Origin of the sequence: Cellvibrio polysaccharolyticus (genome assembly GCF_015182315.1) — a bacterium.
In the GTDB taxonomy this organism is placed as follows: Bacteria; Pseudomonadota; Gammaproteobacteria; order Pseudomonadales; family Cellvibrionaceae; genus Cellvibrio; species Cellvibrio polysaccharolyticus.
Map to the genome: position 1 here is coordinate 2,994,086 of NZ_PRDL01000001.1, position 115,343 is coordinate 3,109,428.

Below are 115,343 nucleotides of genomic sequence, written 5' to 3' on the forward strand. Positions count from 1 at the left end.
CACCAGGGCATCAAAACACAAATTTTCTTCAATAAGGCATTGGATGGCGGGCTGCTGTTGCGGTTTCATTATCCAGCCGTCGTCTGCCATGGACTGCAACATGGGCCGCACGCTACGAAATTTCGGGTTGGCTGCCAGCTTGCGAATTCGCTGCTGCGCGCGGGCATTCCCCAGATCCACCCACCCTACCACCGCCTTGATAAATTGACTGCGTGATGCCATGGCAAGCAAGTAGTCGGTGTCTGCATCACTTTCCTGGGACTGTACCAGTACGGTGCCGGTAACACCTTTTTTTCTGGCGAGATGTTTCGCTTCCGTCAAATCAAAATCCCGATAAATTGCGTTCAGATCCGGTGTAGGCCAGACGCAACCATGCGAACCGATTTTCCATAAGTGCTGATGTGCATCAATCATATTGTTATTCTCGTTGTATTACGCTTTTTCGCGGCGCAAGCTGACCCGCGCAAAAATAGCTACCACCATAAAGCAGCACAAAGGCACAATCACAGCCGTGTGAATGTTGGCAACATCCGAAATCAGCCCCATCAGCGCTGTTAACAAAGCGCCGCCGATAATTGCCATCACCAGTAAGGAGGAGCCGGCTTTGGACAGCGGGCCGAGATTTTTTATCCCCAGCGCAAAAATAGTGGGGAACATTAACGACATAAAAAAGGTAGTGGCGGTAAAGGCAATCATGCCGGTTTTAGTGGGGAAACAGATAGCAATTACACACAACACCACATTGATGCAGGCGAATAGCCACAACAGCCAGGTTGCGCGAATTTTTCCCATCAACGCCGTCGCCACAAACCGCCCGACCATAAAGGCGATTAACGAACAAAAAACCCAAAAGGCGAGATGTTTTTCGCCGACGCCAGGCAAGGCCTGTTGACCATAGCGGATCATAAAACTGAAGATGCAAACCTGCGCGCCCACATAAAAAAACTGCGCCATCACGCTGGTCATAAAATAGCGCTGTTTAAGCAGCATTTTAAAGTCTTGCAACCGACCCGTGCCCGACTCGGCCGCCGCCTGCTTTAAGGCAATAGCCGGAAACGACACCCGCCATACCACCAGCGCCCAGACAATAACAAAACAACCCAACAGCAAATAAGGCGTTTGCACCGCTTGCACTTCCATCTCGTAAAGCGCCAGTAACGCCTCCGGAGAAAGTGCCGCCAGGTCCTCCCCGGTGTGCTCGATGCCAGACAGAATAAATTCCTTGCCGATCCAGATACCGGTCAGTGCGCCCAGCGGATTAAAAGATTGCGCAAAATTCAAACGCCGTTCGGCGGTTGCCGGGTCGCCCATGGCAACGATGAGCGGATTGGCAGAGGTTTCAAGAAAGGCGAGCCCGCTGGCAATAACAAAGAGCGCCAGCAGAAAAATGTAGTATTGGTGCGCTTGTGCCGCAGGGTAAAACAACAAGGCACCCACCCCGTACAGCAACAACCCGAACACAACGCCGGATTGATAACCGAAGCGGCGCAAGTAAAGCGCCGCAGGAATGGCAAACACAAAATAGCCAAAATAAAACGCCATTTGCACCAGACTGGATTTGAAATCCGTCAGTACAAAAGCCTTTTTAAATTGCGTAATGAGAATATCGTTTAAGTGGTTGGCCATCCCCCATAAAAAAAAGAGGCTGATGATTAAAAACAATGGCCATAGCACACGGGCGCTTTTCGCGGTTGCAGGCATAACATCTCCGGAATTATTTATTTTTATGGTAGCCAGAAGGTAAACAGGTACAGATAATTCTTATTGGTTTATATTTAAAATAGCATTTACAGATAAAATAGTACAGACCACAGAACCAGCCCGGTCAGGCAGCCTGAAGACCGGGATAAGTGTTCTTTTTCAAACAAAACCAATCATAAAAAATCACTTTCAGTCAGTTTTGGCAAAATTTCGATAGTTTTTCGTCTTTCGAAGGCATAGAATCTGTCAAAACATAACATCCGGACACTATTCGACGATGATTCCTGCCAACTACACTGACTACCGCGAACTGGCCCGTAAACGCTTGCCACACTTTTTATTTGAATATATTGATGGCGGCGCCTTCAGCGAAACCACCTTAAGGCATAACGAACAGGATCTGCAATCTATTGGCGTGCGCCAACGGGTATTACGCGATATTTCCAACGTTTCCACCAACACGCATTTATTCGGTCAGGATTTTGCCCTGCCGATTATTCTCGCCCCGGTGGGCATTGCCGGCCTTAACGCCCGGCGCGGTGAAGTGCAGGCAGCACAAGCGGCCGAGCACAAAGGTATTCCGTTTTGTTTATCCACCGTGTCGGCCTGCGCCATTGATGAAGTGCGCAGTGGTGTAAACCAGCCTATCTGGTTTCAGCTTTATATGATGCGCGATCGCGGCTTCCTTCGCGAAATGCTGGCGCGCGCCAGAGAAGCCGGTTCCCGCACGCTGTTGTTTACCGTAGACATGCCGGTGCCAGCTACCCGCTATCGCGATATTCGCTCCGGGCTGTCGGGCGGGAGTTTGATCAGACGTAAACTGACACGGGTAACCCAGGTAATGCGCCGCCCGGGCTGGGCGTGGGACGTGGGTTTATTCGGCCGTCCGCATACGCTTGGCAATATTGCCCCGGTGCTCGGCGATAAGGCCGGTATTGATGAATTCTGGTCATGGCTGGGCAATAATTTTGACCCCACCGTCACCTGGAAAGATATCGACCGCATTCGTGAAGAGTGGTCCGGCGAGCTGATTATTAAAGGTATTCTCGACCCGGATGATGCACGCCAGGCTGCAGCACTGGGGGCGGATGGTTTGATTGTTTCCAACCACGGTGGTCGCCAGCTGGATGGTGCCAGCTCGTCCATTCGCGCCTTACCGGCCATTGCCGATGCAGTGGGCGATGACATTACCGTGTTGATGGACAGCGGCATTCGTAGCGGGCTGGATGTGGTAAGAGCGCTGGCGCTGGGTGCCAAAGCGGTGATGATTGGTCGCCCCTGGGTGTACGCCCTGGCGGCACGTCAACGTGCCGGCGTAGAAGATTTACTGGATCGTTTTGCCAGTGAGATGCGCGTGGTGATGGCGCTTTCCGGCTGTAATAGCCTGTCTGATATTACGCCGGACATTCTCGATTTATCGCCGTCCGACATCAAAGCACAGCTGCGCGAATTGCAGCAAAAATAAACGTCTTAATTCAACCTGCTGACAAACTCCGGATCAGTAGATGCGAGTTTAGCGTCAGGATGTTTATTCCAAAACTGTCGAGTCAGGGACGCCCGCCATGGATGGCGAAAGTTAGAGCAACGCGGTTGGCGCAACGCAGGAGCAGTTGCCGTTGACTCGTCAGAGCTACAGGGGTGTAAGGCGCATGAAGCAAAACATGTTTTGCGCGCACGGAACGACCATCATCTGCGATGATGGGCCGGCTCCGCTTGCGGATATCCATGCGCTTTTAGAGCAAACATCCTGATGATAAACGGACAGAACGGCACCCATTGCATAGTTTGGTTAACCGGCACTCATAGACCGCGCGATCAACTGAAAATCAAAGGCCATTTCCGGCCAGCCCCGATCGCGGGTTTGTTCCAGCATTCGCACCACATAATCGGCAGCGACCCGCGCGGCTTCCTCCAACGGTTTTTCCTGCAACAATTGTTGCACCAACAGCGCGCTGAACAAATCACCGGTTCCTTTCGGGTTGCTATCAATCCGCTGGTGACTGATATGACCGCTGGTTGCTGCGGTTACCCAGGTCATCCCGATTTCGCTGTCCAGCCCCGACAGCGGCGGCGTGCTGGTGACCAACACCCACCCACGGCCACCACCGCGACATTGCTGTAACAAACAACGCGCTGCCGATTCAATTTCCTCGTGCGTACGCACAGGGCGGCCAGTCAGTTTTTCCAATTCAAAAAGATTGGGCACCAGACCATCGGCCAGGGGTAGCAACCAGGTTTTATAAGCGTCAACCAGCCGCTCATCAACAAACACGCCCTGCGCATAATCGCCAATCACCGGATCAATTTGCACACGCAATTGCGGCCAGCGAGCACAAGACGCGGCAATCCATTCCGCCAGCGCGCGAGCTTGCGCCGGATCACCGAGAAAACCGGTGAGAATCACTTTTGCCTGCGCCGTTACACCGCGACGATCAAGGTCAGCAAGAATACCCTCAAACCAGCTTTGCGGAATCACACCACCGTGAATGGAATCATAATGGGGTGTATTGCTGAACATCACCGTGGGCACCATGGATACCCGCAATCCCGCTGCCTGCATGGCTGGCCAGGCAATACTGTTGCCCACATAACCGTAGGCCACCAGCGATTGCACTGAAATTACATCAATAGCCGCAGGCCCCGTTTCTATCGCGCAGGAATTTGTCATAGCTGTGTTCATCGTTGGGAAAATCAGTTGGCAGGAATGCCAGGCCAGTAATGAGCGTCCGGTAGCGCGCGGGCACCAAAAATTGCCTGGCCGATACGAACAACCGTCGCACCTTCTTCGATGGCCATTTCAAAATCGCCCGACATGCCCATGGATAATTGGTCCATTGCTATTGAGGGGTCAACACTGTCGCGCAAGCGATCGCGTAACTGGCGCAGGCGAATAAAGCATTCACGCACCCGCACCTTGTCTTCCGAGAACAATGCCAGCGTCATAAAACCTTTTACACGCAGCGAAGAAAAAGCCGGCAGCTCCCGCATAAACGCTTCCACTGCCTCGGGCGCCAAACCGTATTTGGAAGGCTCTGCCGAGGTGTTCACTTGCACCAGCACATTCAATGAGCGCCCTTCGGCCTGTAACCGACGGTCCAGCTCTTCCGCCAGACGCAAGCTGTCCAGCGCCTGAAATTCGTGAGCGAAACGGGCAACAACCCGCGCTTTGTTGGTTTGCAAATGACCGATAACAGACCAGCGAAGATCGGTAAGATCTGCCATCTCAACGGACTTATTCCAGGCTTCCTGTACCTTGTTTTCCCCCAGATCGCGACAACCCGCCGCATAAACCAGGCGCAAACGCTCCGCGTCTACCGTTTTTGAAACCGGCAACAAACGCACCTCGGAAAGTGAGCGGCCACTGCGCTCGCAAGCGGCGGCAATGCGCCCCTGAATGGATTCAAGGTTGCCACGAATCTCTTCCAGACTGGACGCCTGGGCGTAGGCAGGACGTACCCTTGAAGATAAATCAGAATCGCTCACACCACAGCCCTCAACACGGAAAACACACAGGATGCATTATTAATCAGCAGCCGTTAAGATTGTCATGGGTCAAATTATACATTGGCATAGGACAAAATGAGAATAGCAGGCAAAAGCGCGGCCGATATATTTGAAAGTATCCGTGCACTGGTACAAAACGGACAGCTGCCCCCCGGCGCGGCTTTGCCTACGGTGCGTGATCTGGCGCTGCAACTGACCGTTAATCGCAATACCGTTGCCGCGGCCTATCAACGGCTGGTTACCGCTGGCATTGCAGTAACCCGCGGCCGCCACGGTACCTTTATTCGCGAACGCCAGGCGCCCGGCGAGCAGGAAGGCAGCCCGTTTGATTCACCGCTCACCGATGTTGCCAGCGGTAACCCGGCACCTGACCTACTGCCTGATCCGCTGCAGTATTTGAACCGGGAAGCTTATTCAACCCGCCTTTATGGCGAAGCGGTGATCAATCCTGAACTTGAAGCATTGGCTATCGACTGGTTTCGTGAAGACTGTGCCAACCCTTACGAAGTTAATATCACCCACGGTGCGGTGGACGCTATCGAGCGTCTGTTGATTACCCACCTGGTCACTGGTGATAAAGTCGCTATCGAAGACCCCTGCTTTCTCGGCAGTATCAACACACTGCGCTTGAAAGGTTTTCAAATATTACCGGTCGCGGTGGATGAACGTGGCATGCGACCGGAAGCACTGGCACAAGCACTGGCAGAAGGCGCTCGCGCTGTTATTTGCACACCGCGAGCCCACAACCCGACCGGTTGCAGCGTGGATGCTGCAAGAGCAAAAGTTTTAAAAAAGCTGCTGGCGCAACATCCCAACCTGCTCATTATTGAAGACGATCACTTTGCCTTGCTCGCCAATACACCCTGCCATTCGCTGGTATCACCAACCAATCGCTGCTGGGCGATGGTACGCTCGGTTTCCAAATGTTATGGCCCGGATTTGCGCATTGCCTTTGTTGCCAGTGATCCGGAAACTTCACAGCGTTTACGTATGCGCCTGGCTTCCGGCACCACATGGGTGAGCCATATCTTGCAAAATATTGTTTTCAATTTATTGCGCAGCAAGGACGTAAAAAAAATTGTTGCCGCCGCGAGAAACAGTTACACGGAAAAAAGAACACGGCTTATCCATGCACTGGAGAAAAAGGGTATTGCCGTGCAATCACAGGCTGATGGTCTTAACGTGTGGGTTTCACTCACGGCGTCTACTGCCAGTGTCACCGAGCGGATGGCGCAATGTGGATGGCTGGTGAGAAACGGGGAAGGTTTTTATGTCAGCAACTCGCAACCGGCATTGCGCCTTACGATTGCAACCTTGTCACTTTCACAAATAGAAAATCTGGCTGATGATTTGTTGCAGTGCCTGGACTGATATTACAAAAAATGAAGGCCTATTCGGTAAACCCTCAGTTTATTGACAAGGCCAATGCCATCCTGTCCGTTTTTCATTAGGCGGTTTGCTCCAAAAAACGCATGATAAATTGGCAGGATCGCCAATTTGCACAGGGAAGCTGACCGCAGGGTTAGCCACATGGATGTGGCGAATGAATCATTCCCTGTAGCTCCGACCAGTCAACGGCAACTGCTCCGTGTTGCTCCAACTTCCGCCATCCATGGCGGGCGTCCGTAACTCGACGGTTTTGGAAAAAACCGCCTGACACCAAACTTGCTTTGTACCGAACCTGCGCCTGTTAGAGCCTGAAGGCCGATTTTGCCGGCCTTCCTTAAAAATCAGTTTTGTTTTTCAATCAACACGTTGGAAAAGGTCAGATCCAAAGCACCACTGGTGACCAACCCGAAAGGCGCCAGCACCAGATTGAAAAACTCCGCTGGCGGTAACACCAGACCGAAGTTGGAGCCAACATCCGGGAATGCCGACAAAGGCACCCGCAAAGTTTGCCAGCCTTTGCCTTCAAGATCGCGAATTTGTGCCGTAATATCCAGATCCGAATTACAGGAAGGGCCACAGCCGACACGCAAGAAAACTTCTGCGGCCTCAACCTGATCGACTTTAATATCTACCACCAATTCGCCTTGCTCACGCAGATAATCAATCAGCACCTGACGGTCACGGGTAGCCAGTGCAACATAACCTTCACCCTGCCCGTTCCAGCGCACCCGGCGGGCATCCTCCTGCACGTTGCGATCCACAGAGCTGATACTGACGGTAGAAGCGCTGGCAATATTATCGTTAACGATCAAACGATCATTTTTATTGCCTTCAATCTCAATGTGCCAGGGTTCCAACGGACGCTGGCGGAAAATCTCAAGTACCCGCCCGGTTTGCTGCACAGCAATGCCTTCTTCTGACAAATTATCGGCCAACGTATCGTCATCCTGGTAACTCAAACCGTAGCCGTAGGCGAACAGCGGATCGTAATTTTCATCGCCAATATTCAGCGGTCCCTGATCCGGACGGTGCGGCCAGGAAAAGGTTAAACGTCCCTTGAAATCGTGGCGGGCTTTGCCATCGATATCGGCAAAAATAACGTCCGTAATACCATTGGCTTCAGTGCCTGGTTGCCAGATAACAGCAAAAGCATCCGATGCATTCAACTCGCGGTTAACCCATAAAGGCCGGCCGGTAACAAATAATGAAACCACCGGAATACCCTGTGCACGCAACGATTTCAGCAATTCCCAATCGCGAGCGTTGGATGGTTTGTACAACAGGTTTTGCACATCACCTTGCATTTCTGCGTAAGGGTCTTCACCGAATACAACAATGGCAACATCCGGCTTTTCTGTAAATTCACCCTCTGGACTCAAAACCGCTTTACCGCCCGCCGCCGCAACGGTTTGCGAAATAGCTGACCATACGGTGGTCGCACCGGGGAAATCCTGCATGGTATTGCCGGTGCCCTGCCAGGTCACTGACCAACCGCCGGTTTGCTTGGAAATATTATCGGCACCATCACCCGCCACCAGAATATGGCTGCGCGGCGACAAAGGTAATAAATGATTTTTATTTTTTAATAACACCAGCGACTCACGCACTGCCTGACGGGCAATAGCGCGGTGCTCAGCCGAGCCTACTCTTTCCTGCTTGCCTGCCAGCGGGCGAGTGGATGGCGCGCCGCGTTCAAACATACCGGCACGCAGTTTTACCCGCAGAATACGACGCACGGCATCGTCAATACGCGCCATGGGAATAACGCCATTACGCGCTTGCTCCAGGGTGTTGTTGTATAAAATTTTCCAGTCGGCATCGGCGACCATAAACATGTCAAGCCCGGCGTTAATTGCCTGCGGACAATCCAGCACGCTGGCACCTTTGATAAACCCATGACCATTCCAGTCACCCACCACAAAACCATCAAAACCCATTTGCTCTTTAAGTACATGGGTCAACAAATAATGATGGCCGTGCAGGCGCTCGCCATGCCAGCTGTTAAACGATGCCATTACCGTTTGCACACCAACTTCCAGCGCACTCATATAACCAGCAGCTTGCACATCGCGCAGGGTTGTTTCATCGTCAAGGTTATCACCCCGGTCAATACCATTGACCGTACCACCGTCACCGAGGAAGTGTTTGGCGGTAGCGATAATATGATGTTGATCGAGAAATTGATCAGCGGAGCCCTGCAAGCCTTCTACCATTTTGCCGGCGTATTCACGCACACGAGCCGGATCTTCTGACCAGGATTCGTAAGTTCTTCCCCAGCGATCATCACGCACCACCGCTACGGTGGGCGAAAAATCCCAATCCAGCCCCATGGCGGCAATTTCGTAGGCCGTCACTTCGCCAATTTGACGAATCAGCTCCGCGTTGTTCATCGCACCCAGCGCAATATTGTGCGGAAACAGGGTTGCCCCGACCAGATTGCCCACGCCGTGCACCGCATCCGTTCCCCAGATAACCGGGATTGCCGCACAACCATCGCTGGTGTCCATAGAAGCATGGTAGTAACCATCTGCCATAGCAACCCAGTCAGCCAGCTTCGAATAGCGATTGCCATTCGGCACAGATCCACCGCCATTCAACACCGAACCCAGGTGGTAATCCCTGATGTCCTGCGGTGTGGTGTAGCGAATTTCCGGCTGCATCATCTGGCCAATTTTTTCTTCCAGTGACATATTTTGCAAAAGATCAGCAATTTTTTGCTCGATAGCAGGATCTTTTTTTACAGCGGATTCAATAGCGGGCCATGTAACCTTGGATTGTGTTGTGGACATGAAAAGTCTCCGGGGCGACATACTCTGTCAGAAAAAAATCTTGAAAATCACCAATTCGCGACAAAAAAAAGCCACACAGTAATCTGCGTGGCTTCCTGCTCTGCCTGTTCAGACAGAGCTTATCGTTTTACTGGCATTGACCGGTTGCAGCACCACGCTCCAGACGTACGCGCGCAAAGGTAATATCCAATTCACCACTGGTCAGCAGCGAGAAAGGTTGCAGCACTTGCGTAAGGAATTCTTCCGGCGGCTGGGTTACACCGAAATTGGCACCGGCGTTAGGAAAGCAGGTCAGGTCAATGCTGATGGTTTGCCATTCCTTGCCTGCCAATGCGGTCAATTTTTCAGTGAAGTCCAGATCGGATGCACAGTAAGAACCACAACCCAAACGGAACAGGGTTTTGTCAGTCGGTGCACGATTAACTTTGATATCAAAAATCAGTGCCGACTTTTCCTGAGCGTAAGAGAGGAAATCCTGGCGGTTGGCAGTACCCAGCGCAACCTGACCAACGCCTTTACCATTCCAGACCACACGGCGAGCATCTTGCTGTTCGTTGCGATCTACCGCTTCAATGCTTAACGACGACAGGCTGAGCGTGTTGCTGGACATCACTTCACGGTCATTCTGGAAGCCGATGATTTCAATATCCCAGGGCGCAATCGGACGACGATTGAAAATTTCCAGAACTTCTACCGTCTCACCCAATGCGATACCTTCTTCCGACAGATCATCACCCAGGGTGTCTTTGTCCTGATAGCTCAAACCGAAACCGTAAGGGAACAACGGCTGGTAGTCGGCATCGCCACGGTTCAACAAAAATTGATCCGGACGGGTCGGCCAGGAGAATGTCAGGCGGCCTTTCATGTCGTGATTAACTTCACCCTCGGCATTACGGAAGATCACATCAGCAATACCCTGACCTTCAGTGCCTGGCTGCCAAATGCTGACAAATGCATCTGACGCGTTGATTTCACGATTCACCCACAAAGGACGGCCGGTGATGAACAGGGAAACCACCGGAATGCCCTGGGCTTGCAGCGACTTCAGTAATTCCCAATCACGTTGATCGCGCGGTTTGTACGCAAGATTGGCAACATCACCCTGCATTTCAGCGTAAGGATCTTCACCAAATACTACGATGGCAACATCAGGTTTGTTTTTGAAACTGCCGTCTTCGCTCAGCTCAACCTGACCACCGGCTTCGCTGACCACCTTGTTAATACCGGCATAAATGGAAGTACCACCGGGGAAGTCGGTATTGGTGTTGCCGGTACCCTGCCAGGAGACAGACCAGCCACCGGCCTGCTTGCCGATATTGTCGGCGCCGTCACCGGTTACCAGCACGTTGCTGTTACGGGACAAAGGCAATAAACCGTTTTTATTTTTCAACAATACCAGGGATTCACGCACCGCCTGCAAGGCAACCGCACGGTGTTCTGCTGAGCCCAGCACGTCTTCACGGCCAGCCAGAGAACGGGTAGATGGCGCACCGCGCTCAAACAATCCGGCACGAATTTTTACGCGCAAAATACGACGTACGGCATCGTCCAGACGCTGCGCAGAAATCACACCGGAATTGACTTGCTCAACGGTGTTGTGGAACAGGGTTTTCCATTCCGGTTCCGGCACCATGAAAATATCCAGGCCGGCATTAATCGCTTGCGGACAATCCAGCGCGGTACAGCCTGGAATAAAGCCGTGACCACTCCAGTCGCCAACGACAAATCCGTCAAAGCCCATGCGCTCTTTCAATACATTGGTCAGCAAATATTCGTGACCGTGCATGCGGGTGCCCTGCCAGCTGGTGAAGGAGGCCATCACCACCTGAACACCGGCTTCAATACCGGTGAAATAACCGGCACCGTGAATATCACGCAGCACTTTTTCATCGCCCTGGGTTTCACCGCGGTCTACACCGTCGAGTGTACCGCCGTCGCCAATAAAGTGTTTGGCGGTAGCAATCACATGGCGGTCGGTAAAGTATTCATCGGTACCGTAAACGCCTTGCAACCCTTTCACCATCTCACCGGCGTAGGCGCCCACCACTTCCGGATCTTCTGACCAGGCTTCGTAAGTGCGGCCCCAGCGGTCGTCACGTGCAACCGCAACGGTGGGCGAGAAGTTCCAGTCCAGACCGGTGGCAGCAATTTCGCGTGCCGTCACTTCGCCGATTTTTTTCAACAACTCCGGGTTATGCGTGGCACCCAGGGCAATGTTATGCGGGAACAAGGTTGCCCCGACCACATTACCCAAACCGTGTACTGCATCGGTTCCCCAGATAATAGGAATACCGGCACGACCATCGGTTTTGTCTACCGAGGCATGCCAATAACTGTCTGCCAGAGCAACCCAGTCAGAAAGCTTGGCGTACTTGTCATTGTTGGGCGTAGTGCCACCACCGTTGAGGACCGACCCCAGGTGATATTTTTTTACATCTTCAGCCGTTGCCTGTTTGATTTCAGGCTGAATCATCTGGCCGACTTTTTCTTCCACCGTCATGCGCGCCAGCAACTCATCAATACGTGCTTCAACCGCGGCATCTTGCGGAATAGCACTTTTGATAACGGGCCACTCGACTTTGCTGCTCTCAACTGCAGAAGAAGCCTGGTCAGCTGACGAGGTGTTGTTTGCCGCATCTTTCGGGGAGGAATCACAGCCAGCCAGAATAGCGAATACCGTACATGCCAATAGTGAACGTCGGAAAATTGAATTTTCTCTCATATGGATCAACCTGTTTGAAAACACAAAAATAAAACCGGAAATTAATGCCTGAAATAGCGATGATTACCCGCATCAACAGCTCGCAATGAGCACAGATTTGATGAAGGAGAGCAGCAGCCTCTTTAAAGGGAGGGCAGTTCAGCCGCACAATTGCAGGCAAGCTACTATTTATTGACAGCGCTGTCAATCATATCTAGACTCGCGCGCGCTTTGCTTGCGGAGTCAGCTAGCCCTCAAGACGGATTCCCTGATATATCAGGCAGTTATCGCACTGCCCGCTAATTATGCAAAACCCGGGGCTGGCGCGCTATCACGCCTATGGCGACGGCTGACCTGGAATGTGCGCAAGCAGGCAGTTTTTAGCCCAAGGTAGCCATGGCTTTACGGAATCCCGTAGAATTCGCTCCACTTCGTTTTTAATTAAAAAATCCATCACTCAGGCACGGTATTCGGAAAGCATTCTTATGAGTCAGTTTCAATTATTGGTAGCCGACATCGGCGGCACCAATGCCCGGTTTGGCCTTGTTGAATTAGGTCTGGGCGCAGAACAATCCAACCCCGCATCCGGTTTTTTGGCCACTCGTCAGATTACCCTGAAATGCGCAGAACACACCGGCATTGCTGCTATGGCTAAAGCCTATTGCGCACAACTGGGTATCAATGTACCCAAATACGCCTGTCTGGCAGTGGCCGGCCCGATCGAAAATGGTCAGGTAAAAATGACCAATCTCGACTGGAGCATTTCTATTGAAGAGATGCGTGCCGAACTGGACATGAAGTCGCTGTTTGTTATCAATGACTTCGCAGCGCTGGCTTATGCAACGCCCTTCCTGAAACCTCACGAACTGCTGCCCTTGCATCAAGGTACTGCAGACCCGGAAGCCGTTATTGCGGTGTTTGGCCCGGGCACCGGTTTTGGCATGGCGGCGCTGGTGCCGGATAACAATGACTGGAAAATTTTGCCGACCGAGGGTGGCCATTGCAGCTTTGCCGCTACCAACGAGAAGGAGCAGGCGATTCGTGCGTTCGCTGCCCGTCAATTTGACCACGTATCGATTGAAGACCTGATTTCCGGTCGCGGCCTGGTCACAATTTATAAGGCACTGGGCGATCTGGCCAGCCAGGCGGTAGAAGATTTTACGCCGGCTGACGTCAGCACTCGCGCTATCAACAACGAAGATGCTCTCTGCCGGGATGCACTGGAAACTTTCTGCCTGATGCTGGGTAGCGTGGCGGGCGATAAAGCACTGTCACTGGGAGCCAAAGGCGGGGTATTTTTGGGCGGGGGAATTATTCCGAAAATTGCCAATTTTATTAATCCGGAAACTTTTGCCGAGCGCTTTATCAATAAGCGCCCCATGTCGGGCTATCTGGAAGACATTCCTGTCAGCATGATCATTAATGACAAGGCAGCGCTGGTGGGAACCGCCGCATGGCTGGTCAACCACACCCCGGAACTGCACCAGGCTTATCACAGCTGATGCAGCCACTGGCCGGGATTCAATGAAAAGATACGCCGGCCAGTACCGCTAAACGCCCGGATTTCCGGGCGCTTTTTCTCATTCTTCCACTATCGTCAACTTCCCGCAACGCCTGATAAAGGGCCGGTTGAATCACGCAGAATCAAGCTGGAACTCAGCACGCCCACCGGCAGCGGCACATCTTTCCCTTTCAAACGTTTTAATAACAATTCTGCTGCCTTGCGTGCCATCTGCTGAACCGGTTGTCGAACCGTTGTCAGCGCTGGCCACAATTGATAAGCGACCGGCGTATCATCAAAACCGGCTACCGATAATTCATCCGGGATGCGTATGCCCTGTTGATGCGCCACCATCATCACGGCGGCGGCCATGTCATCGTTGGCGGCAAAAATGGCGGTAGGACGCGGTTGACGCCCCAGCAGCCTGCGAGCGCAGACTTCACCGGAAGCGAAAGAATTCAGACCATTTTCAACCAGGTCAGGGCGAAAAGGAATGCCGCGATCTTTTAACGCTGCCTGATAACCGTCAAAGCGTTTTGCCACAGCGCGGTGGTCAGGGTGACCGGTAATGAAGGCAATATCGCGGTGCCCCATCGCAATCAATTGCCCGGTCATATCGTAGGCCGCTTCCTGATCATTGGTTTCAACGTAGGGTGATAATTCCTTATTCAGCGTGGGGGCGATGCGAACAAACGGAACTTCAAGACGTTCCAGCTCCGAAAGCACTTCCATATGGTCAGTCAATGGCGGGGTCAGAATAACGCCGTCGATGCGCTTTTGTCGCACCAGCTCAACAATATCCTCCACCAGATTTTCGTCGCGGTACACACAGGGGTGAATCAGCAAATCGTACCCCTGCGGGCGGCACAGGTTCAGCACCCCGACTTGCACATCGAGAATGTAGTTTGCGCTGGGCGTACCGTATAAAAGCCCCAGAACATAAGAGCGGTTGCCCGCGAGACTTCGAGCAGAAGCGTTGGGGCGATAGTCCAATTGCGCTACAGCAGCCAGTACTTTTTCACGGGTTACTTGCCTGACATTAGGCTCTTTATTAACAACACGCGAAACCGTTTTAATCGAGACGCCAGCCAGTGCGGCCACATCATCAATGGTTGCCTTCGACAATTTTCACTCACCCCATAAGTTATTAAAGTTATCCGTAACCGCTCTCCTTTGCGCGCCTGCTGTCAAAATCAACCGGGCGTAGTGCGCAAGAGAATACCTAATTATTGTGCGGACTTCGAGCCGAACTATAGAGTAAAAATGACTATTAGAACAAACAGATTACAAAAATTGATGACTATCAGCATCCGTTTAAACGGCGATAGGATTCAGAAACCGGGAGAAAGTAGAGCACAAAAGATCAATTTTTATTAGGCAATCAAACAAAGTGGGCGGCAAAACAATGACTCCACCGCTTTTCAGCCGCGCAACCAAAACAGCGGGCCGCTACTGAAAATTACCGGCACCTGCCACAGCAAGCACCGGTTTTTTCATAGATTAAAAACTGTAAACCAGATTCACGTAGCTGGTGGTATCGGTTTTCTTTTTACCGGGAGCAACATCGCTATCATTGGAAACGTTAAAGCCCACTTTCAACTGCATGGAATTGTTGATGCGGGTACTGACCGATGATTCTGCAATAGTGCGAGTATTTTCCTGGGCAGATTCAACACTCACGGTTTGGTTAAATTCTGCGGTTTCCGTGAATTGCCAATTAAAACTGGCCGCACCACGCAGCAAAAACCCATCTTCTCTTTCCGTGGTTTCATCATTAAGCACTTGCTTGGCCCGGAAATAACCGGGACCCACTTCAGCATCGAGTTTCATGGTGTCGGTTTCAAAAACACGAGCGCCATAACCAACTGCCACCGTGGAATACTCACTGTATGAACCGAATTTATCGTCGGTATGCGAACCAAACAGGAACAGGTTGCTGGTGTCGTTATCCAGCTGATAAGCAGTTTTTGCAGAAGCAAAATATTTTTCAGCGGTATCTTCTTTTGTTTTGGTGCCATCATCACGTGTTACCTGATCGCGCTTGAACAGACCGTTCAACACATAATGATTATGCCAGCGAGGCGTATACTGTTTTGCATCAAGCTTGGCTTGTATGCTGGTAGTTTCAGTATTACCGGATGTTGCAATAACACCAAGCTCGGCTTTAACTTCCCAGGGCTGCTCCGGTTCGGCCGATGCAAAAGCGCAAAAACCCAATGCCGACAGAGCCACAACCAATTTACTTTTCATTACTACATCCTTAAACACTAAAATTTATTCACAATCGCTAGCGAGAGAACAGCTATGCGATCTGCTACACCAGCACATAGCTTAAAGCCCGCGCGTGCATCTGGACGACACCTGATACGCGGATCGATACATGATAGAATGATCTCTTTGCCAGCGCCTCCCTTATCAGACAGAAATATGACCGACTCCGCTACTTTACCCGCCATTAACCGCCGTTTTTGCGCCGCTCCGATGATGTCCTGGTCTGATACCCATTGTCGCAATTTTTGGCGCATGTTGAGCAAAGAGACTGTTTTATACACCGAAATGGTCACTTCAGGCGCTCTTTTACAGGGCGATCGGCAGCGTTTTTTAAGGTTCAAGACCGCAGAGCATCCGGTTGCACTGCAACTGGGCGGAAGCAACCCGGCTGATCTGGCGGAATGTGCCCGTATCGCAGAAGATTTTGGTTACGATGAAATCAACCTCAATTGCGGTTGTCCCAGTGATAAGGTGCAGAGCGGAAAAATTGGTGCCTGCCTGATGGCAGAGCCGGCGTTGGTAGCCGACTGCATGGATGCCATGCGCCAGGCCACTCGCCTGCCGGTGACGATCAAGCACCGCATTGGAATTGATGAGATGAACGACTATGACGACATGGCCGCCTTCGTCAAAACCATCTCCGACACCGGCTGCAAGACATTTATCGTGCATGCCCGCAAAGCCTGGCTTAAAGGTCTCAACCCCAAGGAAAACCGCGATATTCCTCCACTGCAATATGAACGGGTATTTCAGCTGAAAGCCGAGTTTCCCGAACTGGAGATTATTATCAATGGGGGCATTACTTCGCTGGAGCAAAGCAAGGTGCTGCTGGAAAAAGTGGACGGCGTTATGCTGGGTCGCGAAATCTACAGCAACCCCTGGTTACTCAGTGAAGTAGACCGGGAGATTTACGGCACTGGTGCACAAAAGTTGACCAGACAAACGGTAATGGAGCAGTTTATCGCCTATTGTGAGGAACAATTGGCCGAGGGAACACGTCTTCATCACCTGACCCGGCATATCACCGGGCTTTACCAGGGCTTGCCAGGTGCCCGTCAGTTTCGCCGCACGCTCAGCGAGCAAGCGCACCCGCGCACAGCCGGCATTGATGTTTTGAAACGGGCACTGGAACATGTCTACGCCGTCGATAACAACCCGACTGCCAGCCTGTTATAGTGCACGTCCAACCAGAGTAGCCGCCAACTTTCGAGCTGGCGTAATAAGTATTACAATACCGGAACACTATCCGGATGGGAGAAACCTGGCGCTGAATAGATAGACAGGTTTTTGTATTTTTGAATTGCTAACCGCTCAGACAGGAATGATAACGTGACCAGCAAACTTGAACAGTTAAAACAATTTACCGATGTGGTTGCCGATACCGGTGACATTGAAGCCATCCGCTTGTACAAGCCGCTCGATGCAACCACCAACCCGTCACTGCTTTATAAAGCAGCTCAACTGCCGCAATACCATGAGCTGGTAGCCAAATCCATCGCCGCCGCCAAAGACGTGCAAGGCAGCGCTGCTCAATTGTCTGCTGCAGCTGACCACCTGGCCGTTGCCATTGGCCTTGAGATTCTCAAAATTGTTCCAGGCCGCATCTCTACTGAAGTAGATGCCCGCCTGTCTTTCGACACCAAAGCCAGCGTTGAAAAAGCGCATCAGCTGATTGACCTCTACGCCAAAGGTGGTGCTGATAAATCCCGCGTGCTGATCAAACTGGCCTCTACCTGGGAAGGCATCCGTGCCGCCGAGATTCTGGAAAAAGAAGGCATCAACTGTAACCTGACGCTGTTGTTCGGTTTCAACCAGGCAGCAGCCTGTGCCGACGCCGGTGCATTCCTGATTTCTCCGTTCGTAGGCCGTATTCTGGATTGGTACAAATCCAACACCGACAAAAAAGAATACACCGCGGAAGAAGATCCAGGTGTGCTGTCTGTTCGCCACATCTACAACTACTACAAACAACACGGTTACAAAACAGTGGTAATGGGCGCAAGCTTCCGCAACCTGGGTGAAATTGAAGCCTTGGCCGGTTGCGACCGTTTGACCATCAGCCCGCAATTGCTGCAGGAACTGGAAAACGATACCGGCAAACTGGAACGTCGTCTGTCTCCGGATCATGTAGGCGAGAAAATTGAGAAGCTGATCGACACCGAGTCTTCCTTCCGCCTGGCAGTGAACAATGATGCCATGGCAACTGACAAACTGGCTGACGGTATCCGTAACTTCGTTAAGGATCAGATCAACCTGGAAAACTTACTGAAAGACCGTGCTCAATAAGTTATCCCGCTTTTTCGAACGTCATCTGTCCCCGACAGGTGACGTTTCGTCATCTCCCGAGGCTGCTTTTTCGCGCAAGCAATTAGCGGTGGCTGCGTTACTGGTGGAAGTTGCCCGTGCCGATCATCATATTGGCCAGCAGGAACTTGATCACCTGCCCTTGTTGCTGCAAGCCAAATTTCAGCTGACAGCCGAACAGCTGGACGACCTGATAGAGATCGCCAAAGAACAATCTTCCGACGCAACCTCGCTGCACCAGTTTACGCAGTGGATCAATCGGGAGTGCAACGATGAAGAGAAATTACAGCTGTTAGCCGCGATGTGGCAGCTGGCTTATATTGACGGTGAACTGGATAAATACGAAGAGTATGTCATTCGAAAAGTGGCAGATCTTATCTATGTTCCGCACAGCGAATTTCTACGCGCACGACTGCGAGCGAAAAACACGCTTTCAGTAGATTAATACGAACTGCCAATAATTTCAGACAGGTAGTCACAGAAGAGCTAAATTGCCGTTAGCAATTAACCGGCAGGCGGGGTTTCCAGCATTTTCACCAAATTGCAAAAATTATCAAAGTTACTAGTGTTCAATCCCATCAAAACCTTGTGCGCATCCAGGACTTTTTGCTTCACCAGACTTTCCGGCTCCACTTGCTGATCCAGTGATTGTTCAGGCACCAGCGGTATATTGGCCTGGTTGACGATACAGAAAATATCCTGAAACCCCATACTTTCCAGCACACGATTAATGCTCGGGTTATCGGAAAATACCACAGGCCTTACCTGATAGCGCTCATTGACCTGAATACCAATCCGCGCCATTAATCCGAGCGTAGTACTATCAATACCGGATGCCTGGGAGAGATCAAACAGCACCATGGAAAAATCCGGCTGTCCCAGCATTTTTTCAATGAAACGATCAAAAGAAATACAAAGCGTTAATCGCACGTCACCAATCATCTTGATGACATAAACGCCTTGTTGGTCAGCAACCAGAATCTGGCCGGGCTGCATATCATTTACCTCGGGTAATGGTCAAAATTGCGATGTCATCCGGCGCATCATTAATGGAGCGGATGGACAAGGCATCACATACACTTTCCAGACTGGCTGCATTTCCGGCAACCTGATCCAGTAAACAGGCTTCTTTCTCCTGCAAATCTTTCGGCGGCATAATTTCCAGCACGCCATCAGAAAAGCAAATCAATGAAAAGTTCTCCGGCAAGGCCACTTTGTGCACTTTCCAGTGCGCATCCTTGAAGATACCTACCGGGCGCCCCTGCCCTTGCAAATACTCGGCCTTGTCGCCTTGCACCAGAATGGGCATGGGCAAATGGCCGGCCACGACATAACGCATTTGATGGGTGTGGGTATCAATCACACCGACAAAAAAAGTCAGATGGTGATTGAGGCGGGTTTCGTGCAATTCACGGTTCACCGTTTGCAACATGAGATCGGCACCGGTCTCGAACGAATCACCATCGCCGAACAGCCCTTCTTCCCGCACCATGCGACTGACCAGATGCTTCAGCCAGATAGTTACAAACGCGGAAGATGCGCCGTGCCCGGAAACATCCGCCAAATAGAAGGCCAAGTAACGTTTGCGAATATGTGCATAATCGACAAAGTCGCCGCTCAGATAGAGCGAAGGTACAATGTGGTGGGCGATTTCATAGCCTTCTGCAGTCAGCAGCCGCGAAGGCATAAGGCGTCGCTGCACCTGACGGCCGGCCAGTTGGTCGCGTTCCAGCACTCGCAAATTTTCCCGCAGGCCGCGGTTGGCCTGTTCGAGCTTTTCCCGATAGCGCTGGTTTTCCATCAACAAGTCACGGTTTTCCAGAGCTTTGGCAACCGAGTGCACCAGCACTTCCATATCAAGAATAGGCTTGATCAGATAATCACGCGCGCCCAAGCGTAAAGCCGACACCACATCACCGATAACACCGGCGCCGGAAATAACAATAACAGGCAAATCGGGGGAGTGTTCATGAAGTTGTTGTAGAACATGCAGGCCATCAATACCCGGCATACGCAAATCGGTAATTACCAGATCAGGGCATTGTTGCTGCACCAGAGCCAGTCCTTCTGCGCCATTGGCGGCTTCAAGAACATGGTAATTACTGTCATGCAAGTACGCGGCGATACTTTGACGAACGGGTGCATCGTCATCAATGATCAGTAGCCTTCTGCTCAGGTCTGACATTCCTAGCCCTATAAAGCCGGTGGAATTGTGAAAGGTAGCGAGGCGCAAACAGTACCTGCTTATCAGAGAGCACGCAACAAATTCATCTACGCGCCAACCGCTGCCTTGGCAGACGGCTATGCTACACTTAAATTCCCGCCAATTCGAGTTCGGGAAACAGTTTTTGACCCCATAAAAACAGCAGGAGAACCTGGCATGAGCCGCGAGGACCAATCATACAGTGAAAAACGGAATTTCATCAGAATGAACATCCCGGCAGGAACTGAAGTCACACTGAAACTTGACGAAAAAACCTTGAAGGGAGAGTGCATCAACCTGAGCGGTAGCGGCTTGCTGGTGGCAACCCGTGAAAAACTGCCAGAAGATGTCACCCTGCTGGCAGAGGTCAGCTCTCATTATGGCCATGCCCCGACATTGAGCGCCAGGGCACGGGTGGTGCGAAGCGAAACGACGAATCAGCAGACCTGGGAGTCAGGCCTGGAAATTCTGGAGATTATTGACTGACACAAACCCGCGAGACTACTCAAAGTCGATGTCATCGGCGAAATCGTCGTCCATACCAAAATCGTCGGTGACTGCACCATCAAGGATGAGATAGTTTCGATGTTGCAGATAAGCATCGCGCACAAAGGTGTACTGATCGCCGGTGATGTGCTGCTCCAGTTCAAAGAGATTGGCCCGCACATTCACCAGATTCAAACCGGTAAGGGTATTGCGAACCCTTACATTGTCAACATAGGTGCGAGGATCGGTGTACCAGTCAGCCGGCAAGGCAAAAGAATCGCGCAAGGTGCTCGGGCCTAAAAACGGAAGTACAACATAAGGCCCCTGCCCCACGCCCCAAACCGCAAGCGTTTGGCCGAAGTCTTCATGCCCGCTGGAAGGTATGCCCATCCGGCTGGCGACATCAAAAATACCCAATAAGCCAACCGTACTGTTGATTAAAAACCGTCCGGTATCCCGCGCCGCGCTGCCGGGCTTGCCTTGCAACAGGCCGTTAAGTGCGCTGGGCACTTCGCGAATATTAAAGAAGACATTGCTGACCCCTTTTCTAACCACCGAAGGCGTCACGTAAACATAGCCTTTGGCCAGCGGTTTTAACGTGTATTTATCCACCGTGGTATTAAAGGAATACATTGCCCGGTTGTAACCCTGCCAGCGATCCTGCTCCTCATTAGCCATGACCGGCAAACACACTGACAACATCAGCGTAGCGCCGAGGGTTGAGGGCAATATACTTTTCAAAATAGCCATAATTATCCACAATCTGCGAAAAAATCGGGTAGCTGTTAATCCACGGGGGAATTCCGAAACGAATTATACACGCGCTCTTCGCGGTAAGCCGGGGGTTTCTGCAAGTTTCGTGTTAAACCGCCGATCTCCCGAAAACACTCATAGTAGCCGGGGAAGCGCAGCGGGGTAATTTTGCCCATAAAAATTACCTGACCTAATGATGAATAAACCGTTCGTCAAATAGCGTTCACTACAGATAGTGGCGCGGTTATCATCAAACCCACCAAAATTTACCGCCTAACATTTAACGCCCCTGTTATGCTTCAGAAACCTGATCGTGGAAAGGCGATACCCCGCATGCGGATGTGTTGCACAGTAAACAGGCACTAACCCGCATCTGGATTTTTATTGCGGCAACTATTAAAGTAAAGCGCAATTTGGGGGGCCGGCAGTGTTGAGGCTGGAAGATCGAGACGTCATATAAAATTTCCATAGCGCAGGTTAGCACCCAGAAATACAGGGACTCAGTTAGCAAATCCTGATAGCCGACGTTTGCAGAACAAGTGGATAGGATTAATGGGCAAGTCGCTTAACGTACTATTTATTGAAGATTCGGAAGAAGACGCAGAACTGACCACCACCGAGTTGATACGCGGCGGATTCTCTCCCTATGCAGAACGGGTCGAAACGCGCCCCGGCATGCTTGCAGCGCTGGATAAAACCACGTGGGATATTATCCTGTGCGATTTCCGCATGCCCAATTTCAGCGCAGAAGATGCGCTTATGACCCTGAAAGCCAGTGGTCAGGATATTCCTTTCATTATTACTTCCGGTGCTGTTGACGCGGAAGATACCGTCAGCCTGCTAAAGCAAGGCGCCCATGATTTCATGAACAAAGAGGCGCTGGCGCGTCTGGTGCCTGCCATTGAGCGGGAGATTCGCGAAGCCGATGTGCGCCGGCAACGACGCCTGGCCGAAGACAAGGTCCGCATCCTGTCCAGCGCCGTACAACAAAGCCCTGTTTCTGTTCTTATTACTGACCCCCGTGGCGTTATTGAATACGTCAATCGCAAATTCGAGCAAATCACCGGCTACGATGCCGCTGATGCGATTGGTCGTGACCTCGGCTTTACCATTTTGGAACAGGGTGGCACCGAAGCCATGCGCACCCTGAGAGAACACATTGATGCCGGCACTGACTGGCGTGGTGAGTTTTGCAGTATCCGACGTGACGGCCAGGTTTTCTGGGAATACGTCACCATCTCGCCGCTACGCAATGACTCCGCTGACATTACCCACTTTATTATCATCAAGGAAGACATCACCGTAAGACGCAACTACGAAGAACAATTGTTGCATCAGGCACGCCACGATGACCTGACCGGGCTTGCCAACCGCGTGTTGATGCGCGAACGCTTGCATCAGGCGCTCGGCAAAGCTGGCCGCGAAGGCCACCAGACGGCCGTAATCTGTATTGACCTTGATCGTTTCAAAAATGTAAACGACACCCAGGGTCATGCCAGTGGCGACGAAGTTCTAAAAGAAGCTGCTGCTCGTTTGAGCGGTTGCATTTATCACCGTGACACGCTCGCACGCATGGGCGGCGATGAATTTGTCATTGTGATTCCCAAGGTCACCGAAAAACACAATGGCACCACCATTGCCAACCGGATCATCGAGCTTTTCTCCCGCCCCTTTATGGTTCAGGGCAAGGAATTTGCGGTAACGGCCAGTATTGGCATTGCCCTCTTTCCGCAAGACGGTAGCACGGCGGACGTATTGCAACGCAATGCTGACCTCGCGATGTATCAGGCCAAGGAGCGCGGGCGCAACCGCTACCAGTACTACTCTGAAGAAATCAATATTCGCCTGATGGCACAACTGGATTTGGAGGCACGGCTCAGAAGCCCGCTGTTAACCCAAAGTCTGGTATTGCAATATCAACCCATCTACAACATGCAAACAGAAACCATCAGCGGTTATGAAGCACTGGTTCGCTGGCATCAACCGGATGGCTCACTGATGTTGCCGGGCGACTTTATTCCGGTCGCTGAGGAAATCGGGGTCATACAGGATATCGATAAGTGGGTCATGATTACCGCGTGTAGCGAGCTGGCCATGCGCATGCAGGATCATCAACGCCCGTTGCGTTTATCGCTCAATGTATCGCCCAAGCAACTTCGGCTGCCCGACTATGCCGATTTTGTTGCGCAACAATTGCAGCTCAACCAACTGCCGGCCAATTTGCTGGAGCTGGAAATTACCGAGCGGGTGATTATGCAAAACGATGACCAGACACTGGCCAACATTCGCGCGCTCGGCGAATTGGGTGTAAGGCTGTCTATAGACGATTTCGGAACCGGCTATTCGTCACTGTCCTATTTGCAGAAATTCCCGTTTAAAACGCTGAAAATTGATCGCAGCTTTGTCGACAATGTTTGCCACAATGAGCCAACCCAAAGAGTGGTAGACACCATAATTTCCATGGCGCGCAGTTTGAATATGCAAGTTGTCGCGGAAGGAATTGAAACCGAAGAACAGTATCTTTATTTGAAGAGCCACGGTTGCGATCTCGCACAGGGTTTCTATCTCAGCCGCCCTATTCATGGGGTGGACATTCCCGCCCAGCTCACTGCCTGAAACAAACAGCTCCTGCCACTGGCAGGAGCTGGAGAAATGGCCGAAGACCATTGAACCATTTATTACCTGACACAATCACTCACTACATTCGTACCTCCGGTTACACCGGAGAAATAATTTTCCAACCCACATCCAAAGCGTGGTGCTCCAACTTTCTGCCGCCTTTAACAACGATAGGGTTTCCTACCGATTCCAACATCGGCAAGTCTGAAATATCGTCACCATAGGCATAGCAGTTAAGTGCGTCACCTCCGGTTGCATTCAAAAACAGCTGAATAGCCTCAACCTTACCTTCACCGATAGTTTGCGGTGCAAGAATATCCCCGGTGTAAATACCTCCTTTAATCTCCAGGGTTGTAGCCAGAATATGTCGCACGCGTAAAAAATCGGCGATAGGTCGTAGCAACGCAGGAAATGAACCGGAAACAAAAACGATTTCATGACCGTGATACTGGTGATAACGCAACTCCGCCAGTGGTACCGGATTAAAAAAGGCCGCGCAGCTACTGTGCATAAACTGAAACCAGGCTTCGCCGCATTGTTTGACATCTGCCACCTTCCTTCCTTTGAAATGCTGATAGTAAAGTCGGTTCATAAACTCCCATGAAGCATCCGCATGCATGTGTTGACGAATATCGGCGTAGTAACGCAACTGCGCTTCGACATCATTAAAGCGTTCATACCAGAACTCCTGAAAGCTCAACATGCTCTTTACGGAAATCAGCGTATCGTCAACATCAAAAAAAGCATAAATCTGATCGTTATGCATTAACTTTCCTGCAGTATTCATAACATTCTCCTTTTGTGATGGGTCGGATTAAAGATTTTCCACATGACCGAGAGATTCCTCGGCATAGTGCTGCATATTGGCCGCTACATAAGCGAGGTATTCAGACTGGGTTTTCACCGCCTGCATATTTTCCCGCTTGCTAATACGCAGCTTTTCCATCGCACCGAAGGACACCGTAAAGGTGGAAACCACCTGCCCGCACTGCTCAACAAACAGCTCTGCCGAGAATGACAACCGACGGGGATTTTCCATTGAGGCTTCGTTAATAACGCAACGCAACACAGCACCCACCGGAAAGGTGTAATGGCTGTAACTGACTGATAACGCGCTAAGCACGAAGGAGTAATCAATACCGTTGGAAGGCAACAGGAAACGCTCGGTAACTGCCAACAGCGCCTGGCGAGTCGCTTCGATCAGGATCATGCCTTGTACGTGTTGACCGGTTTGATGGTCACTCATCAATTCACAATCCTCATCGATCAACAAATGCAACTCGTAGGTATCAGCCGTGCGTTGACGGGGTTCGGAAATCAGCGTGTTGGCCTGAACATGTTTGTGAGAAACACTGGATGCTGCCCGTTTAGGCAGGGCGTGCCACAAACTGAAATCAAAACGGGCCAGATGAGGAGAGGTCGCCGCCTCCTCCAGCAAACGCTTCACTGTGCTATCGCCCAAACCCTGGCCTGGTACGAGGATGGTGACATCCTGCCCGGGCAGCATCTGGATGGACAAACTTAACAGACCGCGCAGCTGGGATACGGTAATAGCATCTTTGCCCTGAATGTAAGCTGCAAATTTATCGCCAACGACCAAAAGAATACGATTGTTCATAATAAAAACCTCAAAAGAAAGAAAAGGTAATGTCATCATTACCGAAGGGAATTTGTCCGAATGGACATCCGGACAAGGGTTGAAAGGCAACAGGCGAAGCCCTACTTCATAAAGAAAATGTGATGGGCGTTCACACTGGTGCCTTACAGATTTATACTGTCTTGTGTTATGCGTGACCAGAATGATCGGGTGAACATTTCAGGGAATCACGGCAAAGGACGAATATCACGACAACCACTGAAAAATCGTTTTAAAACCGGCTCAAAACAGCCCTTTATGCCCGAGTAACCGCAATGAAAAAAACCAATTGGCAATCAAGCCGCCGCAACCTGCACCGCTCACTCACTCGCGGTCTGGCACCTTTCTTTATGGCCTGGGTCGCGGCCTCGGCCAGCGTTACCCAGGCTGCAGAAAATACCTTCTCGTTTATTTCTCTGGACGTAGCGCCATGGGCTTCCAAAAATCCGGTGACTGGTGAAAACGAAGGCGCCTTTGTTGAAATCGTCAAGGAAGTGGAAAGGCGTTTGCAGAAAGAAGTTGAAATCACCATCACGCCCCTGGCGCGTGTTGAAAGAGAACTGCAGGCCGGCACACGCGATTGCACTATCCTGATTTCGTTACCGGATGAGCTGGTGGTAAAAGGAAGCGTAGTGGCAACTCACGGAATCGGATTTATTGCTCGCAAAGGGGTGCATATTCGCGAGTACAACGACATCAAACCCCTGAAGCTTTCAGTAATTCGCGGTGGACTGGTCAATGATGAATTCGATAATGACGAGAATCTGCATAAAGAATTTGATACAGATTATTTGATGGGTCTACGCAAAGTAGCGCGTGGTCGTCTGGATGCGATTGTGGGTGCAATTCCAACACTGCAGTATCTGGCCGAACAGGAAGGCCTGAGTGACTCATTGGAAGCACCCTTCCCGGTATTGGAGGTTCCGCTGGTTTTTCAATGCTCGCGCAACTCACCCAACCTCGATCAAATGGAAGCTATCGACAAAATTCTGGTGTCGATTAAAGAAGACGGCACACTGGAAAAAATCCAGAAGCAATATCACTTCTGATTTGTTTAACGGATGGAGCCTTCAAAAAAGGCTCCATCCCTCTCTTACGATAGCTTTGACGGATATACAAATAAAATGCGTGTAATTGAACATAAGGATAATGTGATATCCGCTATCAAAGGTCGCAGCATTGCCCGGCGACTGCTGGTTTATATTATCTTCTTCAGCTCTTTTATTACGCTGATCGCCACCAGCATTCAGTTATATACCGACTTCAAACGCGACGTTAGCGTGATTGAAAGTCGCTTGAATGAAATTGAAAGTGGCTATCTCGCCAGCATCAGTGCCAGCTTGTGGAACATGGACGTTCGTCAGTTGGAGTTGCAAATGGACGGTATAAAACACCTTCCCGATATTCAATCCGTACGGGTTGAAGAAGCATCCGAACAATTTGCCAACCCTTTACAATTGACCCGCGGCACGCCACTGACCATTCGCCAGATATCCCGTGAATACCCCATCATCCACCGGGTCAACGACGAAGACCGGATGATCGGCACCCTTTATGTTCAAGCCTCGCTGACCGAAGTATTTAAACGCTTATGGGAAAAAGTCATTGTGATTTTTTTCAGTCAGGGCGTTAAAACTTTTATCGTCTCGCTGTTTATTTTATGTATCGTCTACTATCTGGTCACCCGTCACCTTACCGATATTGCTCGCTATGTCCGTAAAGTTCAGGTGGAAGAAGACGGGCCACACCTGCAATTACAGCGTAATGACAAGGCAGAAAATGATGAATTGGATGACGTTGTGCAAGCCTTTAACGGCATGATGTCCAATCTCAGAAAAGCCTATGAAGATCTCCGTCAAACCAACGCTCAGTTGGAAATTGACATCCTCGCCCGCAAGCGGGCAGAACAGGAAGTGCTTTATCTGAACAGTGTTCTCGAACAAAAAGTGCGCCAGAGAACTGCTGAGCTCGAAGCTGCCAACAAAGAGCTGGCGGCATTTTCCTATTCTGTTTCACACGACTTGCGCGCGCCATTACGCCGCATTGAAGGTTTCCGCCGCATTCTTGCCGAAGATTATCAACAAACTATTGATGACAAAGGCCGCCATTATCTGTCGCGCATTGAAGCCGGCACCCATGAAATGGCGGATATGATTGACAGTTTTCTGCGACTGTCGCGTACCACCCAGGGCGAAATGGACGTTAAGCGTTACAACATTTCCGAGATGATTTCCTTGATTATCAAAGGCTTCCAGGAGCGGGAGCCGGAACGTAAGGTGGAGCTGCGGATTGAACAGGAGGTTTATGCTGACGTCGATAAACGTTTCTTTGAGGTCATGCTCACCAATCTGGTGGACAATGCCTGGAAGTACTCCCGCCAAAAAACAGTTACAGAAATTCGATTTGGTACACAACAGGAAGAAGGAGAATGTGTATATTATGTGTCAGACAACGGCGCAGGCTTTGACATGAATTATGCTGGTCGCCTGTTTAGCCCATTTGCGCGACTGCACAAAGCCGAGGAATTTGAAGGAACCGGCATAGGTCTCACCACCGTACAACGTATTATTTCCCGTCATGGCGGTCAGGTTCGCGCCTCATCGGCACCGGGCGAGGGAGCAACATTTTATTTCACACTATGGACAAGGGAAAAGAACAGTGGCGACGGAAACCATACTGCTAGTGGAAGACAATCCTGATGACATTGAGTTGGCGTTATTGGGGTTTTCGCGCAATAACCGCCAGGAAAACGGTAGCCACTACTACGTAATTGAAGTGGCCCGTAACGGCGAAGAGGCGCTCGATTTTTTGTTTGCCCGGGGAAAATTCAGTGACCGCCCTGTGGGCAGTAACCCCAATCTGATTCTGCTGGATGTCAATTTGCCGGGTATCAGTGGCCTTGAAGTGCTACAGGAAATTCGCAGCCACAGAAGTTACCAGCACACGCCGGTAGTTATTCTGACCACCTCGGATGAGACCTCGGATATTATTGAAGGCTATAACCTCGGGGTAAACAGCTATCTGCAAAAACCGGTCAGCTTCAATGCTTTTGTCGAGCTGCTGCAGCAAATCGGACAGTACTGGCTGAAAAATAATATTACGCCCCCTAAAAGTGCGCTGTCCGCATTGCGCTAAAAGTCATCGCCTGCATCACCAACGATTTCTTCAGCCCATAAATATTGCAAAACCGCTCTTCCCTGTTGCTGCAGGTAATCCATCTCTGAATGGGGAAGTGCCACCCTCAGATTCTGCACAATTTGCTCACCCGTCATTCCTCTCCCGGCGTGCAACATTTCCACCACAGCAAAGGCGAGCGGTGCCAACTCGACCCGTTTGATGGCGTAATCAGCGGTGCGCCACAGTAATAAACAAACCGGAAACTCTCCAGCAGGCAAGGCCTCACCCGAACGCAATATGGCGTGTACCGGATACTCATACAATAATGGCCAGGCCAGGCTTGAGATACCCAGCCGGGTTTGAGCAAAAGAAAAATCAGATCCATTGGTGAAAGGCTGCTCGTCAGGCGCGATGGCCAGTGACATTTCTGCATTCTCGACATGCATCAGCTCCGCCAGAAACGGACACAAGGGTTTCCAAAGATCGGCACGGGTTACAACAAACGCCATAAAGAAACGTCCGGCCTGATGAAAATAGGGAGTTGGGGAAGTTTCATTAGCCAGAAATTCCTCAATCAGTTGCTGCCACGCCGTTACCGGCAAAAAAGACCAGCACACCGGAAAGCTGCTTTCTATCATTGTCCGGTTGTTTTCATAAACCAGATGACGATAGAGTTGCCAGCCTGCCGCTTTCCCTTCGGGGATTTGTTGCGAATTTCCACCGCGCAGGTAGCGGGTAAATTGCTGCTGACTTTTTTGGAAAGACAACATTTAACGCACCGCCCGCCGGGTGTGGATCGACGTTGCAAAATGACTATTCTGATAACCGCGAATGAGCGTGAGTTCAGCCAACAAATCCTCAATGGGCGGAATATTAAAATCCCTCTCCAGCAGCGTCGGTTTCACACCCGATAATTGATAGGCCGATTCAAGCAAGGACCAGACCGGAGCAATTACCGGGGTACCGTGAGAATCAATACACAGTGTTTCAGATTCCCGAAAGTGACCGGCGATATGAAAGCCGGAAATACGCTGTTGTGGCAGCATGGCAAGAAAGGAAACGGGGTCGTATTGGTGATTGATGCTGTTAACAAACAGGTTATTAACATCCAGCAAAATATCGCAGTCAGCGCGTTCAACAACCGCGACGATAAAATCAATTTCCGACATTTCATGACCCGGATCGCTGTACCAGGAAGGGTTCTCCAGCGCAATTTTCCGCCCCAACATATCCTGCGCCTGGCGGATACGGTTACTGACGTAAGCAACTGCATCTTCCGTGAAAGGAATTGGCAGCAGATCATAAAGATGCCCGGCATCGCTGCAAAAGCTCAAATGTTCCGAGTAATAACTGATGTGGTAGCGATCCAGAAACTGACGAATATTCCGTAACAATTCCAGATCCAGGGGCGCGGAAGATCCAATAGAAAGTGACAGGCCATGGCAACTGAGAGGATAGTGTTCGGCAAGCGCGGACAACTTTTTCCCCTGAAGCCCGCCAATACCTATCCAGTTTTCCGGCGCCAGTTCAAGAAAATCCGGCGCATCCGGCTTGTCTGCGTTCGCCAATAATTCGTCCATCAAACTGCGGCGTAAGCCTAACCCTGCACCGCAAAAAGCTGCTTGATTACGGGCAAAAGCTGCATCATTGGGCACCGCATTTACCTTCAACACACTTGCCCTCGGCGCACTTACCTTCCGGGTTACGAACCGTGTCTGGAGAGGTTACGGCCTTGCCGGCGGGTGCAGATGTGGCGCAAACGCCTTCGCCACATTGACCATCGGCTGGCGCTTTTGCTGCACATTTGCCTTCGGCGCAGCGGCCCTCGGCACAATGCTTTTCAGGCGCACTGACCGGTGCACTGGAAACCGATGAAGTGTGTGATGTTTGCTGCGCAGCAACCGCCGCAGGAAATAGAGTTGTCGTAAAAAAAGCTGCACCCAGAGCAGCAGAGAGCGGTGTTACAGGCTTCTTATTCATTATTGGACCCGCCATGATGAGGTAGCTGAAAATTAGCATATCATCATGGCGGCTACCAGCGGCCCGATTAACAGAACGTCAATTAACGACTGTAATCCTTTACATTTTGCCAGAGCTTTTCCAGACGCTTTGAGGAGATGGGAAAACGGGTTTTCAGCGTCTGGGCAAACAGGGAGATACGCAACTCCTCCAAGGCCCAGCGATATTCCAGCAAGTGCGGGTTGTAAACCAGCTCATAAGCGCCCTCTTTTTCCAGCCAGTCGTCCAGACGCTGACGAGCGTTGCTCAGCTCGGCAATCGTCAGCCGATCTTTTTGCGGGTTAAGAATGGCCTTTTCGAGACGCGCCTGAATGCCTTTCAAATAACGTGAATATTGCTCCAGCCACTCAAACGGTGTGTCATAAACGGTGCCGGGGTAAAACAGCTGGTTCAATTGGTTGTTGATGTCACTCAACGTAAATGCCAGTTCAATACGATTTTTCAGTTGCTTCAGCTGTTTACGCACCTCGACCAATAAACGCAGCGCGCCCAACAACTGCGACGCCAGTTCCTGCGCGGTAACAATCAGTTTTTCCTGCGCGGTCGCTGCGCATTGTTCAAAGTCATGGCGAGACAAAGGCAAGCGACTGATATCCGACAACGCCAGGTGCACAATACTCGCGATAATCAACTCATCAGCAACCTCTTCGCGCCGCCCCATATTGGCCACGGTCAGCGCGAGTTCCTGCCCTTTTAACAATTCCTTTTGCAGATATTTCACCGGCTGTTTCAAGTCCAGTGCGATCAGGCGTGCAATTCCCCGACGGGACAATACCGTAGCCTGCAGCGGATTATCAATAATTTGCAGCGCTACACTGTCACGCTTGTCGACCAATGCCGCATAGGCGCGAATATTGATGCCGCTGCGACGCAAGGTGACGACCGGTTCAAAGGTCGAAAAATCCCAGCTTTCTATTCCATCACGTTCGATGGTGGTGGCTGCCGATTGGATATTTTGCTGCACCTGTGCCCGGTATTGTTCACGCAGCTCGGCCAGATTTCGCTGCGAAGCGATGGTTTTGCCTTTGTCGTCAACCACTTTGATATTGAAACGATAGTAATCATCCACCTGGTCAACCGACCACTGCTCCAGTGGAATATCAATACCCTTTTGCCGCTTCAACTGATGCGCCAGGGCTTCTGTCAGCGAAATGTTATCCACTGACATCGCCAATAACGCTTTATCCACGACATCAGGAACTGGCACAAAATGTTTGCGCAAGGTTTTGGGTAAAGCTTTCACCAAAGCAATGCATTTTTCGCGCAACATGCCCGGCACCAGCCACTCCAGACGGTGCTCCGGCACCTCATGCAAAACACTGACCGGTACATGAATACTCACACCATCGTCCTGGTGACCCGGTTCAAAGTGATAGCTCAACGGAAACACCATACCGCGCCATTCCAGCTCGGCAGGAAACTGCGCTTCGGTAACATCGTCAGCGCCGTGGCGCATCAGATGATGACGTTCAATAAACAACAATTGCGGATTTTTTTGTTCTTCGATTTTTCGCCAGGCTTCAAAACCGGCGAGGTTGATGACCTTTTCCGGAATGCGTTCCTCATAAAAATCAAACAGCACCTGTTCGTCTACCAGAATATCCCGGCGCCGGGATTTTTGTTCAAGGTCATCGAGATCCTTGAGCAGTTGTTGCTGGTGAGTGAAAAAATCATTCAGCGGATTTTTCTGGTGCTTGCGTTTGGGATGCTCTCCGTATTGCCCCTCAACCAGCGCCGCGCGAATAAATAACTCGCGGCACAATGCCGGGTCTACGTGGCTGTAACTGATGCGCCGCTTTTCTATCAGGGTAAGGCCGTAAAGCGCAACTTTTTCGTAGCCCATGACCTGACCGCTGCGCGCATCATAGTAAGGTTCGAAGTAATGCCGTTTAACCAGATGATCAGCTGCATCCAGCGCCCACTCCGGCTCGATTTTGGCGACCTGATGCGCATAGAGTTTTGACGTTTCAATCAGCTCTGCAGCCATCAGCCACTTGGGTGTTTTCTTTGCCTGGGTGGAACCCGGAAAAATGGCAAAACGGCGATTTCTCGCCCCCAGGTACTCACGCGCTTCAATATTAAAACCGAGATTACCCAACAGACCGGTGAGCAGTGCTTTATGCACCGATTCATAATTGGCCGGTTCCTGGTTTTCTTTTAAATCGAGATTTTTTAACAACAGTTTTAATTGGTGATGAATGTCTCGCCATTCACGCCAGCGCAAATAGGAAATAAATTCTTTTTTGCAAAGTTTGCGCAGTTGATTTTGCGATAGTTGTTGCCGCTGTTCTTCGAGATAATTCCATAGGCTCACGTAAGCCAGAAAATCGGAATTTTCGACGCGGAAACGCGCGTGTTGCTGATCCGCCTGGGTTTGTTTATCGGCCGGGCGTTCACGCGGGTCTTGCACCGAGAGCGCACTGACAATCAATAGCACTTCACTGACACAACCCAAAGCACCGGCGGCAAGCAACATTCGCGCTAAACGCGGATCCACCGTGACTTGAGCCAGTTTTTGCCCGACCGGTGTAAGACGTTGTTGCGGGTTGACCGCCTGTAATTCTTCGAGCAGTTTGAAACCGTCGTTAATAAGGCGGTGATCCGGCGCATCGAGAAACGGAAAGGCTTCAATATCGCCCATACGCATTTGCAACATTTGCAAAATAACGGCGGCAAGGTTGGTACGCAAAATTTCAGCGTCGGTAAATTCCGACCGGGAAAGAAAATCGTCTTCGCTGTAAAGACGAATACAGATGCCTTCACTGACCCGCCCACAGCGCCCTTTGCGCTGATTGGCACTAGCCTGCGATACCGGTTCAATCGGCAAGCGTTGAACTTTGGTGCGATAACTGTAGCGACTGATACGTGCGTAGCCGGGATCAATCACATAGCGAATACCCGGCACGGTGATCGATGTTTCTGCCACGTTGGTCGCCAGCACAATCCGCCGACCGGTGTGTGCGGAGAATACCCGTTGTTGCTCCGCCATACTCAGCCGGGCGTAAAACGGCAACACATCCAGGTGATTGATTTGCGCTTTGCGCAAGGCATCTGCCGCCTCGCGAATTTCCCGCTCGCCGCTCAAAAAAACCAGAATGTCACCGCCGCGATTATTGCCACTGCCTTTTTCGTGCGCGAGAATTTCATTCACTGCGTCAACAATGGCGGTGTACTGATCCTGATCTGCCTCTTCTTCGTTCCGCGCCAACAGCGGTCGGTACCAGACATCAACCGGAAAAGTACGCCCGGAAACTTCAATAACCGGCGCGCCATCAAAATGCTCGGAAAAACGCTGCACATCAATGGTGGCAGAGGTGATGATCAATTTTAAATCAGGGCGTTTCGGCAAAAGCTGCTTGAGATAACCCAGCAGAAAATCAATATTGAGGCTGCGCTCATGCGCCTCATCAATAATCAGGGTGTCGTAACGGGACAAGTAGCGATCATTCTGAATTTCGGCCAGCAGAATGCCGTCTGTCATAACCTTGACCAGCGTGTTGTCGGTGGACTGATCACTGAAACGAACCTGGTAACCGACTTTTTCGCCCAGCGAGCTTTGCAGCTCTTCGGCAATACGCGAAGCCACCGAATGTGCCGCAATACGGCGGGGCTGGGTGTGACCGATCATGCCTTTTACACCACGGCCGATGTCGAGACAGATTTTCGGAAGCTGAGTGGTTTTGCCCGAACCGGTTTCACCGGCCAATACCACCACCTGATGGTTGCGGATCAACTCGGCAATTTCTTCGCGCTTTTCGGAAACAGGCAACTCGGGAAAAATGATCGGATCGGGCACTTCGGCGGCACGCGCAGCAACGCGGGCCGCCGAGCGCGCTACCTGCTCTTGCCAGCTGGCAAATTTGCCGGCAATGTCCTGATTTTTTTTGTGTTGTTGCTCCAGCTCCCGCAAACGACGCAGCAGGCGATGCTGATCGCTCTGCATAATGTTATCCAGTTGCTGTTTGCTATTTGACCAATCAAAACTCATGTCTGTCCCACCCTGATCGCAGCCGGCTATGATAACAAACCTCGCCCGCACTATGATCAATTCCTGAACGCACCGGTAGTCGTCTTGAATCTGCTGATAAACAGTAGTCTTGAAGCCGCTAACAATAGTTTTGAACAGCACCGCAGCAGCGGTGCGAAATGGCGAAAGCCATGTTAAATCCGCTGGAGCAGCGGCTTGAAAGCGGGTTGCCAGAAATCGCGGCCACAAAAAAAGCCGCACAAAGCGGCTTTTTCATTGCATAACAGCTTATTCCAACAGACTGCGCAGCATCCAGGCGGTTTTTTCATGCAACTGAATCCGCTGGGTTAACAAGTCAGCGGTGGCTTCATCGCTGGCTTTGTCGGCAACCGGGATAATACTGCGCGCGGTGCGCACTACCGCTTCCTGACCTTCAAGCAATTGACGAATCATCTCTTTCGCTTCGGGAATTTCCTCGGATTCCTTGATGCTGCTGAGCTTGATGTATTGCTTGTAAGTGCCCGGCGCGGGGAAGCCAAGAGAGCGAATACGCTCGGCAATAACATCGACCGCCAAGGCTAATTCTGTGTATTGCGTCTCAAACATCAGGTGCAATGTTTGAAACATCGGGCCAGTCACGTTCCAGTGAAAATTGTGGGTTTTCAAGTACAAGGTGTAGGTATCGGCCAGCAGGTGCGATAAACCTTCGGCGATAGTTTCACGATCTTTTTTGATAATACCAATATCAATATCCATCTTCAGCTCCTTAACCGGGTTAACGGATCTTTTTATCAACACAGGTGATTGGAAATGGTTCTTTCCGGAAATTCAGCTTTAACTCTAGCAGCTGTGTGGCGGTTTTTCCTGATTCTGTGTGCCAGAGGTTGGTCAGACTTCACAGAGCCGATAAATACTTTCGCCGCCAATGTGTTCACGATAAAACACCGCCTGCAGGATAGATAATGAAATTTTTCTTTCGGGGCGATAGTTAAATATCACTGGTTGAAGAGAGTTTGGCCGGTTCATAACCTAACAACAGCAAGTCTTTTCGGTTGTTCAGGTAGCGCGAATATTCTTCTGCAATCCCGGCCGGTACAGCGACACAAGGGAGACGCTGAAAACCTGGAGCCTGATAAAGCGGATACAAATAATCCCGTGCATAGCAATAACACCGGGAGGGGGTTAGCGTGGGCAAACACCAGCCTAACAACTGGCTGGCCAGCCCCTGCCGACGATGCGCTTCGGCGACACAAACATTGCGCATTAACCAGTATTGCTCGCTCACCGGAATAAAGCGCACCGCCGCCAGTAAGGGCGAATGTTGCGGTTGGCCTGCTACATTGTCAGCCACCATGCGCAGCCCGAAAACCGTTTCGTTTTCATGGCAGCGCACGCGTAAACCACAACTTTTATAAAAGCGGTCAATCAGCGCAAGTTGGTGACCGCTGTAAGTTTGCACGGAAACTTTTGGAGAGAGGGATGTTGAGCCAGGGAGCAACCGGGAAGATCTCTTTAACTGAATTCAAACGCCGGACAAGCGTATCTGCTTACCCGGCGGATTTTTAAACAAAGGGAGATTAACGCTCTGCGCGCATCGGTCTTTCACCGGCCAGCAGTTCATCACGCGCCTGGTACTCATCGTGGCTGAGGTTGTCCTGATAATCGCGTGGCTGGCGTCGGGTCTTGCGCCCTTCGGCGACCACTGTGTCGTAATCCTGATAATCTACCGGCTCTTCATTTTTAACAAAACCGCGGGTCAGCAATTGATAAATCAATGAAAGAATCAATGCAACAAGCCAGACACCGGCCAACAATATCGCAATCGGTTTGGCGCTGGCAAAACCGTTGATCAGCGTTTCCATTACCAGGATAAAAAGTGCCGGCGCCATCACCATAGGCTCTACTTTCATGGCGTAAGGTGTGAGCAGAACCGCCCACACCGATACCATAAAGAAGTGTCCCCATTCGCGCCCGAAGCGGCGAAATAATAACCAGGTCGCCCAACCACAACCCAGCGCACCAACAACATAGGCGGCCCAGGCGATTTGATACGTTTCCACAATGTTACTCCTGCTCTTGCATCAGCAATGTTTCGCGGTTGATATACCACCAGGCCCGGTAGCCCTGCGCTTATATCCAGCGAATAATATAATCTTCGTAATCTTCTTCGGCGACATCCTGCTCGGCAACCACTTTGCCACTCACCGACATACCAGACCGGTGCACACTGGCCGGGTCGCCGGAGATCAGTGGATGCCAATCAAACAAGGGCATTCCGGCAGCACGCAAGCGGTAGGCGCAGGTGTCGGGCAACCAGTCGATGGCATCCAGCGAGCCAGGTTCAAGCACTACGCAATCCGGTACCTGCTGTTGCCGATTGCTGTAGTCGGTACATTGGCAGGTTTGGTGATCCAGATAATGGCAGGCAACGCGGGTGTAATACACATCGCCATTGTCTTCATCTTCCAGTTTATGCAAGCAGCACTTGCCACAGCCGTCACACAGTGATTCCCATTCGTGCGGCGTCAGCTCTTGCAAGGATTTTGCGTGCCAGTAGACCTGAACAGCCATGAAACCTACCCGGATAATTTACTGTTGTGTGAACGAACTTGCCACATTTCCTGATCACCACCCGGAGCCGGTGGCAGCTGCAGATAAAAACCCTGCTCTTGCAGCGCCTTCAATACACTGGCGGTGGGAACCCGCGCCAGTTTTCGCTCCGGGGTTAATAACAACACCATGGCAGACACAGGTTTGCCAAAACGTTTTAATAGCTCTTCTGGCACCCGGCTCAGGCCTTCGTCTTTGCGCACGTATAGATACATACCCTCTTCACGGGCACTGCGAAAAATTTCGGTAATAACTTTCATGATGCGCTGCTCTCATCCGTTTCAAGTTGCGGATGGCGGGTAACATCCAGTAAGTATTTGCCAATTACCTCATATCGCCAACTTAACAGGCGATCGGGCAAGGCATATTCGCGCCCTTTCAGGCCGGAGCGAACGATAAATTCGTATTCTTTTTTGCGCACCAGCACTTCCGGTGGTAACGCCAGCGCCTCGGCGCGTTCGCGCGTGCAATTTTTCAAGGCTTTCATCAACGGCCCTTCACTTTTAGCCAGCGGCGGCTCGGGACGCTCCGGGCAGGCTGCCGAGGGTGTTGCGCTGCTGTCACGGACAATGTGCAGCAAACGCTCGCTATCTTCCTGCAAAGTGCGCTGGGGAATGTCATCAATGCGCTGTAAACCAGCCGCATCTTTGGGCTGTTTACGCGCGATTTCCCAAAGGGCCGGCTCTTTGATTAACCGGTTGCGCGGAATATCACGCGCGCGGGCTTCGGTTTCGCGCCAAATACAAAGGTCACGCAAAATAGCCAACTCGGCACCGCGCAACTTCCAGGCAAAACCTACTTTTTTCCAGGCTTGTGCATAATCATCCGGTTGCCGGGCCTGTTGCACCAACTCGGCACAATCGTCACGTACCCAGCAGAGCCGGTCAGCAGCTTTAAGAATTTGCAGCAGCTTGCCGTAGACCACCAACATATGCGCCACATCCAGAGCGGCATATTTCAGTTGCGCCACACTGAGCGGACGCTGCAACCAGTCAGAGCGGGTTTCTTCCTTGGGAATTTCGTGCAACAGCGTGGCTTTAACCAGTCCGGCGTAACCGATAGAGAAACCAAAACCGGCGAAGGCTGCAGCCAGCTGGGTATCAAAAACCGGCGACGGCACGCAGTTGAGCAAGCACTGAAAAACCTCAAGATCTTCCGAGCAGGAGTGAAATACCTTGGTGACTTTTTCATCCAGCATTAATTCGCGCAGCGCGTCGAAACGGGTAATCGCCAGCGGATCAATCAGATAACAACCCTTGCCATCGCCCACCTGGATCAACCCGGCAATCGGATAAAAGGTAGAGCTGCGCATGAATTCGGTGTCTACCGCGATGGCAGCCTGCTGTCGCCAGCGAGTACACAAAGCTTCCAGTTCGTCGTCGGAATCAATCCAGATGGGGTCGGTCGGTATCAGCATACATTCAGTCTGAATAAGATGGGCAGTTGCCCGAAAAATTGGCCGATAAACAGCCTGTCAATTACAGCGGGCGACGGCTGGAAAAAGCATGCGCCAGGGTGCCACCATCAATAAACTCCAGCTCGCCACCCAGCGGAACACCGTGAGCAATGCGCGACACTACAACACCCAGCGGTTTGATCCGCTCGCTGATGTAATAAGACGTAGCCTCACCTTCCACGGTGGGGTTGGTCGCCAGAATCACTTCCGTCACCGCCTCACTTTGTACCAGTGCCAATAATGCATCCACGCCAATATCGTCGGGGCCGATGCCATCGATGGGCGAGAGATGCCCCATCAATACAAAATATTTTCCCTGATAACTGCCGGCCTGCTCAATAGCCAGCACATCCACCGGCGTTTCAACCACGCACAACAAGGTGCTGTCGCGGCGAAGATTGTTACAAATACCGCATAAATCCTGTTCGGTAAGGGTGCGACAACGCTGGCAACGCCCTACCCCTTCAATTGCCTTGTGCAAGGTATTGGCAAGACGATTGGCACCTTCACGATCGCGCTCAAGCAGGTGCAACGCCATGCGCTGTGCCGACTTGGGCCCGACACCGGGCAAACACCGCAGGCTGCGCATCAACTCATCAATCAACGGACTAAACATGCAAATGGAATCTCTATCAGGGCAGACCGGTTGTGCTGGATATTAGAACGGCATTTTAAAGTCAGGCGGAATACCCATGCCAGCGGTCATTTTTTGCATTTGCTCACGGCCTGTTGATTCCACTTTGCGCACTGCGTCATTCACCGCCGCTGCCAGCAAATCTTCCAGCATTTCCTTGTCTTCGCTCATCAGGCTATCGTCAATATGAACGCGTTTAACATCGTGACGGCCGGTCATGACTACCGATACCAGCCCGGCACCAGCTTCACCTTTAACTTCGGCGCTGGCCAGCTGCTCCTGCATTTTCTGCATGTTGGCCTGCATTTCCTGCGCCTGCTTCATTAAATCGCCCAAACCTTTCATAACAACTCCTTCAAGCTGAGAATTCAGAATGTGATTTCGTTGCGGCCACTGGCCACAACCTATAAGGGAACAATAGAGTCTTCGCGCAGTTGTGCATCAAAATGCTCCATCAGCTTTAGCACCACCGGGTCATTTTTGATGGTTGAGACTGCGTTTTCCTGACGCTCTTTACGAATACGAATGACCATCGCCGCCGGGGTTTCAGCGGTAACTTCACCAAGCCGGATAGTGACGCGGATGGGCTCAATGAAGTAATCACCCATCGCGTCTGCCAGGCGTTGCTGGTGGCTTTCGTCGTAGAGCGTGCTGTTGTTGTGGTCAAGAATAAAAAAGAAGTGGCTGCCTTCACGCCCCGTCATTTGACAGTTGGCCACCGTGCTTTGCAGCAAACCGGTGATGCCCAGCGCCGGATAAAGGCCAAGCCAGTGATCAGGCGTTACCTGATCCAGCGGAATACGAATGTCGGAAGCAACCAGCTCTGGCGTTGGATCAACAGCCGGCACAAAGGTTTCCGGCTTGCTGGAAGCCGGAGCAACGGGTTGCGGTTCAGACTTTTTTTCGGGCTGAGGCTCCTCCTCTACCGGAACATCCAGCCAGGGGGAAGCAGCGGCGTACTCGGCATAATCATCGTCGGGCACGTAATCGGCATTATCGTAGGGGCCATCAAAGGGCGGACGCTGCTCGGCAGATAACGGCGACCTGACCGGTTCTTGCTGCGGCGCAAACGAGCCGGGCACAGGATTTTGCGGCTGGAATTGCGGTTGCGGTTGCGGTTGCGGTTGCGGTTGCGGTTGCGGTTGCGGTTGCGGTTGCGGTTGCGGTTGCGGTTGCGGTTGCGGTTGCGGTTGCGGTTGCGCAGTATTCTGACGCTGATTATCCGAGGGCGATAGCGAATTCACCACCGAAGATGCCTGGGGCAAACCGGCAGAGGCTGAGGGTGTTTGCTGCGGCGCAGCGGCGCCCGGATCTGCCACGGTGGAAGCGGATGAATGTGGTGGCGAGGCCGGCGAATCCCCTGACGAAGCCTGGGAATGTTGTGGCGAAGTCGGCTCGCTTTGCGCAACAGCAGGCTTATGTTCCGGCGCAGGCGCTGCGGCCGTTGCGACCTCTGACGGCGGTTGCGGTTGCGGTTGCGGTTGCGGTTGGGATACAGCAGCCTGGCGCGAAGACGATGGCAAGGTACTGTTGGGAATTTCCGGCACGCCTTGCGGCTTGAAGGCCAGCATGCGCAATAGCACCATCTCGAAACCGGCACGCGGATCCGGTGCCAGAGGCAAATCGCGGCGCCCTAACAAACCGGTCTGGTAAAACAGCTGAATATCTTCCGATGGCAGGTTTTGCGCCAGTTGCATCACCTTGTCGCGATCACCCAGGCTGTTATCTACCGCTTCCGGCAAGGCCTGTGCGATAGCAACGCGGTGCAATATCGACAGCAGTTCGGCCAGCGCATTGGCATAGTCCGGTGCGTGTTCCGACAGACGCTCGACTTCTGTCAACAGCGTTTTGCCGTCCAGCGCAGCCAACGCGTTAAGAATGTTGTAAACCGCCGCCTGGTCAATCGTACCCAGCATGGCGCGCACTTCAGCTTCGGTAATTTTCCCGGAGCCATAAGCAATCGCCTGGTCAGTCAAACTCATGGCATCGCGCATACTGCCGTCGGCAGAACGCCCCAATTGCCACAGTGCAGATTCCTCGAAAGGCACCAGCTCCTGTTCCAGCACAAATTTGAGGTGCTGAACGATGCGCTCGGGGTTCATATTTTTCAGGTTGAACTGCAAGCAGCGTGACAGGATGGTCACCGGCAGCTTTTGCGGGTCGGTAGTCGCCAGCAAAAATTTAACGTGCGGTGGCGGCTCTTCGAGGGTTTTCAGCAGGGCATTAAAACTGTGCGTGGAGAGCATGTGCACCTCATCGATGAGGTACACCTTGTAACGGCCGCGCGTTGGCGCATATTGCACGTTTTCCAGCAGCTCGCGGGTATCTTCCACTTTGGTACGGGAGGCCGCATCCACCTCGATCAAATCGACAAAACGACCTTCAGCAATTTCACGGCAGGCTGAACATTGTCCGCAAGGTTCGGAGCTGACGCCGGTTTTGCAGTTGAGGCATTTGGCCAGAATACGGGCAATGGTGGTTTTGCCCACACCGCGGGTGCCGGTAAATAAATAGGCATGGTGCAAACGGTTATGGTCGAGCGCATTGATCAGCGCCTGGAGCACATGCTCCTGGCCCACCATTTCGCGAAAAATGCGGGGGCGCCATTTACGTGCCAGGACTTGATAACTCATGCCATTCCTACTCTGCTACCGAAAAGGGTGGATACCGAAAAAGGTGCGGCGATTATAACGGGCGATGAATCAATTTGACACAAGAGAGGAATACAGAAATGCGCGAGGCAGGATGGGTGGTGACCCTGCCAGCCACACCCCGGCACATAACTAACTGCTACCGTTGCTCCCTTCCGGGCCTGGCGGAGTTTACAGGTCGTCATTGCGAGGGGACCGACAGGATCACCATAACAACTTGCAGCAAAACAGCCAATCTGCAAGAGGCGCGCATTATCCGTAGTTTGCATCGGCTTTGCAAGTCAGGATATTACCTTTCTCAAACCATGTACAAATTTTCACCAAAAAAAACGGCATCCCGAAGCGAACCGGCATTGCCTGTTGAAGCGCCCCGGAGCTTGCCATGCTGCAATCAGCAACGTGATGACCAGCGCGTCGCAATATTTTCATCCACTTCTGTTTTCACGTAGATAGTTTCGCACGCTCCTGCTAGGCTTGATCGACCGCAGTTGTTTTCAGCCGATAGCACGGCAGCGACTCCCCGATTACTGATGCAATTACGCAATTCTTGATGCAATTAAAAGGAGCATACCCATGGCAAAAGTTACCCTCAAAGGCAACCCTTTCAATACCAGCGGCGAATTGCCCGCAGCTGGCAAGCAAGCTCCGGCTTTCACCCTGGTTAAAACTGATTTGTCAGAAATCAAAAACAGTGAACTGCAAGGCAAGCGCGTCGTACTGAACATTTTCCCAAGCGTTGACACGCCAACCTGCGCAACCTCTGTTCGCACTTTTAACCAAAAGGCCAGCGAATTGGACAACACCGTTGTGGTTTGCGTATCCCAGGATCTGCCTTTTGCTCTGGCTCGCTTCTGCGGCGCTGAAGGTCTGGATAAAGTTATCCCTGCGTCTGCTTTCCGTTCTTCTTTCGCTGCGGATTACGGCGTAAAGCTGGTTGACGGCCCCTTGTCCGGCCTGACTGCCCGCGCTGTTGTAGTACTGGATACCGATGGCAAAGTACTGCACAACGAACTGGTTAGCGAAGTTGCTCATGAGCCAAACTATGATGCAGCGTTGAAAGCCCTGGCCTGATTTACAGACGTGTAAATTAGCCGGCTTACAAAAAACCCGATCAATGATCGGGTTTTTTTATGCACAACATTTAAGGTTCACTCGACCGATCAGGCGCCTCTCTGCGGTGGCCCTTCACCAAAAGTGATGGTGACAGCAAAAGCATTATTACTATCGGTTTTTTCAAACAACCAATTCATACGGCTGCAAATTCGCTCGATAATCACTAGCCCGTAGCCGTAGCCAACATTCTCCCGATACTCCTGCTGATAGCTGTTAACCACCCGCAATGACCCGCCATTCAGCGTGATTTCCACCGTACCATCGCTGTAGCTGAAAGCATTTTTTAGCAGGTTGTTAATGACTACAATCAGAAAACTGCTCGGCGCCAAAATGGTGCAATCTTCCTCGGTTACCAGATTGTAATCTGCATTGTGCTGCGAAAAAGACGCGGCAATTAATGGCAACTGATGTTGCAATAATTCAGCTACCGATAAAGTTTGCAATTGATAAGGCTCAATTTGCGCTTTGCCCAACAGCAAAAACATATCCGTCAACAAGGTCATTTCTGCGCAGGCATTCTGAATACGAGTTAATGCTTTGGCAGAAACTTTATCAGTCGGCAAAGTACGCCCGAGAATATCCGCAGAACCTTTTAAAACCATCAAGGGCGTGCGCATTTCATGGGAAGCAAAACGGTTGAATTCCTGCTCTCGTTGAAAATAGGCGGCAATGATTTTTTTGCTATCAAGCAATGCCTGCTCAATTTCCCGCAACTCAATATAAGGCGCATCCACGGCAAACGCGGTTTCACCCGGCGGCATCTGCCGGATTTTGTGCCGCACTTTCATTAAGGGCACAGCGATTTGCCGCACCAGATAAAACCCGGAAATCAGCGTGAAGAGCAAAATACCCAGACCAAACAACAGCGTAAAAAGGTGCAAACGGCTTTCGTATAAATCCAGATAATCGTCCGCATCATCTTTAAACACCACATAAAAAACACCCGTACCCGACGGGTGTGGCGTTACCAGAAAGTGCTTATCTTCCGGACCCAAATGGTGTTCGTAAAATCCCGGTACGGTGTAATTTTTCAACCACGGCGGAATGGCATTTTCACTCCAGTAGCTGTCAAACTCGAAAGGATTCGGCAGCGCCGTTTGCTCGCCATAAAGCACATACTCCTGGCGATATTTACTCGCTTCGGAGTCCAGCCAGTGGTGCAAACTGAGCACCTCGAGTTGATCTTCAGCAACGGCAATCACCAGCGAAAATAATAAAATATAAATAGCCGCCAGCAGCGCAATGCTGATCGTCAGCCGATAAAAAAGGCTTTGGGTAATTTTACGAAACAAGGCGATATCCCTGGCCGTGAACCGTTTCAAGCAGAGGCTCCTCACGCCCGCTATCAATGGCGGTGCGCAGTGCATAAATATGGCTGCGCAAGGCATCGCTGGGTGGTTCGTCATCACCCCATATTTCATCCAGCAAGTATTGCTTGCTCACCAACGCGGGTGATTTTTGCATTAACAGTTTAAGAATTTTCAGTTGAATCCGGCTGAGTTTCAACAGCTCATCACCCCGGGTAACCTTGCCGGTTACCGTATCAAAGATAATATCTGCCAGCGTCAACCGGGTGAGATCCTGGCGAAACCCGCGTTTGCTTAATGCTTCCAGCCGCAACAATAATTCCTTCATGGCAAACGGCTTGACCAGATAATCATCGCCACCGGCTTCAAAGGCGGCAGTTTTATCCTGGATGGTATCTTTGGCGGTTAAAAAAAGAATCGGCGTCTGGCAAAGGTACTGTTGGCGAATTTGCTGTACCGCCCCAATGCCGTCAAGTTTCGGCATCATGATATCCATGATAATAACGTCGTAACTGCTTTGCTGAATCAGTTGCAAGGCAGCCTGTCCGTGGTAAGCACAGTCAACCGTCATCCCTTCCATCTCCAAATAGTCGGTCAGGGTTTCCATAATTTGTTGACTGTCTTCAACAATAAGTACATTCATTCGTTGCGTGCCTGTTTTCTTCACGTTTACTTCACAAGGGATCATCCAGGATGGCGGGGTTGAATCCATCAAATGCATACCCCGGAGGTTTCCATGCAAGGATATAAAAAACTGTTGATACTGGCGATAGCGGCAAGTTTGTCGGCCTGTGGCGGTAGCAGCGGTAGTAACAATGACCGCAATAACAGCACCACACCTGCGCCAACCCCTGCAACGCCACCGGTCAGTACCGTTGCGCTGCCTGCTGTGATTGTGGGCACCGTAAGTGCTGCCAGCAATAATTCGGTTGACCTGAACGGCTACACACTGCCCACCAACAATACGCCGGTGCGCTATGCCGGGCAAACGCTGCCAGCAAACACACTTACTGCTGGCTGGCCGGTAAAAGTCACCACCCGTGACAACAAAGTAGAAGAGATTTTGTTGAACCCGTCATTGGCCGGCGAGGTTACCGCCGTGACCGGTAACAGCTTCACTGTAGCAGGCGCCACGCTGGATTACAGCCATGCATCAACAAAATTAAAAACCGGTGATTTCGCATTGATCGGCACCGAACAACAAGCCGACGGCAGCGTTCGGGTAACGGCTTTCACCACCCTGAGCGGTGGCGATATACCCCTGTATTACGAAGTTGAAGGCTACCTGCAAGAGCTGTCTGAAACCGGAAAAACCTTCGTGCTGAATAACCAGAGCATTGATTTTTCAAACGCCGTTATTGAAGAAGGCCCCTTGAAAAATGGCCAGTGGGTAGAAGTTTTTGGCCGTTACAACGGCAGCGTTTTTCAGGCCAGCGAAGTAGATGTGGAAGATTTCGGCCGCGCCGATGATACCGAAATTGAAGGCGTCATTACCTGGGTAAACGAAGAAAAAACCGCTTTTGAATTGAGCGGAAAAGTTCAGTTCAAGGTAAACACCACTACCCGTTTCGACGATGGCAAACAACAGGATCTGGCCATTGGTCGCTACGTGGAAGTCACGGTAAAACAGGTCAATGGTGAGCCGGTTGTGACCGAGGTAGAGTTCACCAAAGCCCGTCAACCCGATACCGCTGCACCGGCCGCCCGTAAATTCAGCGTGCGAGGCACAGCGGTTTACCAAAATGGTGCATTCAGTATCAACGGATTTAATTTCGTTATTGATAGCACTACCCGCTTTGAAGACCGTTTAATGGTGGAAGCGCTGGATGGTACCGCGGTAGAAATTGAAGGCGTGGTAAGAGATGAGCAGTTTATCATCCGCGAAATTGAACGCGCCGATACAGACAATGACATTGATCTCGAAGGTTTGGTGAGCAATGGTTCACTGTGGGGATATACCGCTACTGATAACTCGCTGCAAGCATTTGAAGGCAAATGGGTAGATATAGATTGTTATTTTGATGGCGTAAATATTTCGCTGTGTAAAATCGACGATTAAATTTTTTGATGCCATTCTGCGGATTTTCTCTCGGGAGAAAAATCCGATCGTATCAATATGGTTTCAAAGCTGCACAATGCGAGTTTGGCGTCAGGTCATTGTTTCCAAAACCTTCGAGTCATGGATGACTCGATGGCGCTACATGGATGTATTTATGCATTTTTGGAAACAATGACCTGATGACGAACGGAAGGAATAGTACCCTATTCCATCAAAAAGCCTTCAGAGCTATTCACCCGTAATTTGCCGTAACAACCACTCACCGGCAGGGCCCGGCGTGTTGCGTTTGGAACGGATAACATCCACCGCTACCTGACGCGGCCAGCCTTTTACCGGCAAGCGCTGTAACTGATTATTACCAAAACGCTCAACAAGCTCTACCGGCAACTCCGCCCATCCGTAACCTTTTACCGCCAGCTCCAGCAGCAACAAATAATCCGGTGCTGACCAATGACTGCGCCCTTCCGGTAAATAATGGCTAGCGGTTGACTGATTGTTAATAGTCTGGATTTTTAATGATCGATGCTGTGCCAGCAGACTTGTCGTTACCTGTGCGTGGCGAGTCAACGCATGGTCCTGACCCACATACAAATCAAAATGCACCACACCCGCCAACCGGACAAAATCCAATGCTGGCGGGTAAGTCGGCTGAGCAGCCAATATGCCGATCGAAGCACGCCCCTCACCCACCAGCTCCAGCACATCAGCATCTTCGGCAATGACACATTCAAAATTCAAATCAGGATAACGCCGCGCCAGTTTTTCCAACAAGGGCTCATAGTGAGCCGACTGATAAACATCCGAGATAACCAGCGTTACCCGGCTTTCAAGACCGGATGACAACAAGCTGGCGGTTTGCTCCATACGGGTGGAAGCAGCCAATACTTGCTGTGCTCGTTGCAGTAACAAAGCACCGGCGTCGGTGATTACCGGTTTACGCGCAGTCCGGTCGAATAACACCACATCCAGATCAATTTCCAGTTTGGCAATGGCCTCACTCACCGTGGATTGGCTTTTCCCCAACTGACGTGCCGCGGCACTGAAAGAGCCGACGCTGGCCACCTGAACAAACATAGACAAGGATTCAAGAGACATATTCATATCGGTTTTTCCGATGGATATTAACTTTTACCACCCATACTAGCCGATTAATATTGCTGCTGACTTTATTTTTGAGGCAGTTTTACCATGCAAGCGTCAGCAACCCGCATCCAACGTTCATTTCAGGAACGTGTGTTCCATGCGTTTACGTTTGAAGCATTGGCAATCGCTACCAGCGCACCGCTATTTGCCTGGCTGATGAACGTGTCACTCGCCACCATGGGCGCATTGGCGTTGTTTCTATCGACAGCAGCCATGCTCTGGAACATGGTGTACAACATCCTGTTTGACCGCTTGCAACAACGCCTGCTCTTTGAACGCACACTGGGCGTGCGGATATTGCACGCGTTGGGCTTTGAGGCAGGACTGGTGTTTTTTACTGTCCCGGTTGCCGCCTTCTGGTTGTCGGTGAGCTGGTGGATGGCGCTTAAACTGGAAGCAGGCATTCTATTATTCTTTTTGCCCTACACCCTGCTGTTCAACTGGAGTTATGATCGGCTGCGACAAAATTGGGTAGCAGGAAAAGCGGCCACCTCATAACAGAAGCATGTCGCAACCGTTGAGAGGTGCGGCTCTCGCCGGGGATCAAACCTGTTTGACCCCGGTGAGATTTTTCAGACAATGGGCTTTGGCCAGCTTGAGAAAATCGGCAATAAACGGTGTTTCCAGCTGCTCTTCTCTCACCGCTGCATACAAGGTCGGCCAAATACCTTTAGCACCGGCAGCACGCACGCTGATCAATGCCTGATCCACATATTCCGCCAGCACCCAGTTCGGTAACGCGCACACACCTCGCCCACTGACCACCAGTTGCACCATCATCAGTGTCAGTTCAGACGTGCGAATCCCCGCTGGTTCAATACCGGCCGGATCGAGAAAGTTTTTAAACACATCCAGACGCGAGCGCTCTACCGGGTAGGTAATGATGGTTTGATCAGCCAGATCGCCTGGCTCAAGATAATTTTTTGCATGCAACGGATGGCTGTTGGCAATCGCAATTTGCATTTCGTAGCTGAACAAGGGGATGTATTCAACACCCTTGATATCTTGCGGGTCTGATGTAATCACCAGATCAATTTCACCTTGCGCCAGCGCTGGCAGCGGCTCAAACATAAAGCCGCTGGAAAAATCCAGCTCAATGGAGGGCCATTGGTTGCGGTATACATCGACCGTTGGCATCAGCCAGTTAAAACAGCTGTGGCACTCGATGGCCATGTACAAACGACCTGCTTCGCCGTGCAACAGTTTGTGTACATCGCGCTCGGCCTCGCTGACTTTGGCCAGTACGTCGTCGGCCAGCAATAACACCCGCTTGCCTGCTTCAGTGAAACGCAGCGGACGACTTTTGCGAATAAAAAGCTCGGTACCCAGGCGCCCTTCCAGTTCTTTTAACTGATGGGACAAGGCCGACTGGGTAAGAAACAACCGCTCTGCGGCGTCTACCAGACTACCGGTTTCGCGCAAAGCGATCAGCGTTTTGAGATGACGGATTTCTATCATAGGTGCTCCGTTAAACGGGAGGTGGCCAAGTGGTATAACTGACACGCCGTGAACCCATCCATGGGGGCTCATCGCCATATTTAAGAATTTGCAGCAAGGCCGTTTTGAAGATTGAATCAAATCCTACGCCTCACCAACCATCAAATCAAATTTATTTCACTTTAAAACTGAAAATTATCAGTTTTACTCATGATAACGCTTCTCCGAGAATGGCCTCATCCAAAACAGAATCACCCCATGAGGCTAAACCATGACAACTCCGAACACACTGGCGCACAACCTCGGGTTTCCCCGGATTGGCGCAGACCGCGAACTGAAAAAAGCCCAGGAAGCCTATTGGCGTGGAGATATTACCCAATCTCAACTGGAAGCAACTGGCCGCGAACTGCGCGCCGCCCACTGGAAACTGCAAGCGGATGCCGGTCTTGATTTAATACCGGCCGGTGACTTTGCCTGGTACGATCAGGTACTGACGCTGTCTGCAACAGTAGGCAATATTCCGGCTCGTCACCGTAAAGGTGCCGCCACAAACGCTACCACCCGCACTACCGAAACCGCTTGTTGTGCGGCCCATGCGCACAACCCTGAAGCCGAAGCCGTCACCACGCCCTGTACCGATATTGATCTGGATACCTTGTTTCGCGTTGCGCGTGGCCGGGCGCCTGGCGGTAACGGCACCACCGCGTCTGATATGACCAAATGGTTTGATACCAACTACCACTATCTGGTACCGGAGTTTCATGCCGGTCAGCAGTTTGCATTGAGCTGGACTCAAATTATTGATGAAACACGCGAGGCTATTTCACTGGGCCATAACGTTAAGCCAGTGGTGTTGGGCCCCTTGAGCTACCTGTGGCTCGGCAAGGAAAAAGGCAGCGCATTTGATCGTTTTGATTTGCTGCAAAACCTGCTGCCTGCTTATGAGCAACTGCTGGCGGCACTGGCGGAAACCGGTGTGGAATGGGTGCAAATTGATGAGCCGATTCTGGTGCTGGATTTGCCCGCAAAATGGCAACAGGCTTTCGAAGGTGTTTATCACCGACTGCAAACCGGCAAGCTGAAAATTTTGCTGGCTACTTACTTCGGCCCACTGGGCGAAAACCTGTCGACCGCATTGAATTTACCAGTGGCCGGTTTGCACATTGATGCGGTGCGTGCGCCAGAGCAACTCTTGCCGGTGGTTGATCCCCTGTCTGCGCACAAAGTACTGTCGGTCGGTATCGTCAATGGCCGCAATATCTGGCGCAACGATTTGGCAGAATCACTGAAGGTGTTGAAAGATGCCAGGGCGCAGTTGGGCGGGCGTTTGTGGGTGGCACCTTCCTGTTCATTGTTGCACTCACCGGTTGACCTGGATCGTGAACAAAAACTGGATGCTGAAATTAAAAGCTGGCTGGCATTCGCCACACAGAAAGTTGCTGAAGTGGTAGCATTGGCACAGCTGGTTTCCGGCCACAATAATCCCGCCCTGGAAAAAGCGCTGGCAGACAGCAACGCTGCCGCTGAATCTCGCCGTAGTTCGCCACGCATTCACAACCCGGTTGTTCAGGCGCGCTTGCAAGCCGTAAAACCATCAGACAGTGCTCGCCAAAGTGCTTTCCCGCTGCGAATTAAAAAACAACAAGCACTGCTTCATTTGCCGTTGTTCCCCACCACCACGATCGGCTCTTTTCCGCAGACTGATCATATCCGTCAAACCCGCTGCGATTTCAAACAGGGTGTTATTAACGAAGCGGAATACCAAAACCGTATTCGCCAGGAAATTGCCGACGCGATTGCCCGCCAGGAGAAACTGGATATTGATGTATTGGTGCACGGCGAAGCCGAGCGTAACGACATGGTGGAATACTTCGGTGAACATCTGGATGGCTATGCCTTTACGCAATACGGGTGGGTGCAAAGCTACGGCTCGCGCTGCGTAAAACCGCCGATTATTTTTGGTGATGTTTCCCGTCCGCAAGCAATCACCCTAAACTGGGCGCGCTACGCGCAGTCGCTCAGCAAGAAGCCGGTAAAAGGCATGCTGACCGGCCCCATCACTATGCTGTTCTGGTCTTTTGTACGCGACGATCAACCTCGCGAAACCACCGCCTTGCAAATTGCCCTGGCATTGCGTGATGAAGTGGTCGATCTGGAACAAGCCGGTATTAAAGTCATTCAGATTGACGAACCGGCTATTCGTGAAGGTTTACCGCTGCGCAAAAAAGAGTGGCAAGCCTATTTGAACTGGGCAGTGAATGCTTTCCGCGTAAGCGCTGCCGGTGTTCAGGATGAAACCCAGATTCACACCCACATGTGTTATTCGGAGTTCAACGATATTATCGGCGCGATTGCGGATCTGGATGCGGACGTCATCACCATTGAAACCTCCCGTTCCGATGGCGAATTGCTGCAAGCGTTTGAAAATTTCAAATACCCGAATGATATTGGCCCTGGCGTTTACGACATTCACTCACCCAATGTCCCGGATGTGAATAGCATCATTAACCTGATGCGTCGTGCCGCACGCGAGTTACCGATTGAACGTTTGTGGGTAAACCCGGATTGCGGCTTGAAAACCCGCCGCTGGCCGGAAACCGAAGCCGCACTGGAGCGCATGGTTACCGCCGCCAAAGCGCTGCGCCTTGAATACGCGGGTAAAACGGCGAACGCGGAAGCAGAAGCAGAAGCAGAAGCAGAAGCAACACCGGCAGTTAACGCCAGAAATTGAATAGCGATACGAGTAAAATCAAGGCGAAAAAAGCAGCTTGCGTGCTGGCTTAATAGATGGAATTTTTCAGCGGGAAGGGAAAACCGGCACAGAAAACTGTGCCGGTAATACACCTGAGACAGGAATTTACTCGGCGACGAAACTCAGCGCAGTGGTATACGACAGTTTGTCAATTTTTTGGCCGGCAACTTCGGTGCCTTTGTCTGCATCAACGTTGTGAGCACCCACCAGAATGAAGCGACCTTTTTCCTTGATTGGCAGCGTGATACGGCCTTCGCTGTCAGTGGTAAACGTTTTGGTCCATTTTTCCGGGGAAATTACGTTGACTTCAGATTCAGCCAATGGCTTGCCTTTGTAAATCAGAGTGAAGGTGTTGCCGTTGGCAGCAACCGGTACCAGTTCAAAATCCAGCACAGCTTTAGTGTCGGTACGGCCAGCACGCGCAGTGAAGATAGCTGCCTGGTAGCCGCCTTCTTTGGTTTTCCACGGGTTCCACACCAGGTCATTGACCATACGGGCATCGCCCTGGGTAGCAAGGGTCGCTTCCAGGTGGTCTTCTTTCACCGCCAGTTTGGCCAGTTGTTTGGCGTCAGTGGTGAATACTTTGGTGTTGGCTTCCAGCTTGGCAACCGATTCACCTTTGTCCGGATGACCTTCAGCATGGCCGACATACACACGCACCGGGCCGCTACCATCGCGTTCGATCCATAATTCGTGAGCGCTGGCGGCTACCGCCATGGATGACAACACCAGTGCCAGTAAAGATTTCTTCAACATGTACATTCCTCCTGGGAGATTAAAAAATCGTTAAACCGCTACCATCACTGCAACATGACAAGCACGGGCAGATGGCAGCAGACGTTAAAAAGAGTGAAGTAAAGGGATAACCGATTCCGTACTGCAGCCCCGGTGCATCGGCACAATTGACTCTCTTACTACTCATGACGAACGAAAATTAAAAAAAGCTCACTTTTTTGTGAAAAAAGCGACTTTTCTCCCTAAAAGCCGCCATTTGTACATTTGTTATCCAATAGCCAGGCTCTGGTGAATACAGATTCGGTATTAGAAGCGCCCACGCACCGTAACCATGGCATTACGCGGTTCACCGTAGAAGTTACCGTTGTCTGCACTGCCCAGGGTTTGATACCAGGTTTTATCGAACAGGTTATTAACGTTCAGCGCGACCGACCAGTTGTTATCCACCTGCCAGGCAATGCGGCTGTTCCATACCGCGTAACCACCCTGGCTGAATTGGAATGGCACTGAAGGGCCATCGAATTGCCCGGAATTTTGATTCCAGGCCTTCAGTGTGCCGTTAACAAAATGCTCGCTTTGAGCGGTTGCGCCAATGCCGAAACTCCAACCGGCTAAAGACCCGGAGAAGCTCCAGTCGCTCCACAATTTAAATAAGTGCTTCGGCGTAACAGAATGGTAAACGACGGATGTGCGTTCGTTTTTGTTGCGGTTCCATGTGTAACCTGCGGAAATTTGCCAGCCCGGTAATATCTCACCATTAACCTCCGTATCAACACCTTCACTCACTACCTCGCCGAGTGAAAGCCAGCAACAATTCAGGCCAAGATCACCAAAAGGTGTACTTGGAAATGCCGGGTCGCGCACCGCTTCACCGGTTTGTTCAATACGATAAACCGACACCGCGGTAGTGAGGCGCCCGTCTTTGAAATCGCCTTTAACACCCACCTCCATATTTTGGCCCTCTACGGCATCCAGCGGTGTGCCGGGTAGCGGCCCTGTGAGGCGGTGCGATTGTGCTTTGTAAATGTCGGTCAAACTGGCATACAACAACCACTGCGGGTTGACGGTAAAGGTAAGCCCAACATAAGGGGTGAGAATATTATTTTCGCCATATTTGGTTAACGAGCGGCGAATAATGTTTTCGCCTTGCGCATCAAAAGTCACCAGTGGCGATTCATAGTCGTAATCGGCATTGCGGAAACCGGTAATCAAATTCAGGCTATCTGTGAGAGACCAATTCACCCGAGCATAAATACCTTGCTGGAAAGAACCGTAATCCTTCCAGCCGCGGTTATAACGCACTTTGGATGGATCAGGAATATTATGGGGATCAAAACTGTAAACATTCTGTGCCGGAATTGGTTGATCAAAATCGGTCTGCATCTGGTACTGGGTGAACACTACTTCACGCCAGTCCACACCGGAAACCAGCCTGTGCGTGCGACCAAAAAGATCGAAACTGCCATTCAGGTGTAAATCAACAGTGCGGGTTTTTGAGCCGAGATCATTACCGCCCCATAAGCCGATTTGCCCACCAAGACCGGTTTGCGGATCAATTGCACCGTATAGGGAACCATTTACCAGATAGCGCTCGGTGTCACTCACGGTCGCTTCAGTTTTTAATGACCAACGATCAGAAAATTGATGTTCAATACCCAGGAAAAATTCTTTCTTTTCGTAATCCTCAACGCCCCAGGAGGCGAATAATCCTGTACTGCGTGGCAGTTTCAAATCGCTGCCATCGTGTGCGCGCGGCATGCCAGGGTTACCCGGTGTTCCGTTGCGTTTATCAAAACTGCCACCGGCAAAAATCCGCGTATTCTCTGTGAGATCAGCTTCCACAATGCCGTAGAAAAACGAATTTTCGTTATTCGCCACATCGTAAAAATATTCACGATCCATGTAACTTGCTACCAAACGTCCGCGTACTTTGCCGTCATACGCCAGTGGCGTACTGACATCGACTTCAGCGCGGTAATAATCCCAACTGCCTGCGGTTGCATTCACGGCAATTTGCCGATGCGCCAGCGGGCGTTTGCGCACCAGGTTAATAGAACCACCTGGCTCGCCATTGCCGGAAAACAAACCGTCCGCGCCACGAATAATTTCTACACTGTCGTACATGGCAAGATTGGGCGTACCAAAAAATCCGGAAAATTCTCCGGCGACCAAGCCATCAATTTGCACATTTCTGACTTCAAAACCCCGCGAATAAATTTTGTCGACTGAAGCATAGGATCCCACCGCCGCGGTAATGCCCGGTGTTTGCAATAACACATCACCCAGCTCGTTCAACCCCTGGTCTTCAATACGTTGACGGGTCATTACGCTGATCGACTGCGGCGTTTCACGAACACTTTGCCCCTTGCCCAGAGAAACTTGTAAAGCGCGATAGGAACCACTGCCTTCGGTGGCGCCGACCGTTTCACCCGTTGCTTGCACTTGCACCGCTGGCAACATGCCCTGCGGCAGGGTTTCCAGGCTGAAGGTATTATTTTGCTGGCGCAGCGCCAGGCCACTGCCCGCCAATAAACGATCCAGCGCCTGTGCCGGAGTAAAATCCCCCTGAATGCCCGGGGTGTTTTTGCCCCGCACCTGGTCGGGCGTAAACGAAATGGTCATGCCCGACAATGAAGAAAAGCGCATCAGGGCCGATTCCAGCGGCCCGGCGGCAATAGAAAAATGTTGCTGCTGTTGCACACCGGGCGCATCACTTTGTGCGTAAACCGGCATGGCTAAAGTCGTACCAACGGCAGCCACCGCCAACAGCCCCATCATGGCCAGGCGGATGGATAATCGTAAACAGCAAACACCTTGAGCAGATTTGCTCATAACAGAAGCCTCTCGGGATAAGAAAATTAACGGCGGCTATGCACCTTTAATCTCCAAGTCGAATGAGCAACGTCAATCGACAACCCCTCTTCATTATTTTTTTGAAAAAATCAGGCCAGCACAAATTGCGCCCAGTAACGGGTGCGATAGCGGATTTTTATCGGCAGGGTTGTCGCAAGATTTTCAAGAATGGCAAAGGTATCGTTCAATTGAAACGAACCGGATAGAGACAAAGACGCTATGCTGGCATCGCAACCGATGTAGCCGCGATGGTAGCGCCCCAACTCTTGCAGGAATCTATCCAGCTGCCAATCACTGACCACCAGCAAACCTTGCCGCCAGGCATCGGCATAAGGCCTTGCACCTTCCGCCACCTCATAGGCTTTTGGGCTGAAACGCAGGGATTGTCCGGCTTCGACCAGCACCAGCTGGTTCGGTAACGCCAATGCGCGGGCAGCAACTGCACTGTCCAGTGCACTGACGCGGGTAGTTTCTCCGTTGCTGCACACCATTACACAATTTTTCTCCACCTGAATGCTGCCCGCGGGTGTGTGAATGATAAAAGGCTCGCCGGTGGCAGCAACCTGGAGAAATATTTCGCCCTCGCGCAGAAAAATACTTCGCAAATCTGCCGTAAAACGGATATCAACAGCGGTCGCGGTGTTCAGCGTTAACCGACTGCCATCACTTAATAACCACTCGCGGCGCTCACCTTTTGCAGTGTGATAATCGGCAAATACCGACAACTCGCGTAGCACCGGCCAGCTAATTCCCACACTACCGCCGGCGATTAAAAGCGCGGTCATTTTTTTCAAGGCGTTACGTCGGGTGGCGCGCGCCTGGCGCAACGAAGAACCGGCAATAGCCCCCGCCGGCAATTGAAACGTCTGCAACAATTTTTCTACCCGCGCCCAGACGTGGCGATGCAGTTCATGTTGTGCGAGCCATTGCTGATGTTGTTGCTGCAAGGCGGTATCGCTGCTGCTTTCTTTAAGGCGCAAATACCAGTCGGCCGCCTCTTCGTAAACATCCGGTGATATGTGCGTCATACCGTTTAATCCAGCAACATCAAACACTGCGCCATGGCGCGAATAAAATGCTTGCGCACGGTATTAACCGAGAGGTTTAACTGGCGGGCAATTTCGGCAAGGCTCAAACCTTCAATTTGCGCCATGATGAAAATGCTTCGGCCCCGCTCACCCAAACTATCCAGTAACCGGTCAACTTCCATGAGCGCTTCAATAATGATTTCCCGGGTTTCCGGCGAATCCACCACCCTTTCGGGCTGCGCCGCGAGTACCTCCTGGTAGGCCTGCTCAATACTGCGGCGGCGAAACATATCAATCATCAAACTGCGCGCCACACTGGTTAAATAAGCGCGGGGCTCGCGCAGCTCCGCCGCTTTGTTATTGAGGAGCACTTTGACAAAGGTGTCCTGCGCCAGGTCAGCCGCCTGCTCACGGCAGGACAAGCGCTTGCGCAGCCAGCTGGCCAACCATGCATGGTGGCCTTCATAAAGCCTATGCATCTGGCGGGTGGAATCGACCGTGGACATGGAAACTTTCCCCAACGCGAGCCGAACACCCGCCGTTAACGATGTTGGCAGTCGCTAACAGGCAAGAGGTTCGGAAAGGAATGATGTTATCAGGCAGGAAACCGCCCATTAATGATAATAATTCTTATTGTATTCTTTGAGAGAACCGCTCGCAATTGGCAGCACGCATTTCTGTGGCCGCCCCGACATAAACACCCTTGCCGGTATTAGCCTAAGGAAAGGCTTTGTGCTTCACTGGTCGGTCGTGCGGAAAAAGAACACAGCCTGGCGGCACCCGGAGCGGATTATTGAGTGCGACCTGCTTGCCAGAGCAGCGAGGCATCAATATCTGCCAGACAATGACAGCCATTCAAGACCATGGCCACTTCCAGCTCGGCACGCAACATATTCAGCACATGCGCCACCCCCACCGCACCGGCGGCTGCCAGGCCGTGAATATAAGGGCGTCCGATCATGACCGCATCTGCACCCAGCGCCAGCGCTTTTACCACATCGCTGCCGCGACGAATGCCGCCATCCAGCAAGAGTGGTATTTGTTTATTCACCACCGCCGCGACTGCCGCCAGGGCATCAATAGAGGCAGGCAAACCATCCAGCGTGCGGCCACCATGGTTGGATACCACCAAACCGTCCATGCCTGAATCCAATGCCTGTCGGGCATCCTCCGGGTTCATTACGCCTTTTAAAACCACCGGCAAACGGGTCATCGATTTTAACCAGCGCATATCTTCCCAGGTGGGTGCAGCTTGCAAGAGGTTACTGCCAAATACCGGGCTTTGGCCAGGCTTGCTATGCCATACCGGCGCCGTTGGCAAACCGCGTAAATTCACGGCTTCTATATCGGACGGCAGTGCAAAGCCGGCGCGCTGCTCACGGTGGCGCGGACCATTCACCGGTGCATCCACCGTCACCAGCAAAGCTTTGCAACCGGCCGCCTCAGCCGCTTTTACCAACGCCAGATTGGCTTCGCGGTGCGGCTGCCAATACAACTGAAACAACAGCGGTGCAACCGCCCGGGCGGCAATGTGTTCGATACCGACACTGGCCTGGGTACTTACCACCATGGCGGCGCCCATGGCGGCGGCGGCGGTAACGGTTGCCAGCTCGCCCTCGCTATGCGCCAACCGATGAAAAGCCACCGGCGCCAGCAGAATGGGATATTCCAGCAACATGTCAAACAGCTGTAAACGGGTATTGCCCTGCTGCACAGGCTGCAATACCCGCCCCTTAAACCGGTAACGAGCGAAAGCGTCGTGGTTGTCGCGCAGGGTAATTTCATCGGCTGCGCCACCGCTGAAATAAGCCCAGGCCTGTGGCGTCATCCGCGCTTTGGCATAGGGCTCGTAATCAGCAAGGCTTTGGATATCGACAGGGATGGTTTGCAACGGCGGCAGAATAGCGGTCATTGGCTCAGGTCTCCGACCATTGGCGCAGCAGGTTGTGATAAACCCCGGTTAACCGGGCTACCGCGTCGCTATCGGGAGTATCGGCTGAAACGTGCTGAATAGCGGTATCGAGGCTGGTGAGAATACTGCGCTGGCTGTCTTCACGCACCAGGCTTTGAACCCAGAAGAAAGCGGCGATTCTTGCCCCGCGAGTGACCGGTGTTACCCGGTGCAAGCTGGTGCCCGGATACAGCACCAGGTGGCCTGCGGGCAGCTTTATGGACTGGCTGCCATAGGTGTCTTCAATCACCAACTCGCCCCCGTCGTAATCGTCGGGATCGCAGAAAAACAGCGTTGCGGAAAGATCAGTGCGGATGCGCTGTGACGAGCCGGGTGCATTCATCACCGCGCCATCAATATGATTGCCGTAATGACCGCCGTTTTCATAACGATTGAAGCGCGGAGGCAATACTTTTAACGGCAAGGCGGCAGACATAAAGCGCGGGTTGCGCACCAGCGCATCCAGAATAAGATTTCCCAACTGCGTTGTCAGCGGATCATCTGCCGCCAGCTGCCGGTTTTGTTTTGCCTGACGCGCCACATGCCCCGCCGTGGTTTTGCCATCCTGCCATGCAGCATTGGCCAGTAAATGGCGGCATTGCGCTACCTGCTCTGCCGTCAGAATCTCCGGAATAATGTCCAGCACCCGATTGCCTCCTGATAAACGAATGGTTGGGATTAACCACTATAACACCGCCGATCCCTCTCTTCGCCACGCTGCCCCCGGTACAGAAAATCACTGTTAAAGAGGTTGGCAGCGGTGGCGCCAAATGGAACCTGTGATCAATATCATTTGATATTAATAATATCAATTATTATCATCTGTAAAATTTTCAGCTTTGCTTCTGCCGTTTTCGCTCTCCCACTTCAATCAACAAGGACCCAGCCCATGACCCAATGCACCATTGATCATTCGCCCATTTTGGCAGGAACGCGCCTCAAACCTCTCGTTGCTGCACTGGTATGCATTACTGCCAGCAGTATGAGCTACGCACAAAGCAGCAATGAAACCGCCCCTACCCTGAAAACCGTTCAGGTTAAAGGCCAGACAGAAGCACAAGCGCCTTCATCGCCCAAGTTCACCGCGCCGCTGGTAGATACCCCGCAAACCCTGCAAATTATTCCGGAAGAAGTGTTCACCCAACAGGGCGCACAAAACCTCACTGACGTGTTGGCCAACACACCTGGCATCAGTTTTAACGCCGGTGAAAACGGCTTCTCCACCGGTAACAGCAATTTCAGCCTGCGCGGTTTTGACACCAGCGGCAGTATTTTTGTAGATGGCGCACGTGACTCCGGCAGTTACAGCCGCGACATTTTTAACGTGGAACAAGTTGAAGTGGCCAAAGGCCCGGCAGCCGATAACGGCCGTGGCAGCGCTGGCGGTTACATTAATCTTTCCACCAAAACCCCGCGTCTGGAAAATTTCCGCTCGGCCACCATCAGCTACGGTGACGACGAGTACGACTCCAAAGCCCGCCATCGCCTCACTACCGATATCAACCAGAAAGTCAGCCCCGGTGCCGCGGTGCGTTTGAACCTGATGGTAGAAGACAGCGGTGTTGCCGGTCGCGAGCGTGCTGACAGCAACAATTGGGGTGTGGCGCCATCGGTAGCCTGGGGGTTGGATAGCAGCACCCGCTTCACCCTCGCCTATCAGCATCTGGAGCAGGAAGCCCGTCCGGACTGGGGCGTACCGGCCGCAATGATCAAAGGCATGATGCGTTACGATGCCGTGGCAGCATCGGCAGACCGCGATAATTTTTATGGCCTGGCATCCGATTATGACGATACCAAATCCGACTCGCTGCTCGCCAAAGTGGAACACGACTTTTCCAGCACCCTGAGTTTCAGCAACCAGACACGCCTTTCCAAAACCGATCGCGAAGCACGCTTCACCGTACCTACCGGTTACACACCGGCGACACAGCAAATGACCTCGCAAACCCAGATTTATGATCGCGAAGCAGCCAGCTTCTCCAACCTGAGCAACCTCACGGCGCTGTTTAATACCGGCTCTATCAAACACCACCTGGTAGCTGGTGTGGAATTTTCACGCGAGTCATCAGACGCTAACCGTTACGGCACCAACAACCCGGCGGCGACCAACATTTTTAATCCCGATGCCTATCGTTCACCGGCCTTTGAATTGAATGCAACCCAGGCGAACAAGGTTGGCGTCAATACCCAGGCGATTTACATTTACGACACGCTGACACTCAACGATCAATGGCAGCTGACTGCCGGCGTTCGCGGTGAGCGCTACAAAGTGACTATTGATAGCAACAACGCTGACGGTTCTTCCAGTGGTGCGTTGAACGGTTACAAGGAAAGTGAAACCACTGCCGGTGGCAAAATTGGTCTGGTTTACAAACCGGCCAGCAACGGCAGCATTTACGTGGCGGTGGGCGAATCTTCGCTGCCTGCCGGTTCCTTCCTTTCCAACCCGGATATTTCACGTACCGGCGACAATGCTTTCCCGGGCTTTGTTGCAGATGCCAAAGTGGTGAAGTCACGCAACTATGAAATTGGTACCAAGTGGGACTTCTTCGACAGCCGCCTCTCTACCAACCTCGCGGTATTTTCTACCGAAAAGCGCAACGTAGCGATTACCGGCCTGGAAGTGGGTGAAACCTCAGCCAGCCTGAAAGGCCACGGCAAGCAAATCGTAGAAGGTGTGGAATTTGGTATTTCCGGAAAAATTACCGAGCAGTGGGATGTGTTCGGTGGCTTTGTAATTCTCGACAGCGAGCGCAAACACAGCGCCTGGCTGGATGACGTACGCAAGCGCGCCAACCCGGCTGACTACGGCACTGCTACACGCACCAGCGGTGATGAATTGGCCTTTACACCGAAAGAAAGCGCCAGCCTTTGGACGACCTGGCGGTTTGACGCAGGCCTGACCATTGGTGCCGGTATTCAACACGTAGGCGATTCCTGGGCGGGTCGCCCCGATGATGCCAGCCGCATTATTCCCAATGGCACCTTCGGAAAATTACCGGGTTACACCATTGGCAACCTGATGGCGTCCTACACATTTAACGAAAATCTTACTTTGCGTTTGAATGTGAATAACGTAACCGATGAGCTTTATGCCACATCGACCAACTGGCCAGCCAATCGCGTATTACTGGGTACCGCACGCTCTGCCATGTTGAGTGCTGACATTCATTTCTAATAGTGCCGGCTCTTGATACGGCCAAAAAAAATCCCCCGGCGCGCAAACGTCGGGGGATTTTTTATGCAGCAATTAATGGTGGCCGTGAGCAATGCCGCCGCGCCCGTCACTAATTCCAATACGCACGTTCTGCATCATGCCCTGATCTTCATGATCCAGAATATGGCAATGCAATACAAAATCACCAATATAGCGCTGATAGCGGGTTCGCACTACGACGGTGTAGGCATGTCGGCTCTTATCTTTCAGCTGAACATTTTTAACCCACAAAGTATCTTTCCACAAACCTTTGGTGCCCCGGTATTGCACATCCGGCGCTGCTGATTTATCAAAATCATCAATAGCATCGGGGCCGCTAACATCCTTGCCATTGGGATCGTATACCGCAACGATCTCGAAAGGATTCACATGAATGTGAAATGGATGGCTGGCAAGGTTGGACGTCAACGTCCATTCATCACTGGTGCCTAATACCAGTTCCCTGTCGATACGGGCGGGGTCATAAGGTTTGCCATCAATCAGGAATTGCGCCGGGTCGGTGTCGGTATTGATATTAAATACCAGCGACTGTTTGCCATCCACGTTGGTGATAGGAGCATGCGCAACAAATTTTTTCAATGACTGACCGTTTTCCAAATCGCGAATAACTTCACGGCTGACATTCTCCGGATAGCGTTGTTTCGCATGGGTTGTCAAAGTGCGCATCAAAACGCTTTCGGGGTCGGCTTTTTCACCGGCGCTCACATTGACCACCGCCAGAAGCTGGCGCGATGATGCGGTGCGGTCAACGTTGGCTGAGGCAGGAGCTGCGCTATCAATAACACAGTACTGACCCTCTTCCGGAAATACCATTAAAGCATCCCAACGGTAGCCCGGTTGAAATACTGTCGTTGTGTATTTACGCATCGCAGGCACGGTCAAACCATCTGCCGCCACAATAAATTGCGTCAGCGCTTCACCGGTACAATATTCTTCAATAAGCTCGTCCTGTTGCAGCGCTTGCTGATGTAAAGCTGCACGAAAATTATTGTTAGCGGGTTTCATTTTTCTGAATTCCAGATTGATGGAATCACGTACCCCGGCATGAATCATTCGCCAACGTTCAACCTGCCCGGCTTTGGCCTGAATAAACGGCTGCACCTGGCCATTAATACTGGTAAAGCGCCCCGAGTCTGCCCATACACCCGGTGAAAATGCCGCATAGCTTTCTATTTCGCCACGATCCCGTTCATTACTGCAATTGTAATCTTCAGGGTTTTTACCTTCGCCATGGCAATAGTATTGAATTTGCTGGAACAGCAAAATGCGCTCTTCCGTGGCAGACAATAAAGTATCCAGATCACCATTTTGTGTGGTGGTGGGCTGACGATCCCCTTTAATAATCAGCGCCCCCGCCATGCCGCTGGCAACTTGAATGGCGGTAGAGCCGTGGCGATGCGGGTGATACCAGAAAGTGCCTGCCGGGTGATCAGCGGGAATATTATATTCATACTGAAAATCCACATCCGGGTTAATGGATATCAACACGTTATCGCTATTGCCGGCCGGGTTAATCCATAAACCGTGAGTGTGCATATTAGTGCTGTTAAAACAATGCGGCTCATTAACAGGCTGGGATTTATTAAAACAGTTTTCATCTTTCGGCAAGCGGTTTTTCAAGGTTGCCCGAATAGTATCGCCGGGTTCAACCACAATGGTAGGTGCCGCAAAAGGCGCTTTGGTATCAATGCCCGAGCCCTGATAACTGCGCAAATGCACCTTGTCCCAACGGTTGGTAGCCGGATTCCACAAACTGCTGTCGGTGTACTTCACAGTCCATTCAAAATATTTTTCTCTGCCTGGCGATGATGTCAGCAAACGCGATGAAGCTTCGGGTAGCGCCGCCTGAATGGACATTAACGGGGGGTCATTCAATAGATGATCTTCATCGGCATAAGCATTGGGTAAGAGCAGAACCATGAGCGGCAAAACGCTCATGCGGGTCAGATATTGACGGGTTACCTGCGTCATCATAAAGATTCCTTTCGCCAAAGTGACTGGCAGTTTTTAAACCATGATAGAAAAATGCCCGACCTTATCAGGCCGGGCATCAAGGATCAGGGGCGAACCGCTGTATTTTCCAGTCGGATCGAACCGACAGAAATTCCACTGCTGGAATTTGCCTGGGGAACCGGACGGCTGGATAAGGTGGTAGGCTCAAAAGTGACGGATACACTATCCGGACCTGTCAGCCCCAGTTTGGACACATCTTCCGTTACGTTAAAAATCAGCTGCATGCCTTCGCTATGATCATGGTGATGGTCTGAATCGCCGGCACCGAACAAATTGAAGGTTGCCACATAAATACGTTTGTCACCCTGCTCTTTGTTGGCGATATAGATGTCATAAGTGATCGCTGGCGCACCATCAATGGTTACATTCTCCAGAATCAAATAGGTTGCCGCTGTTTCCTGCAAGGCTTGCGATAAGACGGATGCTCTTAAATTATTGGCAGCGGGTTGTAAATTCACCGCAGCCGGTTTGCCACGTAAGACAATTTTGTCCTGATGGGTCAGCAACGCATGGGATTTCAACGGTGATTCTCCTGCAGTAGCAACCAGATGAGATTCCTGTTTTAACACCGGCTCTTCACAACGAAGATCGGCGGCGTAACGACGAGGAAATTTATTTTCGTCAAAAACGTCGGCGATGGTCACATCCACCTGATTGCCACTTTCATCGGCAAAGGTATAACGGATGTTGTACCAGCTATCCGGCATACCGAGATTTTTTTTGGCCCAGGCGAGATCCTGCTTTTGTCCGCCAGCTTTACGATCCAACCAGCATTGCCACAAACGATCAATATTGGCGTGGTGCATATAAAACACAGGATCAAGCCCGGCAATAGGCACAAAACCCATATCCGGGGTAGCACAGCCGGTGCCTACTGCACAGTGCATGGCGCCATGCGGCTGGTTTTGCAAGTTGTTTGAGAAGTTGGTGAAGTCGTTAAACGCAAAAGCCTGACGAGCACTGGCAGTTTGCACGGTAATTGAAGTGGAATTGTCGTTCAAACCCGGTGTGCGCCAGGCATCGAATAATGGATCACTGGCGGATTTTCTGACCAGGGCAGGAATTGCCAGCCCTTTGCCATCCTTGCTTCTTTCTTCGTAGTAGTTCCAATAAGGCAGCGAGAAGTTGGCATCGCCGGTTTGCTTGCGCAAGGTTTTCTCATAAAAGTTCAGGTACATACGGTGCCATGGCAAAAAATTCAAATTGCCATGCTGACAGGTGCCCCATACATTGTTGGTGAAGCCGTCATCAGGTACGGTCGTATTCTCCATGTGCGCATAATATTCCTTACAGGTTTTTTCACCGAGCTGCGGCAAGCACTCCGGCATACGGCGTTTGATGTAGGCATCAAGATCGGTAGCATTGCCTCCGGCACCAAAGTAACCGTGGGTGTTTGACCAATACGCAAAACTGGTGCGATAGGCAGCGGAATCCGGTTTGGCACTGCTATTGGCCCGCATGCTGGCAATTCCTTTTTCAAGCGCAGCGACTTTGCTGGCATCTTTGGAGAACTCCAGAACACTGATGCGCGGGGTTTCAGCGGCAACCATCGAAGATAGTAATAATAGCGAGACAGGCACTGCAGACTTCGCCCATCCTTGTAACGTTGAATGAAAAGTTTTCATCACTATTTCCTTATATAAAAATGGCGAAAAAGAAACCAGCGTCAGTGCTGGCCGCTGTTTCATAGCGGGCACGACCTGATAACGAACATGTTTCATTGGAAACATCTGCGCAGTATAGAAAAGCTTTGGCTGAATAAAATTTTTTTGTTATGAGCTGTAATATCACGCTGTTTCTGGCGACACACCGAACACCTGATACGCCATTCAAGGCGGAGGTTTCATCCCATACCAGCTGTTCAAAGGTTTACCCTTACTAACAAAAAATCGCGCCCATAAAAAAAGCACTTGTCTGTGAGGACAAGTGCTTTTTTTATGGGCGCGACAAAAAAATTACATCAGAATTGCCAGATAGCCTGTACCCAGGCACGCGGATCGCGGTTATCAATTGCAGAGTCACGGCTGTCTACCGGTGTGGCAATAGTGCCGCTTACGTAGAAGCTGTCATGACGCCAGCGAGCTCCCAAACCGGCAGCACTCAGGTCGATGGTATTTTCCGCATTGCTCCAGCGATTTTTATTGCGTTTCAAATCACCGTGGTCGAGCAAACCAAATACTTGCCAGGCACGGTTGATGTCGTAACGCAATTCCAGGTTGGCAATCCAACCCTGATCACCACTCGCCTCGCCTTGCGGGAAACCACGCACCGCATAAGCGCCGCCCAAACTTAATTTCTCGGAAGAATCCAGGTTCTTGCTGGCGAACTGGCCGTGCACTTGTGCGTGCAAACTCCATTTGCCACCCAGATTTTGCAAACGCATGATCGATGGTGTCCAGCGATAGAAACTGCCATCGGTGCGTGCAGTAATGCTATCAATTACCTTGTCGAGGAAGCTGTTGATTTGCAGTTCACCGTGGGTGTAGGCCAGGCTTGCGCGTGTAATACCGCCACCCCACAAGTTATCACGCAGATCACCGGAAACGGTCAAGGTGTACAGCTCGGAGTCTTTATCACTCAGGCTGCCGAACGTTTTGATTTTGTCTTCGAGATCTTTGCGGTCGTACTGCAGCTGCGCTTCAAGATTGAAGGCGCGGGTGCGCACGAAATTCTGCCGAACAAAGGCAGTGGCAATTTGCGCATTACCGGTCGCGCCGATATCGGCAAACTGGTCGCCCAGTTCGTAATCCATATCGGACCAGGCACCTCCAATTTCAGTCGCCCAGGGGCCAACCGGAATCGCATATTGTGCGCGGAAGAAAATTTGTTCTTCGTCACTGGCCAGCGCACGCAAATCCAAACGGTCGCCGTAACCGGTCGGGTTGTTAACACGAACGCTGGCACCCAGTCGGTATTCACCAGTGTAACGGTTACCAAAGTTGTCCAGTTCAACCGTACCGCTTACCAGCGGAGCCGGTTCGGATTTGATAATCAAATCAGTGGTACCCGCCTGGCTACCAGGCGCCAGGGTAGTACTGGAACGTGCGCCGGTGATGTCAGATAAATGCAACAATGGCGTTTCCAGCGGTTCAGCGGTAACCAGCTGGCCAGCTTCCACTTTTTTGAAAGGCCGCTGAATAACGCTGTCTTTTACGCGGGAGGTGTTTTCCAGGCGCACTTCACCCAAACGACCTTCCAACACCGCAATGGTGATAACACCGCCGCTGACATCCTGTTGTGGCAGGTAGGCACGGGACAGGAAATAACCCTGCTCGCGATAATGCAAGGTGATACGCGAGGCGGCTTCTTCCAATTGTGCCAGCGTCAGCGTTTTGCCTTGCAAATCAGCCACCAGCCCCACCAATACGTCGGAAGAAAAAGCGCTGTTGCCTGTTACGGCAAAGCGCTCTACCAGAATCGCCAACCCGCCATCATCGGCATTGACTGCCGGTGCTTTATCAGCGGGCAAGGTCACTTCACTTTGGTTTTCCGCACCGGCTTCAAAAGCGGGGGTGGATTGAATGTCACGCAGAATAGAGCCGGAATCCGGCACTACCACTTGCGCGTGTGCCATAGCCCCTTGCAGCACTAATGCAGAAACGAGCGTGTAGCGATTCAAAAACAAACCAAACAAAACATTTTTGTTGTTCAACATAATCCTGATTCCTTGCGGTAGCGGCCAGCACTTACGCTGGCCGCTGGCCGGTTATTGTTTGCCTTCTGCCTATTACTGTTTGTCTTCAGAAATCTCGGTGCGCTGATTCAACAGACGACCTTCAAGGGTGTCGTTGGTTGCAACCGGATGCTGATAGTTAAAGGCTTCCTGACGGATGCGATCTTCCGCTACGCCCATACCTTGCAATGCGGTAGCAACCGCATCAGCACGCGCGCGTGACAGACGGTCATTCAGCGCCAGAGAACCGGTGCTGGAGGTATGACCTTCTACCAATACTTGCACGCCCGGGTAGCGTTGCAGCTGCGCGGCAAAGCGACGCAAATCAGCCAGATAACTTTCCGCAATCACCGAGCTGTTAACCGGGAAACGAACCGGCTGCGGGAAGATCAGACCCAGTGCCGCGAGCCGATCCGGATCAATACGCACACCGCCGTCCAATACCTGCAAGGTGATACCGGATTCACTACCATCCAACAGCGGACGCGCTTCAAAAATATTTGCGCGGTTTTCACGGCCCAGGGCTTCACGCGCTGGCAATTGGCTGGCGGTCAGTGCAGAACCGTAGTTATCGCCCGGGTTGGAGCTGAGCAAGCTCAGGGTTCCATCGTTAAAGCTGACGGTGTAGTTGTTGCTCGCCAGTTGCGCAGTGGGGGTTAAACGGTAATCACCCGGAATTGGCAAATCCAGATCAGAGGTTACGGTAAGGCTGTTGCCAAATACGTCGGCAATGGTATCGCCTTCTACCAGACCATCAACGCGAGCAGTGTAAGGCGGCAACAGATTCCAGTAAGTGCGAATATCGTTGGCGGTCACGGTGAGCGCAGCCGGGTTAATTTCCAGGCTGCCATCGACTGTGGTGACCTGGTAGTTGCCGGAGCTGACAACATCGCCTTCTACGTTTACGCGGATTGCGTAGGTGCCCACATCACGACCTTCATCGCGGCTTAATGCCACCACCAGCGTATCGCCATCAACAATGCTGCCGCCGGTAATTTCCCAACCCAGTGCAGGGTCAGCCTGGCCGTAGATTTTTGACAGTACATCGGCAGAAATTTCAATCGCACGCGGGGTGATTACCAGTTGGCCGTTATCAAGGCTGACACGGTAGTTACCGCTGGCCAGAACACCACCAACAATACCGTTAATCGCATAGGTACCGGCATTTTCACCGGCTTCGCGGGACAGGGAAATCAGGTTGGCAATTTCACCGGCATCGCGCGGGGCAATACTGCCGGAAGTGATGCGCCAGGCGAGTTCAGGATCAAGGTTGCCATAGACCTTTTCCAGATCAGCAATAGAGATACTGATCGGACGCGGTGTAATGGTGAACACACCGTTATTGATAGTGACGTTGTAGTTGGAAGACGCCAGATCGCCCGTTACCTGACCGGTAATGGCGTAATTACCAACATTCTCACCCGCCTGACGGCTGAGCACACCGGTGAGCGTATCGCCGCTGCCAATGGCACCGTTAGTAACCCGCCAGGTAAAGGCCGGATCAAGATCGCCGTAAATTTTGCTGGCGTCATTGATGCTGAGGGTGATGGTAATATTTTGCGCACCAACTTCCAGTGCACTTTCCGGGGTGACAATATTAAAGCCTTGCTGGGTAGACCAGAGCTTGTCGGCTTTCAGCCCGTAAGTACCGGCATTGGTAGCGCCCTGTGAAGTGCCTGTGTATTCCAGATCGCTGGTGCCCAGGGCATCCGACGAACCGTAAGGCGTACCGTCTTCACCAAAGGCGGCAACAAATTCTGCATAGCTGTTGCCGTAACGAACACCGTTACCGCTGGTGCCGTTAATTTGATGGCGACCGCTGTAAGCACCACCATTGTAAGTAACAACATCATCGTAGGCAGTAACTTCAATATCGCTGAGGAATGCACGCAACAAAGGTGCAGTCTGGCCTTCGTAAATACGCCATACCGCATTACCGGAACCGTCTGCGTTGATATCCCAACCGGCAAAGCTGGCAAGGTTGGTAAATTGGGCAGAGGTTAAACCGGTGCCGGTTCCGGAACCATTATTAGCACCAACTCCATCGGTTAAACCGGAGGTTTCGATGTTCCAGAAGCTGGAAACGATACTGCCATCCGGCGCGTTATCTCCCACCAGGCCGCCGAGCAACCCGTTGCCTCCTACCGCACCAGTGGCATAACTCTGCTCAATAACACCGCTGTTACCTGCCACCAATCCGCCGGCGACGTCTCCACCCCAAACATCACCCGTCGCGTAGCTCTGGCGAATAATGCCGCTGTTTGAACCAACAAGTCCCCCGCTACCGGTCTGTTCCGGATTGGAAGCAGAAGCAATGACATTTCCGGTAGCGTAGCTTTGCTGGATCAAGCCTTCATTGGCACCCACCAGGCCGCCGCCAATCACAGCATTGTTAATATCAACACTGGAGTAGCTTTGCTCAACAGTACCCTCCAGGTTCACCCCGACCAAACCGCCGGCAATAAATGCATCATTGATTTGCCCGGACGCAAAACTTTGCGAAATTTCCGCATCAGATAATGCAAGTCCTGCGATTGCGCCCACCGGAGTAAGCGCAGTGGATGCAACGGTTATATCAACGTCAACCAGCCCGAGATTGGAAACCCGGCCATTCAATACGCCGAAGAGCCCAAGACCTAAAGAATCGCGGTTGATGGCAAGATCGTTTATCACAAAACCTTGTCCATCCAGATTTCCGCTGAACACTGTGGAGCCTCCGCCCACCGGCGCAAAACCACGGCCGCCCCACACATCGGAATAGTTACCACTATTACCCGCCGCAATACTGGCAGCGGTAGCAGAGGCATCAAGGTTGGTCATCAGGGTGTAGTTGCCAGCCAGGTCTGCTGCCATACCCTGCAAGTCATAAAGATTATTAATTTCACCGTTACCGGAGAGTAAAGCGCGCAACATCGGGCGGGAGGCATCTTCGGCGATAAACCAGGTGTTGGTAAAATCAAAGCCTGTGTAGCTGTCAGAGTTGTATGCCGAATCATTAATACCCAGGTTAGCCCAATCACCGATAAGAGCCGTTGCACCTGCATTTGAACCCGTACCCGTTGCAACGGCCTGCCCGGAAGTAAACACGTCCCAGAAACTGTTGGCGATGGTACCGGCATTATTACCAACCAGACCGCCACGGGTTGCTGCGTCAGTTGATGTTACGTTGCCTGAGGCATAACTGTAGGCAATAGTGGAAGGCGAAGAATTGAGACCGACCAAACCACCGGTATTTTGCGCTCCCGCTACGCTACCGGTAGCGAAGGTATTTTCAACCCGCCCCAGGTAAATGTTGCCAACCAGACCACCGACACTGGTATTTCCTGTAACGGCACCGGTCGCGTAGCTATTCGAAAGTAATGTTCCTTGAAAGCGTCCAGCCAGACCACCAACAAATTCATCACCTTGTACCGTCGCCGATGAGTAGCTGGCTGTGGTGTTACCACTGGCCTGAATACCTATCAAGCCACCGGTATAATCACCACCGGTCACAGTCCCTGATGAATAAACTTTATCTATATTGCCAAAGGCCACCCCGGCCAATGCGCCGATTTGGTCCGCCCCCGACACAGAGACCCGCTCAAGCCCCAGATTGGTGACCTGAGAAGCGTTACCCAGGGCGCCAAATAAACCAACAAAATCCTGATCAGCACGATTAATAGTCAAACCATCAATCACAAAACCTTGACCATCCAGGCTACCGGTAAAATGCCCACCGGAATTATTACCAACAGGCGCAAAACCACGACCGCCCCAAACGTTGGAAGTATTTCCGTTAGCGGAAATTAACGAAGCATCAATGTCATTCGCCAATACATAAGTACCCGCCAGGTCAGCGGCCATACCTTGTAATTGGTAAACGTTGGTGATTTGGTTGCGACCGGAACCGTCCTGAGTAAAATTCAGCGATGCGCGCAACATCGGACGGGAAGAACCTTCGGCGATAAACCAGTCACCGCCGGCAGTGAAATCAAAACCGGCGTAATTGGCAGATTGGTAGGCGCTAACCCCGGACGAATTCCAATCACCATTCACCTCACCAACCACCTGGGTACCAGTGGTATCCGTACCGATAGCGGTTGCCCGCCCGGTGGTAAAGCTATCCCAGAAGCTTTCGGTGATAGCACCAAAGTTCACCCCGACCAAACCAGCCTGGTTTACACCGGAACCGTTGACCAGTCCGGTGGCATAGCTTTGGTTGATAGAGCCATAATTCCAGCCGGTCAAACCGCCCACCGTGGCTGCGCCACTAACCGCACCGGTGGCATAACTGTGGCTGACATTGCCATTGACATCATTCATGCCCGTCAGGCCACCAACTGTCTGCCCTCCGCTCACAGCGCTGGTGGAATAACTATGGCTGATATCACCATTATTCCGTCCCACCAGGCCACCCGCCGTATCCGTACCCTGTACGACACCGGTGACATAACTTCCACTAATAACACTGGTACGGTTTTCTCCTACCAACCCACCTGTTTGACGCCCCCCGCTAATATTCACCCGGTCCAGACCAATATTGGACAGCGTAGCTCCCAGGGTGACGCCAAATAAACCCACATCATCCAGGCCGCTACGATTAATAGTCAGGCCATCAATACCGAAACCCGCGCCGTTCAAGCTGCCTGTAAACATGGTATCGAAGGTACCAATGGGATTAAACCCTTCGCCACCATTCCACTGCGCTGTACCGGATGCATCAATGTTATTAGCCAGCACCGCGTGGCCACTCAGCTGCGTGGCCAGGCCTTGCAAGCCGTAAATATCCGTCAACCGCCAGGGCGAAGCATTGCTGCCACTACCGCCGAGTGCACGCACAAAACTGCCGCCTTCGAGGCGGAAGTCACGGGCCGTAAAGGTAGGAAGATTGGTAGCGACCTGGCTCCAGCTGCCATCCAGCAAGGTGAAGCTGCCAACGTTGATATGACCTTCGGCACCGGTAGTGATGTTATTGCCAGCCGATAAGATCAGGCCGCCGGTGGGCGCATGCAGGTAATCGTTAAAGCGGATGTTGTTGTGCGCCGTCAGTTGCAGTGTGGCGCCGCCACTCCAAACCAGCGGATCGACCAGCGTAATATTACCGGCCTGATTTCCTGATGCCGCAGTTTCCAGGGTTACGTTGGTACCACCATTCAAACTGTTTTGCAGTGTCTGGCTGTGCGCATGGCTGACATTGTCATCCGCGCCATCGGCGCGATAACTGATTTCCAAATCGGTCGGGTCGAGCAACCAGGTACCGGCTTTGCCTTGCGGTGCCGCTGCAGTAATTTCTGCGTGTCCGCTGATTTTGACAATAGCACCGGAGGTTTCAATAAAACCGCCATCACCACCATTCGTTGCGCTGGCATCCAGCTTGCCCGCTACTTGCACGGTACCGCCATCAAAGCTGCCCAACAGCATAATCTTGCCGTCGCGTTCCTGCAGGGTGCGTGCTTCAATCACACCGGTGTTATTCACTACCGTTTGCAACAACGCATCGCTGGCGTGTGCGGTCATCCATACGCTGCCGCCGTCTGCCTGAATCAGCCCGCCATTATTAACCAGCGCTTGCGCGGTGCTTTCATCAATTTGAACATTCAGTAAACCGTCACCGGCGAAATCCAAAGTCACCTTATTACCGGCTGCCATAGCAACATTACCGAGGCGCGCGCGAATAACGCCCTGGTTGCTGACCTGCCCACCCAACAGCGCGACTGCACCGGTATCTGCCACGGTGATGCTACCGAGGTTGGTAACCTTGCCGGCATTGCCCTGCCCGGCAAAGGTGAAATGGCCATTGGCAAAATCGGCATCGCTGATATCCAGCGAAGAAGCGACCAGCGAGCCGACATTCACCTGAGCCGATTGGCCGAACAGCACGCCGTTGGCATCCAGCACAAACACTCGGCCATTGGCATTGAGCTGGCCATTAATTTGCGTTCCATCACCGGTCAGTACACGGTTGAGCGCATAGGAGTTAGCGTCGGGCTGCAGAAAGGTAACTGTCTCCCCGGCGGAAATATCAAAATTTTGCCAGTTGATGGTAATCGCATCGGTATGCTGATTAATGAGAGTGAGCGCGTCCTGATAATTGATATGGGCATTGCCATCAACGACAACACCACCTTGCGGAGCGGCCATGGCGCCATGGGTTACCGACGCAATAACCGCAGCCAGTAACAACTTGCCATGTGGGCCTTTACGGCTGCGTTTTGCATGTCCGGAAACCGGCTGACTGGAGCGCGTTAACGCATTCCGGATCAGGCTAAAAGTATGGTTCATAACACTCCCCTGTAATTGCATAGTAAACGATCAGCTGATGGCGCTTATAACTGAAACAAAGCTGCTATTGTATGTTTATCACTCAACTAAAAACAATGATTATACATAACAGCAGATTACAATCGGCTCACCTGCCTGCTCACAGAATATGACGACTGCTTCCCCCTCAATTGTTTGCTGGTTTAACAACACCGGATCACCAGAAGCCGACGTAAAAGCAGCTGCTATACTCAAATCACCTAACCAGTGAACAGGAGATCATAATGGGTATTGAGGTAAGCGGATTTTTTGGTCTGATCTTATTGATCTGTGTGATATATGCGGTTGTTAAAACCATTCAAAGTGGAGCCGGCACAGGAGCCAAAGTTATCTGGATTTTGGTACTGCTACTATTACCCTTTCTCGGTTTTATTCTCTGGCTGCTATTTGGCCCGAAATAAAAATGAAATCAAAAAGCCCGGATGATTCCGGGCTTTTTTTTGCGTTGCTGTTTTGGAAATTATGACTCAACCATTAAAACAAAAGAGCAATTAAAATAATGATTGGAATGGGCACGCCCAGGAAAAACAACAAAATAGATCGCATAGTCTTTCTCCACTTAGTGCAAACGAAATATATTACCGAATTACCGCACGATCACGCTGACGGCCACCAAAGGTAGCGGCGAAGCTGGCGATAAAGGCACCGATCAACAAGGAAATAAACAACCACAAAGATGCATAAGCAGTCGCTTTTGCAGCTGTGTCAGCCGCTTCTTTAGCCGCTACTTCGGCTTCTTGCAGGCTGGCGTAGGCATCACGCACACGGCGCTCGGCTTCCTGTTGATTAACATCGGTATATTCGGCAATAACACCGGCAATATAACGCGCATCATTTTCTGGCAGACTGTCATTGCGAATAGCATTAACAAAGATGCGTGCTACCTGGGTACGTGCATCAGCCAGTGCCGCACGATCATCAGCAGAAAGATCATTGCCTGGTTCGCTACGGAACAGCGAGTCCCACAAATACCCGCTACCGCCGGCAACTTCCTCATCGCTGGCTACAGCTGCAGCACCTGCAGTAGCAGCTGTGGCAACAGCGCCACCGGCAATCGCTGCGCCCGCTTTAACACCACCACTAATGACACCGGTAACGGCAGACGTTAACAAAGTAACGGTAATCAGGGTAGATACTGCCCAAGCCAAAAACCCGTGCGCGGTATCGCGAAAGTAAATCTCGTCAACATGGGTTGTTGTCCAGCGCGAACGCAAACGACCGGCGAGATAACCACCCAAAGCAGAAGCAGCGAGCGAAACAAAAGTCACCCAAAGAACGGTAGTAACACCGAACGTTGTGGCACTGATCCCTTCACCGGACCAGGGAGAAATGGCAGAGAAACCAAAACCGGTTCCCAGTAGCAGAAGAATTAACGACAATATTGCAGCAGCGATAGCACCGGCAATAATTGCCCCCCAGGAAACAGCAGACGCCTCCAGCGCAACAGGTGCGGTTACGGGTGGCGTATTTTCACTGTATGAATGCATCATGACCTCCATTCATTGGTACAAATCAGAATGAAATAATTAAGGGAGTTTTTGTTTATCGTTAAAGTTGCCAGACTTTTAAAAACCACTGCCTTCAAAAAACATTTCCCTGTCCTGTTTCTTTAAGATAGTTATTTTTAAAAACCGATAACACGGATATCAAAACAGCCAACTGCGACTGGCATATTTTTCTACCATTTTTAACGCACTTTAATTTCAGTAATAAATACCTTACTGAGATCCCAAGATTAGTCCATAAAAACGTTGCCGCCATAACAGAAGCAGATTGCTTTTGGAAAACCATGATCACGTCAACTTTATTGAGGCTTTTGACGCTGCCACCGCAATTATTTTTCTCTTTATAGGCGTAACGGCTACATTCCCCATCCGCAGCTGGCCACAAAACCCACAGCGGCTATTCACCATCATGCTTAAAAGATATAACCCGGTGCGGTTTTTACCGATATAATTTGGCGCCGTTTTCAATACAGGGGAACTATCCGTGATTGCAGCATTAGAAGCTCTCGAACGTCTACAGACCGGCAACCAGCGTTTTGTTGCCAACGAATGCCTTGGCGACGCAGCCATCAGTCATGCCCGACGGGCAGAAGCCACCCTCGGCCAATCGCCTTTTGCCATTATTCTCGGTTGCTCGGATGCCCGCGTACCCGCCGAGCTGGTGTTTGATCAGGGCATTGGTGATTTATTCGTCATCCGCGTGGCTGGCAATATTGTTGCGCCGTCATTGATTGGCAGTGTGGAATTCGCAGCAAGCCAGTTTGGCACTCGCCTGGTGGTGGTGCTTGGCCACTCACGGTGTGGTGCAGTCAAAGCAACACTGGATGAATTACTGGAACCGGGAAAAACCGGTTCACTGAACCTGCGCTCCATCGTCAATCGCGTTCGGCCATCGGTGCAAGGTTTATTAAAAACCGATTTGCGCCACAACCACGATGCCCTGATTCAACAAGCGGTGCGCAGTAACGTGCAAGCATCGGTTAATCAGTTGCGATATGGTTCCGATATTCTTGAAGATCTTATTGAGCATCAGGGGCTGGCAATCGTAGGTGCCGAGTACGATCTGGATACCGGTGTGGTCGATTTTTTTGAAGGCCTTGATTTACTTCCGCAAAAATAAAATGCACAAAAACCTGGATATTTTTTCACCGAAATAATATCCAGGTAATCATTTCGTTTATCTTTACAAAAAATAATTCATCGCCAAACACCGATGCACTGCGGCTTCAGCTTTATGCTGGCACATTTTACAACCACGCAAGGTTTGACCGTTGATAAGCCGGGTGGTAAAACGAATTAACTTGCCCGCAGAAATTTCTCTAACAGCATAAAAACACTGTATTTTTCTGCAACCGATTTCAACGCTGGCGAGTATGCGATTACTCTGATCGCAGCGGTAGTGAGAGCACCGTTTTAATAAATTTAAAAACCAGGAGTTTTCTATGTTGATCCCTCGTGATCACGCGTTTACGCGTGGGCGTTCGCTCGCAGTCGGTTTGTTATCCACCATGATGTTAGCGGCTTGCGGTGGTGGCAGTAATCCACAGTTACCCCGCGATGTTGGAGCCAATTCATCAGCATCATCCAGCAGCAACTCTTCCAGCTCATCATCATCCTCCACCCCAGCCCTGGTCGTTCAGGACGCGCCACTAGGTTGGGTTAACCATTACATCAATGATAAAACCGGCAATCAGCATCCCATCAGCGGTGGTGAAGGTGCAACCGCAGAAAGCACTTATGTGGTCACCAACCGCAAGGAATTTCGCGATGCTCTGGCTAACGTCAACAGCCCTACCTATGCAACCGACCCCGCAGCGGCGCGGCTTGAGCCAAAAATTATTTATGTAAAAGGCACTATTTACGGCAACCAGCTGGATGATGGCAGTTTTGCTGATGAAAACTATTACCGGGTAACACCGAACAACTCCCGTTTCTTTTTTGATCTTTACGTAAAACATTACGATCAGGAATATCGCGATGCCTTGCAGAAAAAAATTGACGAGACGGGCGATCAGGCTGCCAAAGATGAACTGGATTTAATCAGCCGTTCCGAAGGTGGTCGCCGTTCGCAATTTGCCAATCAGCAAAAGGCTGTGATTGAATTTACCGTACCGGCCAATACCAGTATTCTCGGTGTAGGCGATGATGCAAAACTGGTGGATGGCTACCTGTCCATCAATACTTTAAATACCCTGAAAGACGCGGTAGACCCCACCAACAGCAACATTATTATTCGCAATATGGAATTCCAGGCACCGCTGGATCTGGCTCCGGCATGGTCACCGTCAGACGGTGAACACGGCAATTGGAATGCCCGCTATAAAGCCATCACGGTCATTACCGGTCGCAATATCTGGATTGACCATTGCACCTTCTCTGATGGTGAACACCCGGATTACCTGGAACCGCGTCCGCTGCCGGTATACTTGCCGGAAGAGCAGCGCAAACTGATTCAGCGTCATGATGGCTTACTGGATATTGAGGATGGTTCAGACTTCATCACCATTTCCTACAGCATTTTCAAAGACCACGATAAAACCCTGATGATTGGTTCCGGTGACAGCCGCGGCGCACGTTATGACCGCGATGGCAATCTGGAAGAAGGCAGCGACCGCGACCGCAATCGCATCACCTTTTATGGCAACCTCTGGGAAAACTCCACCCAGCGCTCACCGCGGGTGCGCTTTGGCAAAGTGCATTTATTCAACAACTATTATGTGGGCGATACCGATCAGGAAGAATATAAAACCTCTTACGCCATCGGTATGGGCGTGGAGTCCAGCATTCTTTCTGAAAGTAATGTATTCGAATACACCGGCAGCAAAGCCAATGTCGATTTGATTCTGGATAACTATTACGGTTACCAATTCAAGGACAACGGCTCCTGGTTAAACGGCACTGCCATATCCACTGAACTGGAAGCTTCTGCCAAAACCAAAACCGAAGCCAAACGCACCGCCGCCGAAAATGCCAACAATAAACTGAAAGAAACCGATCGCTTTATCATCGGCGATTTCACCACCAACCTTGGCTGGACACCGCCTTATGAGTACACCACCGGTGCTTCTGCCGAGGCAGTGAAACATTATGTGCTGGAAAATGCCGGGGCAGGAAAGCTGAATATTCAGCCGCCGCAATAAAGCGGTAAAACGCCAACTTTAGTGAGGCCAATAAAAAACCCGGCAATTTGCATTGCCGGGTTTTTTATTGGGAAAGAACAACCAAAAGGGTTTAGAAAGTTGCTCTGATGCCCAGGTAGACTTCACGTCCGGTAGAGTTGAATTCACGTACGAAATCCAAATCGCCAGTCGGGCCTGTGGTGTAGCTACGCTCTTCTTCTTCCATCAGGTTGACCGCTTCCAGACGAATCGTCACGTTATCCGTCAGGTTGTAAAACGCTGACAGATCCAGACGGGTTGGGCCGGTATTAAACTCTCGCGCGTTACCATTCGAGCCGGAAGTCGCAGTTACATAATCATCGCGGTTATTCCAGGACAAACGGGTACCCCACTTGTCGGTTTCGTAATAGGCGGTGAAGTTGTAACTGTCTTCAGACAAGCCCGGCAGACTGCTCACGGTGCGGCCAAAGGTCGCTTCAGATTCCACATGCGTGAAGTTGGCAGTCACACCGAAGTTGCTCCAGAAACCTGGCAGGAAGGAGAAAGGTTGCTGATAAGTAATTTCATAACCGGTGAGGTCAGCATCCTGGGAATTTTCCGGACGGCTCACGCTCCAGGTACCGTTAGGCTGGGTTACGTTGGGGTCATACAGCGGGCTGCTTGGATCGTACTCGGGACGCAAGGCAACAACTGCAGCAATCGCCGGGTTAAGCGTACCGCTCACCGTTTGTTGTGCAATAAAACCTTTGATCTCTTTGCGGAAAACCGTTAACGCCAACAGAGACTCATCGTTGAAATACCATTCCAGACTTACGTCAGCAGAGTTGGCCGACACCGCTTTCAAATCCGGGTTACCACCGGAGATGTTGCCGTTAACCGGCGTAACCGCCGTAATTGCCGGTACCAGGCTGCCCAGACTTGGACGGGTAATGTTTTTAGCTACGCCAAGACGCAGCAATAAATCATCACGCAAAGCCCAGGTCAAATTGAGCGATGGCAAGGTATCGCGGTAATTACCTTCAGCTTCAATTGGAGCAACAACGCCGTTCACCAGGGTGTTGGCAGTTGCCGTGGTGTCAGTTTCTACAACACGCACACCGGCATTGACATACAGCGGTTTGCCCGCCAGATCAAATTCGGTATCCACTTGTCCGTAAATACCAACGGTAGCTTCTTCTACGTTCCAGGTGAGGGTGTTGGTCGGGCTGGGTTCAAAGTTGCCGGCGTTGTGCGCTTTAATAGCAACGTTAAAGTCCTGCACCATCCAGTCACGCGGGAAGCCGGCTGGCGGATTCAGCGCGCTGGCAAAACTGCCACCCACTTGCGATTTGAACGTAGTTGCCATACCGGGGAAATTGCCAACCGGTGTATTGGCGGCCGGCGTGGTGAGACCTACCGGGTTGAAGGACAGCGAATCCACTTCACGGGTATTGGAAATAATACCCAGCTTGGTGTTGAAGCGATCACCGTCTATTTCCAGATCCAGACGCGCGGTATCGTTGGTACGATCAATCACGTCCTTACGAATCGTCAAACCACCACCAACGGTGTAGTTATCCGGGTTCAGCATATCGAAACCATAAGACATGGCGGCGATATTGGGGTTGGTTGCATCAAAGTTGAAAGTGCTACCGCCTACAGGGCCGTCAATATTGAAACGGTATTGCTCTTCCTTGTGCTCGGAAGTGGCGCGACCGAGCAAGCCTTTCAAACGAACGTTGTCGGTAAAGTTGTAAGTACCGTTAAAAACCGTTTGCAGGAAATCGGTTTCAGAATATTGCGCGCGACTTTCTGAACGTGGTCTTACGCCTTCAAAGGTGCCTTTGACAATGTAACGACCGGTGGGGTCAAGGGTGATTTCGGTCGGCGTAACATTTTGCCACTCATTACGGAATTGCGCCGCATAGTTGTAGGAAATACGGTCATTTTCCAGCGTTGAAGTCACCACGTCCACGCCCAGTTCCAGCTTGTCATTGGGGCGGAACTGAATACCACCGGTAATACCGGTGCGGTCTACGGTGTTGCTGAAGTGGTCCATACGCGGCAAGCGTGGCATCCACATGTAACGCAGACCATCCGGATCAGCAGCATTGTAGTTGCTGGAGTTCGGATCGGTCGGATCAGGCAGGCTCGCGTCAGAAAGTGTAGCCGCCGCATTAGGCGTACCATTCACAACAGTGTTGGCAACGCTTTTCCATGAACGGTTTTCCGTCGCGGCCGAGGCGTAACGCACCGAGCCATAACCTTCCTGCTTCACGGTACGTTCGGATTTGGCGACTGAGAAAATCACGCCCAAACGATCGTCGAGAAAGGTGTTGCTGATTAACGCGGTGAAGCGCGGGTCAAATTCGTCGGCGGTGCTGTCAATGGTACCCTGAGCGCCAACCACAGCTTTGAAGCCAGGGTTGTCCAGAGGTTTGGCGGTGTGCAACTCAATGGTACTCGCCAGACCACCCTCTTCTACCGCAGCCACCGGCGTTTTATGAATATCAATACGGCTGAACAGTTCTGACGCAAAAATATTGAAGTCTACTGCACGACCACGGTTAATACCGCCGGACGAGTCAATACCACCACCACTGGCGGGAACTTCCATACCATTTAATGTGGTGCGGCTGAAATCTGCACCAAGACCGCGCACACTGACCTGACGACCTTCGCCGCCTTCACGGGTAATAGCCACACCCGGAACACGCTGTAAAGATTCGCTGAGGTTGAGGTCAGGCATTTTACCGATGTCTTCCGCAACGATACTTTCTTTCACGTTGGCAGAATCACGTTTCTGATCCAGCGCATTGGCCAAACTCGCACGGTAACTACCTGTTACCACAAGTTCTTCAATGGTTGATTCATCAGAGGCTTGTGCAAAAGCCGTTGAAGGCAGTGTTACAGCCATGGTCAGACTGGCGGCTGCTACAGCAATAGCCAAAGGGGTTTTACGGGTTGATTGTTTCACTGGTAATCCTCTACTTCATTATTATTAGTGGTCCTCATCCCTGTTTAATGCATTAAAACAGGAGATGACTGCAGCACCACGTTCCTGTGATGACTCCTGAATGTCACATCAACCGAGGCGTCTCTCCACCTGCTGATGCGAATCCATGATGGTTGACTGAAACCGTGTTTCCATCACCATCGCAGAATAATCATGGAAGTTTGCAAGTTTTGCAAGTGCTGTAGAAACCATCGATACACTGTTACTCAAATAGCGCTACGAGGTAACACCTTTAACAGCGGGTGCGGCCAGAGAAATGAGCAAGATGTGTTGCCAGCGAAGAAGCCCGCCGGATGATAGTTTCCATCATAAGAAATAGCGGCATCGATAAAATGATAAATTTAATCATTGAAAATAGCCGCCGCGTAAATGATAAATTCAATCATTGAAAATGGCTGCTCGCCTGAATGATAAATTCAATCATTGCAAATAACGGAAGGTGGCAAGTGAGAAAACGCGAATGAAAGGCGGCATAAAACTGCCGTCTATAGGCAGTCTATTATTGCAGAAAAAAAGCCACCGGCAGGTTCCCCCTACGCGATGGCTTTTAGCCGATGACTTAGTAAGTGGCGCGCAAGGTTAGAGATACGTTGCGTGGGTCACCGTAATAATAAGCAAGACCACTGGCACCAATATTTTTATAATAAACCTTATCAAACAGATTATTGGCATTCAGCTGAATGGTGAAATTTTCGTTGGCATTATATTTCACCAACGCACTAAATGTAGTGTATCCAGCTTGCTCAGCACGATTGTTGCCACTAAGTACATAGATATCACTCTGGCCATTCAACCCACCACCGATAGTCCATGCCGATAAATTACCTGGCAGATTCCAACTGGCGAACACTTTCACTGTATGTTTCGGGTCACGAGTTCTCAAAGGCTGTCCAACATTACCCGCGCTGGTATCTTTGAGGTATTCAGTTCTATTGTAGGTATAACCGGCAGTCAACTGAACTCCCGGGAGAACTTCACCGGAGATGTCAGTATCAACACCTTCGCTACGGGTTTCTCCATCAGCAACCCGACAGTAACCATTGGTGTACCAGGGTGTACAGGGATTGGGGCTATTGAGATCATTCATTGCCTTGCCCACATTGTCGATGCGGAAAAGAGCAAAGTTTGAAGTTAAACTCCCATCGTAAAACTCACCCTTAACACCGACTTCATAGCTTTCGCCACGAATAGGATCTACCTGCTTGCCATTGATATCCAAACCGGTCTGGCTTTTGAAAATTTCTGTGTAACTGAAATAAGCACCAAAATTTCTGTGGAAATCATAAATAATGCCAGCATAAGGTGTTACTTCATCCTCTACCTTTTGCGTACCGGAAGATGTCTTCCAGTTGCTGACCCGCGCACCAAGAATGACGCTCAGCGGATCAGCCAAATACAATCTCGTGGATGCCCATGCACCGTCCTGCTCAGTAGTTGAACGCGTATTAACTCCCTGAGGATTCAGGCTCCATTCCGGCATACTGGTGTAAGGATTCCAGTGTCGAATGTCTGTATCCCATACAAAAACAGCGAAGTCACAGTAGGAGTTAATATTGACGCTCTTCGACCACTCAGCACCCACATTCAAATCATGTTGTCTACCAAACAATGCAAATGATCCTTCCGCTTTCACGTCAATGTGCGTCTGATCAGAACCGGAACCTTCACAAACACTTTTCTGGACATCGTAAGCATAGGGGCTCGGGTTCGAAGCTGTTTTCACAAAGTAAGTTTGTTCAAAACCATTTTCATCAATTTCAAAACGGGTTCTGGTCGCAGTTGCTTCGACTTTCCAATCGTTTTCAAAGGTATGCACTAACTCAACAAAGCCTTGTGTATTGGAACGATCCCAGCGGTTATCTGCTGCACCGAGATAAGTTTCACGCGGTAAATCAATCGGTTTGCCATTAGCCAGCGCCGGTAATCCACCCCAGGAGCCGGATGTATCCAAATGCGTATATTGCAACGAACCTGTCAATATTGTTTTTTCAGTCAGGTGCCCCTCCAGGATACCGTAAATAGTATCCTTGGCGTCTTCGCGGCCGGTCTGAAACAAATCACGATCCTGCCACGCAACTACCAGACGACCGCGTACACTACCCGAGTCGATCAACGAGCCGGATACGTCTCCTTCCATGCGGTAATCGTTCCAGGTACCCATCGCACCACTAGCACTAGCCTGGAAGTTTTCGGTAGGTCTTTTGCGAACCAGATTGATGGTACCGGACGGATTACCTTCACCACGCATCAGGCCGGTAGCACCACGGATCACTTCAACACGGTCAAAAAGTGCCATATCCGGCTGCACGTAAGTACCACCACCGGCACCTGACACAACGGTAGAACCATCGTATTGAATTGCATCAATTTGATGGCCACGGGAGAAAAATGAAATCCGCTCACTGTCGGTATAATTGATAGAAAGACCAGGAGTGGTTTCTACCAATGATTCAAGATTTGTGATTCGCTGATCATTGAGGCGTTCACGGCTGAATACTGTTAAGGAGTGTGGCACTTCACGCAATCTCTGATCACTTTTCATCAGACTTACACCACCAACGGTATAAGAACCATTACCTTCGCTGCGCATACCCAGACCTTCGGCATTCACTTTTACCGAGGGCAACATAACCTGGTCATCACCCACGTGACGCAGGGCGTAAACGCCGTTGTTGCTTCTGATCAACTCGAGCGAATGGCCTTTTAACAGCTGCAAAAATGCCTGATCAACCGTATAAGCGCCGCGTAAACCCTGGCTTTGTTTGCCGCTGGTAATGGCGGTGTCAAAAGACAAGGCAACGCCGGCAGCACCAGCAAACCGGCTCAGTACTACACCCAGTTCACCGCCGGGAATCTGGTATTGCTTTACCGCCTGGGCTTCGCTGGCAGCAGCTGCCTGGGCATAAACCGAAGATGCGGCAACCGTCATGCCTGCCGTACCGGCCAGCAATGGAATCAATAGTGTTAACGCGTGTTTCTTAAAAGTGTTGTGTGTGTTTTTACGCATAGCTCGCAGTCTGTAAACTGCCCTCCTGAATCGGCACCAACCATGATAGGGGCTAACTACCCTTCATGATGACGACCGCATCATTGCTGTCATTGGCTGCCCGGTGTATGGCATACGCCGGGCGTTTAAAAAGCCGTAGGCTGTTGTTATTCAGCTTTCATGTGCAAGGTCGTATCAGTTTTCAAAAGGGACAATCGAAAGGAAAAATTTTTTATTATTTTTTGAAAAAGAAATTACGGCAGGCGCAGGCAGGATTTAACCATCCGCAAACGGGATAGCTCAGCAAAATGCAGACGGTATAGAAAGGAAGAAGCATCGAATTGAACAAAGCATCCTTGCTTTGGTAGCAGGTGCCGGGCGATCAGGCACCGGTATTATGAGCGGATATTAATGCTGGTGATGCGAGTGGCTCGAAGAATGGTCGTGCCCGGCTGCTTCGGATTTTTTACCGGCGTTGATTTCAGCGCAGGAAAATACCTCTTCTTCCTCGGTCGTGGTATTTACCAATACCGCCTTGTGAGAAGGAAAGTGAGCACAAATGTCCGCGAGGTTTTCTTTGGCTTGCTCACGGGTTTCATAGCTTTCATGAAACCGCGATTCTGCCGGGCCGTCCGGAGACAACCTGACTTCAAAACTGGCCAGTGCCGGCAAGGCTGCCAGCAACGTAATCAAAAACAATGACTTGCTGAATGTTTTCATAAAATACCCGCCAGAATCAGGAAAGGGGTGAAACGGCGGCCACTTTACCACAGCGCCAACAGCCTGCAAGCGCTTCCGAAATGGTGGTTATGCCTTGCGTACCACCAGCCGGGTTTCCGCCAACGGCCCTAATAACTGCCAGCGATATTCAATATCTACCGGCACACTGGTGGCAATAGCTTGTAAGGCCATGGCGATATTATCCAGCGGAAAAGCACCGGATAACCGCAGTTGACGAATGCCGCTGTCGGCACGCAAACGCTGCACACTGTAACGGGATAATTCATCGAGCACCTGCGACAAGGGCCAGTTATGTACAATTAACATACCATTGCACCAGGCGTCTGCTCCTGGTTGCAGCGGCTGCGCGGGCAGGCATTTGGTGTTGGAAAATGACGCTGTTTCACCAGCGGTTAATAACTGCCGCTGGCCGCCGTTCTTCGGTGTAATTTCCACGTCATGCTCCAGTACCGTGACATGGGTTTCCTTGTTACCCACCCGCACCATAAACCGGGTGCCCAGTGCTCGAACCTTGCCGTGAGCGGTCATCACCGAAAGGGGTCGGTGCAACGGAGCTGAATCCGGTGCGGTAGTAACGAGAATTTCGCCCTCGCCCAACACAATCAAACGCTCGGTAGCAGAAAACACAGTATCGATAGCAGAAGCTGTATTCAGCACAAGGTTCGACCCGTCCTCCAGGGTGAGGCTGCGGCGTTCGCCAGTGCGTGTTGTATGTTGGTAAGCCGGGCTTGTGAGCGCAGAATAACCGGCGGCTGTTAACGCCCCGCCGGAAATCGCCAACACCCCGGCACCTTTTAAAAAACGGCGCCGCTGCAAAACCCGCTCACTCTCGCTTTGTTGCCATACCGCTACCGAGACACGACCTGGCATACCTTGCAAGCGACCTTGCAATTGCTCAACCTGCCGCCACGCCCAGGCGTGTTCTTCGCTCTGGCTTACCCACTGCTGCCAGGCTTCAAGATCGTTGCGGCAAATATCGTCCGAACAAAACTCGGCGTACCATTGCGCGGCTTCTTTCAACAAAATTCTTTTCAAGAGTCGCTATTATCCAAAGCAAACAACAGGCACTGCTCGGTGGCACGCGCCATATACTTTTTTACCGAGCTGACAGAAACCGATAACTGCTCTGCAATCACCGCGTAAGACAGCCCTTCCAGTTGCGACATTAAAAAAGCCTGCCGGACATTATGGCCAAGGCCGTCCAGCATAAGGTCAATTTCATACAGGGTTTCAATAACCAGCAAACGCATTTCCGGAGAAATATCTTCCGCTTCCGGCAGGGTTGCCAGAGCTTCTTCCCAGGCACGCTCCAGCCGTTGCCGGCGGAAATAATCCACCATTACGCGACGGGCAATGGTGGCCAGATAACTGCGCGGTTCGCGAATAGCCAGTGCATTATCACACCGCGATGAGGCACTGATAATGCGCACAAAGGTATCTTGTGTAAGGTCGGCAGCATTTTCCGAGCAGCCAAGTTTTTTGCGCAACCACCCCTGCAACCAGTTGTGGTGATCGTTATACAGCACATGAATTTGTTCATGTGTAACGGATTCGGCAACAGTCATAAAACAGAACATCCAGTAAGAATCACAGGAATTACCGGTACGACAATTGAAAACGCATCACCACAACCCGTTCATACGTGCAAACCGCATTCGCGGTTGGCCAGCACTTTGGTCGGGTCAAAGTAATCGTCGTTAAAAGGTAACTGGTGCTTGTTGGCATATTCCGTCATTTGACTTTCCGTCCAGAAAAACCAGGGCGACAACTTGAGACAATTAAATTTCTTGTCCCAACTGAAAATATCCAGCGAGGCGCGATGGTCAGTTTGTTCCTTGCGTAAACCGGTAATCCAGATACCGGGTTGCTGCTCTGTCATGGCGCGCGCGAAAGGCTCAAGTTTTACCTCTTCGGTAAAAACGCGATGAGCAGTTTCGTCTTCCAACGCGGGAATACCGCCATACACAATATTGCGCCGGCTGCGAGTGACCCGCGGGGTGTAGTAATGCACCTGTAAACCCAAACGCAACGTAAGCTCTTGCGCCTGACGGTAGGTTTGATTGGTGTTGTAACCATGATCAACACAAATGACCGGCACACCACGTTGTACATCGTTAATGGAGTGCAAAATCACCGCTTCATGCGGGCCAAAGTGGGTTGTTACCACCGTTTTTTGCGGTTGGGCCAACGCCCAGGTAATTACATCCCGTGGCGATTTATCGGCAAATTCGCGGTTCAGGCGTTCGAGTTGGCTTTGATCCATGGTCGGGTTTACCTGTCTGGTTAGGGTCTCATCATTTGCAACAGACATATCCGGTAACCCTCATCCACCAGATGCGCCTTCAATTCGAGAATGCGATCCAACTGGCCAGGACGCACGGCTTCCACCATGGTTACCAGCAACTGATCCAGTTCCTGGTTTAACAAGCGCAGGGAGAGTTGGCGCTTTACGATTTCACAATCGATTTCAAACGCCGAGCAGAATGAGGTACGAAAAGGAAGCGTCACAGCCGTTGCCAATCAGTCAATGCAAATGAGAATGATTATAGTTTTATCATTTGGCGCTGGCAAGAGGGCCGGGCAATCTTTACATGGATTGCCCGTGTTTTAGCAAAAAGCGCCCGGGGCGTTTGAAATCAACGAGGCTCTACGTGCGAAGGTATGGCGGAAGCGTCTACTTTGGCGACCATAACGGTCAGCAGCTCTTCACTGCGGGTTGTCCTGACATTAAAGTTAGTCACATTGACTGGCGTTTCAGCAATGGCAAGCCGGCTCTTTCTCTCATGATGAGAGGGAATTCCCTCATTGTTGGTAGAGGTGATTGACGTATTGATCGAATAAAACCCTTCGGCGGCCTCCGCATCAATTTGCACCGCCGCATCAAAACTGTATGCATCCTCGGTAGACTGCAGGGAGATAATCCCTTCTGTTCCTTCTGCAACAAACAGGCTCATCGGTTTTTCTACACCATTCACAACGTGCAAAATATCAACGCGGAAAATTTCTTCAGCAAACGTAGCGGCCGAACTCAATGCGAGGGCGGCACATAAAACACGCGGCATATTTTTCAAAAACATGGTTTAGCTCCTTATTAAGAATAAATTCCGTAACGAAAAAACGGGATGGATACTAATAAAACAGCACCTGACGCCATCCGCATCAGGTGCTGCTACTCAGCATTCCATTACAAACTTCTGAAAAAATCGGACGATCAGAAGCTGTATTTTGCTGTCAGCTGAATATTTCTCGGCTCACCCCAGTGTACGCCCTGGTAGAAACCGATATTACGGTAGTAGTGCTTGTCGGTAAGGTTATTGATATTCAACGCCGCCGAGAAGTTATCCGTAACCTGGTAACGTGCCATTAAATTGATCAATGCAAAAGAGCCCTGATCAACACGCGTAGGTGACGTGACAGGGTTACCATTGGCATTAAAACTTCCGGTTGGTTTGTTGAAATTGGTAAACAAACCGCCCTGCCAGGTGACACCACCACCAATGGTGATCTTGTTGAGATTATCCGGCAAACGGTAAGTGGTAAACAAGCGAACCAGTTCGCGTGGACGGTTGGTTTGCAAGCGTACACCAGCGGCATTCTCTACCAAGGTATTACTGTAGCCAGCGGAGAAATTCCAGTTATCCGTAATCTGCCCCTGAATATCCAATTCATAACCACTTACCTGCGTGCCTTTGCCAGTACTTTTATAAGGTGTATCTCCTCCCGGCAACATAAAGCGACCGGTTGAGGAGAATCCTGGAGGCGGGTTGGCTGAATCAAAACTTCCCGCCAATAAATCCAACGTATCATCAATTTCTGCCAGATTACTTTTCTCACCTTCAAACCAGGCAGCAGAAGCCGTTAACTTTCCATCAAAGAGCTCAGCCTTAACACCAACCTCCAGATTGTCCCCCACAATAGGGTCAAGAATTTCATTATTTACATCACGGCGATTTTGTGGCTGGAACAAATCCGCATAGCTGGCATAAACAGAAAAAACACTGTTAAGGTCATACACGACACCAACATAAGGTGTTAACTCATCTTCGACTTTATAACCGGTGGAATTCCTAAATGCACCAGTATCCTGTTCGTAATTACGGGTACGAGTTTCCCAATTAGTAAGTCGCGCTCCAACAATCACAGTTAATGGATCGAGAACACTGAATCGCGCTGTTACATATGCACCACTATTTTTTTGCAGGAAATCACTGACATTAAAATCCCCTTCTTCTGAATTAAATGGCTCACGATTGCCTGTCCAATTACGCCAGTCTTCAATCGTATAATATTCAGCCGATAAATCGTCTGTCAGAATTTGTGGAGAATAACGATTGGTTTCCATTTGCTCATAACCGAACACCAATGTATGTTCACGGTTAAAAAGTTCGAAACTACCATCAACGGCTATTTCGAACACGTCTGTTTGCGAATCAACAATAGAGTGCATAGTCCAGGCACTCAAACCGGTACCATCGCCTTTAAGGAATCCACCACCGCCATAAAATACTTTCCCGTCCCCGGAGAGTTCAGTATCTGTGTAGGCAAGTTTTACATTCCATTTATCACCCAGCTTTTGATCCAACTGGGCAAACCACTGTTCCTGCTGAATAGGCCAGCGACTCCAGGGTGTTGTAAAGCTGGTACTACGCGGCAAATTCGCCAAGTCACCGTCAGCAGTGTAATAAAGGACTGTTCCCCATGTTACCCCGGACGTGTCCGGCTTCTGATAGTCATATCCCAAAGTAAATAAGGTAGAGTCTGTAAGATCGGCTTCAAGAATACCGTAAACAACATCTTTGTCGGTTTTATAATAATCACGGAAAGATTCGCTTTTTTGACGAACCAACACAGTACGTCCACGTAGTTTCCCATCGAAAGCAATAGGCGATCCTACATCGACTTCAATACGACCATAATCCCAACGGCCAGCCGTTGCGCTGACATAACCTGACAACTCTTTTCCTGGGCGCTTGCGCTTCAAAGAAACAGCACCGCCCGGATCACCAGTGCCAGATAACATTCCTGATGCACCGCGCAATACGGTCAGGTTGTCATAAATAGCCATGTCGTAGTTCATGGAAACATAGCCATCACCCCGGGATGAACTCATTCCATCAACACGATAGTTATCAATAGCGTAACCACGGGAAACAAAGCTGGTGCGCTCGGTATCGTTTTCAGTGACATAAACGCCAGTAATCTGCGACATCACATCGTTAATGTTTTTGGTACCCATGTCATCCAGACGCTGACGTGTTACCACACTGACAGACTGAGGTGTGTCACGTACACTCATCGCCAAACGTGTTGCGCCACCGCTGGCACCTACACCGTAAGAACCTGAACCTTCAGTGGTTTCTGCTACCGTTGCTGCGCTAATATTTACCGCAGGCAAAATCACAGCACCTGTTGCCGGCTGTACGCTCAGCGCACCACTGGAGGTGGTAGACAAGGTAAGGCCGGTGCCGCTTAACGCACGCGATGCGGCTTCAGCTGCAGAAAAATTACCGCTAATAGCACCGGCTTGTTTGCCGCGCACCAGTGAAGAATCAGCCGCGATGGTTACGCCACTTTGGCGAGCGATTTGGCTGAGAGAATTTTCCAGCGAACCTGCCGGAACATTGAAAGAATGCACAGCAGAAACTGCAGCGGATGCTGCCGGTGCAGTGCTTTGTGCCATTACCGGTTGACTGGCAACGACCAGAGAAACTGCGGCGGCCAGCAATGCCGGGCGCAAGGAAATGGATTTCATGAAAAGCTCCTCTTTTTTTGGTATGTGTGTGTCAACGTCAATGTCGAACAGCACCACCAAAACCCCTCACAAAATCCTGATAATTTTTTTTAGGTGTTGGCGAGGTCAACATTGGCCACCCATGAACCCAACCGCGCAACGCGAATAGGCAACACGTCTGCCAGTGTGGTGAGCAATGCCGGTTGATCCAATTGAAAAACGCCGAACACCCGTAACTCTGCCGCCGCCGGTGACACCCGAACGTAACCGGGCAAATAGGATTTAAGCAAAGTAATCACATCGCCAAGCGAGGCGTCACTCACTTCAAGCACGCCATCCACCCAGGCGGTGTTGGCAAAAGGAGAGCTGCCCTGATGCGTACGCAAACCGGATTTTTCTATCCACACCGCTTCGCCAGGGTGCAATATCCGCTCCCCTCGCCGCCCGTGCACCACACGAATATCTGTGGATAAAGCCGCTACCAGGCTGCGATGAGAGTCTTGCCACACCATCACCCGGCCATTGGCCTCAACCACACTGTGGTCGGTTTTAATTAAAAAAGGTGTGGGTTGCTGTGCGACTTCAATCAGCATTTGCCCTTGCAATAAACGCAAACATCGGCTGCGGGTGTCAGAAAGATCTTGCAGGCTGGTGCAGGCATTCATATCCAGCCAGCTACCATCCGCCAGGCGACGCCGCTGCCGCTCACCGGTATCGGTGCGATAGTCAGCTTGCTCCCCGGAGGCTTGCCACAAAACACCGGCAGACACCATCGCAGTTAACGCAACACTGCCGCGCAATAATTTCCGACGGGTGACTGCTGGCTGAACAGACGTTATTTGTTGCACGAAGGCGGTATTCACCGGCACACGGTTACTGACTTGCCGCAGTTGCTCTACCGGGCGGGCGAGCAACTTTTCAATACGCCGCCAGGCTTCTGCATTACAGGCATCGCTCGATAGCCAAACTTCAAAATCTGCTTTTTGGGTGTCATCGGCATGGCCGGATGTCAGCAGAACCATCCAATCAATGGCAGTTTCCATGCGGCTATCCAATATGGAAAGCCCACTTTCGTCGGTAGATACCGGGTTCATAAGGGCTGCATCACTTCCTGTTGCAAGCAACAGTGGATAAAGGCGCGCTTGATGTAGCGCTCTACGGTGGCGATGGAAATATGCATCTCTTCGGCAATGGCACGGTGGGTTTTGCCATCCAGACGATTAAGCAAAAATGCCCGCCTCACTTCAGCAGGCAGGCCGCTTAATAGTTTTGATACCTGCTCCAGCGCCTCCAACAAAGTGCTTAACTCTTCGGCAGAGGGTGCCAGGGCTTCGGGCAGGCTTTCCTGATAATCCAGCCAGGCTTGTTCAATCTCGCGGCGGCGCCACAGGTCAATCAATGCCCGGCGGGCAATGGTCAGCAAAAGCGCGCGGGGTTCGCGCACGGCAGTGGTATTGGTGGCGGTCAATACCCGCACGAAAGTGTCCTGCGCCAGATCAGCAGCATCGCTGTTGTTGTGCATTTTTCGGCACAGCCAGCCATACAGCCAGGAATGATGGTCGCGGTACCAACTGCCAATACACGCCGTCTGATTTGCCGACGACATAGAACCTCCAAAAAGAAGCATTAATACAAATGATTCTCATTTTATATTTTAATTACGAAGAAAGATAGAACCCCCCACCGAAGGATAATGCTTGCAGAGCCCCGCCCGATGTGTTTATGCTTGGCGCGACTATCCATTTATTGCCTCAAGAAAGGCCAGAACGCATGAAGCTCCCTAACCACCTGTCACAAGAACACTTACCGGCAAACGCCGGTGTGTATTTTTATGGCTATTGGTTTAGCAGAGTTTTGCGCGTCTGATATTTGCTTTTCGGGCGCCACCTGGCTGCCCTGGCATGAAAAAAACCCGGTGCAGCCAACACCGGGTTTTTTTATGGGGATTACCTTAATGAACAGTGTTACTGAATGCTCTGACCAACCGCTGCTGGCAACCAACCAACGATTGCTGGATAGCCCTGCAGAGCTGCGCCGCAAGCTGCCGCTGGCCGCACCACTACAACAACATATTGACCAACAACGCCGCGACATTGATGGCATTGTGAGTGGCAAGGATTCCCGCCTGCTGGTGGTGGTTGGGCCCTGCTCGGTACACGACCCGCTCGCCACACTCGACTACGCCAAACGCCTTAAAACCTTGCAACAACAACTGCCCCACCTGCTGCTGGTAATGCGGGTTTACATTGAAAAGCCTCGCACCAGCCTCGGCTGGAAAGGCCTGGTGTACGACCCGGATCGGGACAACAGCCAGCAACTTGACAAAGGACTGCAAGTGTCCCGCGAGCTGATGCAAGCCGTTGCACAACTCGGCTTGCCCATCGCCACCGAAGCGCTAAACCCGGAACTTGCGCCCTACTTTGATGACCTCGTCAGCTGGTACGCGCTGGGTGCGCGCACCACCGAGTCGCAAACCCATCGCGAGATGGCCAGCGCCCTGCCCGGTAGCATCGGTTTTAAAAACGGTACCGATGGCAGTGTGGATATTGCTGTCAATGCCATCAAAGCCGCCAGCCAACCGCAGTACATTACGCGCATCAACAACGAAGGCCGCCTGGTGCAATTGCAAGTGGCAGGCAATCGTTCCGGGCATCTGGTATTACGCGGCGGCTCCGACGGCCCCAATTACCACCGCGATGCCGTACTCGCCGCAAGCCGCGCCTTGCAAACAGCCGGCTTGAATCCGAGAGTAATGGTGGATGCCAGTCACGCCAACTGTGGCAAAGTCGCCGAGCGACAGGCGAACGTTCTGGCAGACGTAGGAAAGCAACTGCAACAAGGCAGCCCGATTCTCGGCGTAATGCTGGAAAGTTTTTTAGTCAGCGGCCAGCAAACCTTAACCGCCGAAGCGGGCACCTACGGCCAATCCATGACCGACCCTTGCCTGGATTGGGCAATGACCACCGAAAATTTGCAGCAACTGAATCATCAGGTTGAAAATGCGCGGCAGGAACGGGTTGCGGTGCCGGCGTAAGTCAGCCGGTGATATTTTTTAAACAGGTCGCTCCCCGGTACGAAGCGGCCTTTTATTGCAGGAATAACAATGAAACTGGGCTACACCATTATTTACGTTGCCAATGTCGGCGAATCATTATCTTTTTTTGAAAATGCCTTTGGCTTGACGCGTCGTTTTTTGCACGAGTCCGGCGATTATGGCGAACTGAATACCGGTGAAACTACACTGGCATTTGCCTCTCACGAATTGGGGAACGCAAATTTTCCGGATGGATTTATCGCAACAGATGCATCAAAAAAGCCGCTCGGGTTTGAAATTGCTTTTATAGCGCTGGATGTAACCGCTGCACATGTCAAAGCACTCAACACGGGCGCAAAAGAAATTAAAGCCCCCGAAACAAAACCCTGGGGGCAAGTTGTTTCCTACGTTCGCTGCCCGGACGGCACTGTGGTGGAAATTTGCTCGGCGATGGGCGGTTAAGAATTTTCAATTAAACCTGTCAGAAGGATTTAGCTATGGAAAACCCGATACAAAAATTTGCAAGCTGGTGGCAAGAAGCCTTAAGCAACAGCCCGCTGGATCAAAAAAGTGCAGTCTGCGTTTCGACCATTGACGAAAGAGGTTTTCCGGCGGGCAGGTTTGTGGATTTAAAGCAGGTAGATGAAAGAGGGTTTATCTTCTGTACCGCTTTCGACTCGGCAAAAGGCCACCAGATAAAACAGAACCCTAATACCGCGATCACCATCTGGTGGGATCATGTAGGTTATCAGGTGCGGGTAGTGGGTCTGGCCGAAGCTATTGAGCAAGCAGATGCCAATGCTTTTTGGGAAACACGAAACCGCAGCGCAAGGCTCACCACCACAGCCTTCCAGCAAAGCCAGCCTTTGCAAAGCGAAATAGAACTGACAGAACGTCTTAATAAAGCCACAGAGCAATTCATAGGCCAGCAAATTCCAAAACCCGAAAACTGGGGCGGCTACTGCGTCAAACCTTTATCCATCGAATTTCTTACCTTCCAGAAAAGCCGGCTGCACCTGAGGAAGTTTTTTGAACTTAAAAACGGAATATGGATAAAACGGCTTTTGCAACCCTAACAAACCCATCACGATTAAGAAAACCTGCGTTTTAGAAATTGTGTTCAAGAGAAAGCGGATAATGGCCAAGGTTAAGCTTTTCCGGAGCCTCGTTTGCGCGGCGGTTTGCCAGCGTCTGCACCGCCAATGGCTCCTTGCGCCGCCAACCCGAGCAGGCGGCGGAATTTTGGGCACTCCATATGGCTGGGGGCTGGGCAAACGGCGGCATGCCGAAGGCCGTCGCGCATGGCGGTTAATTTTTGAATGGTTTTATCCAATTCATCGGCCTTGTTGATCAACAAATCCCTGTCAATAGTCGGGTTTCCTTTCGCGCCGATCATGCGCGCAATTTCATCCAGCGAAAACCCCGCCGAGCGACCCAGAGCAATCAACGCCAGACGCTCCAATATGTTCGGGCTGAAAACCCGACGTAACCCCTGCCTGCCAATTGAACGGATCAATCCTTTCTCTTCATAGAAACGCAACGTAGAAGCCGGCACACCCGACTGCCTTGCAACCTCGGCGATATCCATAAAAACCCCTTGACCTAAAGTCGACTTGAAGTTGCAAGCTAGCACCCGTTCAACATCAAAACAAGCTCGGGAGAAAGTTATGAACAGCCTGCTGTTTACCTTGTTAATCGGTATCGGTGCCACAGGGGTAATGGATGCGTGGGGTGTGTTGCGCAAATTGTTGTTCGGCATACCGACGCCAAACTATGGAATGGTAGGCCGCTGGTTGGCACACATGACACACGGGCAGTTCCGTCACAACGCGATTGCGGCGTCGGCTCGAGTAAGCGGAGAAGAAGTTATCGGGTGGATCGCCCACTACCTGACAGGGATTTCTTTCGCGGCGATATTGATTGCGGTTTGGGGAAACGGCTGGATTCAAAACCCGACAATAGTACCAGCGCTACTGGTTGGAATAGCTACCGTCGCCGCACCTTTTTTGATAATGCAACCCGGCATGGGCGCTGGCGTTGCGGCGTCCAAAACCAAAAACCCGAACGCCGCGCGACTGCAAAGCCTTATAACCCACACCGTGTTTGGTGTTGGCTTATACGCCTCCGGCAAAGCGGTGCAACTCTTTTGCTCAATGTAAAAACGAGTCAAAAAAACTGACGAAAGGAAACCAACATGTACATTCCCGCTCGCTTTGCCCCGCTCTTATTCAGCGCATTGCTATCCGCCATTATGGTCTGCATCGTATCAGCATTCGTGCTGCTAACTTCACAAGGCCCGCACGCCGACTTCACCACACAATGGATCAAAAGCTGCTTGACCACATGGCCAATAGCTTTTCCGACGGTAGCGGTTGTCGCGCCGTGGGTTAGAAAAATAGTTGGAAGGATGACTACGTAAAACTCAAAAACTATGTTTTATCGTGAGCGCACCAAACAACATTAAGAAAGCAACGCATCAAGAATCGGCACAGCGAGACTGCGTTAGCGGCAAAAAACATATTTTAGACTGGGTCGGTAAACATTCCGACTCCAGTTGACTCACAAATAGATAACATTTCGGTAATAGTTTCTCCATCTCATTTTTTAAATGCTGGATAGCCATTGGTTTATCGTCGCAGTCCCACGCATAGTGATCAACATGATAACCAAGAGCCACCTCCGGGAGTTCAAAGTTTTCACCTATGCATGCCCGGATTAACCACTCCATGAATCTGTTCATATCACTGCAGGATTCAATATCGACCCATACCGCTCGTAGAGCGAATCGCTCAAGAAACGTGAAAATTCTTGGCGCAGGAAATTCATAGGATGGCTTTTTTGAACACAACTCTGGCCCTTTTAAGGAAAGCTCAATTAGCTCATTTTCCGGACACTTGCTGACTAAAATTCTGTCATCTGCCCAAGCTATCACTTCATCGTACGAAAGAAGGCCTTCAACCCAAAGTCCGATAATCGTAGCTATCTGCTTCATATATGTTTTAATTGCTCATATGATGATTAGTTCGAAGGTATTTGGAGCATCTCTTACGCTGAGCACTAAAAATCTGCAGCCTACAAATGGCTTAACCTAAGATGAGATTAATCTGAACCACTAGCCGACCTCAAGACTCGCAATTACAGCCCGATAAAAATTGTCATAATGTATCCTTCCAGGACGTTTTAAATTCCCCACTGATACATCTCTCCAGACAATATCCGGGAATGTACTGTGGAACACGCTAACCTCCCCGACTATAATCTCACTATCGCAATCTCGAAATTGATCAGGAGTGATGTCTACAATCATCTTGCCATCTATCAGTAGCCAAGTATGAATTTGAGTAGCAGATTCATTCGGCAAACAACGCTTCCCTACGCATTTTACGACATTTTGAACACCCTTCAGCTGAAGATATAAACCCAATGGACTTCCCAGCCTTTCATAGACAAATCCAAAGCTCATTTTGAGGCGCGTTCAAACGCCTCCGGACTGACGCCACCGAGATGACTATGGCGACGCGTTTGATTGTAGAACATCTCGATATAATCAAACACGTCTGCCCGCGCCATTTCACGGGTTTTATAAATCCTTTTCTTGATGCGTTCCTTTTTCAGGCTGCTAAAAAATGATTCGGCAACGGCATTATCCCAACAATTTCCACGCCGACTCATACTGGGCTCAAGATTGTGGTGCTTGCAAAAGCGCAACCACTCATCACTGCCATACTGTGAGCCTTGGTCAGAGTGTATCAACACCCGTTGTTTAGGACGGCGGCGCCAAACAGCCATCAGCAACGCATCCAGCACAATCTCTTTGGCCAACGAAGGCTTCATTGACCAGCCCACCACCTTGCGTGAAAACAGATCCACTACAACCGCCAAATACAACCAGCCTTGCCAGGTTCTGATATAGGTAATATCCGTCACCCAATAATGATCCGGCTGTTCGACTGTAAATTCCCGGTTGAGCTGATTTGAACTGACCAATGATGGACGCCCAACAATTTTCCCGGGAGCCTTATAGCCGCGAATAGCCTTGATTTGATGGGTTTTCATGATTCTCGCCACGCGGTGCTTACTACAACGCTCACCGATTTCACGTAAATCGAGACAAATGCGTGGTGAGCCATAAATACCGTGACTTGCGTTATAGGAGTCACGAATCAACACCAGTAATCGAGCATCCTCCAGGGATCGATGGGATGAGGATTTATGGAGCCATTGATAAAAACCACTGCGTGCTACTCCAAACAACCGACACATCAGTTGAATGCTAAAGCAGTGCTGATGATCGTTGATATATTGGTACTTCACTCGGGCTGGCTGGCAAAGTACCGCGCGGCCTTTTTTAATATATCGCGCTCTTCTTCCGTACGTTGCAATTGTGATTTGAGTTTAAGAATTTCACGTTTTGCCTCCAGTAACTCCCGCTCCTGAACATCCGATTTATCGGGTGCTGCCGCGTTGACCCATTTGTAAAGGCTGTGTGTAGAAACGCCAAGGCGCTGGGCCACCTCGGCAATGGAATATCCACGTTCGGTGACCTGCTTAACTGCTTCGTCTTTAAATTCCGGGGTATACCGTTGATTACTCATATGACTTCCTCCTATGCTCGTTGTGTAGCTTAGGCGTGTCCACTAGAGTCTGGGAAGTCCATTGTGTAGCTTAGGCGTGTCCACTAGAGTCTGGGAAGTCCAGTTAGCCCAAGCCGGCAGCAATGGTATTTTTAATGCCATTGCTGCCCCAGTAAGAATTTCTCTAAAGTTATTCCGAAGATTGGCCGATAGGGATATTAAACCCCACATTTCAATTATACGAGCAAGGAGCGACACGTGATTGATACTCAAACAACTCCAACATCCAATAGCGCTTCCCTACTTAAAAGCAAAAACCCAACAACAGAGAAGCTATTATCCACAACCACTCTTCCATCGTTGACTATCGGTCAAGATATTCACATCAGTGCAGAAGCACAATATTTATTCGAGATGGACAAATATCTAATGGGCCTTGGACGTGCCGAGTTGGATAGTGCTCTCAACTATCTGATGCGAAGTGAAGATCCTCTGCAGAAAAAAGCAGTTGACTACTTCATAACAAATAAGGAGGCCAGAACTCTAAATGGGCCAGTCGCGTTTTCTGGAGCGACCCGACCTGAAGAATCTGAGAGACGCTTATTAGATACAGGGTTGGTCATTAATGAATTTAACGAAATCGCTTTGCGCCCGTCTGGTGTCAGTGTTTTTCGACTTGATGGAAAGACTGGTTTTGTTCCTGTGCAATTTGGGGGATACAACCAAGCGCTAAAAGACGAGATTGATGCATTGGAAAAAAGCATGGTAGATGTTATTGGCAATCAGGATCGAGCCAATCTTTTCGGATCAGTGAAAAATGCGCTAATTTACTCAGAAAACATTATGCTTTCATTTGATGATGTATTACATTTTAATTATGCTACCGAAAAAGCCCGGAAAGCCATCAACTTTTTAAATGCACCAGAAGAAATAAAATCCCGCTTAAGCGAAATTTTAGATAAAGGTGTTCAATATCAAAATCAGAAACAAACCGCAGCGCTAAATGATTCGAAAAAATTCCTTGGAAATAGCCAGGTAGGCAGCATTGCTAACGAAAACATTCGATTAGGCGTCGCAGCGCAACGATACAACAGCCAACTCCAAAACGCACTTGTAAATTCAAATCTTTCGATACTTGATTCCAGAGAATTACTCAATCAATTATTAATGAACAACTCCGATCTAATTCGCTTCACCCCTGAAAAACTTGATGAATCTATAGTTTATTATAAAAATGATTATGAAAATTTTGAGCGCGCATTAAATAAAGAAATCTCAACACCCTCCACACTTAAAACGCCCGAATTGGATAGGGGAATTCTCGAAGAGGGCAGCAATTATGCCATGAAAGTTATTCAGAGCATCCAAAATTATGCTTCAAAATAATGATCCCCATCCGAGCTGTGCTGTGAAACTCAAACTGGCAGGTAAATTTAATTTATAAATTTTTTTAAAATTCAACTATTATTAAAATTTTCAACTGCGTTTTTAACAACTTATCTTGACTATCCCCCAATTACTCCTTGCGCAGGCACCGGAATTTTGGGCGCTCCACATAGCTAGGAGCGAAGCAGACGGCGGCATACCTAAGATCGTCGCGCATGGCGGTTAATTTTTGAATCGTTTTATCCAGTTCATTGGCCTTGTTAGTCAGCAAATCCCTGTCAATAGTCGGGTTTCCTTTCGCGCCGATCATGCGCGCAATTTCATCCAGCGAAAACCCCGCCGAGCGACCCAGAGCAATCAACGCCAGACGCTCCAATATGTTCGAGCTGAAAACCCGACGTAACCCCTGTCGGCCAATTGAACTGATCAATCCTTTCTCTTCATAGAAACGCAACGTAGAAGCCGGCACACCCGACTGCCTTGCAACCTCGGCGATATCCATAAAAACCCCTTGACCTAAAGTCGACTTGAAGTTGCAAGCTAGCACCCGTTCAACATCAAAACAAGCTCGGGAGAAAGTTATGAACAGCCTGCTGTTTACCTTGTTAATCGGTATCGGTGCCACAGGGGTAATGGATGCGTGGGGTGTGTTGCGCAAATTGTTGTTCGGTATACCGACGCCCAATTATGGAATGGTAGGCCGCTGGATAGCACACATGTCACACGGGCAGTTCCGTCACAACGCGATTGCGGCATCGGCTCAAGTAAGCGGAGAAGAAGTTATCGGGTGGATCGCCCACTACCTGACAGGGATTTCTTTCGCGGCGATATTGATTGCGGTTTGGGGAAACGGCTGGATTCAAAACCCGACAATAGTACCAGCGCTACTGGTTGGAATAGCTACCGTCGCCGCACCTTTTTTGATAATGCAACCCGGCATGGGCGCTGGCGTTGCGGCGTCCAAAACCAAAAACCCGAACGCCGCGCGACTGCAAAGCCTTATAACCCACACCGTGTTTGGTGTTGGCTTATACGCCTCCGGCAAAGCGGTGCAACTCTTTTGCTCAATGTAAAAACGAGTCAAAAAAACTGACGAAAGGAAACCAACATGTACATTCCCGCTCGCTTTGCCCCGCTCTTATTCAGCGCATTGCTATCCGCCATTATGGTCTGCATCGTATCAGCATTCGTGCTGCTAACTTCACAAGGCCCGCACGCCGACTTCACCACACAATGGATCAAAAGCTGCTTGACCACATGGCCAATAGCTTTTCCGACGGTAGCGGTTGTCGCGCCGTGGGTTAGAAAAGTAGTCGGGCGATTGACCAGGTAAGAAGTGATCAGGCCAATTCATTGCGCAACAGCGGTAACGCTGTGCGAGTGGCGACGGTAAGGAGTTCGGGTAACGTTTCCAGAGAAAACCATCCCAAACCCAGGTGTTTATCGGGCTCGATCAAGTGGGGTTCTCCGTCGAATTTTGACACTTTGTAAACGGGTGCGACCCAGTGAATTTTTTTGTCAGGATCAATCTGATCCACCACACAAAGCAGCGTCATTTCGCGAACATGAATCCCCACTTCCTCAGCAATTTCTCTCGTGACCGCGTGCTCGACTGTTTCGAGAAAATCCACCTTTCCTCCGGGAAAGCCCCAATGGCCGGCTTCAGGTTCCTTTACACGCTGGATTAAAAGAATATAACCATCGCGGATTATCGCTGCCCCACAACCCAGCCGAGGTTCAGACATCAGGTTTCCTCCCGTTTGATCCATTTGGTGACTTTTGGTGGCGTGTAACTGAGCATAGCTTTTAGCAAATCATCAATGCCCTGTTCGACTATTAACATTTCTCGGTGCTCCGGCTTGAGAAAAGCTTCGTCCACGATGTGATCAAGAAATAAACTAAGACCATCGTAGAAGCCGTTAATATTGAGCAAAGCGCAGGGCTTATTATGTTGGCCGAGCTGCGCCCATGTCCAAACCTCAAACAACTCTTCCAAGGTACCCAGACCGCCAGGCAAAGCGACAAACCCGTCAGACAACTCAGCCATAAGGGCTTTGCGCTCGTGCATTGAGTTAACAATACGAAGATCGCTCAAACCGGTATGAGCGATTTCTTTCTGCGCTAAAAAATCAGGCAAGACGCCAATGACTTCTCCACCACTGGCCAGCGCAGCATCCGCGACTGCACCCATCAGACCTACCGAAGCACCGCCATACACCAAACCAATACCGGATTTGGCGAGGGCATTACCTAACCGGGTAGCGGCTTCCGGATATAAGGGCAATCGCCCGGCGCTTGAGCCCGAAAAGATACAAATTCGCATGAGTGTTCCTATTGTCTAACGATTAAAAAGTGCAGCAAATTAAAGTAAGCAGTCAGATAGCACAACCGACTGCAGGGCAAGATTATCAGGGCTTTTGGGGTGCTGGCACTCAGGTATTTTGTTGTTGTTGCTTCCACGGCCTGCAAATAAAAATTGTTCTTTTCTTTTACCGGCTCTGCTTTAAATAGAAAGGCTCTTCGCCTACCGTCAATGTTAAAAGCGATAACTTACGAGAGTGTTAACCCCGAAACCGCACAATGACTTTCTGTTACTGAGTTTACAGGGCGATCTTGTTCTCACCATTTATATGTTTGATTGCCAAATGTTTACTGAGCATTCGGATAATGAAAGCTACACAGAATTTTTATCTATCAATATTTTTTCCAAAAAACCAAAAATAACGTTTAGGCAATGTCGCTTCAAGCCTGGACCAGACGTCATATTTATCTCCCGTGCGGATGGTAACCGAAATATTATAAGCTCCAGCCAGTGTACAAAAGCTCCCAAGCAATAGCACCGTATCCAAAGACGCGGGAGCAAATTTGAATATTGAATTTAGCCCCAAGAATGCCAAAAAACATACGCTTAATATGAGGAAGAATAGCTCTATTTTTTTAAATTCTTCTCTGTTCGCCGAAAACCAACTGCTCCCTATATATAACTTTAACCAGAAAGGCAGATCTTTGAACTCATTCGATACTTTTTCCATTGTGTATAACTCCTGCTCAAGAGATTCAACATTAACGTTAAATTCCGCAGCGAGTGCTCGTAAAGAAGCAAAGCCAATTCGGTGACCGCTTTCCACCCGTTGAATTGTACGGAGACTCAAACCACACAATTCCGCAAGTTGTTCTTGAGATAACAGCCTTTTTTGCCTGAGTTCTTTTATTAGCATATAAACCTCTCGCATCCGAAAACACACAATATTAAAAAACGCGGGCTGTCGGTGACGAAAAAAAGCCGCCTTTTTACCGCCAATTGACAAATAACTATATATTGGCTTGCCAAACACATTAGCGTGTAAATAGCGTTTTTCCTGAAGTGTCATGCGGTCGGGGCGAACACGAAAAAACTTTCGTCCAACGTAGCTATGGTTTCAACGGGAGCAGCTTGCACATCCTGTAAGTCAGTGCAGAGGCAAACCGGGTAAATACTTTACTACCGCCCTACCCCTTAAACCCCTTCCCCACCACATACACTTCACGCGAGCGCGCACGCGAGGCGTCGGGTTTGCGGATGACGACTTTGTCGAATGAGGTGCGCAGGTCTTTTACGTAGGCGTCGTAGCCTTCGCCGTGGAATACTTTAGCCACAAAGTTGCCGCCGGGTTTGAGTACCTGGCGAGCCATGTCGAGCGCCAGTTCCACCAGGTACATGGACGCGGCCTGGTCAACGGCATCAACGCCGCTGATGTTGGGGGACATGTCGGAAATGATCAGCTCCGGGTGGGCGCCATTCAGTGCTTCGAGGATTTGCTGAAATACCGCTTCTTCGGTGAAGTCGCCCTGAATAAAGTCTACGTGTTCGACGGTGTCCATGGGCAGAATGTCGGATGCCACTACCCGGCCTTTTACACCGACCAGTTTGCTGGCCACTTGCGACCAGCCGCCAGGTGCCGAGCCCAGATCCATCACCAGCATACCCGGATACATAAGCTTGTCTTTTTCATTGATTTCCAACAGCTTGTAGCTGGCGCGGGAACGATAGCCGTCATTCTTCTTTTGTTTGACGTAGAAATCGTTTACGTGCTCTTCGAGCCAGCGGTTACTGCTTTTGGAACGGGCCATGGGGCTACCTGAATCGTGGGGTTGTGCGAAGGTTAAGCCCGCTATTGTAAGGCTTTAGCCACCCCGAAAACAGCACCAGCAGACAGTTGGCTGCGGTCGCGGTACAATTCGCGTTTTACCCACCTTTGCCGGAGACACCGGCCAGGAACCCCTTATGATTCGTATTTCCGAGCTCGCGTTATCGCTTGAGCACACCCCCGAACAACTGCGCGATGCCGTGATCAAGCGGCTGCAAATTCCCGCCGATGCCCTGCTCGACATGCTGGTTTTCAAGCGCAGCTACGACGCCCGCAAGAAAAACACCGAAATCACCTTTGTTTATATTCTGCATGTCACCGTTAAAGACGAAACCAAGGTGCTGGCCCGTTTCGCGGATGACCAGCATGTGCGCCCTGCGCCGGATACCGAATACCACCCGGTGGGACATGCGCCCGCCGGTTTGACCGAACGCCCGCTGGTGGTCGGCTTTGGCCCTTGCGGGCTTTTTGCTGCGCTGTTGCTGGCACAAATGGGCTTTAAACCGATTGTGCTGGAGCGCGGCAAAGAAGTACGCCAGCGCACCAAGGACACCTGGGCGCTGTGGCGTAACAAAGTATTAAGCCCCGAGTCCAACGTGCAATTTGGTGAAGGCGGTGCCGGGCTGTTTTCTGACGGCAAGCTGTACAGCCAGATCAAAGACCCGAAATTCTACGGTCGCAAAGTGATGCAGGAGTTTGTGCGGGCTGGCGCCCCGGAAGAAATTCTCTACGTAAGTAAGCCGCACATTGGTACCTTCCGGTTGACCGGTGTGGTTTCTGCCATGCGCGAGGAGATCAAAGCGCTGGGTGGTGAAGTGCGCTTTGAACAAAAGGTGACTGACCTGCTGTTAAAAGACGACCAGATAGAAGGCGTTGTGCTGGCCAACGGCGAAGTTTTGCACAGCCGCCATGTGGTGATGGCCCTTGGCCACAGCGCCCGCGATACCTTTCGCATGCTGCACAGCCGCGAGGTATTTATGGAAGCCAAGCCATTTGCCATCGGTTTCCGTATTGAACACCCGCAGTCATTGATTGATAAGGCGCGCCTCGGCAAATATGCCGGCCACGATGCCTTGGGCGCTGCCGATTACAAACTGGTATATCACGCTAAAAATGGCCGTGCGGTGTACAGCTTTTGTATGTGCCCTGGCGGTACCGTGGTGGCGGCGACCTCCGAGCCGGAGCGAGTGGTTACTAACGGCATGAGCCAATACTCCCGGAATGAACGCAACGCCAACGCCGGTATTGTGGTGGGTATTAACCCCAATGAAGATTTCCCCGGCAACCCGCTGGGCGGCATTGAGTTTCAGGAGCAACTGGAATCTCGCGCCTATGAACTGGGCGGTAAAGATTACTGCGCACCAGGCCAGTTGGTGGGTGACTTTATACGCGGTAAAGCATCCACCACATTGGGCGACGTAGAACCTTCCTATAAACCCGGCGTATTGCTCGGCGACCTGGCACCCTCTTTACCGGAATACGCCATCACCGCCATTCGCGAAGCCCTGCCCGCTTTCGGCAAACAGATTCGCGGCTTTGACCGGCCCGATGCAGTGCTGACCGGCGTAGAAACCCGAACCTCTTCACCGGTGCGCATCACCCGTGATAACGACAGCTTGCAAAGCCTGAATGTACGTGGGCTTTTCCCGGCTGGCGAAGGCGCCGGTTATGCCGGCGGTATTTTGTCGGCGGGTGTGGATGGTGTTCGTATCGCGGAAGCCGTAGCGCGTTCCATGCTGGAAAACGCTTCCCACCAGGAAAGCCGGTCATGAAAGTTGATGACGCAAAAAAATTACACCAGAAAAAATACCGCCAGGAGTTGGGTCACTTTCTGGTAGAAGGCGAACATCTGATTCTGGAATTGCAAAAAGCGGCGTTAACCAACCCGGCATTACAAAAAAGCCGCCTGTTTGTTACCGAGCGCCACGCGAATTGGCAAAGCCCTTTTCACATCACCGTGATCGGTGAAAAACAAATGGCGCAACTGAGCGATACCAAAACACCGCAAGGCATTGTTGCGGTTGTGCCCTTACCGCAACCGACCAGCCAGCAAGCTGACGAGCGCGCTGTTTACCTGTACGAGATTCAGGACCCGGGCAACCTGGGTACTATTTTGCGCACCCTGGGGTGGTTTGGTAATTTCCGTTGTTTGATCAGCCCCAATGCCACCGACCCCTGGAGCCCGAAAGCCGTTCGCTCCAGTATGGGCGCAATTTTTCATGTGCCGGTTGAGCTGGATGTGCCCTTGCAATCGCTGGCGAACCGCTACCAGAATATTGCTTCATTGGATATGCATGGCGAGCCGGTTTATAGCGCTGCCTTTAAACGCAGCGATTGCCTGATCTTTGGTAATGAGGCACGGGGTATTCCGGCAGATTTGCAAAGCCATTTAACCATTAAGCCGTTTACCATTCACGGCAGCCCGGTTATTGAATCGCTGAATCTTGCCAGCGCGGTTAATATTGGCATTTACGAATTGACCCGCCCCACCAACAACTGATTCCGGCTGTTATTTTTTAACGCGACCACAGGGATATTATGATGAAAAAACCTTTAGTTATTTTACCGGCGATTAATCTGGTTATTGCTTTGTGTTTCGCTGTGGTGGCTGGCGATCAGATTAAAGGCACCGGCGTTGCTTACTATTTGCTGGCGACCATTATTGCCTTGCCCGCAATTATTACTCTGAACCAGCACCGTGCCATGCTGAAATTTGCCCGGTTGTTTTTATTTACCGGCGCTTTGTTTACTGCCTTTTTTGCGATTTTCAGTTTGGCTGGCTTTTTAAATATCTCCCGAGTACCCGGTGCATCTTTATGGCACACGATTTTATATACGGTGTTGTGTGTTTATTTGCTGGGGTTTAAGGGGTATTTGAATGTGTATGAAGAAGAGAATTTTGGTACTGCGGATAATGAGCAAAATTAAAGAGTTTCAGATAATCTGACCAAGTGCCATATGTCCGTTTGCCATTAGGCTACCTGTTCCAAAAACACATAAATACGTCCCTGTAGTTCCGACGGGTCATCCCTGACCCGACGGTTTTGGAACAGGTAGCCTAACACCAAACTCGATCCGTATTTAGCTGAAATGTTTTTGCCATATGCGAAATAAAAAATCAAAAAATCTGGCACTTACAAATACCAGCTTTTCGTCTATCAATTGCCTTGCGTTTAACTCACTTTATTTTCCAGCTACTTTCCAAAAATAGACTGCCAGATAATGTCGTGCACTTCATTGGCGGCGATGGTTTCGGCCGCGCCTTCTGCGCCGATCAATACCGGTTGGTAACGCTCTTCTACCCGATGTGAACCATGAGAGCCTTTTACCAAAGTGGCATCCAGCGGAATAACATCCATGGCGTAACGGAAGCCGAGTTTTTTCTTGAGCAACAACCAGGCTGCACGCAGTTTGGATGAGAGGAACATTTCTACCGGGTCGTAACCCGGTTTTTTGTGGATATCTACCGCGCGAGCATAGTCAGGTGCTTTGGCATCGTCCAACCAAAAATAATAGGTAAACCAGCTATCGGGCTCCGCCATTACCACCAGATCACCGGCGCGCTCATGGTTGATATGGTGGGCGATTTTTTCGGTGGTATCCCACACCTCGGCAATGCCTGGCACACCGGTTAATAACTTTTTAACGTGCGCTTTGGTGGCTTCGTCGCGGGTATAAATATGCGCAACCTGGTGGTCTGCAACGGCAAAGGCTTGTGATGCGCCAGCGTCCAGTAATTCCAGGCCGCGCTCGATGCGGATGCCGAGCAAACCTTCGTTACGCAACAAACGGTTGATATGCACCGGGCGATTTACTGGCACGATGCCGTATTCGGATAACAGCAGAATTTTTACGCCGCGACTTTCGTAAAAGGTAACGAGGTCCTGCACCAGCTCATCAATTTCTTTCAGTTCCTGCGCGATCAATGCCGGGGTTGGCCCGACTTTTTGCTGGCAGTAATCCAGATGCGGCAAGTACACCAACGATAAGGTAGGGCTGTGTTTTTCTTCTACATATTTACTGGCGTTGGCAATCCAGCGCGATGAAACAACATTGGCGCCGGGGCCCCAGAATTGAAACAGCGGGAAGGTGCCGAATTTTTCCTGCACTTCGTCGCGCAGCGATGCGGGGTACGAGTAGCAGTCTGCCATTTTGCGGCCATCTGCCAGGTAGTTAGGGCGCGGCGTGATGGAAAAATCGGCGCCGGTGTACATGTTGTACCACCAGAACATTTGCGCACAGGTAAAGCTCGGGTTTTCCCGTTTGGCACGCGTCCAGATACTTTCTGCCTGTACCAGCGGGTTGGATTGTTTCCAGAATTTGATTTCGCTGTCGCTGCGGTCGTACCAACCGTTAGCCACGATGCCGTGGTCGGTAGGCCACTTGCCGGTTAAATAAGTAGATTGTACCGAGGTGGTTACGCCGGGTGCCATAGGCTGAATGCGGGTAACACCTTGCTGTGTAACGCGCGACTTTAAAAAAGGCGTGTGCTCACCAATCAAGGCTGAAGACAAGCCAACAATATCAATAACAGCGGTGCGTATCATGGGTGGAAGTGTTTCATTGCTCATTATTCTTCTCTGCTCCGTTGGCAAGGTTTTGCAATTCCGTTTTCACCCATAACAATTCACGGCTGATAGATTCTTCTATCGGCAATTGGTATTCCATGGGTAGTACTTGCCAGGTGTAGGTTTCAACTTCGAGATGTGAGGTTAACTGGCGTTGCTGGTTAAGCGATAGCACATTCACGATGTCATCCTGCGTGGAGGTTAATACATCGAAGTCATCCAGAAATACCGGCACGTGGAAATGCGAACGCCACTCCTGCTCTTCATCGGTAACCAGATCCAGTGCATCACTTAAATCGCGATAACGGGTAATGTCGCCACTGGCTGTTTTGGCCACAACCTGGTGGAGATACAGTGGCTCATCAAAGCCGCCGAAGGCGTTAACCGTTTGCAGGCGCTCAATTTCATCGCTGCTTAAAAAACCTTTTAATGCAGCGCTGATTTGAAAGCGGCCAATCAAAATGCCTTCTGCTTCGAATTTGTCCAGCATTTGTTGATGGTTTTCAAAACCCAATGCGAAATGGCACACGTCATAACAAATTCGCAGGTGCTGCTTGATAGCATGGTCGGCAGCTTCATCGTCAAGCTGGTGGTGCTTTTTAAAGGCGGGAATAGCGGCAGTCAATAAATCGTTGAGGTACCAGTTTAGGAATTCTTCCCCGTTTTCCAGAATGCCATCGGCTTCGGGTTCGATATCCAGGTGGATAATTTTTCCGGTATTTTGCTGCAATTCATAGAGCGCCAAGACTACATCAATAACATGGGCGGTCGATTGTTGGACGGCATTTTCCCAGGATTCATCGGAGCCGTTATACCAATGACGATAACCCAGCGGCGCGGTTGAAATGCCGCCGTCCACATCTTCCGGCAACAGGCTGGCAAGAATGGAAACCAGGCGCAGGGTGTAATCGCGACGTTCAACACGAGTCCAGTCCGGTGCGTGCACATTTTCTTTCACAGCTTGCTGGTGAAAGTCGCCATAGGGAAAGCCGTTAATTAACGCAACGTAAGCCTGCTGTTCATGCAACCACTGTTTAAATAGCTGCAAACGACTTTCATCCAGCAGCGCCAGGCTGGCCTGGTTGGAAAGTCGCAAACCGATATTCATGGGTTGGTCAGGCGATACGGCGGTTTTGATAGCCGGAAATTTTTCCTGCAAGCCGCGAAAATGATCCTGCCAGGCTTCGCCTGCGTGAATATTGGTACAGTAAGTCAAACGTGTTGGAAAATGTTGCATAACTACTCCTGCAGAAAAAAAACAACCTGCAATCGTGCAGAATTACCAGAGACATCGGGCAACGCCGGAAAAGCGGCCTTTACTGAAATGACAGCCCGGCATTCAATGCTTGAATGCCGGACGAAATCGGGAGTCGTTCCTTGCTGTTAACAACGCGCTTGCAGCTCTTCTGCCGCCGCGCGAATTAAATCGGTGTTCATATCGTGCACTTCTTCGGCTACGCCCAACCCGTTCAATAACATAATGGTTAAACGGCCACCGAGGTGTTCGCGGAATTCCTGCAAACCGGCTACCAGCGGGCTGTGCTCACCTTCTGCTTTTAACAAAGGATGGGTAATGGCGAGGCCGAGGGTTTCAAATACGCCAATAACCCGCTCACAATCTTCAGCAGACAAACGTCCGTCCAGACGGGAATACACGCAGTCGAGACAAATGCCCATGGCAACCGCCTCACCGTGCTGTACTTCAAAGCGGCTCAGCTGCTCAAGTTTGTGCGCACTCCAGTGGCCAAAATCCAGCGGGCGGGAGGAGCCGGATTCAAACGGATCGCCGTAGCCGCCAATATGGCGTACGTGTAATTCGGCGCAGCGGAAAATCAGATAATGCATGGCTTCGCTGTGGCGATTACGCAGCGCCGTTGCATTGGCTTCAATCCATTCAAAAAATGCGCGGTCTTTAATCAAAGACACTTTTACCGCTTCGGAAATTCCACCCAACCAGGCACGTTGCGGCAGGCTTTTTAGAAAATTGGCATCGTTGATCACCGCCAGCGGCGGTGCAAAGGTGCCAAGGAAGTTTTTCTTGCCGCGAAAGTTGATGCTGTTTTTCACACCAACGCCGGAGTCATTTTGTGAGAGCACGGTGGTCGGGATGCGAATATGACGCACACCACGGTGGGCAATCGCCGCCACATAACCCACCAGATCCAGCAAGGCACCACCGCCCAGCCCCACTACATAAGAGTGGCGATCAATGCCATGTTCGTTAATAGCATCGAGGATGCGATCGAACGAGGTGAGATCATTTTTAACAATTTCGCCGCCGGGGATCACGACTATGTCTGCCACCAGCGACCAGTCGGTGGCATCGGCAAAATAGTTGCGAATGTCGGCCAGCAGCGTGGCGTGCTGCTCAGATACACCCTGGTCTACCACAAATAATACTTTCTGGTGAATATTGGCGGTGTGATGTTTCGCCAGCAAATCGCGCAATAACGGATTGTCACCAGCGAACAAAGCCTCGGTAAAAAGCACTTTGTAGGTAAAGGGAATGGAAAATGATTGCTCAATAAAATTCATGAGAATATCCGACAGAAAAGCCGATCAGGTGACGGCGAAACGACGCGCCAGCCATAACGACAGCGGCAGCAACAAAGCAACGCCTATGGCCACAGGCCAGGCTCCGGAAGCTGCCACCCAAGCAGCGTTCATTAAAATCAGTGATAACACACCGGCTTTTACCGCTTTGCCAATGAGCGGCCCAACAGGCCTGGCAATAGCGCGCACCAGCGGGCGAAAAATAAAGAGCGCAAAAGGCACCAGAAAAAACAGCGCGACTACCTGGTCTTTTTGCGCGGCAAAAAAGGCGATAGCGTTAATCACCAGCAAGTACATAAACGCCGATAAGAACAACGGCGCTTTGGTCGAGCCACCGACTTCACCCCGGCTGATGGTGGTAACAGCAGCGATATATACCAGCGGCACTGCGGCGAGATACGCAAATTCCGGCATCACCGCGGGCAACACACTCATGCCAAGCAACAAATTAAAGCTACGGCACAGCCCCATGTTGATGGGCCCAAGCCAGGTGCTGTGTTTGCCCCAGCGGTTGTAAATGAGCGCAGATGCCGTGACCAGTAAGGCCATGACACCGGCGGTAGTATTAGCCAAAAAAGCGAATATACAACCCAGCAATAATAGCGCACCGCCCCAGCAGGACGCGGCTTGGGCGCTGATCAAGCCGCTGGGGATAGGACGCTCGGGGCGCTCGCGTTGATCCAGCTCGCGGTCAAATACATCGTTAAAAACAATACCGCCGCCGTACAAACCCACCGTGGCGATGCACAGTAAGATCACCGGCGTGAGCGACAGGTTGCCGGCAAAACCGCTACCAAAAAAACCGACAATGGCTACGCCAGCCAGAATATCTGACACGGCGGTAACAATATTGGCCGGGCGAGCCAGTCGTAAATAACCCATGACTTTTTGCATAGCGAACCGGAATCAGGAAATAACGATGGAAGATTTATCAACACGAGGCTGTTGGCCGCCGCGCAGGATGCTGTTACCGGCAAATTTCTGACTTTGGTCCACACCAATTTGCTTGAGAATTTCTTCGCTGATTTGGCCGCTTTGTGCAAAGGCAGTAAGCGCATTTTTAAAGGTCACCAGCTCGATGTCAGCATCGCTGATACCTTGCAACTTCATCAACGCAGCCGTTTTTGGCACTGCCAGCGGGTCACTGATACCCCAGTCGGCTGCCGAGTTGATCATGATGCGCTCGGCGCCGTATTGTTTAACGATTTCCACCATGCGCTGGTTGCCCATTTTGGTGAAAGGATAAATGGTAAAGGCTGCCCAGAAACCACGGTCCAGCACTTCTTCAACAGTTTCTTCGTTGTTGTGGTCAATGATGACCATGCCAGGGTCAAGACCGTGTTCGATGGCGATATCCATGCTGCGGGAAGTGCCGCGCTTTTTGTCGCGGTGCGGCGTGTGCACCTGAACCGGCAGTTCGGCGTCTTTGGCCAATTCCAATTGCAAGCGGTAGAAGCGATCTTCTGCCGGCGTCTGGTCATCAAAACCAATTTCACCAATACCGACCACGCCTTCTTTGTGAATAAAATAAGGCAACAATTCGAGTACCGCTTCTGCCAGAGGTTCATTGTTGGCCTCGCGGGAATTCAACCCCAGCGTACAAAAATGGCTGATACCGAATTGCGAAGAGCGAAAACGCTCCCAGCCGAGCAAACTGCTGTAATAGTCGCGGAAAGTATCAATGCCGGTACGCGGCTGGCCTACCCAGAAAGCCGGTTCAATAACCGCAACAATGCCGGCGTCGGCCATGGCCTGATAATCGTCAGTGGTACGCGATACCATGTGAATATGCGGGTCGAGAAAGCGCATACCTTTAACAGGGGCCAGGTCCGGGGTTAATTTGTCGCCCAGTTCGCGCGGATCGTGAAGATGTTGACACATAATATTTGCCTCGTGTTTTCACCAAAACAGTAGCATCACCAGGCGGGCGCTACTGTTTGAAAATGTTGCTATCGCCCGACGGATCAGGCGGTTTTAAAGGATGCGATCAACTGCTCAATGCCAGGATGAATCGGACGGCCAGCGGCCAGCCGCTCGGCACGGTAATCGGTTAACGCCAACACCAGTTCCTGATTATTGCGCGCCTGCAAACCGATCACCCGGTTCATATCTTTTTCATTGAAAAACGCTTTCAGCACCAGCTGGTTCCAGGCCGCTTCGGGCAGATAACGGGCTGGCCAGGGGTTGTTTTGCATAATGGCATCGTGCACGTAACTGATGTTGCTACGCAGACCTTCAGTGCATTGGTGAACCCACTCTTCGGGGTATGCCAGCACAGGCAAAGCAACATAAAGCGCCACAGATTCATCCATATCGGCATAGCGAAACAGGTTGCCGATTTGTTGCTTATAGCTGTCGCGATCATCACTGACCACCTGCATTAACAAAAAGACTCGCACCAGGCAAATACTGTCCCAGCCTTTCATCTGCAAATTCACCGGGTTTTCCGGTAATTCATCGTCGATGATAAACACGTTAACCTTGCGCGAGACTTGCGCGAAGGCGGTAACCAACGACTGGGGATTACTGTTCGATCGAATCGTAGCCACACGCTGTTCAAGCCATTGCCAGGCAGCAGCGTTCAGGTGGGTTTGCAGATAAGTTGCGATGGATTGCTGAAGATGAGTCAGATTGATAGAAGTCATAAACGAGGGAGCCCGTTACCAGCTTTAACTGTGTTTCGCGAGGAGTCTTGTCCTCAAAAACGCCTGCTTTGTCACGTAATCCTGCACGGGATACCGGTTTTCGGCGGGTCGGGAGAATTATCGTTGTCTGACCCGAAGTTACCTATTGCGCCGATTGCCGAAGGCCGACAAAGCGGAAGCCAGTATATCCCCTCGCGGTTGATAAACAAGCCGCCCAGGCTTTTACAGACAAAAGAGATCAATGCTTTAACAGTGATTTACAGTTTTTTACGCGCCAAGCCCTTTCAGCCAATCATCACCGATGATTGGCGTGGCGAGTGTGAGCACAATCAGGGTTGCGGGTTCCAACCTGCGCCGTTATTCCAGCTGGAAAAGAGGATGTCGCGACTGGCAAATTCCGCCTGATATTCCGCATCGGTAAGGGTATAACCCAGCTGCCAGTCACTGATATCCAGCAGTTCACCCGCGAGGTTCATGATGTTGTATTGCCGCCAGCCACCGTGCACATGGGGGTTTGCAGGGTTGGCGGTGCGGGATGGATTCCAGCCACCGGGGTGAATATGCGTATCTACCCGGGTATTCACAAACGCGATGTTATCGAAATACCCCTCATTACCGCCGCTGCGCGCCAGCCAGGCGCTGTGGTCAGGCACATCGTGGCCCAATGGCCCTTCACCGCGCGTCAGCCGGCTGTTCAGGAAAACGAAACCTTTGTCCTCCGGGTTTGCGCTGCGCGCTTGTAAAATGTAACCGCCACCGCCGGTACCGCGAGAATCTCCCAGGGTGCGAATTTCGCAATTTTCAAACAAGCTAACCCGGCTGGCGCCCCAGATAAAATCCACGTTGCCGGCAATCAGCGAATCGTAAAACCAGTTATAACCTTTCACCAGCAAGGTGTCTTGCTCGCTGAACAGGTTGATGTGCTTACCGATAAGGCGACCCGGGCTGTTGAAATAAATGGTTTCTGCCTGGCCACCTTCGCCAATCAACGTGGTGTTTTTAATGGTGAGATTTTCCAACGTCAGCATATCGGCTTCTTCAATCAGAAAAACGCTACGCCCACCTTGTGCCTCGTTGGCCAAACCGCTGCTGCCGGTGCCCGGGCTCAGGGTGTTGTTGTTCAAATATTGAATAACGGTTTTTTCGCGGTCTTCGCCGCGCAACGTGAGGTTATTTTTACCGCGCAAAAATAATATTTCTTCGTAGAAGCCGTTTTTTAAATCAATAGTCACCGGCTCATCAACCGCGGTGTTTTGCATAACATGGTTCAACGCGCCTTGCAGGGTGTAAAAATCGCCCTTGCTGTTATGACTTACGACCAAAGAGGTGGTAGCGGGTGCTGCATCCCGCACAGAAAATTTCCAGCTGGAGGATTTGGTAATACCGGTGAACGCCTTGCCATTCATACTGGCAGCCGCCAGCGCTTCTGCCGGTACTACGGCGTAGTATTGCTTGCCATAAGCAAGAGCGCCCTGATGCGGTTGAAT

The 115,343-nt window shown here is 51.0% G+C and carries 97 protein-coding genes and 1 other RNA gene (2 of these 98 running past the window's edge); 30 read left to right on the forward strand and 68 right to left on the reverse strand.

The genetic code is table 11. The features are described from left to right. Both C4F51_RS12800 and fucP read right to left on the reverse strand, forming a co-directional pair. Positions 1 to 414 carry the beginning of an amidohydrolase family protein gene (locus C4F51_RS12800; RefSeq protein WP_193910383.1) on the reverse strand. 444 nt of this gene lie to the left of the window's left edge, so 414 of the gene's 858 nt are visible here — the first part of the coding sequence; the start codon lies at positions 412 to 414; its stop codon lies off the left edge, out of view. An 18-nt stretch (positions 415 to 432) separates the two neighbouring features. Further along, positions 433 to 1,701, reverse strand: coding sequence for an L-fucose:H+ symporter permease (fucP, locus tag C4F51_RS12805; RefSeq protein WP_193910385.1), 1,269 nt, complete (start codon positions 1,699 to 1,701; stop codon positions 433 to 435). A 277-nt stretch (positions 1,702 to 1,978) separates the two neighbouring features. On the opposite strand from fucP, the gene lldD reads away from it, so the two are divergent. Continuing rightward, positions 1,979 to 3,166: an FMN-dependent L-lactate dehydrogenase LldD gene (lldD, locus tag C4F51_RS12810; protein WP_193910387.1), complete on the forward strand. Its 1,188-nt coding sequence runs from the start codon at positions 1,979 to 1,981 to the stop codon at positions 3,164 to 3,166. A gap of 324 nt (positions 3,167 to 3,490) precedes the next feature. On the opposite strand, the gene pdxY is transcribed toward lldD, so the two are convergent. Continuing rightward, positions 3,491 to 4,369 (reverse strand): pyridoxal kinase, encoded by an 879-nt coding sequence (gene pdxY / locus C4F51_RS12815; protein ID WP_193910389.1) that lies wholly within the window; start codon positions 4,367 to 4,369, stop codon positions 3,491 to 3,493. Between the two features lie 23 nt (positions 4,370 to 4,392). After that, positions 4,393 to 5,184 (reverse strand): YggS family pyridoxal phosphate-dependent enzyme, encoded by a 792-nt coding sequence (locus C4F51_RS12820; RefSeq protein WP_193910391.1) that lies wholly within the window; start codon positions 5,182 to 5,184, stop codon positions 4,393 to 4,395. Between the two features lie 96 nt (positions 5,185 to 5,280). Here C4F51_RS12820 and ptsJ point away from each other — a divergent pair, with 96 nt between their 5' ends. Then, positions 5,281 to 6,576 carry a MocR-like B6 salvage transcription factor PtsJ gene (ptsJ, locus tag C4F51_RS12825; protein WP_193910393.1) on the forward strand — a complete coding sequence of 432 codons (1,296 nt, stop codon included), beginning with the start codon at positions 5,281 to 5,283 and terminating at the stop codon, positions 6,574 to 6,576. A gap of 359 nt (positions 6,577 to 6,935) precedes the next feature. Here the strand turns inward: ptsJ and C4F51_RS12830 are convergent, their stop codons facing one another. Together C4F51_RS12830 and C4F51_RS12835 are read right to left on the reverse strand one after the other, a co-directional pair. Next, positions 6,936 to 9,383: a glycoside hydrolase family 3 protein gene (locus C4F51_RS12830; RefSeq protein ID WP_193910395.1), complete on the reverse strand. Its 2,448-nt coding sequence runs from the start codon at positions 9,381 to 9,383 to the stop codon at positions 6,936 to 6,938. Positions 9,384 to 9,510: 127 nt separating this feature from the next. Further along, positions 9,511 to 12,105, reverse strand: coding sequence for a glycoside hydrolase family 3 protein (locus tag C4F51_RS12835; RefSeq protein ID WP_193910397.1), 2,595 nt, complete (start codon positions 12,103 to 12,105; stop codon positions 9,511 to 9,513). Between the two features lie 464 nt (positions 12,106 to 12,569). Between C4F51_RS12835 and glk the strand changes: the two genes are divergently transcribed. Further along, positions 12,570 to 13,586: a glucokinase gene (gene glk, locus C4F51_RS12840; protein ID WP_193910399.1), complete on the forward strand. Its 1,017-nt coding sequence runs from the start codon at positions 12,570 to 12,572 to the stop codon at positions 13,584 to 13,586. A gap of 95 nt (positions 13,587 to 13,681) precedes the next feature. Here glk and C4F51_RS12845 read toward each other — a convergent pair whose 3' ends face one another. Both C4F51_RS12845 and C4F51_RS12850 read right to left on the reverse strand, forming a co-directional pair. Next, entirely contained in the window at positions 13,682 to 14,710 is a 1,029-nt protein-coding gene (locus tag C4F51_RS12845) for a LacI family DNA-binding transcriptional regulator (protein WP_193910401.1), read from the reverse strand. 375 nt (positions 14,711 to 15,085) lie between these two features. Then, positions 15,086 to 15,835 carry a DUF481 domain-containing protein gene (locus C4F51_RS12850; protein WP_193910403.1) on the reverse strand — a complete coding sequence of 250 codons (750 nt, stop codon included), beginning with the start codon at positions 15,833 to 15,835 and terminating at the stop codon, positions 15,086 to 15,088. A 177-nt stretch (positions 15,836 to 16,012) separates the two neighbouring features. Here C4F51_RS12850 and dusA point away from each other — a divergent pair, with 177 nt between their 5' ends. The 3 genes from dusA to C4F51_RS12865 all read left to right on the forward strand — a co-directional run bounded on the left by dusA (position 16,013) and on the right by C4F51_RS12865 (position 18,605). After that, positions 16,013 to 17,032, forward strand: a complete 1,020-nt coding sequence (gene dusA, locus C4F51_RS12855) for a tRNA dihydrouridine(20/20a) synthase DusA (RefSeq protein ID WP_193910405.1) — start codon at positions 16,013 to 16,015, stop codon at positions 17,030 to 17,032. 153 nt (positions 17,033 to 17,185) lie between these two features. Continuing rightward, a complete protein-coding gene (gene tal, locus C4F51_RS12860; protein WP_193910407.1) occupies positions 17,186 to 18,142 on the forward strand; it encodes a transaldolase in 957 nt (318 codons plus the stop codon). Continuing rightward, positions 18,132 to 18,605 carry a tellurite resistance TerB family protein gene (locus C4F51_RS12865; RefSeq protein ID WP_193910409.1) on the forward strand — a complete coding sequence of 158 codons (474 nt, stop codon included), beginning with the start codon at positions 18,132 to 18,134 and terminating at the stop codon, positions 18,603 to 18,605. The genes tal and C4F51_RS12865 overlap by 11 nt, the downstream gene beginning before the upstream one ends. 59 nt (positions 18,606 to 18,664) lie before the next feature. On the opposite strand, the gene C4F51_RS12870 is transcribed toward C4F51_RS12865, so the two are convergent. Both C4F51_RS12870 and C4F51_RS12875 read right to left on the reverse strand, forming a co-directional pair. Beyond that, complete coding sequence (locus tag C4F51_RS12870) at positions 18,665 to 19,156, reverse strand: STAS domain-containing protein (protein WP_193910411.1); 492 nt, start codon at positions 19,154 to 19,156, stop codon at positions 18,665 to 18,667. Between the two features lies 1 nt (position 19,157). After that, complete coding sequence (locus C4F51_RS12875; RefSeq protein WP_193910413.1) at positions 19,158 to 20,345, reverse strand: SpoIIE family protein phosphatase; 1,188 nt, start codon at positions 20,343 to 20,345, stop codon at positions 19,158 to 19,160. Positions 20,346 to 20,372: 27 nt separating this feature from the next. On the opposite strand from C4F51_RS12875, the gene C4F51_RS18350 reads away from it, so the two are divergent. Then, the gene (locus C4F51_RS18350; protein WP_193910415.1) at positions 20,373 to 20,849 is read left to right on the forward strand and encodes a PilZ domain-containing protein; all 477 of its coding nucleotides are present in this window, start codon (positions 20,373 to 20,375) and stop codon (positions 20,847 to 20,849) included. Positions 20,850 to 20,864: 15 nt separating this feature from the next. Here C4F51_RS18350 and C4F51_RS12885 read toward each other — a convergent pair whose 3' ends face one another. Next, positions 20,865 to 21,599, reverse strand: a complete 735-nt coding sequence (locus tag C4F51_RS12885; protein WP_235992332.1) for an MlaA family lipoprotein — start codon at positions 21,597 to 21,599, stop codon at positions 20,865 to 20,867. A gap of 555 nt (positions 21,600 to 22,154) precedes the next feature. Here C4F51_RS12885 and C4F51_RS12890 point away from each other — a divergent pair. After that, on the forward strand, positions 22,155 to 24,218 hold the full coding sequence (locus C4F51_RS12890) for a GGDEF domain-containing response regulator (protein WP_193910417.1): 2,064 nt from the start codon (positions 22,155 to 22,157) through the stop codon (positions 24,216 to 24,218). A gap of 100 nt (positions 24,219 to 24,318) precedes the next feature. Here C4F51_RS12890 and C4F51_RS12895 read toward each other — a convergent pair whose 3' ends face one another. Further along, positions 24,319 to 25,008, reverse strand: a complete 690-nt coding sequence (locus tag C4F51_RS12895; protein ID WP_193910419.1) for an HAD family hydrolase — start codon at positions 25,006 to 25,008, stop codon at positions 24,319 to 24,321. A gap of 27 nt (positions 25,009 to 25,035) precedes the next feature. Then, positions 25,036 to 25,839 (reverse strand): AfsA-related hotdog domain-containing protein, encoded by an 804-nt coding sequence (locus C4F51_RS12900; RefSeq protein ID WP_193910421.1) that lies wholly within the window; start codon positions 25,837 to 25,839, stop codon positions 25,036 to 25,038. Positions 25,840 to 26,132: 293 nt separating this feature from the next. On the opposite strand from C4F51_RS12900, the gene C4F51_RS12905 reads away from it, so the two are divergent. The 3 genes from C4F51_RS12905 (at position 26,133) to C4F51_RS12915 (ending at position 28,992) form a co-directional block, all read left to right on the forward strand. Then, positions 26,133 to 26,906, forward strand: a complete 774-nt coding sequence (locus tag C4F51_RS12905; RefSeq protein ID WP_193910423.1) for a substrate-binding periplasmic protein — start codon at positions 26,133 to 26,135, stop codon at positions 26,904 to 26,906. A 75-nt stretch (positions 26,907 to 26,981) separates the two neighbouring features. Continuing rightward, a complete protein-coding gene (locus C4F51_RS12910; RefSeq protein WP_193910425.1) occupies positions 26,982 to 28,556 on the forward strand; it encodes a sensor histidine kinase in 1,575 nt (524 codons plus the stop codon). After that, positions 28,540 to 28,992 carry a response regulator gene (locus tag C4F51_RS12915; protein ID WP_193912668.1) on the forward strand — a complete coding sequence of 151 codons (453 nt, stop codon included), beginning with the start codon at positions 28,540 to 28,542 and terminating at the stop codon, positions 28,990 to 28,992. Before C4F51_RS12910 ends, C4F51_RS12915 begins: the two co-directional genes overlap by 17 nt. Here the strand turns inward: C4F51_RS12915 and C4F51_RS12920 are convergent. The 14 genes from C4F51_RS12920 to ffs form a co-directional block, all read right to left on the reverse strand. After that, complete coding sequence (locus tag C4F51_RS12920) at positions 28,989 to 29,744, reverse strand: HvfC family RiPP maturation protein (RefSeq protein WP_193910427.1); 756 nt, start codon at positions 29,742 to 29,744, stop codon at positions 28,989 to 28,991. The genes C4F51_RS12915 and C4F51_RS12920 overlap by 4 nt on opposite strands. Next, positions 29,745 to 30,647, reverse strand: coding sequence for an HvfB family MNIO-type RiPP peptide maturase (locus C4F51_RS12925; RefSeq protein ID WP_328701372.1), 903 nt, complete (start codon positions 30,645 to 30,647; stop codon positions 29,745 to 29,747). Beyond that, on the reverse strand, positions 30,619 to 30,954 hold the full coding sequence (locus C4F51_RS12930) for an HvfA family oxazolone/thioamide-modified RiPP metallophore (protein ID WP_193910429.1): 336 nt from the start codon (positions 30,952 to 30,954) through the stop codon (positions 30,619 to 30,621). Before C4F51_RS12930 ends, C4F51_RS12925 begins: the two co-directional genes overlap by 29 nt. An 82-nt stretch (positions 30,955 to 31,036) precedes the next feature. Continuing rightward, the gene (gene hrpA, locus C4F51_RS12935) at positions 31,037 to 34,981 is read right to left on the reverse strand and encodes an ATP-dependent RNA helicase HrpA (RefSeq protein WP_193910431.1); all 3,945 of its coding nucleotides are present in this window, start codon (positions 34,979 to 34,981) and stop codon (positions 31,037 to 31,039) included. A 267-nt stretch (positions 34,982 to 35,248) separates the two neighbouring features. Then, on the reverse strand, positions 35,249 to 35,716 hold the full coding sequence (locus C4F51_RS12940) for a Dps family protein (RefSeq protein ID WP_193910433.1): 468 nt from the start codon (positions 35,714 to 35,716) through the stop codon (positions 35,249 to 35,251). Positions 35,717 to 35,948: 232 nt separating this feature from the next. Next, positions 35,949 to 36,419: a GNAT family N-acetyltransferase gene (locus C4F51_RS12945; RefSeq protein ID WP_193910435.1), complete on the reverse strand. Its 471-nt coding sequence runs from the start codon at positions 36,417 to 36,419 to the stop codon at positions 35,949 to 35,951. A 118-nt stretch (positions 36,420 to 36,537) separates the two neighbouring features. Then, positions 36,538 to 37,020 (reverse strand): hypothetical protein, encoded by a 483-nt coding sequence (locus C4F51_RS12950; protein ID WP_328701373.1) that lies wholly within the window; start codon positions 37,018 to 37,020, stop codon positions 36,538 to 36,540. A 70-nt stretch (positions 37,021 to 37,090) separates the two neighbouring features. Further along, on the reverse strand, positions 37,091 to 37,531 hold the full coding sequence (locus C4F51_RS12955) for a YcgN family cysteine cluster protein (RefSeq protein ID WP_193910437.1): 441 nt from the start codon (positions 37,529 to 37,531) through the stop codon (positions 37,091 to 37,093). Between the two features lie 5 nt (positions 37,532 to 37,536). After that, positions 37,537 to 37,830, reverse strand: coding sequence for a YcgL domain-containing protein (locus tag C4F51_RS12960; RefSeq protein WP_193910439.1), 294 nt, complete (start codon positions 37,828 to 37,830; stop codon positions 37,537 to 37,539). Then, positions 37,827 to 38,987, reverse strand: a complete 1,161-nt coding sequence (rnd, locus tag C4F51_RS12965) for a ribonuclease D (RefSeq protein WP_193910441.1) — start codon at positions 38,985 to 38,987, stop codon at positions 37,827 to 37,829. The genes C4F51_RS12960 and rnd overlap by 4 nt, the downstream gene beginning before the upstream one ends. Positions 38,988 to 39,048: 61 nt before the next feature. Further along, positions 39,049 to 39,642, reverse strand: coding sequence for a recombination mediator RecR (gene recR / locus C4F51_RS12970; RefSeq protein ID WP_193910443.1), 594 nt, complete (start codon positions 39,640 to 39,642; stop codon positions 39,049 to 39,051). Positions 39,643 to 39,684: 42 nt separating this feature from the next. Continuing rightward, complete coding sequence (locus tag C4F51_RS12975; protein WP_193910445.1) at positions 39,685 to 40,005, reverse strand: YbaB/EbfC family nucleoid-associated protein; 321 nt, start codon at positions 40,003 to 40,005, stop codon at positions 39,685 to 39,687. A gap of 59 nt (positions 40,006 to 40,064) precedes the next feature. Beyond that, positions 40,065 to 42,293 (reverse strand): DNA polymerase III subunit gamma/tau, encoded by a 2,229-nt coding sequence (gene dnaX, locus C4F51_RS12980; protein ID WP_193910447.1) that lies wholly within the window; start codon positions 42,291 to 42,293, stop codon positions 40,065 to 40,067. A gap of 123 nt (positions 42,294 to 42,416) precedes the next feature. Beyond that, positions 42,417 to 42,512, reverse strand: an RNA gene (gene ffs / locus C4F51_RS12985) — signal recognition particle sRNA small type. Positions 42,513 to 42,884: 372 nt separating this feature from the next. Here ffs and tpx point away from each other — a divergent pair. Continuing rightward, positions 42,885 to 43,382, forward strand: a complete 498-nt coding sequence (gene tpx / locus C4F51_RS12990) for a thiol peroxidase (RefSeq protein ID WP_193910449.1) — start codon at positions 42,885 to 42,887, stop codon at positions 43,380 to 43,382. 89 nt (positions 43,383 to 43,471) lie between these two features. On the opposite strand, the gene C4F51_RS12995 is transcribed toward tpx, so the two are convergent. Both C4F51_RS12995 and C4F51_RS13000 read right to left on the reverse strand, forming a co-directional pair. Continuing rightward, the gene (locus C4F51_RS12995) at positions 43,472 to 44,746 is read right to left on the reverse strand and encodes a sensor histidine kinase (RefSeq protein ID WP_202987681.1); all 1,275 of its coding nucleotides are present in this window, start codon (positions 44,744 to 44,746) and stop codon (positions 43,472 to 43,474) included. Then, positions 44,706 to 45,374 (reverse strand): response regulator transcription factor, encoded by a 669-nt coding sequence (locus C4F51_RS13000; protein ID WP_193910452.1) that lies wholly within the window; start codon positions 45,372 to 45,374, stop codon positions 44,706 to 44,708. The genes C4F51_RS12995 and C4F51_RS13000 overlap by 41 nt, the downstream gene beginning before the upstream one ends. 93 nt (positions 45,375 to 45,467) lie before the next feature. Between C4F51_RS13000 and C4F51_RS13005 the strand changes: the two genes are divergently transcribed. Beyond that, positions 45,468 to 46,790: a DUF5666 domain-containing protein gene (locus C4F51_RS13005; protein ID WP_193910454.1), complete on the forward strand. Its 1,323-nt coding sequence runs from the start codon at positions 45,468 to 45,470 to the stop codon at positions 46,788 to 46,790. A 228-nt stretch (positions 46,791 to 47,018) separates the two neighbouring features. On the opposite strand, the gene C4F51_RS13010 is transcribed toward C4F51_RS13005, so the two are convergent. Continuing rightward, a complete protein-coding gene (locus tag C4F51_RS13010) occupies positions 47,019 to 47,891 on the reverse strand; it encodes a LysR family transcriptional regulator (RefSeq protein WP_193910456.1) in 873 nt (290 codons plus the stop codon). Between the two features lie 87 nt (positions 47,892 to 47,978). Here C4F51_RS13010 and C4F51_RS13015 point away from each other — a divergent pair, with 87 nt between their 5' ends. Next, the gene (locus C4F51_RS13015) at positions 47,979 to 48,431 is read left to right on the forward strand and encodes a multidrug/biocide efflux PACE transporter (RefSeq protein ID WP_193910458.1); all 453 of its coding nucleotides are present in this window, start codon (positions 47,979 to 47,981) and stop codon (positions 48,429 to 48,431) included. Positions 48,432 to 48,476: 45 nt separating this feature from the next. Here the strand turns inward: C4F51_RS13015 and C4F51_RS13020 are convergent, their stop codons facing one another. Next, the gene (locus C4F51_RS13020; RefSeq protein ID WP_193910460.1) at positions 48,477 to 49,391 is read right to left on the reverse strand and encodes a LysR family transcriptional regulator; all 915 of its coding nucleotides are present in this window, start codon (positions 49,389 to 49,391) and stop codon (positions 48,477 to 48,479) included. A 250-nt stretch (positions 49,392 to 49,641) separates the two neighbouring features. Here C4F51_RS13020 and metE point away from each other — a divergent pair, with 250 nt between their 5' ends. Continuing rightward, the gene (gene metE / locus C4F51_RS13025) at positions 49,642 to 52,101 is read left to right on the forward strand and encodes a 5-methyltetrahydropteroyltriglutamate--homocysteine S-methyltransferase (RefSeq protein WP_193910462.1); all 2,460 of its coding nucleotides are present in this window, start codon (positions 49,642 to 49,644) and stop codon (positions 52,099 to 52,101) included. 126 nt (positions 52,102 to 52,227) lie between these two features. On the opposite strand, the gene C4F51_RS13030 is transcribed toward metE, so the two are convergent. The 6 genes from C4F51_RS13030 to C4F51_RS13055 all read right to left on the reverse strand — a co-directional run bounded on the left by C4F51_RS13030 (position 52,228) and on the right by C4F51_RS13055 (position 59,335). Then, a complete protein-coding gene (locus C4F51_RS13030; protein WP_193910464.1) occupies positions 52,228 to 52,878 on the reverse strand; it encodes a DUF4198 domain-containing protein in 651 nt (216 codons plus the stop codon). Positions 52,879 to 53,163: 285 nt separating this feature from the next. Beyond that, positions 53,164 to 55,689: a TonB-dependent siderophore receptor gene (locus tag C4F51_RS13035; protein WP_193910466.1), complete on the reverse strand. Its 2,526-nt coding sequence runs from the start codon at positions 55,687 to 55,689 to the stop codon at positions 53,164 to 53,166. A 110-nt stretch (positions 55,690 to 55,799) separates the two neighbouring features. Next, on the reverse strand, positions 55,800 to 56,738 hold the full coding sequence (locus tag C4F51_RS13040; protein WP_193910468.1) for a FecR domain-containing protein: 939 nt from the start codon (positions 56,736 to 56,738) through the stop codon (positions 55,800 to 55,802). Positions 56,739 to 56,743: 5 nt separating this feature from the next. Next, entirely contained in the window at positions 56,744 to 57,244 is a 501-nt protein-coding gene (locus C4F51_RS13045; RefSeq protein WP_193910470.1) for a sigma-70 family RNA polymerase sigma factor, read from the reverse strand. Positions 57,245 to 57,528: 284 nt separating this feature from the next. Then, the gene (locus C4F51_RS13050; protein WP_193910472.1) at positions 57,529 to 58,650 is read right to left on the reverse strand and encodes an alpha-hydroxy acid oxidase; all 1,122 of its coding nucleotides are present in this window, start codon (positions 58,648 to 58,650) and stop codon (positions 57,529 to 57,531) included. A gap of 4 nt (positions 58,651 to 58,654) precedes the next feature. After that, positions 58,655 to 59,335: a Fe2+-dependent dioxygenase gene (locus C4F51_RS13055; RefSeq protein ID WP_193910474.1), complete on the reverse strand. Its 681-nt coding sequence runs from the start codon at positions 59,333 to 59,335 to the stop codon at positions 58,655 to 58,657. 243 nt (positions 59,336 to 59,578) lie between these two features. Between C4F51_RS13055 and C4F51_RS13060 the strand changes: the two genes are divergently transcribed. Beyond that, on the forward strand, positions 59,579 to 61,867 hold the full coding sequence (locus C4F51_RS13060) for a TonB-dependent receptor (RefSeq protein WP_193910476.1): 2,289 nt from the start codon (positions 59,579 to 59,581) through the stop codon (positions 61,865 to 61,867). A 72-nt stretch (positions 61,868 to 61,939) separates the two neighbouring features. On the opposite strand, the gene C4F51_RS13065 is transcribed toward C4F51_RS13060, so the two are convergent. The 4 genes from C4F51_RS13065 to C4F51_RS13080 all read right to left on the reverse strand — a co-directional run bounded on the left by C4F51_RS13065 (position 61,940) and on the right by C4F51_RS13080 (position 73,853). Then, positions 61,940 to 63,880 (reverse strand): multicopper oxidase family protein, encoded by a 1,941-nt coding sequence (locus C4F51_RS13065; RefSeq protein ID WP_202987682.1) that lies wholly within the window; start codon positions 63,878 to 63,880, stop codon positions 61,940 to 61,942. 83 nt (positions 63,881 to 63,963) lie between these two features. Further along, a complete protein-coding gene (locus C4F51_RS13070) occupies positions 63,964 to 65,640 on the reverse strand; it encodes a tyrosinase family protein (RefSeq protein WP_202987683.1) in 1,677 nt (558 codons plus the stop codon). A gap of 239 nt (positions 65,641 to 65,879) precedes the next feature. Beyond that, positions 65,880 to 67,574 (reverse strand): ShlB/FhaC/HecB family hemolysin secretion/activation protein, encoded by a 1,695-nt coding sequence (locus C4F51_RS13075; RefSeq protein ID WP_193910478.1) that lies wholly within the window; start codon positions 67,572 to 67,574, stop codon positions 65,880 to 65,882. Between the two features lie 72 nt (positions 67,575 to 67,646). Continuing rightward, complete coding sequence (locus tag C4F51_RS13080; RefSeq protein WP_193910480.1) at positions 67,647 to 73,853, reverse strand: MBG domain-containing protein; 6,207 nt, start codon at positions 73,851 to 73,853, stop codon at positions 67,647 to 67,649. 263 nt (positions 73,854 to 74,116) lie between these two features. Here C4F51_RS13080 and C4F51_RS13085 point away from each other — a divergent pair, with 263 nt between their 5' ends. Further along, positions 74,117 to 74,293, forward strand: a complete 177-nt coding sequence (locus tag C4F51_RS13085; protein ID WP_193910482.1) for a PLDc N-terminal domain-containing protein — start codon at positions 74,117 to 74,119, stop codon at positions 74,291 to 74,293. Between the two features lie 177 nt (positions 74,294 to 74,470). On the opposite strand, the gene C4F51_RS13090 is transcribed toward C4F51_RS13085, so the two are convergent. After that, a complete protein-coding gene (locus tag C4F51_RS13090) occupies positions 74,471 to 75,382 on the reverse strand; it encodes a hypothetical protein (RefSeq protein WP_202987684.1) in 912 nt (303 codons plus the stop codon). A gap of 499 nt (positions 75,383 to 75,881) precedes the next feature. On the opposite strand from C4F51_RS13090, the gene C4F51_RS13095 reads away from it, so the two are divergent. Both C4F51_RS13095 and C4F51_RS13100 read left to right on the forward strand, forming a co-directional pair. Further along, a complete protein-coding gene (locus C4F51_RS13095; RefSeq protein WP_193910484.1) occupies positions 75,882 to 76,517 on the forward strand; it encodes a carbonic anhydrase in 636 nt (211 codons plus the stop codon). Between the two features lie 322 nt (positions 76,518 to 76,839). Further along, positions 76,840 to 78,537 carry a pectate lyase family protein gene (locus C4F51_RS13100; protein WP_193910486.1) on the forward strand — a complete coding sequence of 566 codons (1,698 nt, stop codon included), beginning with the start codon at positions 76,840 to 76,842 and terminating at the stop codon, positions 78,535 to 78,537. 91 nt (positions 78,538 to 78,628) lie between these two features. On the opposite strand, the gene C4F51_RS13105 is transcribed toward C4F51_RS13100, so the two are convergent. From C4F51_RS13105 to C4F51_RS13155, 11 genes are all read right to left on the reverse strand, one after another. Beyond that, positions 78,629 to 81,472, reverse strand: a complete 2,844-nt coding sequence (locus C4F51_RS13105; RefSeq protein ID WP_193910488.1) for a TonB-dependent receptor — start codon at positions 81,470 to 81,472, stop codon at positions 78,629 to 78,631. 598 nt (positions 81,473 to 82,070) lie between these two features. Further along, a complete protein-coding gene (locus C4F51_RS13110; protein ID WP_193910490.1) occupies positions 82,071 to 84,518 on the reverse strand; it encodes a TonB-dependent siderophore receptor in 2,448 nt (815 codons plus the stop codon). 387 nt (positions 84,519 to 84,905) lie between these two features. Beyond that, positions 84,906 to 85,217, reverse strand: coding sequence for a hypothetical protein (locus tag C4F51_RS13115; protein ID WP_193910492.1), 312 nt, complete (start codon positions 85,215 to 85,217; stop codon positions 84,906 to 84,908). 87 nt (positions 85,218 to 85,304) lie between these two features. Beyond that, positions 85,305 to 86,273, reverse strand: a complete 969-nt coding sequence (locus tag C4F51_RS13120; protein WP_193910494.1) for a FecR domain-containing protein — start codon at positions 86,271 to 86,273, stop codon at positions 85,305 to 85,307. Continuing rightward, on the reverse strand, positions 86,270 to 86,803 hold the full coding sequence (locus C4F51_RS13125) for a sigma-70 family RNA polymerase sigma factor (RefSeq protein ID WP_193910496.1): 534 nt from the start codon (positions 86,801 to 86,803) through the stop codon (positions 86,270 to 86,272). Before C4F51_RS13125 ends, C4F51_RS13120 begins: the two co-directional genes overlap by 4 nt. Before the next feature lie 71 nt (positions 86,804 to 86,874). Further along, a complete protein-coding gene (locus C4F51_RS13130) occupies positions 86,875 to 87,501 on the reverse strand; it encodes a phosphoadenosine phosphosulfate reductase domain-containing protein (protein WP_193910498.1) in 627 nt (208 codons plus the stop codon). 20 nt (positions 87,502 to 87,521) lie between these two features. Beyond that, positions 87,522 to 87,746 carry a hypothetical protein gene (locus tag C4F51_RS13135; RefSeq protein ID WP_193910500.1) on the reverse strand — a complete coding sequence of 75 codons (225 nt, stop codon included), beginning with the start codon at positions 87,744 to 87,746 and terminating at the stop codon, positions 87,522 to 87,524. 128 nt (positions 87,747 to 87,874) lie between these two features. Beyond that, entirely contained in the window at positions 87,875 to 88,315 is a 441-nt protein-coding gene (locus tag C4F51_RS13140) for a hypothetical protein (RefSeq protein ID WP_193910502.1), read from the reverse strand. A 134-nt stretch (positions 88,316 to 88,449) separates the two neighbouring features. After that, entirely contained in the window at positions 88,450 to 90,990 is a 2,541-nt protein-coding gene (locus C4F51_RS13145) for a TonB-dependent siderophore receptor (RefSeq protein WP_193910504.1), read from the reverse strand. Between the two features lie 89 nt (positions 90,991 to 91,079). Further along, positions 91,080 to 92,063, reverse strand: coding sequence for a FecR family protein (locus C4F51_RS13150; protein ID WP_193910506.1), 984 nt, complete (start codon positions 92,061 to 92,063; stop codon positions 91,080 to 91,082). Next, complete coding sequence (locus tag C4F51_RS13155) at positions 92,060 to 92,575, reverse strand: sigma-70 family RNA polymerase sigma factor (protein ID WP_193910508.1); 516 nt, start codon at positions 92,573 to 92,575, stop codon at positions 92,060 to 92,062. Before C4F51_RS13155 ends, C4F51_RS13150 begins: the two co-directional genes overlap by 4 nt. Before the next feature lie 225 nt (positions 92,576 to 92,800). Between C4F51_RS13155 and C4F51_RS13160 the strand changes: the two genes are divergently transcribed. From C4F51_RS13160 to C4F51_RS13170, 3 genes are all read left to right on the forward strand, one after another. Continuing rightward, complete coding sequence (locus C4F51_RS13160) at positions 92,801 to 94,003, forward strand: 3-deoxy-7-phosphoheptulonate synthase (RefSeq protein ID WP_235992333.1); 1,203 nt, start codon at positions 92,801 to 92,803, stop codon at positions 94,001 to 94,003. Positions 94,004 to 94,072: 69 nt separating this feature from the next. Further along, complete coding sequence (locus C4F51_RS13165; RefSeq protein WP_193910510.1) at positions 94,073 to 94,465, forward strand: VOC family protein; 393 nt, start codon at positions 94,073 to 94,075, stop codon at positions 94,463 to 94,465. Positions 94,466 to 94,500: 35 nt separating this feature from the next. After that, on the forward strand, positions 94,501 to 95,079 hold the full coding sequence (locus C4F51_RS13170) for a pyridoxine/pyridoxamine 5'-phosphate oxidase (RefSeq protein WP_193910512.1): 579 nt from the start codon (positions 94,501 to 94,503) through the stop codon (positions 95,077 to 95,079). Positions 95,080 to 95,150: 71 nt separating this feature from the next. Here C4F51_RS13170 and C4F51_RS13175 read toward each other — a convergent pair whose 3' ends face one another. Beyond that, positions 95,151 to 95,591 carry a helix-turn-helix domain-containing protein gene (locus C4F51_RS13175; RefSeq protein WP_193910514.1) on the reverse strand — a complete coding sequence of 147 codons (441 nt, stop codon included), beginning with the start codon at positions 95,589 to 95,591 and terminating at the stop codon, positions 95,151 to 95,153. A gap of 79 nt (positions 95,592 to 95,670) precedes the next feature. Here C4F51_RS13175 and C4F51_RS13180 point away from each other — a divergent pair, with 79 nt between their 5' ends. After that, on the forward strand, positions 95,671 to 96,162 hold the full coding sequence (locus C4F51_RS13180; RefSeq protein WP_193910516.1) for a DUF2938 domain-containing protein: 492 nt from the start codon (positions 95,671 to 95,673) through the stop codon (positions 96,160 to 96,162). 35 nt (positions 96,163 to 96,197) lie between these two features. Next, on the forward strand, positions 96,198 to 96,422 hold the full coding sequence (locus C4F51_RS18410; RefSeq protein ID WP_202987685.1) for a DUF2798 domain-containing protein: 225 nt from the start codon (positions 96,198 to 96,200) through the stop codon (positions 96,420 to 96,422). A 57-nt stretch (positions 96,423 to 96,479) separates the two neighbouring features. Here the strand turns inward: C4F51_RS18410 and C4F51_RS13190 are convergent, their stop codons facing one another. Together C4F51_RS13190 and C4F51_RS13195 are read right to left on the reverse strand one after the other, a co-directional pair. Next, the gene (locus C4F51_RS13190; RefSeq protein WP_193910518.1) at positions 96,480 to 96,995 is read right to left on the reverse strand and encodes a hypothetical protein; all 516 of its coding nucleotides are present in this window, start codon (positions 96,993 to 96,995) and stop codon (positions 96,480 to 96,482) included. A 467-nt stretch (positions 96,996 to 97,462) separates the two neighbouring features. Beyond that, a protein-coding gene (locus C4F51_RS13195) for an IS3 family transposase (protein WP_202987589.1) occupies positions 97,463 to 98,598 on the reverse strand; the annotation gives its coding sequence in 2 pieces (ribosomal slippage) (positions 97,463 to 98,355 and positions 98,355 to 98,598; 1,137 coding nt in all). 237 nt (positions 98,599 to 98,835) lie between these two features. Between C4F51_RS13195 and C4F51_RS13205 the strand changes: the two genes are divergently transcribed. Next, positions 98,836 to 99,963: a hypothetical protein gene (locus C4F51_RS13205; RefSeq protein ID WP_193910520.1), complete on the forward strand. Its 1,128-nt coding sequence runs from the start codon at positions 98,836 to 98,838 to the stop codon at positions 99,961 to 99,963. Between the two features lie 130 nt (positions 99,964 to 100,093). Here C4F51_RS13205 and C4F51_RS13210 read toward each other — a convergent pair whose 3' ends face one another. Then, a complete protein-coding gene (locus tag C4F51_RS13210; protein WP_193910522.1) occupies positions 100,094 to 100,465 on the reverse strand; it encodes a helix-turn-helix domain-containing protein in 372 nt (123 codons plus the stop codon). Positions 100,466 to 100,544: 79 nt separating this feature from the next. On the opposite strand from C4F51_RS13210, the gene C4F51_RS13215 reads away from it, so the two are divergent. Both C4F51_RS13215 and C4F51_RS18415 read left to right on the forward strand, forming a co-directional pair. Next, entirely contained in the window at positions 100,545 to 101,036 is a 492-nt protein-coding gene (locus C4F51_RS13215) for a DUF2938 domain-containing protein (protein WP_193910524.1), read from the forward strand. 35 nt (positions 101,037 to 101,071) lie between these two features. Continuing rightward, positions 101,072 to 101,296, forward strand: coding sequence for a DUF2798 domain-containing protein (locus C4F51_RS18415; protein ID WP_202987686.1), 225 nt, complete (start codon positions 101,072 to 101,074; stop codon positions 101,294 to 101,296). Between the two features lie 7 nt (positions 101,297 to 101,303). Here the strand turns inward: C4F51_RS18415 and C4F51_RS13225 are convergent, their stop codons facing one another. The 4 genes from C4F51_RS13225 to rlmE form a co-directional block, all read right to left on the reverse strand. After that, positions 101,304 to 101,732 carry an NUDIX hydrolase gene (locus C4F51_RS13225; RefSeq protein ID WP_193910526.1) on the reverse strand — a complete coding sequence of 143 codons (429 nt, stop codon included), beginning with the start codon at positions 101,730 to 101,732 and terminating at the stop codon, positions 101,304 to 101,306. After that, the gene (locus tag C4F51_RS13230) at positions 101,708 to 102,286 is read right to left on the reverse strand and encodes an LOG family protein (RefSeq protein WP_193910528.1); all 579 of its coding nucleotides are present in this window, start codon (positions 102,284 to 102,286) and stop codon (positions 101,708 to 101,710) included. The genes C4F51_RS13225 and C4F51_RS13230 overlap by 25 nt, the downstream gene beginning before the upstream one ends. 364 nt (positions 102,287 to 102,650) lie before the next feature. Then, the gene (locus C4F51_RS13235) at positions 102,651 to 103,334 is read right to left on the reverse strand and encodes a helix-turn-helix domain-containing protein (protein ID WP_193910530.1); all 684 of its coding nucleotides are present in this window, start codon (positions 103,332 to 103,334) and stop codon (positions 102,651 to 102,653) included. A 118-nt stretch (positions 103,335 to 103,452) separates the two neighbouring features. Then, positions 103,453 to 104,073: a 23S rRNA (uridine(2552)-2'-O)-methyltransferase RlmE gene (gene rlmE, locus C4F51_RS13240; protein WP_193910531.1), complete on the reverse strand. Its 621-nt coding sequence runs from the start codon at positions 104,071 to 104,073 to the stop codon at positions 103,453 to 103,455. Between the two features lie 154 nt (positions 104,074 to 104,227). On the opposite strand from rlmE, the gene C4F51_RS13245 reads away from it, so the two are divergent. From C4F51_RS13245 to C4F51_RS13255, 3 genes are read left to right on the forward strand one after another with little or no spacing between them, the layout of a single operon-like run. Beyond that, positions 104,228 to 105,862 carry an NAD(P)/FAD-dependent oxidoreductase gene (locus C4F51_RS13245; RefSeq protein WP_193910533.1) on the forward strand — a complete coding sequence of 545 codons (1,635 nt, stop codon included), beginning with the start codon at positions 104,228 to 104,230 and terminating at the stop codon, positions 105,860 to 105,862. Further along, positions 105,859 to 106,590, forward strand: a complete 732-nt coding sequence (locus tag C4F51_RS13250; protein ID WP_193910535.1) for a TrmH family RNA methyltransferase — start codon at positions 105,859 to 105,861, stop codon at positions 106,588 to 106,590. Before C4F51_RS13245 ends, C4F51_RS13250 begins: the two co-directional genes overlap by 4 nt. A 41-nt stretch (positions 106,591 to 106,631) precedes the next feature. After that, a complete protein-coding gene (locus C4F51_RS13255) occupies positions 106,632 to 107,018 on the forward strand; it encodes a hypothetical protein (protein ID WP_193910537.1) in 387 nt (128 codons plus the stop codon). Positions 107,019 to 107,284: 266 nt separating this feature from the next. Here C4F51_RS13255 and C4F51_RS13260 read toward each other — a convergent pair whose 3' ends face one another. The 7 genes from C4F51_RS13260 to C4F51_RS13290 form a co-directional block, all read right to left on the reverse strand. Further along, positions 107,285 to 108,637 carry an alkaline phosphatase family protein gene (locus C4F51_RS13260; protein ID WP_193910539.1) on the reverse strand — a complete coding sequence of 451 codons (1,353 nt, stop codon included), beginning with the start codon at positions 108,635 to 108,637 and terminating at the stop codon, positions 107,285 to 107,287. A gap of 13 nt (positions 108,638 to 108,650) precedes the next feature. Beyond that, positions 108,651 to 109,895: a metabolite traffic protein EboE gene (gene eboE / locus C4F51_RS13265; protein ID WP_193910541.1), complete on the reverse strand. Its 1,245-nt coding sequence runs from the start codon at positions 109,893 to 109,895 to the stop codon at positions 108,651 to 108,653. A gap of 146 nt (positions 109,896 to 110,041) precedes the next feature. Next, positions 110,042 to 111,193 carry a 3-dehydroquinate synthase gene (locus C4F51_RS13270; protein ID WP_193910543.1) on the reverse strand — a complete coding sequence of 384 codons (1,152 nt, stop codon included), beginning with the start codon at positions 111,191 to 111,193 and terminating at the stop codon, positions 110,042 to 110,044. 24 nt (positions 111,194 to 111,217) lie between these two features. Beyond that, entirely contained in the window at positions 111,218 to 112,105 is an 888-nt protein-coding gene (eboC, locus tag C4F51_RS13275) for a UbiA-like protein EboC (protein WP_193910546.1), read from the reverse strand. Positions 112,106 to 112,117: 12 nt separating this feature from the next. Next, complete coding sequence (locus C4F51_RS13280) at positions 112,118 to 113,092, reverse strand: TatD family hydrolase (protein WP_235992334.1); 975 nt, start codon at positions 113,090 to 113,092, stop codon at positions 112,118 to 112,120. 83 nt (positions 113,093 to 113,175) lie between these two features. Further along, positions 113,176 to 113,856 carry an EboA domain-containing protein gene (locus C4F51_RS13285; protein WP_193910548.1) on the reverse strand — a complete coding sequence of 227 codons (681 nt, stop codon included), beginning with the start codon at positions 113,854 to 113,856 and terminating at the stop codon, positions 113,176 to 113,178. 329 nt (positions 113,857 to 114,185) lie between these two features. Continuing rightward, on the reverse strand, positions 114,186 to 115,343 hold the 3' portion of the coding sequence (locus C4F51_RS13290; protein WP_193910550.1) for a pectinesterase family protein. The gene runs 357 nt beyond the window's last position; 1,158 of the gene's 1,515 nt are visible here — the last part of the coding sequence; its start codon lies off the right edge, out of view — the gene reads right to left on this strand; the stop codon is at positions 114,186 to 114,188.

Excerpts from the sequence above, each read along its gene's own strand:
- fucP (WP_193910385.1), bottom strand. The coding sequence starts at position 1,701 with ATGCCTGCAACCGCGAAAAGCGCCCGTGTGCTATGGCCATTGTTTTTA.
- lldD (WP_193910387.1), top strand. The coding sequence starts at position 1,979 with ATGATTCCTGCCAACTACACTGACTACCGCGAACTGGCCCGTAAACGC.
- pdxY (WP_193910389.1), bottom strand. The coding sequence starts at position 4,369 with ATGACAAATTCCTGCGCGATAGAAACGGGGCCTGCGGCTATTGATGTA.
- ptsJ (WP_193910393.1), top strand. The coding sequence starts at position 5,281 with ATGAGAATAGCAGGCAAAAGCGCGGCCGATATATTTGAAAGTATCCGT.
- C4F51_RS12830 (WP_193910395.1), bottom strand. The coding sequence starts at position 9,383 with ATGTCCACAACACAATCCAAGGTTACATGGCCCGCTATTGAATCCGCT.
- C4F51_RS12835 (WP_193910397.1), bottom strand. The coding sequence starts at position 12,105 with ATGAGAGAAAATTCAATTTTCCGACGTTCACTATTGGCATGTACGGTA.
- glk (WP_193910399.1), top strand. The coding sequence starts at position 12,570 with ATGAGTCAGTTTCAATTATTGGTAGCCGACATCGGCGGCACCAATGCC.
- C4F51_RS12850 (WP_193910403.1), bottom strand. The coding sequence starts at position 15,835 with ATGAAAAGTAAATTGGTTGTGGCTCTGTCGGCATTGGGTTTTTGCGCT.
- dusA (WP_193910405.1), top strand. The coding sequence starts at position 16,013 with ATGACCGACTCCGCTACTTTACCCGCCATTAACCGCCGTTTTTGCGCC.
- C4F51_RS12870 (WP_193910411.1), bottom strand. The coding sequence starts at position 19,156 with ATGCAGCCCGGCCAGATTCTGGTTGCTGACCAACAAGGCGTTTATGTC.
- C4F51_RS12875 (WP_193910413.1), bottom strand. The coding sequence starts at position 20,345 with ATGTCAGACCTGAGCAGAAGGCTACTGATCATTGATGACGATGCACCC.
- C4F51_RS12885 (WP_235992332.1), bottom strand. The coding sequence starts at position 21,599 with ATGGCTATTTTGAAAAGTATATTGCCCTCAACCCTCGGCGCTACGCTG.
- C4F51_RS12890 (WP_193910417.1), top strand. The coding sequence starts at position 22,155 with ATGGGCAAGTCGCTTAACGTACTATTTATTGAAGATTCGGAAGAAGAC.
- C4F51_RS12895 (WP_193910419.1), bottom strand. The coding sequence starts at position 25,008 with ATGAATACTGCAGGAAAGTTAATGCATAACGATCAGATTTATGCTTTT.
- C4F51_RS12900 (WP_193910421.1), bottom strand. The coding sequence starts at position 25,839 with ATGAACAATCGTATTCTTTTGGTCGTTGGCGATAAATTTGCAGCTTAC.
- C4F51_RS12905 (WP_193910423.1), top strand. The coding sequence starts at position 26,133 with ATGAAAAAAACCAATTGGCAATCAAGCCGCCGCAACCTGCACCGCTCA.
- C4F51_RS12910 (WP_193910425.1), top strand. The coding sequence starts at position 26,982 with ATGCGTGTAATTGAACATAAGGATAATGTGATATCCGCTATCAAAGGT.
- C4F51_RS12920 (WP_193910427.1), bottom strand. The coding sequence starts at position 29,744 with ATGTTGTCTTTCCAAAAAAGTCAGCAGCAATTTACCCGCTACCTGCGC.
- C4F51_RS12930 (WP_193910429.1), bottom strand. The coding sequence starts at position 30,954 with ATGAATAAGAAGCCTGTAACACCGCTCTCTGCTGCTCTGGGTGCAGCT.
- hrpA (WP_193910431.1), bottom strand. The coding sequence starts at position 34,981 with ATGAGTTTTGATTGGTCAAATAGCAAACAGCAACTGGATAACATTATG.
- C4F51_RS12940 (WP_193910433.1), bottom strand. The coding sequence starts at position 35,716 with ATGGATATTGATATTGGTATTATCAAAAAAGATCGTGAAACTATCGCC.
- C4F51_RS12955 (WP_193910437.1), bottom strand. The coding sequence starts at position 37,531 with ATGGCTGTTCAGGTCTACTGGCACGCAAAATCCTTGCAAGAGCTGACG.
- C4F51_RS12960 (WP_193910439.1), bottom strand. The coding sequence starts at position 37,830 with ATGAAAGTTATTACCGAAATTTTTCGCAGTGCCCGTGAAGAGGGTATG.
- rnd (WP_193910441.1), bottom strand. The coding sequence starts at position 38,987 with ATGCTGATACCGACCGACCCCATCTGGATTGATTCCGACGACGAACTG.
- recR (WP_193910443.1), bottom strand. The coding sequence starts at position 39,642 with ATGTTTAGTCCGTTGATTGATGAGTTGATGCGCAGCCTGCGGTGTTTG.
- C4F51_RS12975 (WP_193910445.1), bottom strand. The coding sequence starts at position 40,005 with ATGAAAGGTTTGGGCGATTTAATGAAGCAGGCGCAGGAAATGCAGGCC.
- dnaX (WP_193910447.1), bottom strand. The coding sequence starts at position 42,293 with ATGAGTTATCAAGTCCTGGCACGTAAATGGCGCCCCCGCATTTTTCGC.
- tpx (WP_193910449.1), top strand. The coding sequence starts at position 42,885 with ATGGCAAAAGTTACCCTCAAAGGCAACCCTTTCAATACCAGCGGCGAA.
- C4F51_RS13000 (WP_193910452.1), bottom strand. The coding sequence starts at position 45,374 with ATGAATGTACTTATTGTTGAAGACAGTCAACAAATTATGGAAACCCTG.
- C4F51_RS13005 (WP_193910454.1), top strand. The coding sequence starts at position 45,468 with ATGCAAGGATATAAAAAACTGTTGATACTGGCGATAGCGGCAAGTTTG.
- C4F51_RS13010 (WP_193910456.1), bottom strand. The coding sequence starts at position 47,891 with ATGAATATGTCTCTTGAATCCTTGTCTATGTTTGTTCAGGTGGCCAGC.
- C4F51_RS13015 (WP_193910458.1), top strand. The coding sequence starts at position 47,979 with ATGCAAGCGTCAGCAACCCGCATCCAACGTTCATTTCAGGAACGTGTG.
- C4F51_RS13020 (WP_193910460.1), bottom strand. The coding sequence starts at position 49,391 with ATGATAGAAATCCGTCATCTCAAAACGCTGATCGCTTTGCGCGAAACC.
- metE (WP_193910462.1), top strand. The coding sequence starts at position 49,642 with ATGACAACTCCGAACACACTGGCGCACAACCTCGGGTTTCCCCGGATT.
- C4F51_RS13030 (WP_193910464.1), bottom strand. The coding sequence starts at position 52,878 with ATGTTGAAGAAATCTTTACTGGCACTGGTGTTGTCATCCATGGCGGTA.
- C4F51_RS13035 (WP_193910466.1), bottom strand. The coding sequence starts at position 55,689 with ATGAGCAAATCTGCTCAAGGTGTTTGCTGTTTACGATTATCCATCCGC.
- C4F51_RS13040 (WP_193910468.1), bottom strand. The coding sequence starts at position 56,738 with ATGACGCACATATCACCGGATGTTTACGAAGAGGCGGCCGACTGGTAT.
- C4F51_RS13045 (WP_193910470.1), bottom strand. The coding sequence starts at position 57,244 with ATGTCCACGGTCGATTCCACCCGCCAGATGCATAGGCTTTATGAAGGC.
- C4F51_RS13050 (WP_193910472.1), bottom strand. The coding sequence starts at position 58,650 with ATGACCGCTATTCTGCCGCCGTTGCAAACCATCCCTGTCGATATCCAA.
- C4F51_RS13060 (WP_193910476.1), top strand. The coding sequence starts at position 59,579 with ATGACCCAATGCACCATTGATCATTCGCCCATTTTGGCAGGAACGCGC.
- C4F51_RS13065 (WP_202987682.1), bottom strand. The coding sequence starts at position 63,880 with ATGATGACGCAGGTAACCCGTCAATATCTGACCCGCATGAGCGTTTTG.
- C4F51_RS13070 (WP_202987683.1), bottom strand. The coding sequence starts at position 65,640 with ATGAAACATGTTCGTTATCAGGTCGTGCCCGCTATGAAACAGCGGCCA.
- C4F51_RS13075 (WP_193910478.1), bottom strand. The coding sequence starts at position 67,574 with ATGTTGAACAACAAAAATGTTTTGTTTGGTTTGTTTTTGAATCGCTAC.
- C4F51_RS13080 (WP_193910480.1), bottom strand. The coding sequence starts at position 73,853 with ATGAACCATACTTTTAGCCTGATCCGGAATGCGTTAACGCGCTCCAGT.
- C4F51_RS13085 (WP_193910482.1), top strand. The coding sequence starts at position 74,117 with ATGGGTATTGAGGTAAGCGGATTTTTTGGTCTGATCTTATTGATCTGT.
- C4F51_RS13090 (WP_202987684.1), bottom strand. The coding sequence starts at position 75,382 with ATGATGCATTCATACAGTGAAAATACGCCACCCGTAACCGCACCTGTT.
- C4F51_RS13100 (WP_193910486.1), top strand. The coding sequence starts at position 76,840 with ATGTTGATCCCTCGTGATCACGCGTTTACGCGTGGGCGTTCGCTCGCA.
- C4F51_RS13110 (WP_193910490.1), bottom strand. The coding sequence starts at position 84,518 with ATGCGTAAAAACACACACAACACTTTTAAGAAACACGCGTTAACACTA.
- C4F51_RS13115 (WP_193910492.1), bottom strand. The coding sequence starts at position 85,217 with ATGAAAACATTCAGCAAGTCATTGTTTTTGATTACGTTGCTGGCAGCC.
- C4F51_RS13125 (WP_193910496.1), bottom strand. The coding sequence starts at position 86,803 with ATGACTGTTGCCGAATCCGTTACACATGAACAAATTCATGTGCTGTAT.
- C4F51_RS13130 (WP_193910498.1), bottom strand. The coding sequence starts at position 87,501 with ATGGATCAAAGCCAACTCGAACGCCTGAACCGCGAATTTGCCGATAAA.
- C4F51_RS13140 (WP_193910502.1), bottom strand. The coding sequence starts at position 88,315 with ATGTTTTTGAAAAATATGCCGCGTGTTTTATGTGCCGCCCTCGCATTG.
- C4F51_RS13145 (WP_193910504.1), bottom strand. The coding sequence starts at position 90,990 with ATGAAATCCATTTCCTTGCGCCCGGCATTGCTGGCCGCCGCAGTTTCT.
- C4F51_RS13150 (WP_193910506.1), bottom strand. The coding sequence starts at position 92,063 with ATGAACCCGGTATCTACCGACGAAAGTGGGCTTTCCATATTGGATAGC.
- C4F51_RS13155 (WP_193910508.1), bottom strand. The coding sequence starts at position 92,575 with ATGTCGTCGGCAAATCAGACGGCGTGTATTGGCAGTTGGTACCGCGAC.
- C4F51_RS13160 (WP_235992333.1), top strand. The coding sequence starts at position 92,801 with ATGGCTATTGGTTTAGCAGAGTTTTGCGCGTCTGATATTTGCTTTTCG.
- C4F51_RS13165 (WP_193910510.1), top strand. The coding sequence starts at position 94,073 with ATGAAACTGGGCTACACCATTATTTACGTTGCCAATGTCGGCGAATCA.
- C4F51_RS13170 (WP_193910512.1), top strand. The coding sequence starts at position 94,501 with ATGGAAAACCCGATACAAAAATTTGCAAGCTGGTGGCAAGAAGCCTTA.
- C4F51_RS13175 (WP_193910514.1), bottom strand. The coding sequence starts at position 95,591 with ATGGATATCGCCGAGGTTGCAAGGCAGTCGGGTGTGCCGGCTTCTACG.
- C4F51_RS13180 (WP_193910516.1), top strand. The coding sequence starts at position 95,671 with ATGAACAGCCTGCTGTTTACCTTGTTAATCGGTATCGGTGCCACAGGG.
- C4F51_RS18410 (WP_202987685.1), top strand. The coding sequence starts at position 96,198 with ATGTACATTCCCGCTCGCTTTGCCCCGCTCTTATTCAGCGCATTGCTA.
- C4F51_RS13190 (WP_193910518.1), bottom strand. The coding sequence starts at position 96,995 with ATGAAGCAGATAGCTACGATTATCGGACTTTGGGTTGAAGGCCTTCTT.
- C4F51_RS13210 (WP_193910522.1), bottom strand. The coding sequence starts at position 100,465 with ATGGATATCGCCGAGGTTGCAAGGCAGTCGGGTGTGCCGGCTTCTACG.
- C4F51_RS13215 (WP_193910524.1), top strand. The coding sequence starts at position 100,545 with ATGAACAGCCTGCTGTTTACCTTGTTAATCGGTATCGGTGCCACAGGG.
- C4F51_RS18415 (WP_202987686.1), top strand. The coding sequence starts at position 101,072 with ATGTACATTCCCGCTCGCTTTGCCCCGCTCTTATTCAGCGCATTGCTA.
- C4F51_RS13225 (WP_193910526.1), bottom strand. The coding sequence starts at position 101,732 with ATGGATCAAACGGGAGGAAACCTGATGTCTGAACCTCGGCTGGGTTGT.
- C4F51_RS13230 (WP_193910528.1), bottom strand. The coding sequence starts at position 102,286 with ATGCGAATTTGTATCTTTTCGGGCTCAAGCGCCGGGCGATTGCCCTTA.
- C4F51_RS13235 (WP_193910530.1), bottom strand. The coding sequence starts at position 103,334 with ATGACACTTCAGGAAAAACGCTATTTACACGCTAATGTGTTTGGCAAG.
- rlmE (WP_193910531.1), bottom strand. The coding sequence starts at position 104,073 with ATGGCCCGTTCCAAAAGCAGTAACCGCTGGCTCGAAGAGCACGTAAAC.
- C4F51_RS13245 (WP_193910533.1), top strand. The coding sequence starts at position 104,228 with ATGATTCGTATTTCCGAGCTCGCGTTATCGCTTGAGCACACCCCCGAA.
- C4F51_RS13250 (WP_193910535.1), top strand. The coding sequence starts at position 105,859 with ATGAAAGTTGATGACGCAAAAAAATTACACCAGAAAAAATACCGCCAG.
- C4F51_RS13255 (WP_193910537.1), top strand. The coding sequence starts at position 106,632 with ATGAAAAAACCTTTAGTTATTTTACCGGCGATTAATCTGGTTATTGCT.
- C4F51_RS13260 (WP_193910539.1), bottom strand. The coding sequence starts at position 108,637 with ATGATACGCACCGCTGTTATTGATATTGTTGGCTTGTCTTCAGCCTTG.
- eboE (WP_193910541.1), bottom strand. The coding sequence starts at position 109,895 with ATGCAACATTTTCCAACACGTTTGACTTACTGTACCAATATTCACGCA.
- C4F51_RS13270 (WP_193910543.1), bottom strand. The coding sequence starts at position 111,193 with ATGAATTTTATTGAGCAATCATTTTCCATTCCCTTTACCTACAAAGTG.
- eboC (WP_193910546.1), bottom strand. The coding sequence starts at position 112,105 with ATGCAAAAAGTCATGGGTTATTTACGACTGGCTCGCCCGGCCAATATT.
- C4F51_RS13280 (WP_235992334.1), bottom strand. The coding sequence starts at position 113,092 with ATGTGTCAACATCTTCACGATCCGCGCGAACTGGGCGACAAATTAACC.
- C4F51_RS13285 (WP_193910548.1), bottom strand. The coding sequence starts at position 113,856 with ATGACTTCTATCAATCTGACTCATCTTCAGCAATCCATCGCAACTTAT.